92 protein-coding genes (2 of these 92 running past the window's edge) are annotated in these 115,343 nt (G+C 73.3%); 37 read left to right on the forward strand and 55 right to left on the reverse strand.

Features of this window, described 5'->3' with window-relative positions; genetic code table 11:
• A protein-coding gene (locus tag JT723_RS14600; RefSeq protein ID WP_205045020.1) for a universal stress protein crosses the window boundary here: on the reverse strand, positions 1–531 show its 5' portion. It extends 243 nt beyond the left edge of the window; 531 of the gene's 774 nt are visible here — the first part of the coding sequence; its start codon is at positions 529–531; its stop codon lies beyond the left edge, outside the window.
• A gap of 205 nt (positions 532–736) precedes the next feature.
• On the opposite strand from JT723_RS14600, the gene JT723_RS14605 reads away from it, so the two are divergent.
• The 4 genes from JT723_RS14605 (at position 737) to JT723_RS14620 (ending at position 6,694) form a co-directional block, all read left to right on the forward strand.
• Positions 737–1,294, forward strand: coding sequence for an Rv1733c family protein (locus JT723_RS14605; protein ID WP_205045021.1), 558 nt, complete (start codon positions 737–739; stop codon positions 1,292–1,294).
• A gap of 115 nt (positions 1,295–1,409) precedes the next feature.
• Positions 1,410–1,955: an FAD-dependent oxidoreductase gene (locus JT723_RS14610; protein ID WP_205045022.1), complete on the forward strand. Its 546-nt coding sequence runs from the start codon at positions 1,410–1,412 to the stop codon at positions 1,953–1,955.
• A gap of 112 nt (positions 1,956–2,067) precedes the next feature.
• Entirely contained in the window at positions 2,068–4,455 is a 2,388-nt protein-coding gene (locus JT723_RS14615) for a glycoside hydrolase family 65 protein (protein ID WP_205045023.1), read from the forward strand.
• A gap of 85 nt (positions 4,456–4,540) precedes the next feature.
• Complete coding sequence (locus JT723_RS14620) at positions 4,541–6,694, forward strand: SpoIIE family protein phosphatase (RefSeq protein WP_240165604.1); 2,154 nt, start codon at positions 4,541–4,543, stop codon at positions 6,692–6,694.
• A gap of 26 nt (positions 6,695–6,720) precedes the next feature.
• Here JT723_RS14620 and JT723_RS14625 read toward each other — a convergent pair whose 3' ends face one another.
• The 8 genes from JT723_RS14625 to JT723_RS14660 form a co-directional block, all read right to left on the reverse strand.
• On the reverse strand, positions 6,721–7,623 hold the full coding sequence (locus tag JT723_RS14625) for a LacI family DNA-binding transcriptional regulator (RefSeq protein ID WP_240165605.1): 903 nt from the start codon (positions 7,621–7,623) through the stop codon (positions 6,721–6,723).
• Positions 7,624–7,759: 136 nt separating this feature from the next.
• Positions 7,760–8,626 carry a carbohydrate ABC transporter permease gene (locus JT723_RS14630; protein ID WP_205045026.1) on the reverse strand — a complete coding sequence of 289 codons (867 nt, stop codon included), beginning with the start codon at positions 8,624–8,626 and terminating at the stop codon, positions 7,760–7,762.
• Between the two features lie 21 nt (positions 8,627–8,647).
• Positions 8,648–9,580, reverse strand: coding sequence for a carbohydrate ABC transporter permease (locus JT723_RS14635; RefSeq protein WP_251513158.1), 933 nt, complete (start codon positions 9,578–9,580; stop codon positions 8,648–8,650).
• A gap of 15 nt (positions 9,581–9,595) precedes the next feature.
• Positions 9,596–10,942: an extracellular solute-binding protein gene (locus JT723_RS14640; RefSeq protein WP_205045028.1), complete on the reverse strand. Its 1,347-nt coding sequence runs from the start codon at positions 10,940–10,942 to the stop codon at positions 9,596–9,598.
• A gap of 64 nt (positions 10,943–11,006) precedes the next feature.
• Positions 11,007–11,771, reverse strand: a complete 765-nt coding sequence (locus JT723_RS14645) for a carbohydrate ABC transporter permease (RefSeq protein ID WP_205045150.1) — start codon at positions 11,769–11,771, stop codon at positions 11,007–11,009.
• A gap of 53 nt (positions 11,772–11,824) precedes the next feature.
• Positions 11,825–12,730: a carbohydrate ABC transporter permease gene (locus JT723_RS14650; protein WP_205045029.1), complete on the reverse strand. Its 906-nt coding sequence runs from the start codon at positions 12,728–12,730 to the stop codon at positions 11,825–11,827.
• Entirely contained in the window at positions 12,727–14,016 is a 1,290-nt protein-coding gene (locus JT723_RS14655; protein WP_205045030.1) for an ABC transporter substrate-binding protein, read from the reverse strand. Before JT723_RS14655 ends, JT723_RS14650 begins: the two co-directional genes overlap by 4 nt.
• Before the next feature lie 170 nt (positions 14,017–14,186).
• Positions 14,187–14,858, reverse strand: coding sequence for a TetR/AcrR family transcriptional regulator (locus JT723_RS14660; protein ID WP_205045031.1), 672 nt, complete (start codon positions 14,856–14,858; stop codon positions 14,187–14,189).
• A 276-nt stretch (positions 14,859–15,134) separates the two neighbouring features.
• Here JT723_RS14660 and JT723_RS14665 point away from each other — a divergent pair, with 276 nt between their 5' ends.
• Complete coding sequence (locus JT723_RS14665) at positions 15,135–15,572, forward strand: hypothetical protein (protein ID WP_205045032.1); 438 nt, start codon at positions 15,135–15,137, stop codon at positions 15,570–15,572.
• On the opposite strand, the gene JT723_RS14670 is transcribed toward JT723_RS14665, so the two are convergent.
• The 4 genes from JT723_RS14670 to JT723_RS14685 form a co-directional block, all read right to left on the reverse strand.
• Positions 15,559–17,691 (reverse strand): xanthine dehydrogenase family protein molybdopterin-binding subunit, encoded by a 2,133-nt coding sequence (locus JT723_RS14670; protein ID WP_205045033.1) that lies wholly within the window; start codon positions 17,689–17,691, stop codon positions 15,559–15,561. The genes JT723_RS14665 and JT723_RS14670 overlap by 14 nt on opposite strands.
• Positions 17,688–18,680, reverse strand: coding sequence for an FAD binding domain-containing protein (locus tag JT723_RS14675; RefSeq protein WP_205045034.1), 993 nt, complete (start codon positions 18,678–18,680; stop codon positions 17,688–17,690). Before JT723_RS14675 ends, JT723_RS14670 begins: the two co-directional genes overlap by 4 nt.
• Positions 18,677–19,189 (reverse strand): 2Fe-2S iron-sulfur cluster-binding protein, encoded by a 513-nt coding sequence (locus tag JT723_RS14680; protein ID WP_205045035.1) that lies wholly within the window; start codon positions 19,187–19,189, stop codon positions 18,677–18,679. Before JT723_RS14680 ends, JT723_RS14675 begins: the two co-directional genes overlap by 4 nt.
• 308 nt (positions 19,190–19,497) lie before the next feature.
• The gene (locus JT723_RS14685) at positions 19,498–21,534 is read right to left on the reverse strand and encodes a hypothetical protein (protein WP_205045036.1); all 2,037 of its coding nucleotides are present in this window, start codon (positions 21,532–21,534) and stop codon (positions 19,498–19,500) included.
• A gap of 190 nt (positions 21,535–21,724) precedes the next feature.
• Here JT723_RS14685 and JT723_RS36435 point away from each other — a divergent pair, with 190 nt between their 5' ends.
• The 3 genes from JT723_RS36435 to JT723_RS14705 all read left to right on the forward strand — a co-directional run bounded on the left by JT723_RS36435 (position 21,725) and on the right by JT723_RS14705 (position 25,907).
• The gene (locus JT723_RS36435) at positions 21,725–22,564 is read left to right on the forward strand and encodes a DUF5990 family protein (RefSeq protein WP_372441309.1); all 840 of its coding nucleotides are present in this window, start codon (positions 21,725–21,727) and stop codon (positions 22,562–22,564) included.
• Between the two features lie 59 nt (positions 22,565–22,623).
• A complete protein-coding gene (locus tag JT723_RS14700) occupies positions 22,624–24,915 on the forward strand; it encodes an ATP-binding protein (protein WP_205045037.1) in 2,292 nt (763 codons plus the stop codon).
• Between the two features lie 170 nt (positions 24,916–25,085).
• Positions 25,086–25,907, forward strand: coding sequence for an alpha/beta fold hydrolase (locus tag JT723_RS14705; RefSeq protein ID WP_205045038.1), 822 nt, complete (start codon positions 25,086–25,088; stop codon positions 25,905–25,907).
• Positions 25,908–26,122: 215 nt separating this feature from the next.
• Here JT723_RS14705 and JT723_RS14710 read toward each other — a convergent pair whose 3' ends face one another.
• The 8 genes from JT723_RS14710 to JT723_RS14745 all read right to left on the reverse strand — a co-directional run bounded on the left by JT723_RS14710 (position 26,123) and on the right by JT723_RS14745 (position 40,968).
• Positions 26,123–28,495, reverse strand: coding sequence for a glycoside hydrolase family 44 protein (locus JT723_RS14710; RefSeq protein ID WP_205045039.1), 2,373 nt, complete (start codon positions 28,493–28,495; stop codon positions 26,123–26,125).
• A 332-nt stretch (positions 28,496–28,827) separates the two neighbouring features.
• A complete protein-coding gene (locus JT723_RS14715; RefSeq protein ID WP_205045040.1) occupies positions 28,828–29,592 on the reverse strand; it encodes an alpha/beta hydrolase in 765 nt (254 codons plus the stop codon).
• A gap of 35 nt (positions 29,593–29,627) precedes the next feature.
• Positions 29,628–31,607: a glycoside hydrolase family 31 protein gene (locus JT723_RS14720; RefSeq protein WP_205045041.1), complete on the reverse strand. Its 1,980-nt coding sequence runs from the start codon at positions 31,605–31,607 to the stop codon at positions 29,628–29,630.
• 73 nt (positions 31,608–31,680) lie between these two features.
• The gene (locus tag JT723_RS14725) at positions 31,681–33,441 is read right to left on the reverse strand and encodes a cellulase family glycosylhydrolase (protein WP_205045042.1); all 1,761 of its coding nucleotides are present in this window, start codon (positions 33,439–33,441) and stop codon (positions 31,681–31,683) included.
• Between the two features lie 80 nt (positions 33,442–33,521).
• Complete coding sequence (locus JT723_RS14730) at positions 33,522–35,030, reverse strand: glycoside hydrolase family 43 protein (RefSeq protein WP_205045043.1); 1,509 nt, start codon at positions 35,028–35,030, stop codon at positions 33,522–33,524.
• Between the two features lie 113 nt (positions 35,031–35,143).
• Positions 35,144–37,015, reverse strand: coding sequence for an RICIN domain-containing protein (locus JT723_RS36135; RefSeq protein WP_205045044.1), 1,872 nt, complete (start codon positions 37,013–37,015; stop codon positions 35,144–35,146).
• Between the two features lie 115 nt (positions 37,016–37,130).
• A complete protein-coding gene (locus JT723_RS14740) occupies positions 37,131–39,224 on the reverse strand; it encodes an alpha-galactosidase (RefSeq protein ID WP_205045045.1) in 2,094 nt (697 codons plus the stop codon).
• A gap of 61 nt (positions 39,225–39,285) precedes the next feature.
• Positions 39,286–40,968 (reverse strand): ABC transporter substrate-binding protein, encoded by a 1,683-nt coding sequence (locus JT723_RS14745; protein WP_205045046.1) that lies wholly within the window; start codon positions 40,966–40,968, stop codon positions 39,286–39,288.
• A gap of 436 nt (positions 40,969–41,404) precedes the next feature.
• Between JT723_RS14745 and JT723_RS14750 the strand changes: the two genes are divergently transcribed.
• Positions 41,405–42,388 carry a LacI family DNA-binding transcriptional regulator gene (locus tag JT723_RS14750; RefSeq protein ID WP_251513213.1) on the forward strand — a complete coding sequence of 328 codons (984 nt, stop codon included), beginning with the start codon at positions 41,405–41,407 and terminating at the stop codon, positions 42,386–42,388.
• 155 nt (positions 42,389–42,543) lie between these two features.
• On the opposite strand, the gene JT723_RS14755 is transcribed toward JT723_RS14750, so the two are convergent.
• A complete protein-coding gene (locus tag JT723_RS14755) occupies positions 42,544–45,177 on the reverse strand; it encodes a PA14 domain-containing protein (RefSeq protein WP_205045048.1) in 2,634 nt (877 codons plus the stop codon).
• 311 nt (positions 45,178–45,488) lie between these two features.
• Between JT723_RS14755 and JT723_RS14760 the strand changes: the two genes are divergently transcribed.
• On the forward strand, positions 45,489–46,505 hold the full coding sequence (locus tag JT723_RS14760) for a LacI family DNA-binding transcriptional regulator (protein ID WP_205045049.1): 1,017 nt from the start codon (positions 45,489–45,491) through the stop codon (positions 46,503–46,505).
• Positions 46,506–46,555: 50 nt separating this feature from the next.
• On the opposite strand, the gene JT723_RS14765 is transcribed toward JT723_RS14760, so the two are convergent.
• The 6 genes from JT723_RS14765 to JT723_RS14790 form a co-directional block, all read right to left on the reverse strand.
• Positions 46,556–47,575 carry a LacI family DNA-binding transcriptional regulator gene (locus JT723_RS14765; protein WP_205045050.1) on the reverse strand — a complete coding sequence of 340 codons (1,020 nt, stop codon included), beginning with the start codon at positions 47,573–47,575 and terminating at the stop codon, positions 46,556–46,558.
• Between the two features lie 65 nt (positions 47,576–47,640).
• Positions 47,641–48,465, reverse strand: a complete 825-nt coding sequence (locus JT723_RS14770; RefSeq protein ID WP_205045051.1) for a carbohydrate ABC transporter permease — start codon at positions 48,463–48,465, stop codon at positions 47,641–47,643.
• On the reverse strand, positions 48,462–49,448 hold the full coding sequence (locus JT723_RS14775; RefSeq protein WP_205045052.1) for a carbohydrate ABC transporter permease: 987 nt from the start codon (positions 49,446–49,448) through the stop codon (positions 48,462–48,464). The genes JT723_RS14770 and JT723_RS14775 overlap by 4 nt, the downstream gene beginning before the upstream one ends.
• 54 nt (positions 49,449–49,502) lie before the next feature.
• Entirely contained in the window at positions 49,503–50,747 is a 1,245-nt protein-coding gene (locus tag JT723_RS14780) for a sugar ABC transporter substrate-binding protein (protein ID WP_205045053.1), read from the reverse strand.
• 82 nt (positions 50,748–50,829) lie between these two features.
• Positions 50,830–52,839: a glycoside hydrolase family 127 protein gene (locus JT723_RS14785; RefSeq protein WP_205045054.1), complete on the reverse strand. Its 2,010-nt coding sequence runs from the start codon at positions 52,837–52,839 to the stop codon at positions 50,830–50,832.
• Positions 52,840–53,613: 774 nt separating this feature from the next.
• Positions 53,614–54,318: a class I SAM-dependent methyltransferase gene (locus tag JT723_RS14790; protein ID WP_205045055.1), complete on the reverse strand. Its 705-nt coding sequence runs from the start codon at positions 54,316–54,318 to the stop codon at positions 53,614–53,616.
• Between the two features lie 177 nt (positions 54,319–54,495).
• Between JT723_RS14790 and JT723_RS14795 the strand changes: the two genes are divergently transcribed.
• A complete protein-coding gene (locus JT723_RS14795) occupies positions 54,496–55,299 on the forward strand; it encodes a methyltransferase domain-containing protein (protein WP_205045056.1) in 804 nt (267 codons plus the stop codon).
• Positions 55,300–55,541: 242 nt separating this feature from the next.
• Here the strand turns inward: JT723_RS14795 and JT723_RS14800 are convergent, their stop codons facing one another.
• Entirely contained in the window at positions 55,542–56,795 is a 1,254-nt protein-coding gene (locus JT723_RS14800; RefSeq protein ID WP_205045057.1) for an MFS transporter, read from the reverse strand.
• Positions 56,796–56,869: 74 nt separating this feature from the next.
• Between JT723_RS14800 and JT723_RS14805 the strand changes: the two genes are divergently transcribed.
• Positions 56,870–57,421, forward strand: coding sequence for a TetR/AcrR family transcriptional regulator (locus JT723_RS14805; RefSeq protein WP_205045058.1), 552 nt, complete (start codon positions 56,870–56,872; stop codon positions 57,419–57,421).
• A 25-nt stretch (positions 57,422–57,446) separates the two neighbouring features.
• Here the strand turns inward: JT723_RS14805 and JT723_RS14810 are convergent, their stop codons facing one another.
• On the reverse strand, positions 57,447–58,025 hold the full coding sequence (locus JT723_RS14810) for a sugar O-acetyltransferase (RefSeq protein WP_240165643.1): 579 nt from the start codon (positions 58,023–58,025) through the stop codon (positions 57,447–57,449).
• Positions 58,026–58,340: 315 nt separating this feature from the next.
• Here JT723_RS14810 and JT723_RS14815 point away from each other — a divergent pair, with 315 nt between their 5' ends.
• Both JT723_RS14815 and JT723_RS14820 read left to right on the forward strand, forming a co-directional pair.
• Positions 58,341–60,338: a DUF2264 domain-containing protein gene (locus JT723_RS14815; RefSeq protein WP_205045060.1), complete on the forward strand. Its 1,998-nt coding sequence runs from the start codon at positions 58,341–58,343 to the stop codon at positions 60,336–60,338.
• A 22-nt stretch (positions 60,339–60,360) separates the two neighbouring features.
• Positions 60,361–61,338: a phosphotransferase family protein gene (locus JT723_RS14820; protein ID WP_205045061.1), complete on the forward strand. Its 978-nt coding sequence runs from the start codon at positions 60,361–60,363 to the stop codon at positions 61,336–61,338.
• Positions 61,339–61,443: 105 nt separating this feature from the next.
• Here JT723_RS14820 and JT723_RS14825 read toward each other — a convergent pair whose 3' ends face one another.
• Together JT723_RS14825 and JT723_RS14830 are read right to left on the reverse strand one after the other, a co-directional pair.
• Positions 61,444–61,914, reverse strand: a complete 471-nt coding sequence (locus tag JT723_RS14825; RefSeq protein ID WP_251513160.1) for a hemerythrin domain-containing protein — start codon at positions 61,912–61,914, stop codon at positions 61,444–61,446.
• A 100-nt stretch (positions 61,915–62,014) separates the two neighbouring features.
• A complete protein-coding gene (locus JT723_RS14830; RefSeq protein ID WP_205045153.1) occupies positions 62,015–63,961 on the reverse strand; it encodes a heparinase II/III family protein in 1,947 nt (648 codons plus the stop codon).
• 161 nt (positions 63,962–64,122) lie between these two features.
• Between JT723_RS14830 and JT723_RS14835 the strand changes: the two genes are divergently transcribed.
• Complete coding sequence (locus JT723_RS14835; protein ID WP_205045062.1) at positions 64,123–64,779, forward strand: PhzF family phenazine biosynthesis protein; 657 nt, start codon at positions 64,123–64,125, stop codon at positions 64,777–64,779.
• Between the two features lie 370 nt (positions 64,780–65,149).
• On the opposite strand, the gene JT723_RS14840 is transcribed toward JT723_RS14835, so the two are convergent.
• The 5 genes from JT723_RS14840 to pdxR all read right to left on the reverse strand — a co-directional run bounded on the left by JT723_RS14840 (position 65,150) and on the right by pdxR (position 69,211).
• Positions 65,150–65,557, reverse strand: coding sequence for an SgcJ/EcaC family oxidoreductase (locus JT723_RS14840; RefSeq protein ID WP_205045063.1), 408 nt, complete (start codon positions 65,555–65,557; stop codon positions 65,150–65,152).
• 134 nt (positions 65,558–65,691) lie between these two features.
• Positions 65,692–66,648: a sigma-70 family RNA polymerase sigma factor gene (locus tag JT723_RS14845; protein WP_205045064.1), complete on the reverse strand. Its 957-nt coding sequence runs from the start codon at positions 66,646–66,648 to the stop codon at positions 65,692–65,694.
• 83 nt (positions 66,649–66,731) lie between these two features.
• Positions 66,732–67,010 (reverse strand): dsRBD fold-containing protein, encoded by a 279-nt coding sequence (locus tag JT723_RS14850; RefSeq protein ID WP_205045065.1) that lies wholly within the window; start codon positions 67,008–67,010, stop codon positions 66,732–66,734.
• Between the two features lie 232 nt (positions 67,011–67,242).
• Positions 67,243–67,743, reverse strand: coding sequence for a peptidylprolyl isomerase (locus JT723_RS14855; protein WP_205045067.1), 501 nt, complete (start codon positions 67,741–67,743; stop codon positions 67,243–67,245).
• Between the two features lie 64 nt (positions 67,744–67,807).
• On the reverse strand, positions 67,808–69,211 hold the full coding sequence (pdxR, locus tag JT723_RS14860; RefSeq protein WP_205045068.1) for a MocR-like pyridoxine biosynthesis transcription factor PdxR: 1,404 nt from the start codon (positions 69,209–69,211) through the stop codon (positions 67,808–67,810).
• Positions 69,212–69,258: 47 nt separating this feature from the next.
• Here pdxR and JT723_RS14865 point away from each other — a divergent pair, with 47 nt between their 5' ends.
• The 6 genes from JT723_RS14865 (at position 69,259) to JT723_RS14890 (ending at position 78,472) form a co-directional block, all read left to right on the forward strand.
• A complete protein-coding gene (locus JT723_RS14865) occupies positions 69,259–70,755 on the forward strand; it encodes an MFS transporter (RefSeq protein ID WP_205045070.1) in 1,497 nt (498 codons plus the stop codon).
• 502 nt (positions 70,756–71,257) lie between these two features.
• The gene (locus JT723_RS14870) at positions 71,258–71,464 is read left to right on the forward strand and encodes a type A2 lantipeptide (protein WP_205045071.1); all 207 of its coding nucleotides are present in this window, start codon (positions 71,258–71,260) and stop codon (positions 71,462–71,464) included.
• 75 nt (positions 71,465–71,539) lie between these two features.
• Positions 71,540–72,340 carry a hypothetical protein gene (locus tag JT723_RS14875; protein ID WP_205045074.1) on the forward strand — a complete coding sequence of 267 codons (801 nt, stop codon included), beginning with the start codon at positions 71,540–71,542 and terminating at the stop codon, positions 72,338–72,340.
• Between the two features lie 107 nt (positions 72,341–72,447).
• Entirely contained in the window at positions 72,448–74,577 is a 2,130-nt protein-coding gene (locus tag JT723_RS14880) for an NHLP family bacteriocin export ABC transporter peptidase/permease/ATPase subunit (protein WP_240165648.1), read from the forward strand.
• 1 nt (position 74,578) lies between these two features.
• Complete coding sequence (locus JT723_RS14885; protein WP_205045075.1) at positions 74,579–77,479, forward strand: NHLP bacteriocin export ABC transporter permease/ATPase subunit; 2,901 nt, start codon at positions 74,579–74,581, stop codon at positions 77,477–77,479.
• Positions 77,480–77,527: 48 nt separating this feature from the next.
• Positions 77,528–78,472, forward strand: a complete 945-nt coding sequence (locus JT723_RS14890; protein WP_205045077.1) for a carbohydrate kinase family protein — start codon at positions 77,528–77,530, stop codon at positions 78,470–78,472.
• On the opposite strand, the gene JT723_RS14895 is transcribed toward JT723_RS14890, so the two are convergent.
• Complete coding sequence (locus JT723_RS14895) at positions 78,458–79,372, reverse strand: Dyp-type peroxidase (protein WP_205045079.1); 915 nt, start codon at positions 79,370–79,372, stop codon at positions 78,458–78,460. The genes JT723_RS14890 and JT723_RS14895 overlap by 15 nt on opposite strands.
• Before the next feature lie 145 nt (positions 79,373–79,517).
• Between JT723_RS14895 and JT723_RS14900 the strand changes: the two genes are divergently transcribed.
• Positions 79,518–79,835 (forward strand): hypothetical protein, encoded by a 318-nt coding sequence (locus tag JT723_RS14900; protein ID WP_205045160.1) that lies wholly within the window; start codon positions 79,518–79,520, stop codon positions 79,833–79,835.
• Positions 79,836–79,903: 68 nt separating this feature from the next.
• Here the strand turns inward: JT723_RS14900 and JT723_RS14905 are convergent, their stop codons facing one another.
• Both JT723_RS14905 and JT723_RS14910 read right to left on the reverse strand, forming a co-directional pair.
• Positions 79,904–80,755, reverse strand: a complete 852-nt coding sequence (locus tag JT723_RS14905) for a hypothetical protein (protein ID WP_205045080.1) — start codon at positions 80,753–80,755, stop codon at positions 79,904–79,906.
• Complete coding sequence (locus JT723_RS14910) at positions 80,755–82,017, reverse strand: VWA domain-containing protein (RefSeq protein WP_205045081.1); 1,263 nt, start codon at positions 82,015–82,017, stop codon at positions 80,755–80,757. Before JT723_RS14910 ends, JT723_RS14905 begins: the two co-directional genes overlap by 1 nt.
• A 220-nt stretch (positions 82,018–82,237) precedes the next feature.
• Here JT723_RS14910 and JT723_RS14915 point away from each other — a divergent pair, with 220 nt between their 5' ends.
• The 4 genes from JT723_RS14915 (at position 82,238) to JT723_RS14930 (ending at position 85,244) form a co-directional block, all read left to right on the forward strand.
• Entirely contained in the window at positions 82,238–82,963 is a 726-nt protein-coding gene (locus tag JT723_RS14915; RefSeq protein WP_205045082.1) for a DUF4232 domain-containing protein, read from the forward strand.
• Between the two features lie 292 nt (positions 82,964–83,255).
• A complete protein-coding gene (locus tag JT723_RS14920) occupies positions 83,256–83,867 on the forward strand; it encodes a class F sortase (protein ID WP_372441310.1) in 612 nt (203 codons plus the stop codon).
• 53 nt (positions 83,868–83,920) lie between these two features.
• On the forward strand, positions 83,921–84,409 hold the full coding sequence (locus JT723_RS14925; RefSeq protein ID WP_372441311.1) for an RNA polymerase sigma factor: 489 nt from the start codon (positions 83,921–83,923) through the stop codon (positions 84,407–84,409).
• Positions 84,393–85,244 carry a DUF4232 domain-containing protein gene (locus tag JT723_RS14930; protein WP_205045083.1) on the forward strand — a complete coding sequence of 284 codons (852 nt, stop codon included), beginning with the start codon at positions 84,393–84,395 and terminating at the stop codon, positions 85,242–85,244. Before JT723_RS14925 ends, JT723_RS14930 begins: the two co-directional genes overlap by 17 nt.
• 33 nt (positions 85,245–85,277) lie before the next feature.
• Here the strand turns inward: JT723_RS14930 and JT723_RS14935 are convergent, their stop codons facing one another.
• Together JT723_RS14935 and JT723_RS14940 are read right to left on the reverse strand one after the other, a co-directional pair.
• A complete protein-coding gene (locus JT723_RS14935) occupies positions 85,278–86,102 on the reverse strand; it encodes an FHA domain-containing protein (RefSeq protein ID WP_205045084.1) in 825 nt (274 codons plus the stop codon).
• 45 nt (positions 86,103–86,147) lie between these two features.
• Positions 86,148–88,088, reverse strand: coding sequence for a serine/threonine-protein kinase (locus JT723_RS14940; RefSeq protein WP_205045085.1), 1,941 nt, complete (start codon positions 88,086–88,088; stop codon positions 86,148–86,150).
• Positions 88,089–88,278: 190 nt separating this feature from the next.
• On the opposite strand from JT723_RS14940, the gene JT723_RS14945 reads away from it, so the two are divergent.
• The 5 genes from JT723_RS14945 to JT723_RS14965 are packed head-to-tail and all read left to right on the forward strand — an operon-like array spanning position 88,279 to position 94,942.
• Positions 88,279–89,259 (forward strand): serine/threonine-protein kinase, encoded by a 981-nt coding sequence (locus JT723_RS14945; RefSeq protein WP_205045086.1) that lies wholly within the window; start codon positions 88,279–88,281, stop codon positions 89,257–89,259.
• A 19-nt stretch (positions 89,260–89,278) separates the two neighbouring features.
• Positions 89,279–90,883 carry a hypothetical protein gene (locus JT723_RS14950; RefSeq protein WP_205045087.1) on the forward strand — a complete coding sequence of 535 codons (1,605 nt, stop codon included), beginning with the start codon at positions 89,279–89,281 and terminating at the stop codon, positions 90,881–90,883.
• Positions 90,850–91,398, forward strand: coding sequence for a hypothetical protein (locus JT723_RS14955; protein ID WP_205045088.1), 549 nt, complete (start codon positions 90,850–90,852; stop codon positions 91,396–91,398). Before JT723_RS14950 ends, JT723_RS14955 begins: the two co-directional genes overlap by 34 nt.
• Positions 91,395–93,920: an Hsp70 family protein gene (locus tag JT723_RS14960; RefSeq protein WP_205045089.1), complete on the forward strand. Its 2,526-nt coding sequence runs from the start codon at positions 91,395–91,397 to the stop codon at positions 93,918–93,920. The genes JT723_RS14955 and JT723_RS14960 overlap by 4 nt, the downstream gene beginning before the upstream one ends.
• Positions 93,917–94,942, forward strand: coding sequence for a hypothetical protein (locus JT723_RS14965; protein ID WP_205045090.1), 1,026 nt, complete (start codon positions 93,917–93,919; stop codon positions 94,940–94,942). The genes JT723_RS14960 and JT723_RS14965 overlap by 4 nt, the downstream gene beginning before the upstream one ends.
• Positions 94,943–95,173: 231 nt before the next feature.
• On the opposite strand, the gene JT723_RS14970 is transcribed toward JT723_RS14965, so the two are convergent.
• The 10 genes from JT723_RS14970 to JT723_RS15015 form a co-directional block, all read right to left on the reverse strand.
• Positions 95,174–96,466 (reverse strand): pectate lyase family protein, encoded by a 1,293-nt coding sequence (locus tag JT723_RS14970; RefSeq protein WP_205045157.1) that lies wholly within the window; start codon positions 96,464–96,466, stop codon positions 95,174–95,176.
• Between the two features lie 112 nt (positions 96,467–96,578).
• The gene (locus JT723_RS14975; RefSeq protein WP_205045091.1) at positions 96,579–97,925 is read right to left on the reverse strand and encodes an ABC transporter substrate-binding protein; all 1,347 of its coding nucleotides are present in this window, start codon (positions 97,923–97,925) and stop codon (positions 96,579–96,581) included.
• A 23-nt stretch (positions 97,926–97,948) separates the two neighbouring features.
• Positions 97,949–98,755 (reverse strand): DUF6807 domain-containing protein, encoded by an 807-nt coding sequence (locus tag JT723_RS14980; RefSeq protein WP_205045158.1) that lies wholly within the window; start codon positions 98,753–98,755, stop codon positions 97,949–97,951.
• 8 nt (positions 98,756–98,763) lie between these two features.
• A complete protein-coding gene (locus tag JT723_RS14985) occupies positions 98,764–99,972 on the reverse strand; it encodes a Gfo/Idh/MocA family protein (RefSeq protein WP_205045092.1) in 1,209 nt (402 codons plus the stop codon).
• A gap of 5 nt (positions 99,973–99,977) precedes the next feature.
• On the reverse strand, positions 99,978–100,874 hold the full coding sequence (locus JT723_RS14990) for a carbohydrate ABC transporter permease (RefSeq protein ID WP_205045093.1): 897 nt from the start codon (positions 100,872–100,874) through the stop codon (positions 99,978–99,980).
• Positions 100,871–101,788 carry a carbohydrate ABC transporter permease gene (locus tag JT723_RS14995; RefSeq protein ID WP_205045094.1) on the reverse strand — a complete coding sequence of 306 codons (918 nt, stop codon included), beginning with the start codon at positions 101,786–101,788 and terminating at the stop codon, positions 100,871–100,873. The genes JT723_RS14990 and JT723_RS14995 overlap by 4 nt, the downstream gene beginning before the upstream one ends.
• 77 nt (positions 101,789–101,865) lie before the next feature.
• Complete coding sequence (gene araD, locus JT723_RS15000; RefSeq protein WP_205045095.1) at positions 101,866–103,599, reverse strand: L-arabinonate dehydratase; 1,734 nt, start codon at positions 103,597–103,599, stop codon at positions 101,866–101,868.
• Positions 103,596–104,501 (reverse strand): dihydrodipicolinate synthase family protein, encoded by a 906-nt coding sequence (locus JT723_RS15005; protein WP_205045096.1) that lies wholly within the window; start codon positions 104,499–104,501, stop codon positions 103,596–103,598. Before JT723_RS15005 ends, araD begins: the two co-directional genes overlap by 4 nt.
• Entirely contained in the window at positions 104,501–105,148 is a 648-nt protein-coding gene (locus JT723_RS15010) for a GntR family transcriptional regulator (protein WP_205045097.1), read from the reverse strand. Before JT723_RS15010 ends, JT723_RS15005 begins: the two co-directional genes overlap by 1 nt.
• A 214-nt stretch (positions 105,149–105,362) precedes the next feature.
• Positions 105,363–106,088: a ribonuclease H family protein gene (locus JT723_RS15015; RefSeq protein ID WP_205045098.1), complete on the reverse strand. Its 726-nt coding sequence runs from the start codon at positions 106,086–106,088 to the stop codon at positions 105,363–105,365.
• A gap of 267 nt (positions 106,089–106,355) precedes the next feature.
• Between JT723_RS15015 and JT723_RS15020 the strand changes: the two genes are divergently transcribed.
• Complete coding sequence (locus JT723_RS15020) at positions 106,356–108,206, forward strand: ATP-binding SpoIIE family protein phosphatase (protein WP_205045099.1); 1,851 nt, start codon at positions 106,356–106,358, stop codon at positions 108,204–108,206.
• Between the two features lie 36 nt (positions 108,207–108,242).
• On the opposite strand, the gene JT723_RS15025 is transcribed toward JT723_RS15020, so the two are convergent.
• Entirely contained in the window at positions 108,243–109,607 is a 1,365-nt protein-coding gene (locus JT723_RS15025; RefSeq protein ID WP_205045100.1) for an NAD(P)/FAD-dependent oxidoreductase, read from the reverse strand.
• 225 nt (positions 109,608–109,832) lie between these two features.
• Here JT723_RS15025 and JT723_RS15030 point away from each other — a divergent pair, with 225 nt between their 5' ends.
• Positions 109,833–110,354: a hypothetical protein gene (locus tag JT723_RS15030; protein ID WP_205045101.1), complete on the forward strand. Its 522-nt coding sequence runs from the start codon at positions 109,833–109,835 to the stop codon at positions 110,352–110,354.
• Here JT723_RS15030 and JT723_RS15035 read toward each other — a convergent pair.
• Entirely contained in the window at positions 110,338–111,600 is a 1,263-nt protein-coding gene (locus JT723_RS15035; RefSeq protein WP_205045102.1) for an MFS transporter, read from the reverse strand. The genes JT723_RS15030 and JT723_RS15035 overlap by 17 nt on opposite strands.
• A 153-nt stretch (positions 111,601–111,753) precedes the next feature.
• On the opposite strand from JT723_RS15035, the gene JT723_RS15040 reads away from it, so the two are divergent.
• The gene (locus tag JT723_RS15040; protein ID WP_205045103.1) at positions 111,754–112,218 is read left to right on the forward strand and encodes a MarR family winged helix-turn-helix transcriptional regulator; all 465 of its coding nucleotides are present in this window, start codon (positions 111,754–111,756) and stop codon (positions 112,216–112,218) included.
• Here the strand turns inward: JT723_RS15040 and JT723_RS15045 are convergent.
• Complete coding sequence (locus JT723_RS15045; RefSeq protein WP_205045104.1) at positions 112,178–113,380, reverse strand: alpha/beta hydrolase family protein; 1,203 nt, start codon at positions 113,378–113,380, stop codon at positions 112,178–112,180. The two genes, JT723_RS15040 and JT723_RS15045, sit on opposite strands and share 41 nt — an antisense overlap.
• A gap of 10 nt (positions 113,381–113,390) precedes the next feature.
• On the opposite strand from JT723_RS15045, the gene JT723_RS15050 reads away from it, so the two are divergent.
• From JT723_RS15050 to JT723_RS15060, 3 genes are all read left to right on the forward strand, one after another.
• A complete protein-coding gene (locus JT723_RS15050; RefSeq protein ID WP_205045105.1) occupies positions 113,391–114,176 on the forward strand; it encodes an NAD(P)-dependent oxidoreductase in 786 nt (261 codons plus the stop codon).
• A 115-nt stretch (positions 114,177–114,291) separates the two neighbouring features.
• Positions 114,292–114,963 carry a Rossmann-fold NAD(P)-binding domain-containing protein gene (locus tag JT723_RS15055; RefSeq protein WP_205045106.1) on the forward strand — a complete coding sequence of 224 codons (672 nt, stop codon included), beginning with the start codon at positions 114,292–114,294 and terminating at the stop codon, positions 114,961–114,963.
• A 74-nt stretch (positions 114,964–115,037) separates the two neighbouring features.
• Positions 115,038–115,343 carry the 5' portion of an HAD family hydrolase gene (locus tag JT723_RS15060; RefSeq protein WP_205045107.1) on the forward strand. The gene runs 438 nt beyond the window's last position, so 306 of the gene's 744 nt are visible here — the first part of the coding sequence; its start codon is at positions 115,038–115,040; its stop codon lies off the right edge, out of view.

Consider the following 115,343-nt stretch of genomic DNA (forward strand, 5'->3'; position numbering starts at 1 on the left):
CGGAGTCTGCCGGTAGGTCCAGGTGTGCAGGACGTCCACGCGCGCACCGTGCAGTTCCGCCTCCTCGAAGGCGAACAGCGCGGCGTCCGCGTCGCCGTCGCTCTCCAGCCCGAGCAGCAGACCGCCGGCGCGCTGCCGGCGCGCCGGCAGCGTGTCCGCACCCCGCACGACGAGCAGGGGCGCGACGGTCAGTGCCGCCAGCCGCCGGCTCACCGAGTGCAGCAGCAGTCCGGCGACGCCGCCGACGTCGCGGCTGCCGACGACGGTGAGGGCGGCGCGGCGGCCCCGTTCGGCGAGTACGCAGGCCGGGTCGCCGGCAACCGGGGCCGCGGTCACCGAAACGGCGGGGTGGCGCCGGGCGACCCGGGCCACCGCGGCCCGGAGCACCGGGCCGGCCTCGTCCGGATCACCGGCGCAGGTGATCACTTCGAGATCCGCGGTACGCAGCCGGGCCTCGGCAGCTGCCACGTCGAGGGCGCCGAAGGAGGTCACCGACCCGTCGATTCCCACGACCACACGTGGCGGACCCATGGTTGCTCCTTTCGTGCGGTGAGTTTCCGGAGCTGATCCTGGGCGCCTGTCTGCGGGGGGCGGCAGGGCCGTTTCGCGTCGCGTTCACGGACCGATCCGCCCTCGCCGCAGGGCCGTTCGGCTCTCCGCGGCCGCGGGTCCCACCCGGGATGGTGAAGGCGGCGGGCGGATGTCCGCCCCCGTGACCGAGAGGGAGGGACCGGCCATGAAGCGCAGCACGGTGCTGTGGCGGTTTCGGCGCAATCCGCTGCGCCGTCGTTCGTACGCGGTCGAGGGCTTTGCCCTCCTGACGCTGGGCGCGGTCGCCATCGCGGGCGCCGCCCTGACCGGTCTGGCCGTCAGCAGATGTGTGGATGCGATGTACGCCCAACAGCGGCAGGACCGGCACACCGTGACAGCGGTGCTGGACGAGGACGCCGACAGCGACGCCGCCTACGCGGCCCCCTCATGGGCGCGGGTGCACTGGCCCCTGCCAGGAGGCGGGTCGGCTACGGGCACGGCACGGGTCGGCTCCGGCCTCCGGCGCGGCGAGCGGACAACGATCTGGCTGGACGGCCGCGGCAGGCCTGCCGCCGAGCCGCTCTCCCCGTCGACAGGCAGGCTCCAGGCGACGGTTGCCGGTGCGGCCGCGGGACTCGGGATCTGCGCGGGCGCACTGATCGGCGGCGGGATCGCGGCCGCCGCCCTCGAACGCCGCCGCATCGGCCGTTGGGCAACCGAATGGGCACAGGTCGGCCCCAGATGGGACCACCGCAACGCCTGAGCAGCTCCCCGCCCACAGCGGGCGCCTCGGACAGCGGGGCGCCACCGCCGTATTGAGCAGAACGCGGCACACAGGCCCGATCGGGCTCGTGCCGTCCGGCGAAAGGAGACCTCCCATGAACGAACAGATAGTGGTCATCGGCGGCGGCGCCGCAGGGACCCTGGCTGCGAACCGGCTGCGCACCGCACTGGGCGACGACCACCGGATCGTCGTCGTCGACCGTGTCGATCCGCGCGACCGGGAACTCGACCTGCTGGTGTCCCTGGGCGTCTACGGCCCCGGGTCCCTGCAGCCGCCCGACAGCCTCCGGCTGCGCGACGGGATCGGCCGCCGCCTTGCGGAGGCCGCCGGTATCGACACCGGTCGCAAGGAGGTCTGCCTCACCGACGGCACCACCGTCGCCTACCGCGTGCTGGTGCTGGCCACCGGGCGGCACCGGCTGCCGCCCACCACGGACGGACACCTGACGATCGCCGCGGCCGGTCTGCCCTGGACGAGCCGCGCCGACGTCTACGCAGTCGTCCCCGGCAGGGGCGGCCGGTGGCCGGCGGTCGAGCGCCCGGCCCTGTCGCAGGTGGAGCACGTGGTGGCCGGCGTCCTGCGGTACCTGGACGGTCCCGCCGCGGTCGACGGCGACAACGCGAACACCGGCGCCGGCTGACGGACGGTCCGCAGCGCCGGCCCCGGCCCGGCGGCCCCCGCCGGACCGCCCCCGCTTGTGGGACGGCGTGAACGTGGTGCCATGGAAGCAGGGCTCGGAAGGGACACCGCCGATGGAGTCGCACTGGGCATGGCGTTACGAGGGGTACGACCCGTCGCAGGAGCGGCTGCGCGAGGCGCTGTGCACGCTCGGGAACGGGCGCTTCGCCACGCGCGGGGCGGCGTGCGAGCTGCCGGCCGGCCCTGTGCACTACCCGGGGACGTACGCGGCCGGCTGCTACAACCGGCTGACCTCGCACGTGGCGGGGCGCGACGTGGACAACGAGGACATGGTCAACCTGCCGAACTGGCTGCCGCTGCGGGTACGGGCGGCAGGCGGCGGGTGGTTCACCCCGGACGACACCTCCGTACTGGACTGTGCGCAGGTCCTCGACATGCGGCAGGGCACGCTGACCCGGCGGATGCGGCTGCGGGACGCCGACGGGCGGGAGCTGGAGCTGGCCGAGACGCGGCTGGTCCACATGGCCGACCCGTACACGGCCGGGCAGCGGCTGTCGCTGACCGCGCACGGCTGGGACGGGGACGTCGAGATCGAGGGCGGTCTCGACGGCAACGTCAGCAACGCAGGCGTCGAGCGCTACCGCGACCTCGACGGCCGGCACCTGGCCGACGTGTGCGCCGGGACGGCGGGCACCGACACGGTCTTCCTGACCTGCCGCACCTCGGCCTCCGACATCAAGGTCGCGATGGCGGCCAGGATCCGCCCGGCAGGCGGGCCGCCGGGATCCGTGCACCTGGCGGCGGGCGATGGCACGGCGGTGTGCCGTATGACGGTGCCGGTCACCCGGGGGGAGACGGTGGCCGTGGAGAAGACGGTCGCCCTGCACACCTCGCGCGACCCGGCCATCGCCGACCCGCTGCACGCGGCGCTCGCCCGGGTGGCGCGGGCGCCGGACTTCGGGGCGCTGCTCGCCTCGCACGCCACCGCCTGGCACCGCCTGTGGTCGCGGGCGGAACTGACGGTGCCCGGCAAGGCGGGCACGGTGCTGCGGCTGCACCTCTTCCATGTGCTGCAGACCCTCTCGCCGCACACCGCGGACCTGGACGCGGGTGTCCCGGCCCGCGGGCTGCACGGGGAGGCGTACCGGGGGCATGTCTTCTGGGACGAGCTGTTCGTGCTGCCCTTCTTGAACCTGCACCTGCCCGAGATCTCCCGCGCGCTGCTGGCCTACCGCTACCGCAGGCTGGACGCCGCCTGCCGGGCCGCGGCGGCCGAGGGGCGGGCGGGGGCGATGTACCCCTGGCAGAGCGGCAGCGACGGCCGCGAGGAGACCCAGCGGCTGCACCTCAACCCGCGCTCGGGGCGCTGGCTGCCCGACCACTCCCACCTCCAGCACCATGTGGGCTCCGCGGTGGCGTACAACGTCTGGCAGTACTGCCTGGCCAGCGGGGACACCGCCTTCCTGCACACCGAGGGCGCCGAGATGCTGGTGCAGGTCGCCCGCTTCTGGGCGCACAGCGCGGTGTGGGACGCCGGGCGCGAGCGCTACCGGATCCTCGGGATCATGGGTCCCGACGAATACCACGACGCCTACCCGGACGCGGCCGAACCCGGCCTGGACGACAACGCCTACACCAACGTAACGGCGGCGTGGGTGCTCGCCCGGGCCGTGGACCTGTGCCGGACCATGCCGGCGCCCCGCTGCGAGGAACTCTTCGAGCGGCTCGGGCTCGACGCTGACGAGCCCGAGCTGTGGGAGGACGTCTCACGCCGGCTGCGGGTGCCCTTCCACAGCGGTGTGATCAGCCAGTTCGACGGCTACGGGAACCTCGCCGAGCTGGACTGGGAGGGCTACCGCGCCCGTTACGGCGACATCCGCCGCCTGGACCGCATCCTGGAGGCCGAGGGCGACACCGTCAACCGCTACCAGGCCTCCAAGCAGGCCGACGTCCTGATGCTCGGCTACCTCTTCCCGCCCGCGGAACCGGCCGCCCTCTTCGAGCGGTTGGGCTACCCCATGGACCACGCGACCTGGCAGGCGACCGTCGACCACTACCTGGCCCGTACCAGCCACGGCTCCACCCTCAGCGGCCTGGTGCACGGCTGGGTCCTGGCCCGCTCGCGCCGCGCCGGCGCCTGGGACTACGTCCGCGAAGCGCTGCTCGGCGACGTCGCCGACATCCAGGGCGGCACCACGGGCGAGGGCATCCACCTCGGCGCCATGGGCGGGACCCTCGACCTGGTCCAGCGCGGCCTGACGGGACTCCAGCCCCGTGCGGACGCCCTGCGCCTGGACCCGGTCCCGCTGCCGGAGCTGTCCCGCTTCCACCTGTCGCTGCGCTACCGCACCCACTGGGGCGTCGGGCTGACGCTGCAGTCCGGGCGGTTGCGCATCCGCGTGCCCCCCTCCGACCAGGACCCGATCCCGGTGAGCCTGGACGGGCGCACCTACGCGATCGCCCCCGGCAGCGAGCTGACCGTCGACCTGCCGGCCGCCTGACCTCCCCGCCCTGGGACATAGCGGCAGTGCCGACAAAAGGGGAGAATGGCGACGGGATCTCACTTACCGTGACGGAATGGTGATCATGACGACGCGCAGCGACAGCGGCCTCGCGGAGCTGGAGGCATGGTGCGAGGCCATGGGCGCCGACCTGGCTCCCGTCCCGGGGCGGGAGCTGAGCCGCTCCGTGCTGGAGCGGCTGGCCACCGGGTCGCCCGCGGGCATCGCCCTGGTGGACACCGATCTGCGTTGCGTGTGGTCCAACAGCATGATGGAGCAGTTCGGCGGCGGCTCCGCGCAGCAGCGGCGGGGACGGCGGCTGGGAGAGATCCAGCCGGACCTGGACGCCGACGCGGTCGAGGCGCAGATGCGCCAGGTGCTGGAGACCGGCGTGCCGGTGATCGGTCACGAGCACACCGGCCGCCTCGCGTCCGCCCCCGGGGTCAAGCGGGTCTTCTCGATGTCGTTCGCCCGTCTGAGCGACGACGCGGGACGCCCGCTGGGCGTCTACTACACCGTCGTCGATGTCACCGCCCGGCACCGCGGCCGGGCACGGCTGGCCCTGCTGGACCGGGCCGGCCAGTACATCGGCCGCACCCTGGACATCATGCAGACGGCCCAGGAACTGGCCGACGTGGCCGTGCCCGAGATCGCCGACCTCGTCACGGTCGACCTGCTGGACACGGTGATCAGGGGCGACGAGCCGGCCCCGGGGAAGATCACCGACGCGGACACCGCGGGTCTGCGGCGCTGCGGGCTCCAGTGGGCGGGCGAGCGGCCTGCCGCAACCGCAGTCGAGATCGGCGCGGCTGCCGCCTACCGCCCCGGGTCGCCGCCCGTCCGGTGCCTGACCGGCGGCTTCTCCTGGCGGGAGGCGCGGCTCGACCCGCTCGCCCGGCCGTGGGCCGCCACCGGCGAGGAGGGCGGCGCGGAGCACTTCGCCGACCTCGGCCTGCACACCGCCATGGTGGTGCCGCTCCGCGCCCGGGGCGTCACCCTGGGCATGACGGTCTTCTTCCGGCGGCAGCGCGCGGAGCCCTTCGACGACGAGGACTTCCGGCTCGCGATGGAGTTCGTGGCGCGGGCCGCGGTCTGTGTCGACAACGCCCGCCGGTACACGCGCGAGCGCGAGGCGGCGCTGGTGCTGCAGCGCAGCCTGCTCCCGCACACCCTCCCGGAGCAGCGGGCGGTGGACATCGCCTCCGTCTACCGCCCGGCCGACGAACTGGCGGACGTCGGCGGCGACTGGTTCGACGTCATCCCGCTGTCGGGAGCACGGGTCGCGCTGGTCGTCGGTGACGTGCTCGGGCACGGTATCGACGCGGCAGCCACCATGGGGCGGCTGCGCACCGCCGTGCAGACCCTGGCCGACCTCGACCTGTCCCCCGAGGAACTCCTGGCACGCCTCGACGACCTGGTCGGCAAGGACACGGCGGAGACCCGCGGGTCCGCGCCGCCCCGGGCGGCTCCGGCCCTGGGCGCCACCTGCCTCTACCTGGTCTACGACCCGGTCAGCCGGCGGTGCACGATGGCGAGCGCGGGCCACCCGCCGCCCGCGATCACCAGCCCCGACGGGACCGCGCGCTTCGCGGAGCTGCCGCAGGGGCCGGCGCTGGGCGTGGGGGGAATGCCCTTCGAGTCCGCCGAGGTCGTCCTGGAGGAGGGCAGCGTGCTGGCGCTGTACACCAACGGCCTGCTGGACGGTGCGACGCAGGCGCAGCGGGACCGTCTGCGCCGCGCCCTGGAAGAGCGCGGCATGCCGCTGGACGCGCTGTGCCGGACGGTGGTGGACACCATGCTGCCCCGGCGGCCGGTGGACGACGCGGCCCTGCTGCTGGCGAGCACGCGCTGCCTGGGCCGGGAGCGGTCGAAGTCGTACGACCTGCCCGCCGACCCGTCGGTCGTCGCCCGCGCCCGCAAGATGGCCGCGGAGCAGCTGGGCGACTGGGGGCTCGACGACCTCGTCTATCCCACGGAACTGGTCGTCAGCGAGCTGGTCACCAACGCGATCAAGCACGCGTCGGGACCGATCCGGCTGCGGGTCATCCGCGACCTGGCGCTGATCTGCGAGGTCTCCGACGGGTGCAGCACCGCACCGTACCTGCGGCACGCCCGCACCACGGACGAGGGGGGCCGCGGGCTGTTCCTGATCTCGCAGTTCACCCAGCGCTGGGGCACCCGCTACACCCGCGAGGGGAAGATCATCTGGACCGAGCAGCCGCTGCCGGAGGCGGACTGAGCCCCGGGCAGGTCCGCGCGCCGACGCTACGCCGAGGCCCGGCCGACCAGCTCCGTACCCAGGACGATCTGGCGCCGCGCGCGGTCCGGGTCGGCGATCTCGTCCAGCAGCAGGCGGGCCATGATGCGGCCCATCTCCTCGATGGGCTGGCGGACGCTGGTCAGCGGCGGGTCCGCGCTGCGGGCGACATCGGAGTCGTCGAAGCCCACCACGGCCACGTCGTCGGGGACTGCCCGGTGCGCCTCGTGCAGCACCCGCAGGGCGCCCGCGGCCATCACGTCGGATGCGGCGAAGACGCCGTCCAGGTCGGGCCTGCGGTGCAGCAGGGCGCTCATCGCGGCGACCGCGGAGACCTCGCTGAAGTCGGCGGTGGCGACCAGGCCCTCGTCGTAGGGCACGCCGGCGTCCTCCAGGGCGCGGCGGTAGCCCTCCAGACGGGCGCGGGCGCCTTCCTGCTCCAGGTCGCCGGTGATCGTGGCGACGGTGCGGCAGCCGCGGGAGAGCAGGTGGCCGACAGCCGTGCGGGCTCCCCCGGTGTTCTCGACATGGACGTAGCTCAGCGGCTCCGGGTCCGGCCGGCGACCGCCCAGGACGACGGGCACGCCTTGCCGCTCCAGCACGTCCAGGAGCGGGTCGCGGCCGTGGACGGAGGCCAGCAGGACGCCGTCGACGCAGTCCCCCGCGAGGTAGCGGGCCAGCCGGGCGCGCTCACGCTCCGTGTGCACCGGGATGAGCAGCATCAGTGTGCCGGCGTCGTGCAGCTCCGCCGCCGCGCCGTGGACGATCTCGAAGAAGTAGGGCTCGGAGAACAGGCGGGTGTCGGTCTCCGGTACGACCAGGGCGACGGACGGCGTGGCGGCCGCCTCCTGCGGCTGCACCGGCTCCCCTGGCGCGTCCGGCGGACCGGGCCGCTCCGAGGTCCCTTCCATCGCCCACCTCTCCCCGTCCCACCGCATCCCGGGAACGGCAGGAGCCGCACACCTCTGGGGCGTTTCGGGCCGGATGCCACCTTTCATGGCATTGTACGACCATCGGTCAGCCGGTGGCCGGTGGTCGTACCGCCCGTCAGCCCTTGACCGCGCCCTGCATGACGCCGCCGACGATCCGCTTGCCGAAGACCGCGAAGACGACCAGCAGCGGCACGGTGGTGACGACCGCGCCGGCCATGATCACCGACTCGTCGACGTTGTAGCCGCCGCCGATGCCGGCCAGGGCGACCTGGAGGGTGGGGTTGCCGGACGGGGTGAGCGCGATCAGCGGCCACAGGAAGTCGTTCCAGGCCTCGACGAAGGTGAGCATCCCCAGCACCGCCATGGCGGGGCGTGCGGCGGGGAAGACCACGTGCCACACCAGCTGCAGCGTGTTCGCGCCGTCCACCCGCGCGGCTTCGAGCAGTTCCGTCGGCAGCGACTGGGCCAGGTACTGCCGCATGAAGAACACCCCGAAGGCGGTGACCAGGCCCGGCAGGATCACCGCCTGCAGCTGGTCCGTCCAGTGCAGCGCCGCGATGAGCTGGAACAGCGGCAGGACGCTGAGCTGCGGCGGCATCGCGATGGTGGCGACGACGAGCACCAGCAGGACGTTGCGTCCGGCGAACCGCAGCTTGGCGAAGGCGAATCCGGCCAGCGTGCAGAAGAACACCGTGGAGGCGGTGACCGCGCTGGCGACGATGAAGGAGTTGACCATCGGGAGCGCCAGGGTGTGGCCGCCGGGGCCGTTGTAGTGCCAGACGGCCCGCAGGTTCTGCAGCAGGTGGCCGCCCGGCACCAGCGGCGGCGGGGTCCTGGCGATCCGCGCCTGGGTGCTGGAGGCGGCCGTCACGGCGAAGTACAGCGGGAAGAGCGACACGGCGGACACGGCCGCCAGGGCCAGGTAGGTGAGCGGTCCCGCGTGCTGCCGGGCGCCGGCGGGAGGCCGGTGGAATCGTGTCACGGTCGGCTGTCCGTCCCGTCCTCAGACCGATCGGCGGAGCCGGGCGGCGATCAGGGCGCTGACGCCCGCGACGGCCACGGCGATGAAGAAGATGACCCAGGCGACGGCCGCCGCCCGGCCCAGGTGTTCCGAGCTGAACCCGAGCCGGTAGACGTAGAGCGCCAGCGTCGAGTACTGGCTGTCGGGGCCCCCGTTGATGCCCTGGCCGCTGCCGCCGAAGAGGTAGGGCTCCCCGAACAGCTGGAGCGAGCCGATCGCGGAGATGATGGCGGTGAACAGGATCGTCGGCCGCAGCGCCGGGACGGTCACCTTGCGGAACTGCTGCCGCCTGCTGGCGCCGTCGAGCGTTGCCGCCTCGTACAGCTCGGTGGGGACGGCCTGCATGGCGGCCAGGTAGATCAGCGTGTTGTATCCGGTCCAGCGCCAGAACACGATGGTCGCCACCGCGAACTTCGAGGTCCAGGTCCCGGGTTCCCAGGCGACGGGTCCGATGCCGAACAGGTGCAGCGCCCAGTTGGCGAACCCGGCGCTGTTCTGCTGGAAGACGAACTGGAAGATCAGCGCTGCCGCGGCGACCGACGTGGCGTAGGGGGCGAGCAGCGCGACGCGGAAGAAGGTCCCCGCGCGCAGGCGCCGGTCGAGCAGTCTCGCCAGCTCCAGGGCGACCAGCAACTGCGGCACGGCGGAGAGCAGTCCGATGATGAAGGTGTTGCGCAGCGACTGCCAGAAGACGTGGTCGCTCCACAGCGCGGTGTAGTTGCCGACGCCCCGCCAGGTCATGTGGTTCGGGTCGAGCGTGCTGACCGTGTGCAGCGACACCCAGCCGGTGTAGAGCAGCGGGAAGAGCCCGAAGGCGGCGAACAGCAGGAAGAACGGGGCGATGAGGGCGTAGGGGGCCGCCGTGACGTCCAGCCGGTACCGGCGGCTGCGCCGCGCTGCGGTGGACCTGCCCACGGTCTGCATCCTTCGTCAGGGGGTGATGTCGGTCTTGATCTGGCTCATGGTGGCCTTCCACGCCTCGTCGGGGCTCTTGTGCTCCTGTTCCATCAGCAGCACCCCGTTGCCCATGTCGTTGCGGATCACGCCGTCGTACGGGCCGATCGGCGCGGTCGGGATCCGGGTGGCCGCGGCGGAGAAGATCTGGCCGATCGGGGCGTCGGACAGGAAGGAGTTCCGGGCGCGGAAGACCCGCGGGTCGCGGTACGCCCGCACGTTGGACGGGAAGTTGCCGACGTTGACCGCGGCGAAGACCTCGGCCTCCTGCGGTGCCGCGGTGAGCCATTGCGCCAGCGCCGCCGCCTGGGCGATGTGCTTGCCCTGCTTGGGGACGGTCAGGTAGGAGCCGCCCCAGTTCGAGGGCTGCGGCGCGGTGGCGATGTTCCACACCCCTTTGTTCTGCGGCCCGGCGTCGTTGACGATGTTGGCCATCTGCCAGGCCGGGCAGATGGTCGTCGCGAAGGAGTTGTTCGCGAAGCCGGACGCCCACTGGGTGGAGAACTGGACGATGCCGCCCGTCTCGCCGGCGGCGACCGCCTGCCCCGCCAGGTCCCAGGCGGCGCGCACCGACGGGTTGGTGGCGTAGACCGGGCGGCCGCGCGCGTCGTAGTACTGCACGGCGCCGCTGCCGACGACGCTGTTGAACAGGCCCTCGCCGCTGTCCAGGAAGTGCGTGCCCTCCGGCGCGCGGGCCTGGTAGCGGGTGCCGACGGCATTGACGAAGGTGTCCCAGCTGCCCGCCCACAGCCTGCCGACCGCGGCCGGCTCCGTCGGCAGGCCGGCGGCGGCGAACAGCTTGGTGTTGTAGCAGACCGCCTCGGGGCCGAGGTCGGTGCCGAGGCCGAGCACCGCGCCGCTCCTGGTCCTGCCCTGAGCCCACTTGACCGGCGCCCAGTCCGCCTGCGAGACCCCGGGGACGTGCGCGAGGTCGACGAACTTGTCCGCCAGCGCGGTGGTCACCCGGCCCATCCGGGTCACGTCGAAGGCCTGGATGTCGTCCGCCCCTGAACCCGCCGCCAGGTGCGTCTGCGTCGCGTTCCAGTAGTTCTGCTCGTTGGAGTTGTTGTCCTCGACGATGGTGATGTCCGGGTGCAGCCTCATGTACGTACGGAAGAGTCCTGCTCCCTCGTCGTTGTAGCCGAACGTGCCGAAGTCCCCGACCTTGAGCGTGACGGTGCCGCCCGCGGCGGAACCCGCGCCCGGGCCGCCGCCCGAGCACCCGGCGAGCAGCCCCGCGCAGGCGAGGGCGGCAGCCGCCAGCCGGCCCGCGGCCCTGCTGGGGCGGCGGGGACGGCGCTGTAAGTGCGTACGTGGAGACATCGCACCCGCACCATATATGCCATTGGCGACAAAAGGGGCAAAGGTCCGGCCGGGGCGTGCCGGGTCACCTGACGGCGCCCACGGCTATGCCGCGGGTCAGGGTGCGCTGGAAGAGCAGGAAGAAGGCGATCGCCGGGAGCGCGCCGAGCAGTCCGGCGGCGTTGGTCATCGTGGCGTCCATCAGGCGCTGCCCCTGGAGGACTCCGAGGGCGACCGAGACCGTCTGGTTGTCGTTGGAGGGCAGCATGACCAGCGGCAGCAGGAACTCGTTCCAGGTCCACACGAAGAAGAAGACCAGCAGGACGCCCAGCGTCGGGCGGCTGACCGGCACCACGATCCGCCACAGCACCTGCCAGCTGTTGGCACCGTCGATCCGCGCGGCCTCGATGACCTCCCGGGGGAAGGACGCCAGGACCGAGGAGAGCAGGTAGGTGCCGAAGGCGGCCTGGATGACGGTGAAGACGATGACCAGGCTGAGCCTGGTGTCGTACAGGCCGGCCTGCTTGGCCAGGTAGTACAGCGGGTAGACCAGCGCCTCCTGCGGCAGCACGTTGGCCAGCACGAAGAAGCCGAGCACCCACGACCTGCCGCTGACCTTGCCGATGCCGATCGCGTAGGCGTTCAGCACCGACAAGGCGGTGCCGGCGACCGCCACCGAGCCGGAGATCAGCACCGAGTTCAGGAGCACCCGGCCGAAGTCGACCCGGTTCCAGAAGTCCTTGAGGCTGTCCAGGTGGATGCCGTGCGGCAGGGAGAGCGGGCCGTGGGCGGAGTAGTCGGCGGGCGACTTCAGCGCGTTGTCGAGCACGATCAGCAGCGGCAGCACCATGAAGGCGGCGCCCAGCACGATCAGCGCGAGCGCGGGAAAGCGCTTGGCCGCGGTCACTGCGACTCCTCCGCCCGGGTCTGGAAGCGCAGGCCCACCATGGCCAGCGCGAGGATGATCAGCGTCATCACCGTGGCGATCGCCGACCCGTAGCCGACCTGCGTCTTCTCGAAGAAGGTCGCGAAGGAGAAGTACGAGGGCACGTCGGTCGCGTCCGCGGGTCCGCCCTTGGTCAGGACGTAGACGGCGCCGAAGACCTTCAGGGCGGCGATGGTGCACCACAGCAGCACCACGGAGATCTCCGGGCGCAGTTGGGGCAGCGTCACATGCCAGAACCGCCGCCACCAGGAGGCCCCGTCGAGTTCCGCGGCCTCCTGCAGGGCGGGGTCGATCCGCTGCAGCCCGGCCATGAAGATCACTACGGGGAAGCCCAGCTGGACCCAGACCAGCACACCCATGACGCTGTAGAGCGCGAACTTCGGGTCGCCGAGCCAGTCCTGCTGGAGCGAGCCGAGACCCACGGCCTTCAGCAGGTCGTTGAGCGAGCCGTCCTCGGGCGCCAGGATCCAGCTCCACACGATGCCGGCGACGGTGACGGGCAGCACCTGCGGCAGGTAGAAGCAAGCCCGCAGCACCGACGCCAGCCTCGTCCCGTAGTGCCGGGCGACGAAGTCGAAGAGCGCCGCCGCCACGACCAGGCCGATCGCGGTGGGGATCACCGCCATGGCCAGGACCATCGACAGGCTGTGCCGGAAGGACGCCCAGAACTGCGAGTCCTTCATCAGCGTCCGGTAGTTGTCCAGGCCGGTCCAGGCCGGTGAGCCGACGCCCTGCCAACTGGTGAAGCTGTAGTAGACGTTCATCGCGAACGGCACGGCGATGACGGCGAGGAAGGCGAGCGCCCCGGGGATCAGGTACAGCACATAGGTGTTGCGGGGGTGCCGCAGGCGGGCCTTGGTCACCGGGGGATGCCCGCGTCGTAGGCCTTCTGCAGCTGGTCGAGGACGTCGTCCGGCTTCGCGCTGCCGGTGATGAGCTTCTGGACCGCGGAGACCAGCACGTCGTAGAAGCCGGGGACGGGCCAGTCCGGGTAGAAGGCGAGGCCGTCGGCTCCGGAGACGGTGGTGAAGTCGCCGATCAGGGCCTTGGACTGCGGGTCGGTGATCGCCGACGGGTCGGCCGCCACCGGGATGCCGCCGTTGTTGCCGAGGGCGTTCTGAACGCCCTTCTTCATCGTGATGTCGATGAAGTCGTAGGCGAGCTGCTTGTTCTTGGCGTTCTTCGGTACGACCCACAGGTTTCCGCCGGAGCCCGGGGTGAGTTTCGAGCCGGGCCACAGGAAGGTCCCCCAGGCGAACTTGTTCTCGTCCTTGAAGCGGCCGAACCACCAGCTGCCGGAGAAGAACATCGGGGACCTGCCGCTGATGAAGGACACGCCCGCGTCCTCGGCCTTGGCACCGCTCGACGTCTTGGCGATGTAGCCCTTGGAGACCCAGTCCGCGAAGGTGTCGGCGGCGTACGTCCAGGCGGCGTCGTGGAAGTCGGCCTTGCCCTTGTACAGCTCGAAGGCGTCGACCCAGGCCCGGTCGGCCTTGCTCAGGGCCAGTTGGTAGAGGTACTGCTGCGCCGGGTACTCGGCGCCCGAGTCGGCCAGCGGGGTGATCCCCTTGGCCTTGAAGGCGGCCAGTGCCGCGGTGAACTCCTCAGGCGTGGTCGGGACCTTGACGCCGTTGCTCGCGAAGAGGTCCTTGTTGTAGTACACCATCGCGTACTCGCCGTAGTTGGGCACGCCGTACCAGTTGCCCGAGCCCATGATGCCCTGCGCGCTGTAGCGGCTGGTCGTGCTCACGCTGGGGCTGAGCAGCTTGTCCCAGCCGTACTTGGTGACCTCGGGCGTCAGGTCGGTGAGCAGCCCCTGCCTGGCCAGCAGTCCGGCGGTGGCGTTGCCCTTGTTGTACTCCATGACGTCGGGCGCGCCGTCGGAGTTGAGGACCATGGACGCGGTCTTCTGGATCTGCTCGAAGCCCTTGGCCTCGAACTCCACCTTCACACCCGGGTGGGACTTCTTGAACTCCGCGACCGCCTGGTTCCAGGCGATCCCCATGGCGCTGTTGGGGGCCTCGTAGTGCCAGAGTCTGAGGGTCCTGCCGTCCCCCGCGCCGCCGCCCGAACTCCCGCAGGAGGCGAGCAGCAGGGCACCTGCCAGTGCCATCGCGGTCACGGCCGTCGGTTTGCGCAGCTTCGCCATTGCAGGCCTCCACGGGCTCTGACGGATGGAGAGGACGCACATCGAAGCGCTTCGACGCATCAGCCACACACGCTAGGAGGGGGGCTGAGGACATGTCAATGGCCGGTACGTGTGTACGTGTCACCGCGGCACCGCCGCGTATCGAAGCGCTTCGGTGAACCCGGCGGAACCTACCGGGCGCTCTCCCCGTCGCCCTCGGGGCGGGAGGCGCGCATACGGCCGACCGGGGGCAGGTCCGGGCCGAGCAGGCCGGCCCGCGGGGCGGGGAGTGCGTACATCGCGTAGAGGCGGCGCCGGACGCGTTCGAGGGGGTAGCGGCCCGCGTAGACGGCGGCCTTGAAGATCACGCCCTCCAGCACGCTGCGCAGCATCACCTCCTCCAGCGCCGGGTCCTCTGCTCCCCGGGCGGCGAACAGCTCGCGCAGGCCGTCCTCCAGGGCGCGCACCCGGGCCTCCATACGCCGCTCGGTCGCGGCGAACAGCGGGTGCGTGGCGGGGTTGACCACCAGGCTCAGGGCCATCCGCTGCACGGGAACGGTGGTGGCCGCCGCCTGCACGACGCCGTCGATGATCGCCGCCAGCCGCTCGTCCGGGGTGCCGCTGACGTCCAGCAGGGCGGCCACCTGGTCCAGGTAGCGGCCCAGCAGTTCGTCCACGAGGTCGCCCTTGGCGGGGAAGTAGTACGTGAGCAGGCCGCGGGAGACGCCGGCCCGCGCGGTGATCTGCGAGATGGTCGCCTCGTGGTAGCCCTTCTCGGCGAAGACCTCCAGTGCCGCCGCGAGGATCCGCTCGCGCGACCGGTCCCGTATCTCCTCGTTCGCCCGCGCCGATCGTGGCGACACCCGGCACCTCTTCCCCGTCTGCTTCCCGCGCCGCGCAGGGGCGACCACGCCCCGGCCTTGCCACCCATTGTGACCTGCCCGGACGAGCCGCCGCCGGGTGCGTCCAACTCCCTTGGCGCACAAGGGAGTCGGCGCTCACCAGGCCGGTTGGGTTTTCCACTGGCCGGCTGTACAGTCAACGCCGCTGCGGCCGGTCGTCCGAGCCGGTGCACAGCGCGGCGGCCTGCCCGGCCGCCTCACCTCGTCTGCCTGCAACACGAACCCCAGGGATGCACAGTGGCCAGCAAGGAAGAACTCAAAGCGGCGATCCACGCGGCTTTCGACGCGACCGTCCCGGACGGCGCGGGTTACACCAAGGTCTACGCCTCGGACATGAAGCAGCGGAACTACATCGTCTTCCGCAGCACCACCATCTACAACTACGCGGTCGGCTTCCGCCCGGGGAGCACCGACCTGGTCATCCTGCCGGTCGACGAGGACAAGGGGCGGATAACCGCCGGCACCCCGGTCACGATCACCGACGCCAACCGGGGCGCGGTCAAGAAGCGCGACCTGCAGGGTCGCTTCGTCATCTCGGTCAGCGACGGGCAGCGCTTCCGGCTGACGGTGATCCCGTCGGTGCCGAAGATCGCCGCCGGCTTCTACCAGCTGCCGGTGGACCAGAAGGAGGAGTTCGAGGCCTTCCAGGCGGTGCGGGAACTCATCTGCGCCTGACGGCAGGCCCGTTGCCTGCGCCGGGATCGCCGAGGAGTTTGTCCAGGGTGATCGGCAGGTCGCGGACGCGGACACCGGTGGCGTTGTGGGCGGCGTTCGCGACCGCCGCCGCGGTGCCGACGATGCCGATCTCGCCGATGCCCTTGGAACCCATCGGGTTGACGTGCGGGTCGTCCTCGTCGATCCACGAGACGTCGATGTCCCCGACGTCGGCGTTGGCCGCGATGTGGTACTCGGCCAGGTCGTGGTTGGCGACCTGGCCGAGGCGGCCGTCGACGTGGCTCTCTTCGTGCAGCGCCATCGACAGGCCCATCGTCATACCGCCGACCAGCTGCGAGCGTGCCGTCTTGGGGTTGATGACGCAGCCGGCCGCGAACACCCCCACGAGCCGCGGCACACGCACCTCGCCGGTCTCCTCGTCCACCCGGACCTCGGCGAACTGCGCGCCGAAGGCGTACATGGCGAAGCGCTCGGTCGCCGGGTTGTCACCCGTCTCGCCGGTGGCCTCGGCGCCGTCCGGCGGCGCGTTCCCGTACGTCTCGCGCAGCCGGCGGGCCGCGTGGACGACGGCGGAACCCCAGGCGGTGATGCCCGAGGAGCCGCCGGCGACCGACGCGGGCGGGAAGGCGGTGTCCCCGATCCGCAGCTCCACCCGCTCGACCGGCACCTCCAGTGCGTCGGCGGCGATCTGCGCGAGGGCGGTCCAGGTGCCGGTGCCGAGGTCCGCGGCGCCGATGGAGACCGTGTAGCGGCCGCCGGCCCCCGCACGTACCGTCGCGGACGAGCCCGGCATCCAGAAGACCGGGTAGACGGAGGCAGCGACGCCGAGCCCCACCAGGTGTCCCGCCTCGCGGCGGGAGCGCGGGGCCTGCTCGCGCCGCTCCCAGCCGATCCGGCGGGCGCCCTCCCGCAGGCAGGCCACGAGGTTGCGGCTGGAGAAGGGCCGGCCGGTCTCCGGGTCGGTCGCGGGCTCGTTGCGGATCCGCAGCTCCACGGGATCGAGGCCGCAGGCCTCGGCCAGTTCGTCCATCGCGACCTCGGCGGCGAACATCCCCGGGCACTCGCCCGGCGCCCGCATCCAGGACGGCACCGGTACGTCGAGCCGCGCCAGCCGGTGAGTGGTCCTGCGGTGGGGGGCGGCGTACATCATCCGCGCGGCCACCGCGGTCTGCTCGGCGAACTCCTTGATCCGCGAGGTCTGCGAGACCGCGTCCACGCTGATCGCGGTGAGCCGGCCGCCGCGGTCCGCGCCGAGCCGGATGTGCTGCACCGTGGGGGTGCGGTAGCCGGCGACGAAGAACATCTGCGGGCGGGTGAGGGCGAACCTGACCGCACGGCCCGGCACCAGGCGGGCGGCCATCGCGGCGAGCACGACCGGCGCGTGCGGGGTGCCCTTCGACCCGAAGCCGCCGCCGACGAAGGGCGACACGACGTGCACCTCGTCCGGTTGGAGGCCGAAGAGCGGTGCCACCTGCGAGCGGACCATGTGCACGCCCTGGGTGGACTCGTAGAGGGTCAGCTCGCCGTCGTTCCAGACCGCGACCGTGGTGTGCGGCTCCATCGGGTTGTTGTGGTTCATCGCGGTGGTGTACGTCTGGTCCACCGTCACCGCGGCCGAGGCCAGGGCGGCTTCGACGTCCCCCTGCTCGGTGTCCGTCGCGAACCCGCCGTTGACGCTCTCGGGGGCGTACAGGTCGTCACGGTCCGGGCGCAGGACGCTGTCGTGGGGCTGCGTGTCGTAGGTGGTACGCACCAGACTCGCCGCGTACCGCGCGGCCTCCGACGTGGTGGCGACGACCCCGCCGACGAACTGGCCACGGAAGGCGACGGCGTCGGACTGCAGGACCGCCAGCTCCGCGTCGCGGGTGTCGGCCAGCCGGGGCGCGTTGCGGTGGGTGAGCACGGCGAGCACCCCGGGCACCGCCGCTGCCGCCTCGGTGTCGATGCCGGTGATCCGGCCCCGGGCGACGGTGGCCTGCACCGCATGCAGGTAGACGGGCTCCCCGACCGGCTGCTCGTAGGCGTAGCGCGCGCTCCCGGTGACCTTCGCACGCCCGTCGAGCCGGTCGAGCGGGGTGCCGATGGCGCGCGGCCGTACGCGCCCTTGCGTGGCGGTCATCGCGGTGTCCCTCCGGTCAGCTCGCGCAGCGTCGCCACCAGCGTGTTGCGTGCCAGCGGCACCTTGAAGGCGTTGCCGTCGACGGGTTGCGCCGCCGCCAGTTCCGCCTCCGCGGCGCGGCGGAAGCTGTCCTCGGTCGCCGGGGCACCGCGCAGCTCCTGCTCGGCGAGGCTCGCCCGCCAGGGCTTGTGGGCCACCCCGCCGAGCGCGATCCGCACGTCGGCGACCACGCCGTCGCGTACGTCGAGGGCCGCGGCGACCGACACCAGCGCGAAGGCGTACGAGGCCCGGTCGCGCACCTTGCGGTAGCGCGACCTCACCGTCTCCGGCAGCGGCGGCAGGTCCACGGCGGTGACCAGGTCGCCGTGCCCGAGCACCGTGTCGTGGTGCGGCCGGTCGCCGGGCAGCCGGTGGAAGTCGCCGATCGGCACGGCGCGTTCGCCGTCCGGGCCGACCACCTGGACCACGGCGTCCAGTGCGGCCATGGCCACCGCCATGTCCGAGGGGTGGGTCGCGGTGCACTCCGGCGACGCGCCGAGGATGGCGTGGTAGCGCTGGTAGCCGCCCAGCGCCGAGCAGCCACTGCCCGGGTCGCGCTTGTTGCACGCGGTGGTGACGTCCTGGAAGTACACGCAGCGGGTGCGCTGCAGCAGGTTGCCCGCGGTGGTGGCCGCGTTGCGCAACTGGCCCGACGCACCGGACAGCAGCGCCTGCGACAGGACCGGGTAGCGCTGCCTGACCAGCGGGTCGGCGGCCAGGTCGCTGTTGCGTACGGTGGCGCCGACGCGCAGCCCGCCGCCGGGCAGTTCCTCGATGCGGTCCAGCGGCAGCCGGCTGACGTCGACCAGGGTGTCCGGCGTCGCGACGCCGAGCCGCAGGTGGTCGACGAGGTTGGTGCCCCCGCCGAGGAAGACCGCGTGGCGGTCCTGGGACAGCAGGGCGACCGCGGCTGCGACGTCGTCGGCACGCCGGTAGGCGAACGGCTTCACCGGGCCGCCTCCCCGATGGCCGAGACGATGTGGGTGTAGGCACCGCAGCGGCACAGATTCCCGCTCATCCGCTCCCTGATCTCCGCCGCGGACAGCTCGACGGGACTGTGCGGGTCCGCTGCCTCGCCGGTCACGGCGCTGGGCCACCCGGCGCGCGCCTCGGCGAGCATGCCGACCGCGGAGCAGATCTGGCCGGGCGTGCAGTACCCGCACTGGAAGGCGTCGTGTCCGACGAAGGACCGCTGCACCGGGTGCAGGTCCTGCCCGTCGGCCAGGCCCGCGACCGTCGTGACCGCGCGGCCGTCCTGGGCGACGGCGAGCGCCAGGCAGCTGTTCACCCGCCGCCCGTCGAGCAGCACGGTGCAGGCCCCGCACTGCCCGTGGTCGCAGCCCTTCTTCGGCCCCGTCACCCCGAGCCGCTCCCGCAGCGCGTCCAGCAGGGAGGTCCTGGTGTCCACGGTCACCCGCCGCCGCTCCCCGTCGACCCGCAGGCTGATCTCGGCATCCACAGCACGTCGCTCCTTCGTCACCCAGAACGGGACATACCGGGCAGTGACGTACCTACCCGCCCCGCGCGGCCGCGTACCGCCGCGCCCGGAACCGCGCCGACGTGGCCTACAGGCCCTGCCCTCCGCTGCGGCTGGGCCGTGTTTTGGAAGTAGCGCCGTCCGCCCACAGGGCGGGCCCCGCGGCGTCTGGTGCGTGCGATCGCAAGGCGGAGGGTCGTCCTCGTAGTGGGCCTGCTCGGACGACTCCGACAACGCAGCGAGGGTGCGTGCCAGGCGTCGCGGGGCAGGCGGGACTTCCACAACACGGCCTAGGGCGCCGCGCCGATGGGGACGGCCATGGCGGCGGCTTCTGCCGCCTGCGGCTCCACACCGGGGTCCGGGCGGAGCTGGTCGAGCAGGACCAGGGCGACGGCCGCGACGGCGAGGTAGGCCAGCAGGACGGCGAGGGCCTGGGTGGTGCCGTGGCCGTGGAAGTAGATGGTGTGGTGGAGCAGGACGTAGCCGTTGCGCGGCGGCAGGTAGGGGCCGATGTCGCGCCAGAAGGCGGGCAGGTAGGGCACGCCGTTGGCGCCGCCGTTGGAGGGGTTGCCGAAGAGGATGACCAGGACGACGGTCAGCAGGGTGCCGGCCGAGCCGATGAGTTTCTGCAGGACGGCCGCCACGAAGGCGACGACGGCGACGATCAGTGAGCAGATGGGCCAGACGATCCAGAAGCTGCTGCGGGGGTAGCCGTCCAGCCACAGGCACACCACCAGGTCCACGACCAGGCCGGCCAGCACCGCGAACGCGGCGAGTGCGGCGGCCCGCCAGCGCCCTCCCGCCCGCCCGGTCGCGGCCATCAGCAGGGCGGCGCTCATGTATCCGCCGATGAGCAGCGGCACGAGCATCAGCGACTGGACCACCCCGAAGGGGTCCTTCTTCGCGAGCTTGACCGGCGCGTACGGCCGTACGGCAAGCGGCTGGTGCACGGCCGCGGCGGCCCGCTTGAACTGGACGGCGATGTCGAGCGGGGCGAGGTCGCTGATGCTGGGGACGACGATCAGGGTGCTCGCGGCCGGCGCGGGGGCGGGGATCAGGGCGCCCCAGATCTCGGTGCGGTCGATGGCGTCCTTGACGGCCGATTCGTCGCGGTAGTGGTGGACCTTGAGGGAGAAGGTCTTCTGCGCGGCGGTCAGGACCGGGGACGGCCCGGTGACGCCGAAGGGCATGTCGGTGGCGGCGGGCGAGTGTGCGGCGCTGGTGTAGTTGACCGCGAACAGGCACTGCATCAGGGCGCACAGGGCCAGCGCGACGAGGATCGGCAGCCCGCGCCTGCCGGGCCGGGCGGGGGCCGGCGCGGACGTGTCCCGGCGCGCGGAGGCCGCCCGGGCGGGGCGGATACGGCCCATGTACCCGATGACGGCCACGCCGGCGAAGGCGTAGAGGAAGAGCACCGTGAGCGGGGTGGAGATGTCGTTGCCGTCGAAGTAGAGGACGTTGCGGATCAGGTGGACCGCGTTCTGCGGTGGGAACAGGACGCCGATGTTGCGCCAGTAGACCGGCAGCAGGTACGGACCGCTGCTGCCGGCGCCGGCCCCGCCGACGACGATGAAGGCGACCGCGACGAGCAGGGTGCCGAACTTGCCCACCAGGGACTGGACGGCCGCGGCGGACAGCACCACCGCGGTGGTGACCAGTGCGAAGCACGGCAGGAGCGGCCAGAAGTGGCTGGTGGCGTAGGCGCCGAGCCCCGGCCCCGCGATCAGGTCGGTCAGCAGGGCGCCGACGACGGCGTACCCGGTCAGGATCAGCGCGCGCCACGGCGCCGCCGCGGTGCCACCGGCCGCCTTGAAGACCAGGACGGCGGCGAGGTATCCGCCGATGAGCAGCGGCAGCAGCAACAAGCCCACCACCGCTCCGACGCGGTCGCCCGACGGCAGCGGCTTGACGGTCTCGACGGTGACCGGGCGCTGCAGCACCTTGGCTGCCGCGGTGAAGGCGCCCTCGATCTCGATCTGCCCGAAGAAGCTCTGCGCGGGGACCACGATCAGCGTGTCACGGGTGCGGCCGCTGACGTAGCCGCCGTAGAGCCTGCCGTCGCCGATCGCCCCGCGCAGGGCGGTCTCGCTGCGGTAGCCGTGCGGTTGGAGCGACACCTTCGAGGCCACCGCGGCCACGACCCTGGACGGCGGCCCCGCCACCCCGAAGAGCATGTTCCGCGGCACCAGCAGTTGCAGCGCGCTGACGAGGCACAGCGCGAAGAGGACCTGGACGATCAGGACGGTCACCAGCGCGACGACACCCTTGCGCACCGGGCTGGGAGCGTCCGCCACCGCCCCCTCCACGTCCGCCGCCTGCTCGGCCAAGGTGCCACCTCCACTCCGAACCGGACGGGCCCGGCCACGCTGCCGCCGCGCACGGGCTGTCCCGGGCGCGACGCCCGCCATGGTAGGCAACCCGCCCCCTGCCGACGGCCGCCCCGGGCGCCGGCCGCGGAGCCCTTCACCCGGACGGCCGCGCATGGTCGCACCCGCTGGGGTCTTCCAGCATGGCCGGGTGAGCCGAGAGGCCGAGGAACTGAACCGGCGCCTGCTCCGCGCCCGGGACGCGATGGACCGCGCCTATGCCGGTCCGCTGGACGTGCGTGCCGTCGCGGCCGTGGCCCACATCTCCCCGGCGCACTTCAGCCGCTGCTTCCGCACCGTCTTCGGTGAGACCCCGCACAGCTACCTGCAGCGGCGCAGGGTGGAGCGCTCGATGTTCCTGCTCATGGAGACCGACCGCAGCGTCACCGAGATCTGCTGCGACGTGGGCTTCACGAGCCTGGGCACGTTCAGCCGGACCTTCCGGAGGATCGTCGGACAGTCCCCTTCCGGCTACCGCGAGGGCACTGCCGGGCGCCGCGGGCCGGGCGGCGGGGTGCATGATGGCGGGATGCTGATTCGGATCGAGGGGTCGGGGCTGCCGGGCCGGGAGTGCGGGCCGTCGCCGGACTCCCCGCAGGGGTACCGCGACATCCACGTCGGTGTGCAGCGCCGCGGACGGCCCGGCGAACTGCTCGGGCTCCACCCGGGGGACGCGGCCTCGGCGGCATGGGAACTGGAGGCCACGGCCTCGCCCGTCGAGGGCGGCTGGGACGTACGGGGGCCGTACGTGCAGGGGCCGCCCGGCGGCCGGTTCGTCTACCTGGCGTGGGGGACGGTCGACGCGGACGGCGCCTTCACGATGTTCCGCCGCGCGAAGCTGCTGTTCGACGGCGTCGGGGCCGACGTCCTCGCGGCGGCGGTCGCCGACGGTGTGCTGGTCGGACGGCTGGGGCTGTCCGACGCGAAGGGTCACCCGCTGTGCGCCGCCGTCCGCCCGCCGGCGGTGACGTGGTCGGCGTCCCGGGCCTGACCGGAAGGTGGCAGGGGGCCGCCTCGTCGGCGTCCGGGGCCGATGAGAGGCTGGCGGCCATGGGCGAGGAGTTGGTGGACGGACTGCGGCAGTTGCGCGACCTGACCGGGCGCAGCCTGCGGGAGCTGGCCCGTGAGGTGAACGGCAGCAGCTCGTCGCTGTCACGGTACTTCTCCGGCCAGTCCGTTCCGCCCTGGCCGACGGTCGTGGCGCTGTGCAGGGCGGCGGGCCGCGATCCCCGGCCGATGCGGGGAATGTGGGAGCGCGCTCGGAGCGGGTCGCGGGCGAGCGCGCCGGTTGCGGCGCCGGTGCGCAACGACCTGCCGCATGACATCGCCGCCTTCACCGGGCGCCGCCAGGAGCTGGCCGGACTCCTCGCCGCCGCAAGGGAGTCCGCGACCGTCGCCGTCGACGGCATGGGCGGGGTGGGCAAGTCCGCCCTGGCCGTGCATGCCGCGCACCTGTTGACCGCCGACTTCCCCGACGGGCAGATCTACCTTGACCTGCACGGCTTCACCCCGGGAAGGGAACCGCTCGAACCTGCCGAGGCGTTGCGGGTGCTTGTGACCGCGCTCGGGCTGCCGCCCGGCCGGGTCCCCGAGGGGACCGCCGAACGCGCCGCACTGTGGCGGTCCGAGCTGGCGGCCAGGCGCGTGGTCGTCGTGCTGGACAACGCCGCCGACGCCGGTCAGGTCCGCGAGCTGCTGCCCGGCGCCGGCCGCAGCTTCACGGTGATCACCAGCCGCCGCAGGATGGTGGAACTGCACGGCGTGCTGCCCGTGTCGCTGGACGTGCTGCCGGACGACGAGGCGGCTGACCTGTTCGTCACCTCGGCGGGCGGTGCCCGGCCCGGTGACGTCGGCGAGGTCCTGCGCCGTTGCGGGAACCTTCCGCTGGCCATCCGGGTGGCCGCCGCTCGGCTGCGGCACCGGCCGGCCTGGACGCTCGACACCCTCCTGGAGCGGCTGCGCGAGGGCGAGTTGGCCGTCCCGGACGTCTTCGAGATGTCGCTGCGCCAGCTGGATCCCGCCCAGCGGAGGATGTTCCGGCTGCTGGGGCTGGTTCCGGGGGACGACATCGACGCCTACGGCGCCGCCGCGCTGGCCGTGATCCCGCTGGGCGACGCCCGCTCACTGCTGGAGGACCTGGTGGACGTCCACCTGGTCCGGGAACCGGCGGCCGGCCGCTACCGGATGCACGACCTGCTGCGGCAGGCTGCCCGCACCGACGCCGACCGTGCCGAGGAGGCAGACCCCGTGTCGGTGACCGCCCGGTTGGGCGACTACTACCTGAGCGGCATGCTGGCCGCCAAGGCACTGACCGAGACCCTCATCCCGCTGCCGGTCGCGGTGGCGCACCGGCCTCCAGCGCTTCCCCGCTTCTCCGGCTACGACCAGGCCGTCCGATGGATGGACGCCGAATGGGGGAACCTCACCGCGACGTTCTGGCGCGCCGTCGAGCTGCGTGTCGATGCACCGGCGGTCGGCCTCGCGCAGCTCAGCACGATCTCCAACGCGCGCCGCGGAGGCGTGGTCCAGCACCGGCGGGAACTCGAACGCAGCATGCCCGCTGCCCTCAGGCTCGGTGACCGCCGCACACTCGCCTCGCACCGCTACCTGCTGGGCGTCACGCTCATGCGGCTGGGCCGGCTGGAGGAGTCGGCGACCGAGCTGCGTTCGGCTCATCTGCTCATGGCCGAAGAGGGCGACACCGTCGGCGAGGTCCTGGCCCTCCACCAGCTGGCGGAGAGCAGGGTGTACGCCGGCGACGCCGAGGACGCGGTCGGACTCCTCCACCGGGCGGCGGCGCTCGTGCCGACCGATCACGCCGCCCTCCGTGTCCGGGTGAGCGGCGGCCTCGGACAGGCCCTGGTGCATCTGGGGCGCTACGACGAGGCTCGCGAGGCCGTCGCGGAGGTGCCTGAGGCGGCGCGGGGACTGGATCTGCAGACCGAGCGCATGTGCCTGGACGTCCTCGGCTGGGCGGCGCTGGGCCAAGGGGACGCCGAGGCCGCCCTGGACTTCGCCGAGCGGTCCACCCGGATCAGCCGGACGACCCGCCACGCCGTCTTCGCGGCGGTGAGCCTGACCGATGTCGCGGTCGCCCTGCGGCGTCTCGGCCGCGCCGAGGAGGCGACGCCCGCCCATGCCGAAGCGGTGGAGATCCTCGAACGGACCGGTGAGCCGCACTGGTTGGCGCGGAGCCTGCTCGCGTACGCGGAGAGCTGCCTGGCCGGGGGCGACCGGGACGCCGCCGCCCGGCACTTCCGGGCGGCCACGGAGCTGGCGTCGGCGCACGCCCTCGACTACCTGCTGCCGAGCGCGCGTTCGGGCCTGATCCAGGCGTCCTGAGTCCCGTCCTGAGCGCGATGCGGGTGTCCCGTCCCGTCCCGGGACACTCACGCAGGCGCCTTCCGCTCGTGGGACGTCGCAGGTCAGCACCTTCATGGCGGAGCTTCCCGCGTCCCGGACCGCACGGCGCCGGATGTCCGGGACCTGGCGCCGAGCCCAAGCTCTTCCCCATGGACACAACACCCTCGCTGCTCACCGAAGCTCCCGCTCCCGCAGCCGCCGAGCCCTGGTCCGGCATGGTGCCGGTGGACGACACGGCGCTGGCCGCCACCGACACCGGCGGCGCCGGCACTCCGGTGGTCTACCTGAACGGCCAGTTCGCCACCCAGGGCTACTGGCGCCGGGTCACGGCCGAACTCGGCGCGGACTGGCGGCACATCACCTACGACGAGCGGGCTCGCGGCCGGAAGTCCAGGCGCTCGGCGGACTACTCCTTCGAGGCGTCGGTCCGCGACGTCCACGCCGTGCTCGACGCCCGGGGCGTGGAACGGGCGGTCGTCGTGGGCTGGTCCTACGGCGCGTTCGTCGCCGCCCACTTCGCCGAGCGGAACCCGGGCCGCACCGCGGGCGTGGTCATGGTCGAGGGCGCGCAGCCGTACGACTGGCTGGACGAGGCGATGGAGCGGCGGATCCGCACGATGTTCGGCCGCCTGGGGTACGTCCTGCCGCTGCTGCGTCCGACGGGCCTGACCCCCAGGATGACCGGCCGCCAGATGGCGGAGTGCAACATCGAGCTCGGCAGGCTGGCTCGCGCCGCGGTACTGGGACCGGTACTGGACCGCATCACGGTCCCGGCGCGGTATGTGGTGGCGTCGGGGACGTCCCTGGGAAGCAAGGGGGACGAGCAGGAGCGGATCCGCGCCGGCCTGACCGCGGTGACCGAACGCAACCCCCACATCAAGATCAGCGCGAAGGTCGCCAGCAACCATGGCGCGATCCTGAAGAAGGACTTCGCGGCCGTCGCCGACGCGGTACGCGACGTCCGTGCCTGAGCGGCCGACACGGGTCGAACCTGACCCCTCACTCCCCCGGACGTGAGTGACCCGGCACCGGGCAGGGTCCGCGCGCAGCCGGAGTGCGGCGCAGGGCCTCCTGGTGCTCGGGGGGCTTCGGCGTTCCCGAGCCGAGCAGGAGGCCCTGCCTTCGTGCCTGCGCTGATCCAGGTCAGCTGGGGTTTCTTCAGGTCCGCCGGTGCGGCGAGGGGTTGTCAGCGTGCTGCGTCGGGCGGTGGTGCATGGCCGGTGGCCGGGGTGAGGGTCGGCGGGGCGGTGGCGCAGGGGGTGCCGTTGAGGGTGAAGGCGCCCGGCGTGGCGTTGGTCCCGGTGTAGGAGCCGTTGAAGCCGATCGTGGTGGAGGCGCCGGTGGGCAGGGCGGCGTTCCATCCGGCGTCCGTGACGGTGACCGCGGTTCCGGTCTGCGACCAGGTGCCGTTCCAGCCCTGGACGACCTTCTGGTTGCCGGTGAAGGTGAAGCCGAGGTGCCAGCCGTTGACCTGGGCCGCGTGGTTGGTGACGGTGACGTTCGCGGTGAAGCCGCTGCCCCAGTCACTGCTGACCTGGTAGGCGGCGGTGCAGCCGTCGGCGGGGGCTTGGCCGGTGGTGACCTGGAGCGGGGCCGAGGGCGGCGAGCTGCGGCCTGCGGTGTCTGTTGCCACGACGCGGAAGGTGTAGGCGGTGGCCGGGCTCAGGCCGGTGACGGTGGCGGTGGTCGCCGGAGACGTGACGGTGGCCAGCGGCGCGGTGGTGGCGGGGTCGCCGGCGTAGACGCGGTAGCCGGCCAGCGGCGAGGTCCCGGGCGTGGCGGCCGGCCAGGTCAGGGTGACGCGGTCGGGGCCGATGGCCGAGGCGGCCGGGGTGCCGGGGGCCGAGGGCGGCGTGACCTGGGTGGAGCCGGCGGGGATGACGTATTCCGTGATGGAGTAGGCCGGGAAGGTGCCGGTGAAGGAGCCGCCGCCGAGCGGCTGGTCGGCCGCGTGCTCGATCGCGGTGGGGTCGGCCTGGCCGTAGCGGTAGACCTGCGCCGCCGCCGGGATTTCGCTTCCGGCGGTCAGGGACACCGGGGCGGCCAGGTCGTCGGTGGTCTTGTTGACGACCATGACCGTGGTGGCGTGGTCGGTGCTGCGTTCGGCCGCGTAGACCGAGAGCTTGTCCTGGTCGGCGCTGGCGGCATGGACTGCGGTGTCGCCGAAGGTACCGCCGTTGCCGTCGTAGTTCAGGTACATGCGGAAGGCGAAGGCCCCGGGGTCGGTCGCGGCGGGCGGTGACCACAACGTGGCCAGGTCCAGCCCCTCCCGTCCGAAGATGCCCAGCACGTCGGCCTCGGCCAGGCCGCCGTCGACGTGGTCCAGTGCGCCCCAGTTGTACTCCGAGATCGCGAGCTTGGTGCCCGGGTAGTTCTGGTCGACCAGCGAGCGCATCCGCGGTATGAACTGGATCGGCTGGTTGATCCAGCTCTCGTCGACGTACGAGGGGTCCCACAGCTGCCGGGTCGAGCGCAGCCGGAGGGCCTGGGTCGCAGCGTCGTCGGCGCTGCCGGACACGCCGGACTGCTGCGGGTAGATGTGTTCGTCGAAGTAGTCCAGGATGCGGCGGCCGTGTTCCTGGTCGTAGGCCTTCATCTGCTGCAGGTACCAGGGCGCGAACTCCACGCCGCCGTGCGCGGCCCGGTCGGGGGGGTTCGACCAGCAACTGCCGCCTTGCTCGCTGCACACCTGCTGGTCCCGGCCGGAGTAGATGAGGGAGTTGAAGCCCCAGCCGACCGGGCCGAGGGTCTGTGCGGCGGGGTCGGCGTCCTTGACGGCAGCAGCGGTGGTGTACGTGCTGTCGCGCAACTCGTCGTAGTCCGCCCCTGCCGGGTGCACGTCGCGGTGCGTGCTCTGCCACAGGTCCGGCTCGTTGTCCAGGTCGTAGAAGCGCACCCCGCCGCTGTCCGCGTTCCCGTAGGTGCGGTCGAGGTACTGCACCCAGCCCTTGACGAAGTCAGGACCGGCGGGGGTGCTGGTCTCCGCCGGGTCGTTGCCCGTGATCAGGGTTCCGTCGGTCCTCGTGCCGTTGCCGCAGTCCGGGCGCCACTGCGCGTCGCTGCCCTGCTGGGGGCCGTACTCGGCGATGCTGAACCCGCAGCCGTCGTCGCGGCCGGCCGCCGTCCAGCCGATCATCGGCACGGTCATCAGGGTGTCGCTGCCGGCCGCCCGGTTCTGCTCGACGAACTTGTCGGCTTGCGACCCGTCCGGCAGGGCCGAGGTGTCGTTGTTGTAGTGCAGGTCCTCGAAGTACCAGTCGGAACCGGCGTTGTAGGCGTCGTTCGTGTAGTTGTAGCGAGTGGTGGCGTTGCCGCCCCAGCGGCCCAACGGCAGACGCAAGTCCTTGGCCAGCGCCTGGTCGGGGAAGTTCATGCCGTAGATGTGGGGGTCGATGGCATGGCGGCCGGTGGTGGTGTCCACCGTGATCGCCGGGCCCGCCGCGGCGTCGGCCGCCCGCACCGGTTGCCCGTGGCCGGTTCCGGCGGCCTGCGCCGTCCCGGCGCCGGCCAGCAGCACTGCGACCGCCGCAAGAGCGGCAGCCCTGTGTGTCGTATGCATGGTCTCCTTCTTTGCGGGCCGGCGGCGCCACCGGCAGGGGGCACCGGCCCCGGGGCGATGACACGTCTCCCGCCGGCACCCGCCACCGCTGGGCCGCGACCCAGGTGGGGGGATGACACGATCGCGCTATGGAGGTCCCAAGACCCGCTCACCGACGCTCAGTCGGCGCGTGGGAGCGCTCCCACGCGTCGAGTGTGGTGCTTTTCGGCTCACGCAGTCAACAGCCGCGCACCGGACATCCCATGTCGCACCAGGAGCAGGTTGCCCCTGTGCATCGAACGTTGCGGCCACGACCCGGTTCGGGGTCGGCCGCTGCTGCCAGGTCGGACGGACTACTCGTGGCGGGTCGTCCGATAGAGCCACTGGGCGCACAGGGACGTCCACGTGCCGGCGGGCGTCATCTCCTGGGCCAGTCCCACACCGTGTCCGCCGGTGGGGAAGACGTGGAGTTCGACCGGGACCTGCATGCCGGCCAGGCGGTGGCACAGGGACAGGGCGTGGTCGACCCTGACGGTGTCGTCGTCCGCGCAGTGCCAGATGAAGGTCGGGGGCGTCTGCGGGACGGCGATCAGCTCGATGGAGACCGCGCGGCGCTTTTCCGCGGTCGAGCCGGGGCCGAGGAGCGGGTCGGTGCCCGTTTCGCCGGCTGCGGCGCGACCGAAGGTGTGCCATGACGTCGCGGGATAGCAGAGCACCGCGAACGCGGGCCGTTCGTCGTCCGCCGTGTCCGGGCCGGCGGCGAGGTGGGCGGCGAGGTGACCGCCCGCGGAGAAGCCGAGGACCCCGATGTTCGACGGGTCGACCCCCAGCTCCGGTGCCTGTGAGCGCGCCTGACGCATCGCCGCCCGTGCCGAGTCCAGCGGCGCGGGGTGGAAGTCCTGCGGCCCCACCGGGTACTCCAGCACCCAGGCGGCGTATCCGAGCCCGTTCAGCCACTGCGCGACGGGCTTCCCCTCGTGCGGGGCGAGGAAGGTGTAGCCGCCGCCCGGCATGACGATCACCGCGGGCGCGCCCGCAGCCGGGCGCGGCGCCTCCGCCGGGAGTGGGTGGAAGCTCAGCACTGCCGCGCCGCTGCTCGTGTTCTGCAAGCCTGCCATGTGTTGCTCCATCTGCCGAGAGGGGGACTTCCAGGTCACCGCAACGCGCCCGCGACGGCGGCTCCTTCGCGTAGGAAGACGGGTATGCGCTCCAGGGGGGCGTCGGCGTCACGTGTCGTCCCGCCCTCCAGGACGTGTCCGGTGGCCCGCTCGTACCAGCGGGCGCCGGAGGGCAGGTAGACGGGGCGGGTGCGTGCGCCTGCCTCGTACACCGGTGCCACCAGCACGTCGGGGCCGAGCAGGAACTGGTCGTCCACGTCCCAGGCGCGTTCGTCGTCGGGGAAGTCGAAGAACAGCGGGCGCATCGGCGGGGCGCCGGTACGGTGCGCGTCGCGGGACAGCGTGTCCAGGTACGGGCGCAGGCCTTCGCGCAGCAGCAGGTGGTCCCGGAGGATGCCGTACGCCTGCTCCCCGTAGGACCAGACCTCGTTCGGTCCGCCGGTCATGTCCGTGGAGAAGGTCGGGTGGTTGGGCACGCGATCGCCGTGCAGCCGCATGACAGGGCTGAAGGTGCCGTACTGGAACCAGCGGATCAGCACCTCGCGGTAGGCGGGGTCGCCGGGGTCGCCACCGAAGAATCCGCCGATGTCGGTGTTCCACCAGGGGATGCCGCTCATGGCGACGTTCAGTCCGGCTCTGATCTGCCGGGCCAGGGAGTCGAAGGTGGTGGGGATGTCGCCGGACCACAGGGCGGCACCGTACTTCTGGCTGCCCGCCCATGCGGAGCGGACCAGCGACAGCGGCCGGTCCTCGCCTGCCGCGCGCAGGCCGTCGGCGACGGCTCGGGTGTGGAGGAGCGGATAGAGGTTCGCGACCTCGGCGGCCGGCCCGGCGGCGTAGACGGCACGGCCGGCGGCATCCCGGGGCAGGTCGGGTTCGCAGGCGTCCAGCCAGAAGCAGGCCACGCCCGCTGAACGGTAGTTGTCGCTGAGCCGCCGCCACAGTGCGGCGCGCGCACCGGAGTCGGTCGCGTCGTAGTACGCCATCGGGCGCATCGGCTCCTCGGCGCTGCGGGAGGGCCAGTGGCAGGTGAGCAGGCCGCCGCCGACGTCCCTCACGAGGGATCCGGCCGCGCGCAGCTCCTCGAAGGTGTCGCTGCCGGGCTCGACGGTGGGCCATACCGATACCGCGAGCTTCACCCCGAGGCCGGAGAGTTCCGCCGCCATCGCGGCGGGGTCGGGCCACTCGCTCGCCTCGAAGCGCCAGTCGCCCATCGCGGGCCAGTGGAAGAAGTCGCAGACGATGACCGACAGCGGCAGTCCGCGTTCCTTGTACTGCCGCGCCACGGCCAGGAGTTCGTCCTGGGTGCGGTAGCGCAGCTTGGACTGCCAGAAGCCGGACGCCCACTCGGGCAGGAGCGGCGGGCGTCCCGTGGCCAGGGTGTAGGCGTCCAGGATCTGGGCCGGCGTGTCCCCTGCGGTGATCCAGTAGTCGACCCGCCCGCCGGCGTCGGCCACCCACCGGGTGGTGTCGGTGCCCAGTTCGGCCCGGCCGGTGGCGGGGTTGTTCCACAGCAGCCCGTAGCCGCGCGAGGAGTGCAGGAAGGGGATGGCGGCGACCGTGTTGCCCTGGACGAGGTCGATCACGCAGCCCTTCTGGTCCAGAAGCCCGTGCAGATGCTGCCCGAGGCCGTGCAGCCGCTCACCGCCGTAGGCCTCGAAGTGCTGTTCCGTCCGGCCCCCCGCGGCATGGACGCGGGGGCCGGGATGGTGGGTGTACGGGGTCTTGTCGGCGAGCAGTTCACGGCCCGAGGCGGCGTGCAGGAACCTCAGTCGGCCGTCCGGCAGGGCTTCGACGGCCAGGCGGCCGTTGACCAGGCGGGCAGAGCCGTCCTCCGCGGCGGACAGGTCGGCGCGGGGTGAGGGCGGGGCGCTCTCCAGTGCGCCGGGGGCGTCGGGGGCGGGCGTCCCGGACGAGGCACGGACCCGGACCGCGTGCGGCCCCCAGGGCTCGATGCGGAGGATCTCTTGCGCGGTGTGCCGTTCCAGGCCGTCCGCGCTGATGTGGTAAGGCAAGTCGCCTCCTTTGTTCTTCTGGTGCCCGGCCCCGCATGGCGGACACGCGAGGCCGGGGTCGGTCAGCCGGCGGTCAGGAGGCGGTGCCGGTGACGGTGTCGCCGGACCTGGTCACGTGGTAGGTGACGGACGCCCCGCTCCAGAAGTCGAACGTCAGGGTGACGGTGGCGCCGTCGGTGAGCGTCTTGAGGTAGTCGGAGGTCAGCACGATCGCGCCGTTCGGGTAGTCCGGCGTGAACGTGGTGTTGAACTCCTGGTAGGGCGTCCATGAGTAGGGGCCGGCGGCGCTGCCGTCCGCGTACCGGGACTCCATGGTCGCCAGCACGTCGCCCTCGAACCGGGTGGGGATGGTCAGCGAGCCGGTCGTGCCGGTCGCGTCGGACTGCACCGGCAGGTCGTCGGTGATCACGTGGAATTTCCACGGCACTCCCTTGGAGAACCGCGCCTCGAAGGCCGCGTTCTCGCCGTACGCCCGGTCGCCCCCCAGCCGGGTGAGCAGCGAGGGGGTCAGCGTGAGCTGGTCGCCGGACACGGCGTAGTCCACGCCCTTGCGCAGCCGGGTGCCGCCCTGCCACAGGCCCCGGAACGACAGGCCGTTCAGGTTGAGGGTGACGGTGTGCGCGGCGACGGGCGTGGACTTGGGCAGGAAGACCTGGTCGGTGGACGCGGTGCCGGAGCGGGTGTGCCAGCTCGCCCTGATCAGCGCGGTCAGCTCGGGGTCGCGCCACTGGAGGGTGTTGCGGTCGAGGAACGAGCCGGCGTCCCACAGCGCGGTGGTGATGCCGTTGATCCGCGCCTCGTAGCCCAGATGCTCGAAGTACTTGAACGCCTCGCCCCGCTCGATCTGGTCGGGCTTGGTGTAGTCCGGGTAGGACAGCGTGCCGTACTCGCCCAGGTACACCGGGATGCCCTTGGCGACGAAGACGTCGTGCACCGCGGTGAAGTCGTCGATCAGGTCCTGCTGGGTCTGCTGGTTGTAGGTGGTGAAGCCGCTGTTGTTCACGCTGAACGGCCAGAAGCTGTAGTAGTGCACCGTCGCCCCGAGGTTCGGGTCGTGCAGTGCGGTGATCGTCGTATACAGCTCGCCCATCTTCTGCGGGGTCGGGCTGGTGTTCTGGTCGGGCAGCAGCAGAACGCGGGTGGCGTTGCGGCCGCCGGACTGCCGGACGACGGTGTGGAACGAGGTGTTCAGCTCGTCCATCGCCTGGGTCTTCTGCGCCTCGGTGGCGTCGTCGGTGAACTGCGGCTCGTTGACGCTCTCGAACAGCAGCTTGCGCGGCTCGTTCCTGAACGCGGCCGCGATCTGCCGCCAGGTCGCGTCGAACCGGGCGAGCACCGCGTCGTGGTCGGCGGTGGTGATGTTCTTGATCCACTGCCACGAGTCGTGGTGCACGTTCAGGTCCACGTACAGGCCGTCCTCGATGGCCCAGTCCACGACCTGTTTGACCCGCGCCATGTACGCCGGGTCGATCGTGTAGGGCGCGTTGGTGTCCTGGGCGTTGCTCCAGGTCACCGGGATCCGCACGCTGCGGAACCCGGCCGCCCGGACGGTGTCGAACATCGCCTTGGTGGTCAGCGGGTTGCCCCAGGACGTCTCGTTGGGGATGGCGTCCAGGGTGTTGCCCAGGTTCCAGCTCGGCTGCATCGCCGCCACCACGGCCTGCGCGCCGGTGGTGGCGTCCGCGGCCGCGGTGGCTTCCGCGCCGGTGGACGCGACGGTGTCGGCGAGGGCGGGGGCGCCGGGCAGGCCGACCGCGGTGATCAGGGCCAGCGGCAGGCTCACCAGCAGCCACGGCCGACGGCCGGCTTTCCTGGGGCGGGACGTTCCGGTCATGGTCGGTGCCTTTCGCTCGTCGGGTTCTCCTCGTGCACGCGGTCGCTGCGCACGGGTTCTTGGGGCGCCGGCATCGCGGCTCAGCCGGTCTGCTCGTAGTCGAACCAGTCGACGTGGACGGTCCCGGTGGCGGCGTAGACGCCGATGACGCGGCCGGTGAAGCCGCCGGCCACCTCGGTGGACAGGTAGCGGCCGTCCAGCGCGGCCAACGCGGTGACCGTGCCGTCCGGCTCCTCGAAGCCGAGCGTGACCAGGTCCGGGCCGCTGCCCGGGTCGTCCGGCGCCGGGATGGTGACGTCCACCCGCAGCACCACCGCTCCGGCCGGTGCGGGCCGGGACGCGACCACCTGGCTCACCGAACTGAGGCGGACGACCAGGCGTACCTCGCCACCGGCGACCTCCACCTCGTAGTGGTGCCGTTCGTCCATGCGCACCGCCAGGCCCCCGGCGCCCTCGCTCGCGTCGAGCAGTGCCCTGACCCGGCAGGTGTGGTGCTGCTGGCGCCGGCCGACGAACACCACGTCCGGGTCGTCCATGGACGCACCCCGGGCCCGCAGGGTCAGCCACCCCGGGCGCTCGCCTGTGGTGATCAGATCGGCCGGGCGGTCGCGCAACGAGACCCACTGCGGGGCGAGCCGTTCGTCGTCGAAGTCGTCGCGCACCGCCACCGTGGGCGCGGGGTGCAGCGGCCAGCCGGGGGCGGGCAGCTCCAGGTCGGGTGAGCCGGCCACCGGCCAGCCGTCCTCGTTCCAGACGACCGGGGCGAGGAAGGTCTCACGGCCGAGCACGTGCCAGCCGGGGGTGCCGCCGTTCGGACGGACGCCGAGCAGCACCAGCCACCAGGAGCCGTCCGGGCCCTGCACCAGGTCGGCGTGGCCGGTGTTCTGCACCGGGTGCTCGTGGCCGCGGTGGGTGAGGATCGGATTGTGCGGGCACGGCTCGAACGGGCCGTTCGGGGAGGTGCCACGGGCGATGGACACGGCGTGTGCACGCTCAGTGCCGCCCTCGGCGATCATCAGGTACCAGTACTCGCCGATGCGGTACAGGTGCGGGGCCTCGGGGTAGCGGGCGCCGGGGGTACCGGACCAGACGTCCTCGGTCTCGCCGGTCACTTTGCCGGTGGCCGGGTCGAGTTGGACCTGCTGGACGCCGGCGCAGGTGCACCAGCAGGTGCCGTCCTCGTCCCAGGCGATGTCCGGGTCGATGCGCGGCACGTCCGGCAGCCGGACGGGGTCGGACCAGGGGCCGGCCGGGTCGGTCGCGGTGACCAGCAGGTTCCCGTAGCCGCTGACGTTGGTGACGATCAGGTGGAAGCGGCCGTCGTGGTGGCGCAGGGTGGGCGCGTAGATGCCGGTGGAGGACGGTGAGTCCAACGGCAGGGCCAGTTGTCCGGGCCGGTCCAGCACGTTGCCGATCTGCGTCCAGTTCACCAGGTCGAGGCTGTGGAAGATCGGCACGCCGGGGAAGTACTCGAAGCTGGAGCACGCGAGGTAGTAGTCGTCGCCGACGCGGCACACCGTCGGGTCGGGGTGGAACCCGGGGACGATCGGGTTGCTGACGGTGGCGGTCGCCTGGTGCTGGTCGGGCACTCGTGTTCCTCTCCAGGGCCGCCGGCCCTGTTCTGGTGGGCTTTCGGTGTCTTTCGGTGTGGGGGCGGCCCGGTGACGTACCGGGCCGCCCGGCGGGGTCCGGCCGACTGCCGTCAGCCGAACGTCCACTGCTGGTTGCTCTGGTTCGAGCCGCAGGCCCAGAGCTGCACCTTGGTTCCGCTCGCGGTGCCGTACCCGTTGACGTCCAGGCACAGCCCTGTCCGCACGTTGGTGACCGTGCCGTTGGGGTTGACGTTCCACTGCTGGTTGGCGCCGCCGTTGCACTGCCAGATCACGGCGGCGGTGCCGTTCGCCGTGCCGTTGCCGAAGTCGTCCAGGCACATCGGGGCGGAGGTGCCGGCGTAGAGGCGGAACTCCTTGGCGGAGGTGCGCGTCAGGGTCTGGGCCGTACCGCCGTTGCAGTCCCAGATCTGGGCCTGGGTGCCGGCCGCGGTGCTGCCGTTGTCGATGTCCAGGCACTTGCCCGCGCCGACCGCGTGCAGCGCGCCGGTGGCGGCGCCGGTGTCGCCGCCGCTGCTCGGGTGCATCTGCACCACGACCACCGAGTACGCGGGGACGGTCTGGGTGGTGGCGGTGCCGCTGGTGGACGAGGTGATCGAGGTGCCGTTCTTCTGGTAGCTGTACACGGTCGGAGCGGCCGAGGACGGGGTGAACCCGTTGTAGGACAGGGACACCGTGGTGGCGTTGTCCGGGTCCTTGTTGATCAGCATCACGTTCACGTCGCCGTTGCCGCGGTGGACCGCGTGCGCGGAGATCAGCGGGGTGGAGCTGCCGGTCTTGATCAGCGAGTCGCCCGACTGGGCCAGCTTGCTGATCATCGAGATGCCGTAGTAGGGCGCGAACGGGGTGTCCAGCGGCGGCTCGCAGGACGGGCCGCTGGCCAGCACTCCCCCTTCGTCGTAGTCGGTGGCACCGTCCACCGTGGTCACGTGGGAGCAGTCGGTGCCGTTGTGCATGGCCCAGTAGTCGACGGTGAAGGCGCCGTTCTCCGCCCAGGTCAGCATCTGGTCCGGCGCGAACAGCCCGTTCGGCGCGGTGTCCTTGTACTTGTCGACGTTCGTCTCCGTGATGGCGATGCCCACGTTGGGTGCGTTGCCGCCGGCGTACTGGTTGATCAGCGACCGCACCGTGCCTGCCATGGACGGCACGGCGGTCTGCGGCTTGGCCAGCAGATCGGCTTCGCCGGTGCTGGTCGGGTAGTCGTGCACGATGACGAAGTCGATCTTCGGACCGGCGATCGACAGGACCGTGTGGTTCCAGTCCTGGGTGTCGCCGGGGCCGGTGATGCCGTCCGGCCAGCTGCCGGGTGTGGTGAGCACCGCCCCGATCTTGATGCCGGGGTCGACGGCCTTCATCGCCGAGACGAACTGCAGGAGGTTGGTGGCGTAGGTGGTGGCGCTGTGGCTGGAGTGCTTGTCCGTCTCCCACTGCGCGCCGTATTCGCCGTTGCCGGGGATCTCGTTGCCGATCTCCCAGTACTTGACGCCGTAGCCCTTGGTGACATTGGCGTACCGCACCCAGTCCGCCGCCTCCTGCGGCGTGCCCGACCCGTAGTCCGCGGTGATGATCGGCTGCGTGCCCGCGGCCCGGACGGTGCCCATGAACGTGTCGAAGTCGGTGTTCGGGGCGACGTAGTTGCCGTCGGCGGTGTTGGTCTGCCAGTGGTAGACGTCGGCGTAACTGCCGCCCGGGTAGCGGAACATTCCGATGCCTGCGTTCTTGAGCAGGCCGGGGATGGCAGGGCCGTTCATGTCGGCGTCGTAGACCTGGGTGTTCAGGCCGGGGGTGGTGGACGAGTAGTTCGCCAGCCAGTGGCTGGTGTCGACGGTCACCGTCGCGGAGGTGGCGGCGGCGGCCGGGGCGGCGGCGCTGAACGTGCCGGCCGACAGCGCGGCGGCGGTGAGTGCGGAGGCGGCGGCCAGGGCGAACAGGCGTTCGCGCCCGGCGCGGAGGAACCGTTTCACGAAACCCTCCATCGGGTCGGGTTCGGGCAGGGACGTGGTGCTCCCGTCTGCGGAACGGCGGGCTTCCCGCCGTGCGATCGGGCACGGCAGGCAGGGGTGGAACCGTGGCCGCGGGTCAGCTCATGCGCAGCAGGACGGCCGACGGGGCCGCGGGCAGCGTCAGCGTGAGTTCCGCCGCACCGGGGTCCCATGCGGTGGTGACGGGGCCGGCGGCGGGGAAGACCGGCGTCGCCACTGCCGGGGCGCCCCTCAGGTGCGGCAGGTGCAGGGCGGTTGTCGGGTCGGCACCGGGGCGGCGCCAAGCGGTCAGATAGGTGGTGGTCGCGGTGCGCAGGCCCACCGCGACCCAGGGGTCGTCCCAGGCCGGCAGGCCCAGCGGCCACAGCGGCAGCGCGCCGGGCAGGTCGGCGCGCAGGTCGCGGTAGACCGCGACGGCCTCGTGCACCAGGGCGCGGGCCTGCGGGCTCAGGCCCGCCAGCGGCCCGGACAGATGGATCCGCCCGAGCAGCGCGCTCACCAGGGTGAAGGCGACTTCGTCCGGGGTGTCCTCGGGTTGCGGGTAGGCCCACACCGCGCCCTGCTCCGGGGTGACGGCGGTCGGCGCGGCGGCGGCGATCGGCGCGTAGCGCAGAAGGTTCTGCTGGTCGCTGGTGGACAGCAGCTGCATCCGGGACAGCAGCGCATGGTCCGCCCGCATGCCGCCGGACGCGCAGTTCTCCAGCACCAGGTGCGGGTGCCGGTCCAGGACGCCCTCCAGCCAGGCCAGGTGCGCTCGGTGGTGGCCGAGCGCACCGGCCGCCGGGACCTCGGCGGGGTGGCCGCTGGTTCCCGAACCGGCGTCGATGTTGTGATCCAGCTTCAGGTAGCCCACACCCCACTCACCCACCAGGCGGTCCACCACCGCGTCCAGGTGCGCGCGGGCCGCCGGGTGCCGCAGGTCGAGCTGGTACCGCCCGGTCTCCATCACCCGCACACCGTCCCGCCGGAAGAAGGCCCCGTCCGGCAGCGCCGTGGCGATCGGACTGCGTACCCCGACCACCTCCGGTTCCAGCCACAGGCCGGGCACCATGCCGCGCTCGCGGATCCGGTCCAGCACCTCGTGGATGCCGCGCGGACCGGGGAAACGGGTGGTGGACGGCTGCCATGCGCCGACGCTGTCCCACCAGCCGGCGCTGTCGTCGTACCAGCCGGCGTCGATGACGAAGTACTCCGCGCCGGCGTCTGCGGCGGCGTCCACCAGCGGCAGCAGCTTCGCCGTGGTCGGGTCGCCCATCAGGCAGTTCATGTAGTCGTTGAAGATCACCGGAAGCGTCGTGTGGTCGGGGTGCGGCCGGCGGGACGCGCGGCGGTAGGTGGTCATGGCGCCGAACGCGTCGTCCAGCCGGTCACCGAACGCCACCGAGACCGGCACCGTGCGGAACTCTCCGCCTGGCTCCAGCGGGTGCCGCCAGCCGTGGTCGGTGTCGGTGGGGCCGGACAGCGCCAGGTAGGCGGCGCCGTGGCGTTCGCCGAGCTCCCAGCGCCGGCCGCCGCCGTTGTGCTCGACCTGCCACACCCAGGCCCGGCCGGACGCCCGGTCGGACAACGCACCCATCGGCAGGTGTCCGCAGCTGGACCAGGTGCCCTGCCCTGCCATGGCGAACGAGCCTTTGCCGTACCCGTATTCGACCCGTCCGCCGAGCCGGGGCAGCGCCGCCCGCAGCGGCCGGCGTTGCCAGCGGAACTCGGCGAGCCAGTCGTTCCCGGCCCACCACACGTCGGCGGTGTCCAGGCCGATGTCGGTGATGCCGCCGAGGGTCAGCGAGGTCACCGACTCGAGGTGCAGGGTGTCGGTGCCTTCGTTGCGCAGCGTCACCTCGGCGCGCAGGGCCGGTACGCCGTCCGGCGACCGGTACACCGCCTCGGCGGCCAGCCCGGTCTCCGGGTCGTGCAGCTCGACGGTGAGCACATGCCAGGCGCCCTCGCGGGTGATGTGGTGTGCGCGGTGCAGCAGCCGCGTGCCGAGGGTGCTGTCCACCAGGCGGTGGCTGGACCAGTGCCGGCCGTGGCCGGCGGCGGTGACCTCGACCGGCGGCAGGGCGGCGTCCCAGGCGGGGGCGCCGGGTGAGCCCAGGCCCAGCCGGGTGCTGCCGTCGGCGCTTATGCGCAGGTCGAGCCGCAGGGCGTCGTGGCCCCAGCTGAGGGTCGCGTGAGCCGTCGTGGCGGTCACAGTGCCGCCTCCGCCCCGGCGTCCGGCGCGGCGCGGCCTGTCTGCTGCGGCCGTTGCAGGCTCACTGGCCGGTCCCGACCTTGTCCAGGACGTTCGTGGTCATCCAGGCCCTCAGGCGGTCGCCGCTGCTCGCCTTCCATCGGGAGACGGCGGCCTGGACGTCCGAGACCTTCTTCTTGCCGTGGTAGCAGTCCTTGATGGTGTCCTCCACCGACTGCGCCGCGGCGGCGGTCGCCAGCGACTGCGACAGGCTGATGTTCACGTTCCAGAACAGCGGCTTGTAGCCGTACTTCACGTTCGCCGCCGCCCAGGCGGTGTAGTCCTTGGTGACGGTGTCGGCGCCCTGGTTGCTGATCACGGACGCGGGCGCGGCCAGGAAGGGGTAGGTGGTCGCCTGGACGTCCTTCTGGCCCTCTTTGGTCGCCGTCGGCACCCCGTTGTCCATCGTGTAGTGGACGCCCTCGACACCGTAGTTGACCATGGTGTATTCGCGCGTGCCGTAGGGCGCCGCCAAGTAGTCGGCCACCGACAGCAGTTCCTCGATCTGGGCCGGCTTCAGGCGCTTGTTCAGGTAGCTGATCATGCTGGCGGAAGGCCCCAGGAAGATGCTCGGGGTGCTCTTGCCGTCGGCGGCGAAGACGTCGAAGGAGCCGCGGCGGTAGTTCTTGTCCGCGGCGAGGCCGGACTGGTGGTCGGCCAGGTTCCACGCGCCGAGGCCGCCGCCGGCGATCAGCGCCTTCCCCGCGTAGAACCGGGTGCCCTGGCCGGCGTTGTTCCCCGCCAGGCCGTCGGGGTGCATGAAGCCGGACTTCGCCAGGCGGTAGTGCCAGTCCATGGCCTCCAGGAACTGCGGCAGTTCGTACTTGTGGACGAGCTTGCCGTCGGCCAGCTTCCACTGCGCCGGCACGTCCCAGAAGAGCGAGAGATAGGTCCACACGTCGTCGAACGCCCACACACCGCGCTTGGCGTCGGTCAGCTCCTTGCCCAGGTTCCACATGTCGTCGGCGGACGTGACCTGGTCGGCGGTGATCCCCTTCGCCTCCAGGATGTCCCGGCGGTAGAAGATGGCGCCGGCCAGCGCGAAGTTGGTGGAGAAGCAGGGTATGCCGTAGAGCTTGTCGCCCCATGCGCAGGTCTGCCAGGCGCCGGTGGGCAGGGCCGCCAGGTTCGGGTACTTCCTGATCTTGTCGCCGGCCAGGTAGGGCGTCAGGTCCGCGAGCTGGGTCCCGGCCAGTTCGCCGGTGTTGAAGGCGTTGTTCCACCAGGCCGGCAGCTGGATCCAGTCGGGCAGGCGGCGCGCGGCGGCCATGGTGGGAACGACGGTGTTGTAGTTGTTGCCGTCGGCCGGCTTGACGGTCAGGTCGACACCCAGGGCCTTGCTCATGGCCCGGTAGAAGGAGTTCCCCGCGGCGGGGATGGTCCCCCACAGCGGCGTGACCGCGGTATAGCTGCCGCCCTTGCCCGGCACGCCGGAGACCGTCGCGACCTGGTCGGTGGGGTAGTTCAGGAACGCCGGGTCGGTGGCCGCCCCGTTGCCGCCGCCCGACACGGACGGGATGTCCGGCTTCACGGCCGTACTGGGCACGTAGGCCGGCAGCGCCGCCTTCAAGCCGGTCCTGGTGTTCGCCCCGGTCTTCCGGTGCGAGCCGCCGCCGCAGGCGGACAGCAGCGGGGCGGTCGCGGCGGCTCCCGCGACGGACGCGGCCGCGCTGACGAAGGTTCTGCGATTCAGCTGACTGCTCATGTGGAAGCGGCCCTTCCCCTGTGAGGTGTCGAAGCGCTTAGACGATTGGCGGCGACCGTATCGACCGTTCTCCTGCCAGACAAGAGGAGAAACAAAAGCAATCTCCCGTTACTGCTTTCGCTGACGGCCCGAAGAGGTCCCGGAGCAGCGTCGATGCGCTTCACCTTCGTTCCGTCCCGATTGCCAGGGGTCAGCGGCACTCGCCGACCAGGGCGAGCAGGTGATCCGGGCCGGGTGAGGCGAACGACATCGGGGGCCGCTGCAGGAAAGTTTCGCGCCCACAGACGGAGAGGAGCTAATATGATCGCTGTCGGTCGCTCGGCCGGCCATGGGGTGTGGCGAGGACGTGAAAGGTCGGAAGGCGGCTTTGGCTCAGGACACAGCGGAAGGGCTGGCGGACGGTGGCGAACACCCCGGGGGTGACCCCTCCCGGCCGGTGACGATCGCGTACATCGCCGAGTCGGCGGGCGTGTCGGTTCCGACCGTCTCCAAGGTGCTCAACGGCAAGTCGGGGGTGTCGCCCGGCACCCGCGCCCGCGTCGAGGAGCTGATCGACCGGTACGGCTACCGCAAGCTCTCGGGCGCGAACCGGAACAACGTGGTGGAGCTGGTGTTCCGCGAGCTGGAGAGCATGTGGGCCGTGGAGATCATCCGGGGCGTGGAGCGGGTCGCCAGAAGGCACCGCGTGGGACTGATGGTCTCGCGCTTCGGCCTGCACGACTCACCGGCTCCGACCTGGGACGACACCGTGGCCCGCCGCCCGAACTGCGTGCTGTCGGTGGCGCAGCTGTCCGAGGCCGAGCGCGAGCAGCTCCAGGCGAAGGGCATTCCGTTCGTCGTCTTCGATCCGACCCGTGAACTGCCGGACGACGTCCCCTTCGTCGGCGCCACCAACTGGTCCGGCGGCCGGGCCGCGACCCGCCACCTGACCGAGTTGGGCCATCGGCGGATCGCGATGATCAGCGGACCGCAGGACGTGCTGTGCTGCGCTGCCCGGCTGGACGGCTACCGCTCCGCGTTGCAGGCGGCCGGCCTGCCGTTCGATCCGGACCTGGTGGTCCACGCCGATCTCACCCGGGAGGACGGCTGTATCGCGGCGCGCGACCTGCTGGCCCGGCCGGACCGCCCCACCGCGGTCTTCGCCGCGAACGACCCGCTGGCGCTCGGGGTGTACCAGGCCGCGCGCGAGGCCGGCCTGCGCATCCCGGAGGACCTGAGCGTGGTCGGTTTCGACGATCTGCCGGCGGTCTCCTGGGTGGACCCGCCGTTGACCACCGTCCACCAGCCGCTGACCGAGATGGCCATCGCGGCGACCGAGCTCGCCCTGACCCTCGGCCGCGGTGAGCAGGCGCCCCAGACCGGGCTGGAGATCGCAACGACGCTCACCGTACGGGAGAGCACCGCGCCGCCGAAGAGCTGACGGTTCGCCCCCCGGACCGGGGGGCCGGTCCCTGGACCGCGTCGTCCGACCGGGTGAACGTCTCGCGTTCCGGCATTTCCTGGACGCCCGCCCGGGTGGACGGCCTTCCCGGCCCGCCGGATCGGCGGGCCGGGAAGGCCGCATGAGGCGGAGCGCTACGGTGCACCCGCCGCCGCGCCGGCCGCGATCAGCTGCCGGTTGATGTCGCGGACCGGTCCGGGTTCGACCTTCAGGACCGCGCGGTCGTAGGTCACCAGCCCGTTCAACTCGCCCTCGACATCGCTGATCTGGGTGTACACCGAACCGGAGATGCCGGCTGCCGCGCCCGCCAGCAGCTGGCTGGTGTTGGCGACGTACGCCTTGGTCAGCTCCTCGATGGTGGGCACGTCACCGTAGTTCTGGCCGCCGGAGACGCCCAGGATGTGGCCGGGGATCGTCAGCGAGTAGCCGCCGTGCTCACCGTCCACGGCCGCCCGTGTCGCGTCGGGGGACGGCGCGGCCGGACCGTGGTAGAGGTGGTGGTCGATCAGGTCGCCGCGCCCCGAGTCGCCCTTGGAGGCGCAGCAGTTGACGCCCGATGCGGGGTCGACCAGGCGGCTGGGGTCCTGCTGCTTGACCGCGTCGGCGAGCGCGCCCGTGGCCTCCTTGGTCTTCTCGCCCCAGCCCTCGTTGGTCATCGTCCAGATCACGACGGAGGGGCTGCTGATGTGCTGGTCGACGATCTCGTGGACCTGGTCGGTGAAGGCCTGGTCGCTGGCCGCGGTGGCCGTCGGCCCGGCGTTGCGGCTGGGCATGTCCTGCCAGACCATCAGGCCCAGCCGGTCGGCCCAGTAGTACCAGCGCGCGGGTTCGACCTTGATGTGCTTGCGCACCGCGTTGAAGCCGAGCTGCTTGTGCACCTCCAGGTCGGACCTGAGGGCCGCGTCGGTGGGCGCGGTGTAGATGCCGTCGGGCCAGAAGCCCTGGTCGAGGGTGGCCAGGACGAAGGTCGGCCTGCCGTTCAGCTCGATCTTGTTGACGCCGCCGACGTCGGCCACGGCGATCGACCGCATGCCGAAGTAGGAACCCACCTCGTCGTGCGAACGGCCGCTGCTGAGCGTGACCTTGAGGTCGTACAGGTAGGGGTGGTCGGGGCTCCACAGCTCGGGGTGCGGGACCTTGAGCCGCAGTTTCGTGCCGGCCGTGCCGGTGACCGTGCCGACGGGTGTGCGGCCCGCGTAGGCGGTGGCGGTCACCCGGGCGGAGGCGGGGGTGCCGGCGGCCGGGCGTACGGTGACGGCGAGTGACTCGTCGGCGAGGTCAGGGGTCAGCACCAGCGAGTCGATGCTCGCCTCGGGGACCGGCTCGAGCCAGACGGTCTGCCAGATGCCGGAGGTGGGGGTGTACCAGATGCCGCTGGGGTCGCGGGACTGCTTGCCCGTCGGCGTCTGGTCGTCGGTGGTGTCCTTGACCTTCAGCAGCAGCGTCTGCGGTCCGCGTCCCTTGAGGGCGTCGGTGACGTCCGCGGTGAAGGCCTCGTAGCCGCCGACGTGGTGGGCGACCTGGCGGCCGTTGACGTACACCCACGTCTCGTAGTCCACCGCCCCGAAGTTCAGCCGCAGCCGGTTGTCGGAGCCGACCTGCCAGGTGCGCGGGACGGTGAAGCTGCGCTGGTAGAGCGACCAGTCGTGGTGCTCGGCGACGCCGGACAGCGGCGCCTCCATCGGGTAGGGCACGAGGATGGAGCCGCTCAGCTTGCCCGCGGGCAGCGCCGCGTTCTCATCCGTGGCCTGGAACTGCCAGGTCCCGTTGAGGTTCTGCCACCGGTCGCGGGTCAACTGGGGCCGCGGGTAGTCGGGAAGGGCGTTGGCGGGGCTGACGTCCTTGGCCCACTTGGTGGCGAAGTACCAGGTGGAGTTGTTGGTCGCCAGGCCCGAGAGCAGCGGCACCTCCCCCGCGGCCGTGGTCAGGTCGCCCTGCCCGTCGTAGCTGACCCGCACCTTCGACTTCAACGCAGCGGGGGTGTCGGACTCCCCGGCGGTCAGCAGCAGTTGGGAGGCGTCGGCGGGGTTCACCGCCACCGTCGGCGTCCAGCGGTTGCTGCCGGCGATCACCGCCAGGTGCTTGCCGATGTCCTGCGGCAGCGCGGTGACCGCGCCGGGCAGTTGCAGGGTCGCGGTCCGGCCCGAGGTGTCGACGGCGGCGTCGACGGTGGGCGGGGTGAAGCCGGCGGGCAGGTGCAGGGCGGAGTCGGGTATCGCCTGCCGGGTGATCCCCGGGCCCGACCACTCGGTGGTGATGTACGCCCCGCCGTTGCCCTGGTTGTAGTCGAAGGCCAGGGTGTGCGCGCCCGCGGTCAGCGTGATCGGCTCCGACGTCGTCTGCACGTCCCAGTCGGTCGTCCAGTGGTCGATGACGCTCGACCCGTCGAGCGACATGCGGAAGCCGTTGTCGCCCTTGATGTAGAAGGTGTACGTCCCGCCGGCCGGCACGTCGAGCTGTCCGGTCCAGTGGACGGCGACGTTCAGGGTGGAGCCGGCGTTGTCGCGCAGCGACGGGAGCAGGTCGGGGACGTTCAGGGACGGTTCGACGCCGGTGCTGCTGTAGGTGGCGAAGTCCAGTGAGGTGGCGTCGGTGCTGAGGTAGTAGTCGGCGCGCAGCCCCTGCGGGGTGTCGGCTGCCGCGGTGGCGTCCTGCGGCGCCTGGAGGGCGCCGGCGGTCGCCGGGGTGATCAGTGCCGCGCCCAACAGCAGGGTGACGAGGGCGGCCAGTCGGCGTCGTTTCGGTAGTCGGATCCTGCCTGATCTCACTGCGGATTCCCCTTCCGTGGGAATACTCGGCGGCCAGGAGCCGCGGAGGTGCGTGCCTCCGCCATCTTTCTAACGTTGGAAAACTCGGCCGGATGAATGAAACCAGGGCTGCGGAGCCAGGTCCAGCCCGAGGCCGAGATCCGTTGTGTGGCAGGCGGGGGCGGTGGGGCGGTCAGGGCGTGATCGAGACGACCGCGGTCGCCGGAACCGGCACTGACGGTGAAGCCGAGTGCCCCCGCCTCACCTGCGTGGGCACGTGCCGCCCGGGGCCCCGAGGATGTAACGTCACGGATGCCGAGGGAAGGAAGTCCGTGGGCGCCAGTCTCAAAGACGTCGCGCAGCTGGCCGGCGTGTCCGTCAAGACGGTGTCCAACGTGGTCAACAACCGTCCGCACGTCACTCCTGCGATGCGCGAGCGCGTGCAGCGGGCGGTCGACGCCCTGGACTACCGGCCGAACCTGACGGCCCGCCATCTGCGCAAGGGGCGGACCGGCATCATCGCGCTGGCCGTCCCCGAACTGGGCAACCCCTATTTCGCCGAACTCGCCGGGGCGGTGGTCGACGCCGCCGCACGCTTCGACTACACGGTGCTGCTCGACCACACCGCGGGCCGCCGCGAGCAGGAGGTCCTGGTCACGCAGGGGTTCAGGGCGCACGTCATCGACGGCCTGATCCTCAGCCCGATCGAGCTGGAGACCGCCGACCTGCTCGGCCGCCGCGACGACGCTCCGCTGGTGCTGCTGGGCGAGCGCGAGTACGACGCCCCCTACGACCAGATCGCCATCGACAACGTCGCCGCCGCCCGCACCGCGGTACGCCACCTCACCGGGCTCGGCCGGCAGCGGATCGCCTTCCTCGGTGCCCGCCGCGAACTGGCCAGGCAGCCCGCCCACCTGCGGCTGCGCGGCTGGCGCGAGGAGCTGACCGCGGCCGGCCTGCCGCACGACGACTCACTGGTCGCCGCCACCGACGGCTACGGCCGGTGGGACGGCGCCGCCGCGATGAACGCCCTGCTCAACCAGGGCGCGCAGCCGGACGCCGTCTTCGCCTACAACGACCTGATGGCACTCGGCGCGATGCGGGCGCTCGGCGAGCGCGGGCTGCGGGTGCCGCAGGACGTGTCGGTGGTCGGCTTCGACGACATCGAGGACGGCCGCTTCGGCGCGGTCACCCTCACCACGGTCTCGCCCGACAAGCAGGCCATCGCCCGGCTCGCCGTCGAACGGGTGGTCGCCCGGCTGACCGGCGACCCGCAGGTCGAGCCCGAGCGCATCCAGCCCGGCTACCGGCTCGTCGCCCGGGAGTCCACCGCCCCTCCCCCGGCGTGAGCAGCCGCCCGTTCATGGACGGGCACCACCCGCACTCGACGATCTCCCGGTCAGCTGGACTCGCGCATCACCAGCTTGCACGGCACGGTCCTGACCCCCGGGGTGGCGGTGCCGTCGATCGCTTCGAGCAGGCGCAGGGCGGCGACCCGGCCGATCTCGCCGAGGTTCATGTCGATCGTGGTCAGCGGCGGGCGGGCGGCCAGCGCCATGGTGTCCCAGTTGTCGTAGCCGACCACGGCGATGTCGTCGGGGACGCGGTGGCCGTCCTCGCGCAGGGTGTCGGCGACACCGCGGGCGATCTGGTCGTTGCCGCAGAAGAAGGCGTCGGTGTCCGGTGCGGTACGCAGCACGGCACGGGCCGCGCGGCGGCCCCACGCCTCGCTCCAGTCACCGAACTGGACCCGGTCGCCGCACAGTTCGAGGCCGGCTTGGGCCAGCAGGTCCTCGGTCAGCCGGGCGCGGTGCTGGGCCGCCGCGTGGTGGGCGGGCCCGGTGATGTGGGCGATGCGGCGGCGGCCCGAGCTGATCAGGTGCTCCACCGCGAGCCGGGCGCCGCCCTCGTCGTCCGAGGCCACCGACATGTCCGCCGGGTCGGTCGAGGGCGACAGCGCGTAGACGGTGGGGACACCGCCGAGGCCGGCCAGCGGGGCGCGCGGGTCGGTGCGGCGGCCGGTGACGATGATGCCGTCCACCCGGCGGCCGAGCAGCGTCTGCACGTAGTGGCGTTCGCGGATCGCGTCGCCGCGGGTGTCGCAGAGCAGGACGGAGATCTTGCCGGCGCCCAGCGCGTCCTCCGCGCCGAGCAGCACGGGCGTGCTGAACCGCCCGATGCCGTCGGTGGTGATCAGACCGACCGTCCAGCTGCGGCCCGCGAGCAGGCTGCGGGCCTGCTCGTTGGGCTGGAAGTCCAGCCGCTGGGCCGCGTCCAGGACCCGCTGGCGCGTCTCGGGCCGCATGCGGCCGTTGCCGCTGAGCGCCTTGGACGCGGTGCCCACGCTCACCCCGGCCAGGTCGGCCACATCGGTGAGCGTCACACGGGCGGCGGGGTGACGGCGATCCGTCTCTGTCATGGACAATCCTTTGTTCAATCACACTGCGACTACCATCCTGCCAGGCTGCCCGCCTGCGGATGTGGTCAGTCCTTGACGGCGCCGGCGGTGACCCCTGCGGCGACGTAGCGCTGGGCGAGCACCAGCAGGACGGCGGCGGGGATGGACGCGATCACGGCGGTGGCCATGATGGCGTTCCACTCCTGGTTGTTGTTGCCGATGTACTTGTAGATGCCCAGCGTGATGGGGCGCATGTCGCCGCCCGCGTCGAGGGTGTTGGCGAAGACGAAGTCCGACCAGGCCCACAGGAAGCTGAACAGCGACACCGTCACCACCGCGTTGCGCGAGACCGGCAGCACGATCGCGGTGAAGGTGCGCCACAGGTTCGCGCCGTCCACCTTGGCCGCCGACAGCAGTTCGTCGGGGATGCCGGACATGAAGGCCGCGAAGATCATCACCCCGAAGGGCACCGCGATGGTGGAGTCCGCCACGACCAGGCCCCACCAGGTGTTCATGATGCCGAGGTTGAGGAAGATGCCGTAGAAGCCCATGGCCATCACGATGCCCGGGACCATCTGGGCGATCAGCAGCAGCAGGCCGAGCAGCCCCGCGCCGCGCGGGCGCAGCTTGGCCAGCGCGTAGCCGGCCGGTGCGGACAGCACCAGGGTCAGCGTGACGGTGCCGAGGCCGATCAGCAGGCTCACCCACAGGTAGGGCAGCTGGTCGTCGAGTACGGCCCGGTAGCCGGTGAAGGTGGGGTGCAGCGGGAGGAGGTCGGGCGGGGACTTGCGCATGTCCTGCTGCGGGGTCAGGGACACGTTGATCATCCAGTAGACCGGGAAGAGCATGACCGCGGTCAGCACGATGCCGATGACGGTGTTGCGGCGGGAGCGGAGGACGCGGGAGGTCATGCCGGCTGGCTCCTCTGGAGTCGGATGTAGAACAGGCCGAAGGCCAGCGCGATGAGGATCAGGATGTTGCCGACGGCGGCGCCGGGTCCGAAGTCGGGCAGCAGCGAGCCGAAGCCGTAGCGGTAGGACCAGGTGGACAGCGTCGTGGAGGAGTCGCCGGGACCGCCCCTGGTCATGATCCAGATGAGGTCGAAGACCTTGAGGGTGTAGATCAGTCCGAGCAGCACGGTGATCGCGGAGACCGGCCGCAGCAGCGGGAAGGTGATCCGCCGGAACTGCTGCCAGCCGGTCGCGCCGTCCAGCGACGCCGCCTCGTACAGCTCGGCGGGGATGTTCTGCAGCCCGCTGTAGAGGATGACCAGGTTGAACGGGATGCCGATCCAGATGTTCGCGATGATCACCGAGGTCAGCGCCCAGTGCGGCGAGGTCAGCCAGTCCACCTTGCCGACACCCACCAGGTGCAGCCCGTAGTTGACCACGCCGGACTCGCTGTTGAACATCCACGACCACGTCGAGGCCGACACGATCAGCGGCAGCAGCCACGGGATCAGGAACAGCGCGCGCAGCGTCGGTGCGAGCCGGAACCCGCGGTGGAAGAACACCGCGAGCGCCAGCCCGAGTACGTACTGGAAGAGGATCGACACCAGGGTGAAGACCATCGTGTTGCGCAGCGCGGTGGAGAAGGTCGGGTTGTCGATCACCTGCCGGAAGTTGTCCCAGCCGGAGAAGGGCGCACCGCCCTGGACGAACGACCGCACCGTGTAGTGGCGCAGCGAGAGGTCCACGTTGCGGTACAGCGGGTAGGCGTAGAAGGCCCCCAGATACACCACGACAGGCAGCAGGAAGGCCCAGGCGGCCAGTTGCGAGCCCCGCGGCACCCATCGGCTGCGGCGGGAGGGTGCCGGCGGGGGGTCGGCGTGCTCCGACGGCGCCCGCGAGGTGGCCGCGGACCGGTGCAGGTCGTCGGCGTGGGCGGTGGACATGCGGGGCTCCTTGGTCGGTACGGTGCGGAAACGGGCCTTACGGGCGGGCGTCGGTCAGGACTGGTGCGAGGCGACGCCCTTCTGGGCCGCCTCCATCGCGGACTGCGGGCTCTTGCCGCCGGACAGGGCGCCCTGCACGGCGGTCCACATCTGCTCGGAGATCACCGGGTACTTGGTGCCCAGGCCGCCGCTGGTCCGCCCGCGCGCCGCCGCGATCGCGGAGACCCACGGCTTGAGCGCCGGGTTCTGCTGGACCTGCTGGTCCTGGACCGCGGAGACCGGGGCGATGTAGGAGAGCGTGGTGTCGGTGGACAGGAAGTTGGTGTTGCTGGTCAGGCACTCCATGATCTTCTTGTCCACGGCGTAGCGCGAGGTGTCCTTCTGCACCGGTACGGTCACGAACTCGCCGCCCGTCGGGACGGGTGCGGAACCGCCGTTCTGGCCGGGGATGGTGATGATCCCGTAGTCGAAGCCGGCCTTCTCGGCGTTCGCCAGCTGCCAGGTGCCGTTCTCACCGAAGGCGTACTGGCCGGTGGCGAACTCCTGCCAGCTGGTCGTCTGGGTGTTGCTCAGCACGTCGTTGGGCGCCAGGCCCTGCGAGACCCAGTCCTTCCACAGCGTCAGTGCCGCGACGCCCTGGGGGCTGTCGAGCTTGTTCAGGTCGCCGCCGGCGCCCCAGAACCAGGGCAGGAACTGGAAGCTGCCCTCCTCGGTGCCGATCGCCCCGAAGGTGATGCCCTTCTTGCCCGCCGCCTTGGCCTTCTTCAGCGCCGCGGTCAGCGACGCCCAGTCCTTGACCGACGCCGGGTCGATGCCCGCCTGGGTGAGGATCGTCTTGTTGTAGTAGAGCGCGAGGGTGTTGGCGCCGATCGGGATGCCGTACGCCGCCCCGTCGGTGGTGCCCGCGCCGACGATGTTCTTCTGCAGGGCGGAGGTGTCGAGGCCCAGGTCGCTGGTCTTGGTGAGGACGCCGGCCTGCACCAGGGTGGACACGAACGGGTTGTCGACCATCATCAGGTCGGGCAGGCTGCCCTGCTGCCCCGCGAGCAGCGCCTTGTTGTTCAGGTCGGTGGTGTCCAGCGCGGTCCGCTTGAGCGTGACGCCGGCCTGGGTCCCGCAGGAGGCGACGAGCTTGGCCCACGCGGCGGAGGAGTCGAACTGCGGGTAGGGGTCCCAGAACGTGTACGTCCCGGAGCCCGAGGAGGAGCCGCCCCCCGACCCGGAGCCCGAGCACGCGCTGGCGCCCACCAGCGCGCAACATGCCACCACGGCCGAAACAGCGGAACGCGAGATTCTCATGGGTCTGTCCTTGGGCTGTGCGGAGTGATCCGGCGGCGGCGAATGTGCCGCGCCGGGCGGTTCGCGAACGCAGGTGGCAGGGTCAGTCGGTCGGCAGCCAGACGCGCATGCTGCCGTCCTGCCGGTTGGCCCATGCGTAGTAGGGGACGGCGGTGAGGGGGACGGCCGGGTCGGCTGCGGCGCCGGCCTCCTCGGGGCCGCCGGCGTCCTCGGCTGAGGTGCCGGCGGTGCCCGCGTCGCGGTAGGGCCACCAGTGCCCGCTGTCCGGGGCGGCCCGGCGGCGGCCTGCGGCGTGGATGGTGACGACGCCGCCGAGCAGGTCGGGGCGGTCGTGCTCGGTGAGCGGCGACGCGGGGTCGATGACGATGTCGTCAAGACCGCCGCCGGGGTGGTCGACCTGCTCCAGGCAGTAGACGAGCGGCCCGCGCTCGATGGCGACGCAGCCGCGTACCGCGTCGACCCGCGGGTCGGCCCGGGTCAGCCGCGGGGTCAGGTCGAGCCCCAGGGCGACCTCGTCGCCCGGCGCCCACACCCGTTCCAGGCGCAGCCACCCCTCGTCGGCGGCGGCTCCGGGGACCTCCTGGCCGTTCACGCGGACGGTGAAGCGGGCGCTCCAGTGCGGGATGCGCAGCGACAGGGTCCAGGGCAGGTCCCCGGGGGTCTGCTCGACGGTGAAGGTGGCCGCACCGGCCGCCGGGTAGGCGGTGTGAGCGCTCACTATCAGCGGCTGCCCTGCCGCGTCGCCGCTGTAGCGGCCGGTGGCGTACTGGTGGATCTGCAGGCCCGCGCCGTCGGTGGAGGCCATGTAGTGCTCCAGGCTGGCCAGCAGCCGCATGACGTTGGGCGGGCAGCAGGCGCAGCGGAACCACTCGGTGCGGCGGGCGGAGTGGTCGCCGCCGGGGTCGGTGTGGCCGTCGCGGATCTGCAGCGGGTTGACGTACAGCCAGGTCTCGCCGTCCAGCGAGACACCGGACAGCACGCCGTTGAAGAGCGTGCGCTCGATCAGGTCGCCGTAGCGGGCCTGCCCGGTGAGCAGCGCCATCCGCCAGCTCCACTGGATGGAGGCGATGGCCGCGCAGGTCTCGCAGTACGCGCGCTCGGTGGGAAGTTCGAAGGGGTCGCCGAAGTCCTCCTTGTCGTGGTGCGCACCGACCCCGCCGGTCAGATGGGTCTTGGTCGCGGTCATGGCGTGCCACAGGCGCTCGCCCGCGGCCCGCAGCTCCGCCTCGCCGGTCTCGCACGCCAGGTCCGCCGCGGCCGCCAGCAGGTACAGCTGGCGCACCGCGTGGCCCTCGACGTTCTCGGCATCGCGCAGCGGCACCCGGTCCTGGCAGTACGCCTCGCCGCCGAGCACGCCGTGCCCGTGCCGGTCCACGAAGAACTGCGCCAGGTCCATGTAGCGGCGCTCACCGGTCTCCCGGTACAGCTCCACCAGCGCGGTCTCCACCTCCGGGTGGCCGTCGAAGGACTCGATGGCCTTGCCCGGGCCGAAGACGGTGTCGATGTGGTCGGCGAAGCGGGTGGCCACCCGCAGCAGTTCCTTGCCCCCGGTGGACCGGTGGTGCGCGACCGCCGCCTGGATCAGGTGGCCCGCGCAGTACAGCTCGTGGCCCCAGCGCAGGTCCTGGTAGCGGGCGCCGCCCTTGGTGACCTGGAACCAGGTGTTGAGGTAGCCGTCAGGCTGCTGGGCGTCGGCGACCAGGGCGATGATCCGGTCGACCTCGCGGACCAGCGCCTCGCGCCCGCCGGCCGCATCCGCGTCGGGGCCGCTTCCCGTGTCGGGGACGGCCTGGCCGAGCTGCCAGGAGGCGGCCTCCAGCCACTTGTAGACGTCGGAGTCCATGAAGGGGTAGTCGCCGCGGAAGTCGCCCTGCGCGGTCCCCGCGGCGAGCCGCAGGTCGTGCAGGTTTCCCGCCGACTCCAGCAGGCGCGGCCCCTGCGGGATGCCGGCGCGGGCGTTCACGGCGCGGCGGACCTGCCAGAAGCCGCCCTCGATGGCCGCCGCGGCGGCCGGTCGCAGGGCGGTGTGCGCACCGGGGCCGAGCAGGACAGGACCGGCCGTGCCGGCCGTCGTCTGGCTGGTGCGGGACATAGGGCTCCCCAGGAGGTGTCGGGACGGAGCCCGCCGGGGTGGTGACCATGCGTCAGCATGTGCCGCAGTACGGGCGGTCGGGCTGGGCGGTCGACATCTCGACGGGCAAGTGCGCAAACCTTTTCTTCCCGCAAAGTAGGGTGGCCGTGAAGACGCGTCAAGACCGCTGACCAATATTTCCCAAGTCAACGGGACCTCCTGCGACAGGCGCCCGGAGTGCCACAGCCGACTGGGTGCGCGATCAGCGGCCGTAAGAGCAAAGGATCGCCTTCGGGAAGTCCGATTCGGCCCGGCCGGCGGGATCGGCGCTGCCGCAGCGCGCCCAGGTGGGCGCGTCGCACCGCGGGACCGCCCGCTTCGGTGAGCCCGGTCGCACGGCGGATGCGAGGTGTCATGGGGGCCTCCCTTTCATGGCGCGGGTGGGGTGCTGACCTAGAAGGTGTGAGCGCTAACAATCGAGATACGGCTCCGGGTCGGGATGGACGTCCTGGTGTGTGCGTGCTGCGGCCGCGGAACACGGCCGCGACCGGTCGCCGAGCACCCGCGCGGGGGTGCAGGCACCGCACGGGTTCCGCCATGACCTGCGGTCCAGGTCGTTCCGCGGTCCCGGCGCGGGCGCGGGCTCGCGGCAGCCGAGGTGCTGTTCCACCGCCGCAGGACCCGGCGGGAAGGAGCCGGGTCCTGCGGCGGAAAAACGCCCGAGGAGGCCGGACGGTCGTCCTCCCCGGGCGTGGTCGAAAACCTTTTCCCGAGCAGAAAGTAGAACCGCTCACATCACGCGTCAATGCCTTGTGCAGAATCCTTCGAACCGTTTGCCCGCGGCGCCTGCGTGACCGCGGGGCCGCGGTCCTGAACCGGGGCGTCGTTGCGGAAGACCAGCAGGTAGCGCCAGAAGAGGAGCCGGCGGACCGTACGGCCCGGCAGCAGCTCCGCGGACTCCCGGCGGATCTGCGCCAGTGTCATCGACGGCTGCTGGACCGGCGGCTTGGTGCTCTCCGGGCCGCCCGCTCCCGACCGGCCGACCGCCTCCTTCGCGGCCACGGCGAGCCGGGCGCCGGCGTTGACGGGTACGGCCGCCGTGCTCCACAGCAGGTCGGCCGCACCCTGTTCCGCGTAGCAGCCCAGGACCGCCAGGACGCCGCCGGGCGCGAGGGCGTCCCGCAGCGCGGCCAGCGTGCCGAAGGGCATGTGGTGGAGGCTCGCCAGGCAGGTGATGGCGTCGTAGTGCCCCCGCGGCAGGCCGGTCTCCGCCAGGTCGGCCTGCCGGAAGCGCGGGCTGCCGCTGCCGTCGCCTGACACCGCCCGGGCGATGGCCACGACCTCCGCCGACCGGTCGACGGCGTCGACCTCCAGGCCTCGCAGGGCCATTCGCCGCGCGAACCGCCCGGTGCCGCAGCCGACGTCGAGCGCGGTGCGGGCGCCGCGGGGCAGTTGGCGCAGCAGCAGCCGGTGGTAGTGGTCGTTGTGGTCGAAGGGCATGGGCCGGACCCTGCCACATCGCCGCCGCGCCGCCCAGCCCGGCGGGGGCCGCGGTGTGCGGTATGCCGTACGCGCGGGCGCCGACCGCCGCTGATCAGGGACCACACGATCGCCTGCACACGCGCGCCGTACGCGCGGGCGCCGAGGCGGCGCGGGGGCCTCTGCCACAATCGCCGCATGGCTGAGCACGGCGCGGACCGCGGTTACCTGCTGGACAACCGGCAGTCGGAGGCGGGGATCCGTTTCGGCGCCCTCGGGGAGCTGTTCGACCCGGTGACCTTCCGGCACGTCGACCAGCTGGGGCTCTCGGCGGGGATGCGGGTCTGGGAGGTCGGTGCAGGCGGTCCGTCGGTGCCGCTCGGACTGGCCGAGCGGGTCGGCCCTGCCGGGCAGGTGCTCGCCACCGACATCGACGTGTCCTGGATGAGCGGCATCCCCGGCGGTGTGGTCGAGGTGCGGCGGCACGACGTCGCGGTGGACCCGCCGCCGGCCGGCGGCTTCGACCTGGTGCACGCCCGCCTGGTGCTGGTCCATGTCACCGACCGGGCCGAGGCGCTGCGCCGGATGGTGCAGGCGCTGCGTCCCCGCGGCCGGCTGCTGCTGGAGGACGCGGACCCCGGGCTGCAGCCGCTGCTGTGCCCGGACGAGTCGGGTCCGGAGCAGCGGCTGGCCAACCGGTTGCGGTCCGGTTTCCGCGCTCTGATGGCGCAGCGCGGCGCCGACATGGCGTACGGGCGGACCCTGCCGCGGCTGCTGCGCGAGGCCGGGCTGGACGACGTACGGGCCGATGCGTACTTCCCGATCACCGGACCTGCGTGCACGGTCCTTGAGGCCGCGACCGTACGGCAGATCCGCGGCCTGCTGGTGTCCGAGGGGCTGGCCACGGACGAGGAGGTGGACCGGCACCTGGCGAACGTGGCCACCGGCCGCCTCGACCTGGCCACCGCCCCGATGGTCTCGGCGTGGGGGCGGCGGCCGTAGCCGCGTGCGTTGTCGCCTCCGGCCGCGTGCGGAGGTCTGCCGCAGCCGGGCGCGCCCGGCCCCGCACGCCGGGGGCGCCGTCGCCTCCGGCCGCGTGCGCGGGCGGCTGCCGCAGCCGGGCGCGTGCAGCCCCGCCGGCCGGGGCGCCGCGGCCGTAGCCTGCGCACCCAATCCGCCGGCCGGGGGCGCGGTCACCGGCCGGCGGGGTTCACGCCCGGGGGCCGGGCGGGCCGGGCGCGGGGTCAGCTGGCACGGGCGGTGCGCAGGCGCTGGGCGACCAGGGCGAGGGCACCGAAGGCGATGACGGCGATGCTGTAGACGACCGCGGTCCTGTGCAGGCCCACGTCGGTGGTCGCGAACCCCGCGACGACCGCCGGGACGCTGAGGGCCAGATAGGAGATCACGAAGACGACGGCGAACAGCTCGCCGCGCTCCGCCGGTTCCGCGATACGGGCCAGGGTGCCGAAGCTGGCCAGGCCCGCCGCTCCGAAGCCGACGCCGGCGAGTGCCGTGCCCAGGGCGGCCGCGGTGACCGACTCGGCCTCGACGCCGGCCAGGCCCACGGCGGTGCCGGCGACGAGCAGGGCGGCGCCCAGCGCCAGGGTGCGTTCGGTCGGCCAGCCGCGCAGCGCGAAGGCCGTGATCGAGGCCGGAACGCTCAGCAGGGTGACGACCAGGCCGCCGACGACGTGGCTGGACAGGCCGAAGAGACCTGCGGCCACCGACGGGCCGAGTGCCAGGTAGAGCCCGGCCAGCGCCCAGCTCGCCACCAGGATCGGCACCAGCGCGACCAGGTCCGCGCGCAGCCGGGGAGCCACGCCGAGCCGGGGCTGCAGCGAGCGCACGGCGCCGGGCCGCAGCGCCGAGGTCTCCGGCAGCGCGGCGATCACCAGGCCCGCGACCACGAGTCCCGCGAGCAGCAGGACGTAGACCAGCCGGGTCGGGTGCGGCCCGTATTGCACGAGGAATCCGCAGCCCAGCGCGCCGAGGCCGAGCCCGAAGGTGGGTGCGGCACCGGAGATGACGCCCGCGCGGTGCGGTGCGTGCGGCGGGTTGAGGTCGACCAGGGTCGCCCCGAGTGTCGTCATGGCGGCGCCGGTGGCGATGCCCTGCACGAAGCGGGCGAGCAGCAGCAGCGGGACGTCGCCCGCGGCGATGAAGAGCACCATCGCGACCGCTTCGAGTGCGATGGCGGAGACCAGTACGGGGCGGCGGCCTATGTGGTCGGACAGCGCCCCGAGCACGAGGAGGGAGCCGATCATGCCGACCACGTAGACGGCGAAGACGGTCGTCAGGGTGGTGGCGGAGAAGCCCCATTGGTGCTGGTAGACGACGTAGAGCGGGGACGGGGCGCTGGAGGCGGCCATGAAGAGGACGAAGATCGCCGCGATGGCGGCGAAGGCGGCCGGGCGGCTCAGCCCGCGGCGCCCGGGGGCGCTCGGCGGTGCGGCCGCGGGGGCGGAATCCTGATCCTGGTGCGTCGGCGCGACGGTCATACGAGACTCCGTTTGCAGCGATCATTGCGTTAGTGACGCTAGGCTAACGCAACGATGAGTGCGATAATTTCCGTATGACCGAAGCAGTCCAGACCCGCCCCGGCGGCCGCTCCGCGCGGGTGCGCGCCGCGGTGCACCGGGCCGTGGAAGAGCTGGCCGCCGCAGGGCCGGCCGAGACGCTCACCATCCCGGCCGTCGCCGCCCGCGCGGGGGTGCACCCGACCACGGTGTACCGGCGCTGGGGGTCGGTGGGGCAACTCCTCGCCGACGCCGCGACCAGCAGGTTCAGCGGCAACGTGGTGGTGCCCGACACCGGGTCGCTGGCCGGCGACCTCGAACGGTGGATGGACGACGTCGCCACCGACCTCGCCGACCCCGACGTCCTCGCCCTGATGCGCGCGACCATCGGGTCCGGCCCCGACGGCGGCTGCGCCTGCGCGGTCGACCGCCACGAGCAGCTCGGCGCGATCATCGAGCGCGAGCAGGCGCGCGGCGGCAAGGTGCCGGAGCTGGAGCGGGCCGTGGACATGCTGCTCGGGCCGCTCTACTACCGGGCGATCTTCGCCGGGCAGCCGGCGTCGGGCGAGTGGGCGCGCGGGCTGGTGGCCGCTCTCCTGGCGGGCTGATCCTGCACCCCCGCCGGGGCCCGGGTCAGTCCTCCGCGGCCGTACGCGTCGTCAGGTCCTCGTCGGTGATCGCGCGCACCACGCGGCAGGGCACGCCGACCGCGACGACCATCGGGGGGATGTCCCGGCTGACGACGCTGCCCGCGCCGATCACCGAGCCGTAGCCGATGCGGACCCCCGGCAGCACGACGACGTTGCTGCCGATCCACACCTTGTCCTCGATCACGATCGGCTCGGAGAACCGCCCGAAGTCCGCCCGGCGGGAGGGGTGCACCGGATGGCCCGTCGTCGTGAGCGTGACGCTGGGCGCGATCATCACCCCGTCGCCGATCCGGATGTCCACGTCGTCGACGAAGGTGAGGTTGACGTTCCCGAAGAAGTCGTCGCCGATGTGGACGTTGCTGCCGAAGCCGGCGTGGAAGGGCGGCAGCAGCACGGTGCGCTCACCGACCGAGCCGAGCGCGGCGACCAGCAGTTCGCGGCGCCGCTCCGGCTGGTCCGGCGGTGTGTGGTTGTAGGCGAAGACGAGGTCGGGGCGGCGCTGCGGGGCCTGGAAGGACGCCTCGGTCTCCGTGTAGACGAGCCCGCGGCGGATCTTGTCCAGGACTGCTTTCTCGCGGTCCCCGAGGTCCCGGTGCTCCTCGTGTTCCTGGTGCGTACGCGACACTTCCGCCCACCCCGTTCGCCGTTCCGGCAGCCGACACCTTCCGCGGGCGCAGTATAGAGAGCGCTCTCCTCGACCTTGCCCGGCGGGGACCAGGGTCCGCGGCCGAGCGGAGGTTGCGTTCGTGTGCGGTCGTGTGCGAATCGCTTCGCCTCGGTTGACCCGGCCCGCGCGCGCCCGCTTGAGTGATCGTCCGGCGAACCGGCGTGCCGGGCGTCGGCGCCGCCGCCTGGCCACCCCGTACGGAGAGACGCGATGCCCCCTGCCCTGCCGCCCGAGGACCGGGGGCTCTCCCCGTACACCGGCTGGACCCGCGCCCACTGGGCGGCGCTGGCCGACCGCATGCTCGCCGCCGTCGCCCCCTACCGCTCCCCCGGCGGCGCGCTGATCGCCCTGCCGGGTCCCGCGAGCAGCAGCGGGGTCCGCTCCGACGGCCTCGAAGGCTTCGCCCGCACCTTCCAGCTGGCCGGCTTCCGCGTCGCCGGCGAGGGCGGCGCCGACCCGGCCGGGCTGCTGGAGACCTACGCCAGGGGCCTGGCCGCCGGCACCGACCCGCACTCCCCCGAGGCCTGGCCGCGTCCGGACAAGCTCGGCCAGGCGAAGGTGGAGGCCGCGTCCGTCGCACTGGTGCTGCAGCTGACCCGGCCCTGGCTGTGGGACGAGCTCGACGACGCGGTCAGGGAGCGGGTGCTCGACTGGCTCGGCAGCGTCGTCGGGCAGGACTACCCGCCGATCAACTGGGTGTGGTTCCGGATCGTCGTGGAGTCCTTCCTGCGCGAGGCCGGCGGGGACTTCTCGGTCGCGGACATCGAGGAGGACCTCGCGGTGCACGCCTCGCTGCGCCGCCCCGGCGGCTGGCTCAGCGACGGGCAGGAGCGCGCCTACGACCACTACACCGGGTGGGCGCTGCACCTGTACCCGCTGCTGTGGACCCGCCTCTTCGACGTGACGGGCACGCTGTGCCCGCATGCGCTGCGGCAGCAGTGGGAGGACGACCTGGCGGCGTATCTGGACGACGCGGTGCGCCTGGTCGGCGCCGACGGGTCGCCGCTGCTCCAGGGCCGCAGCCTGACCTACCGCTTCGCCGCCGCCGCACCCCTGTGGGTGGGCGCCGTCAGCGGTGCGGGCGGCCAGGCCCCCGGGCTGCTGCGGCGCGCGGCCAGCGGCATCCTGCGGCACTTCACCGACCGCGGGGCACTTGAGCCCGACGGACTGCTGACCCTCGGCTGGCACGGCGAGTGGCCGGGCCTGCGGCAGTCGTACTCAGGTCCCGGGTCGCCGTACTGGGCGGCCAAGGGCATGCTCGGCCTGATGCTGCCCGCCGGCCACCCGGTGTGGACGGCGGAGGAGGAGCCGCTGCCGGTGGAGACCGGTGACGTGTCCCGGGTGGTGGCGGCGCCCGGCTGGCTGGTCTCCGCCCGCCGCCGCGACGGCATCGCGCTGGTGGTCAACCACGGCACCGATCACGCCGGCCCGGGGGACGTGTGCGCGGACTCCCCGCTGTACGCGCGGCTGGGCTACTCGACCGCCACGGTGCCGCCGCTGACCGGCCCGACCACGGCGGACCCGGTCGACAACAGCGTCGCCGTCCTGGACGACGCGGGGCGCGCGACCCACCGCAGCGGCTTCACCACCCTCTACGTCGAGGAGCTGCCGGGCGGCGCCGTCGCCGGGTGCTCGCGCGGCACCGTCCACTGGGTCGACACCGCGGGTGACGACACGCCCGACCACGGCTCGGGCCGCCGCGGGCCTGCCGTGCCGGGGCCGCTGGTCACCGTGGCCTCGGTGCTCAGGGACGGCGTGGAGGTGCGGCTTGTGCGGCTGGACCCGCCGCCCGGCCGCCCCGGGGCGCCGAGCCCGTCGTGGCGGGCGGTACGGCTCGGCGGCTGGCCGCTTGCCTCGGCTGCCGTGCCCGGGTCCGGCTCGGGCCGGGGCCGCGCCGCCTGCGCCGAGGCCGCCACGGCGGAGCTGCGCTCCCGGGTGGGCAATCTGCTCGGCTTCACCGAGTCCGGGGTGTCCGCGGAGAGCGGCACGGGCCCGCTCGCCCGCTGGACCGCCGTGCCGTGGCTGGCCACGTCAGGACCTGCCCCGCTCGGCCGGCTGCTGGCCGCCGTGGTCACCCTGGACCGCGGCACGCCGGCGGCGCCCGACCCGGTTCTGTCCGTACGCGACACGCCCGACGGCGGCCACGACGTGACCGTCACGTGGCCGGACGGCCACCGCACCGCGGTGACCGTCCCCTGCCCCGGCTGACGCCGGAGGTAAGGTGCGCGAGGTGGAGAACCTGAGCAAGCGGCGGCTGGACGCCGCCGAACTGGACGCGCTGCTGCACAGCTCGCTGGGCCAGGGCGGCCGGCTGGAGCGGGAAGTGACCGGCGGCACGTTCAACACCGCCTACCGCGCCCGGCTCTCCGACGGTCAGACCGTCCTGGTCAAGATCGCCCCACCCGCGGACACGCCCGTGCTCCGCTACGAGCGCGGCATCCTCGGCACCGAAGCCGCCGTCTACCGGCAGCTCAACAGCCTGACCGGAGCCGCGGTGCCGACACCCCGGTTGCTGCACGCCGGCGTGGACCACCTGGTGCTGTCCTGGCTCGACGGCAGTCCCTGGGACCGGCTGCAGCCGCACCGAGCCGAACTGCTGTGCCGCGAGTTGGGGCAGCTGACGGCCCTGATCAACGCGATACCGTCCCCGGACGGGCGCTTCGGCTACCCCGCGCCCGAGTCCGGCCTCCAGGCGGATGACTGGCCCACCGCCTTCGGCCTGATGATGGCCGCCGTGCTGGCGGACGCCGAGCGCTTCGGCGCCGAACTCGGTGCTCCCGCCGAGGAATTCACCGCTCTGCTGGCCGCCTCCGGCGAGCCGCTGGGCGAGGTGGCCGAGTCGCGCCTGGTCCACTTCGACCTGTCGCCCGGCAACGTCTTCCACGACGGCACACGGATCACCGGACTGATCGACCACGAGAGGGCGTTCTTCGGCGACGCCGCGGCCGAGCTGGTGTCCCTGGAGTTCTGCGGTGCCGCGGGCGAGGGCAGCGAGGTGGTCGCGGGCTACCGCGAGGCGGGCGGTGAGCTGGAGTTCACCCCGAGGCTGGCACACCGGCTCGCGCTCTACCGCGTCTACCTGGGTCTCATCCTGGTCGTCGAGAGCGAGCCCCGCGGCTTCCGGACCTCCAGTCCCGAGCACTACGCATGGAGCCGCGGCTACCTGGCAACCCATCTGGACGTGCTGCGGCGCCACTGCACCGCATGAACCGCCAGGTGCGGACCGTGTCCGGGGCGATCCGCAGCCGGCGGGACACCTCGTCGAGCGGCCGCCGGCACGCCCCAGCCCTCCGGGCCAGGCGGACGGGATTCGTCAGAGCGGGCCGAGTACGTCCGCGGGGTCGGCGGCCGGCGCGAGGGTTTCCAGCACGGTGAGCAGCTTGCGCTCCTCGTAGCGGAAGTGGTTCTCCATGATCGCGGCGACGCCTTCCAGGTGGCGGGCCAACTCCTCGGGTGGCGCGGCCCGTTCCGCGGCGGCGCGCAGGCCGCCCAGCAGGTGGGCGATCACCGTGTGGTCCTGCCCGAGGGAGGCCAGCACCGGCTGCAGTTCTGGGTGCGCCGCTGCCACGGCAGGGAAGAGGGTGCGGTCCTCGCCCTGGTGGTGGCCGTCGAGCGCCGTGCAGAAGCCGTGGCAGTACAGCAGCAGGTCGCGGGTGGCCGCCTCGCCGGGGGCGCCCTCCGCGAGGCAGGCGCGGGTCGCGGCGAGTGCGTCGCGCAGGCGGCGGTGCACCTGGCGCAGTTCATGGCTCCAGGCGGTGAGCCTGGTCGTCTCGCGCTCAGTCACGCGAGAGCGAAGGGTTCGGCGACCGCATCGCCGGCCTCCTTCGGTCGGACGCCTCCATGCCTGGCACGGTCTGCCACCGGCACGCGACGCTGCCCGCACCTTACCGCGGGCGCTCGATCCGTACCCGCAGGGGTCCCTGCACGCCCGGGGCCGCGTGCAGGGTCAGCCGGGTGAGCCGGTCGCCCCAGGAGTGCCGCAGCAGGAGGTCGTCCAGCGCGCGCACCTCGGCGCTGCCCGTCAACTGCCGGTGATCCCAGGTGAGTTGCAGCGCACGGCCGCCGCCCGCACGGACGTCGGCGCGGCCTTCGCCGACGGTGACCTCCCCCGCCACGACGTGGTGCAGCCGCAGGACGGCAGGGGCCCGCTGCGGCTCGTCCTCGACCAGGACGTACGCCGGCCCGCCGCCTGCCGCGCGTACCAGCCGGACGGTGCGGCGCCAGCCGGCGAGCAGCCCGGTGGGGTAGGCGGCGGCGAGGTCCGCGGTCCACACGGTGGCGTCCTCGCCGATCTCGGCGCGTACGCCGTGGGCGCGGTGGTGTGCTCCGGGCTGCTGCTCGGCCCCCGGCTCTGGCACGTTGTGCCAGCCGCTGCGCAGCGGCCAGGCCCGGTAGCGGTCGGGGCCGAAGCTCGCGGCGGTGTACGTGGGCTGCCCGATGTCCACGACGACGGGGGCGCCGTCGAGGGCGACCCAGTAGGAGCCGACGTCGAGGTGGTTGTGGCGTTCGGCGTTGTGCCCGCCCTTGACGGCGAGGGCGAGGCCCTGCGTGCTGCCGGCCCGTTCGCGGGCGACCAGCAGCTCCACCCGGGGCAGCCAGACGTCGCGGGCCGCCCAGCTGTCCGCGGGCGGCGGGTCGGCGAGTGCGGCCTGCCAGCCCGGTGCGCTGAGCGCGGCCAAGGCCCGGCCGAGCCCGTCGTCCTGATGGGCCGTCACACCGCGAGCCCGGGCGCGGGCCACGGCGTGCGCGGTGACGCCGGGGTCGCCGAGCCGCCGGCCCCAGTGGAAGAGGACGTGCCAGGGCTGCTCCGCGGGCGGGCGTGCGGGTGCGTCGCCGACGTTGACGTACCAGGGTCCGCCCCAGTGCATCCGGTGCGGGTAGCGCAGGAGTTCGGGCAGGACCGGCAGGCCGCGCGCGTCGAGGGCCGGGCCGCCGACCGCGGCGAGCAGGTCGAGCGACTCCAGCAGCCGGCAGGCGCCCTGCCACCAGTAGGCGACGCCCTCGTCCACGCCGCCGTCGTCGGGGAGCACCGCCACGAAGTGGTCCAGGCCCCGGACGACCAGGCTCACGACCTCCGCGCGCTCGGCGTCGTCGTCGGTGAGCAGCAGCGCGGCGGTGAGCACCGCACTGTGGATCCAGGGGTTCCAGTTGTGCGCGTCGCCGTCCAGGCCGATCCAGTGCCAGTCCCTGGTCCGCAGGAAGGGCGCGAGCACCCGCTGCCGCACCTCGCGGCGGAGCCGGCGGCGCAGGCCGGGGACCCGCTGGTCGAACCGCTCCCCCAGGACGTGGTCGGCCCAGGCGGCCAGCGACGCGACCTCGGCGGCGCCCAGGTCGAGGAAGGGGTCGTCCGGGTCGGGCACGACCTCGCCGCGCCCCGCGGTGTGGCGGTCGTGCGGCGCCCAGCACCAGGTGCCGGCCTCGGCGAAGGCCAGCAAACCGTCGGCGGCGGCGTCCAGGTAGGGCGCGGCGCCGGGCGGAGCACCGGCAGGCGCGGCCTCGTCGGCGAGTACGGCGGCGAGCACGAACAGCGCCGTGCGCGACCGCAGCGCCCGCGCCTGGTCCTCGTAGGCGGTGCGCACCCCGTCGCGGAAGGTCCGGGCCCAGTCCGAGGCGCGCAGCACGGGGGCGTTCCTGGCCAGTTCGGCGTCCGCGTCCTTCAGCAGGGCGCTCCTGGTCGCCGCGTCCACCGCGTCCCACACGCCCCGCTCCCCCACCCGCGGCACGGGCGCCCGGGCGGCGGGGTCCCGCAGCACACCGGCGGCGACGGCCTGCCCGGGTGCGAGGCCGAGGACGTCGGACAGCGGGCGGGCGGCGGAAGGCGGCGAGGGCATGGCGGTCACGATGGCTCCTGGGATCGACCGGCCACGCTAGCCGCGCTCCGATCGGCGCGGCACCCGTACGAACCGGGTCGTCCGCATTCGCACATGATCGGTCAGGCCCGTGCTTCCACCAGGGCGGACGGGAGGGCGCCCCGGCGTGGTTGACTTCCCCGGTGACCGACTACGACGTCCTGCGGGTCTTCTGCGGAGCCGACGGCCGCCACGGCAACGAACTGGCCGTCGTACGCGACGGGTCGACCGTGGCCGACCCCGGCGAGCGGCAGGTGCTGGCCGCGAAGCTGGGGTTCAGCGAGACCGTCTTCGTCGACGACCCCGAGCGGGGCGACATCGACATCTACACGCCCACCCTGCGGCTGCCCTTCGCCGGGCACCCCTGCGTGGGCACCGGGTGGCTGCTCGACCTGCCGGAACTGGTCACGCCCGCGGGCGTGGTGGGAGTGCGGCTCGACGGCGAGTTCACCTGGATCGAGGCGATGGCGGCCTGGGCGCCGCCGCGCACCCTGCGCCAGTACGGCTCGGCCGAGGAGGTCGAGGCACTGGACGTGCCGCCGCCGGGCGAGTGGGTCTACGCCTGGGCCTGGCAGGACAAGGCGGCGGGCCGGGTCCGGGCCAGGGCCTTCCCCGGCCGGGACGACGGCATCGACGAGGACGAGGCCACCGGGGCCGCGGCCCTGCTGCTCACCCACCGGCTCGGCCGCGCTCTGAACATCGCCCAGGGCCTGGGCTCGCAGATCCTGACCGCCCCGCACCCCGACGGCCTGATCGAGGTGGGCGGCCGGGTCCGGCTGGACGGCCAGGAGTCCGCCTAGGCCGTGTTTTGGAAGTAGCGCCGTCCGCCCACAGGGCGGGCCCCGCGGCGTCCGGTGCGTGCGATCGCAAGGCGGAGGGTCGTCCTCGTAGTGGGCCTACTCGGACGACTCCGACAACGCAGCGAGCGTGCGTGCCAGACGCCGCGGGGCAGGCGGGACTTCCACAACACGGCCTAGGCCCGTCCCGCTCCCGTCGTCGGACCCGGCAGCGCCCCGGTCCGCTCCGGCGCCGGATCGCGTCACGCTGGGCGGGCGCCCTGGTCGTGGCGAGCACGCTGCCCGTGGCCCTCGGCTACCGGGGCCGCACCGCCGAGGGCGCCTGAGGGGCGGGCTTCGGCGTGCGCCTCAGCCCGCTCCCCGGCGCCCCGGGTCACATGGCGGCCGGGGAGTTCTGGTACGCGGCAAGCAGCCAGCGGCCGTCGCGGCGGGTCAGGACCCAGGTGGCGATCGAGGCGCGGTCGGTCGCGCCCTCGGTCTCGCCGGGGAAGACCACGTTGGTCTCGCTGACCACCACGGCCGCGTCGTGGTTGAGGAAGCGGATGTCGCGCACCTTGTTGGTCGTGGTCGAGCCCTTCAGGTAGGTGCTGAAGCCGGCCTGCATGCTCTGCCGGATCTCCTCGCGGGAGGCGCGGTAGGAGCCGGGCAGGATGGCGCTGGCGTCCTCGGTGTAGTCGGCGACGAACGCGTCGGCGTCATGCGCGTCCCATGCGTCGTAGACACCCCCGAGCACCCGGAGGATGGCGGTCTCGTCGGCGGTGTGCGTCTGGTTCGCGGTCACGGTTTTCCCTCGCTCTGTCGTGCGGGTGCGGATTGCCGGGGTCTGCGGCGCACCGGGAGTCACGTGCGGCTCCACGAGTACATACCGGCGCCGCCGCCGGGACTCATCGCGCGTGCGCAGATTTCTTCCGGCGGTCAGGCGCCGATCGCGGGTGCCAGGCCGAAGGCCGCGAAGACCTCGGCGTCCTGGAAGACGGTGTTCCTGCTGATGCCCGCCGCGGTGACGGTGAAGACCTGGAGGGTGTGCAGCTCGAAGGCGCCGCCGCCGGCGAGGTTGTACGCGGCGAAGCCGGGCTGGCCGTTGGCCGCGACGGGAACCAGCCGCCACCGGGTGCCCGCCTTGGCGAAGACCCAGTCCATGAAGCGGCCGTAGTTGTCGCGCCCGGTGAACCAGTTGAGGACCGGCGGCATCTCCATGAGGACGTCGTCGGCCAGCAGCCGCTTGAGCCCCTCGACGTCGGCGTTCACGAAGGCCTTCATGTAGCGCTCGACACACGCCCGCTGCTCGGCCACGGAGGGTTCCGCGACCTGGTCCTCCAGCACCCCCGCGCTGTCCAGCCGGGCGCGCGCCCGCTGCAGCGAGCTGTTGACCGACGCGACCGACGTCCCCAGGATGTCCGCGGTCTCGGCCGCGGAGAAGGCAAGCACCTCGCGCAGGATCAGGGCGGCCCGCTGGCGCGCGGACAGGTGCTGCAGCGCGGCGACGAAGGCCAGCCGCAGGCTGCCGCGGTCGACGGCCGCGCCCGCCGGGTCGCCCAGGTGCAGCAGCGCGTCGGGCACCGGCTGGAGCCAGGTGGCCTCGCCACCGTGGACCAGCGGGTCGAGCGCCTCCCGCTGGGGGACCGTGCCGGAGGGCAGTGGCCGGCGGCGGCGGGTCTCCAGGGCGGTCAGGCAGGCGTTCGTGGCGATCCGGTAGAGCCAGGTGCGCAGGGCGCTGCGGGCCGGGTCGTAGCTCTCGCGTGCCCGCCAGGCCCGCAGGTAGGTCTCCTGGACCAGGTCCTCGGCGTCGTGGACCGAGCCGAGGATGCGGTAGCAGTGCGCGAGCAGTTCCCGCCGGTAGGGCTCGATCCGCGGGCCGAAGTCGTCCACCATGGTCCGCCACCCCCGGCTGTGCTGCCGCTCCTGCCGGCGACTCTAACGCACCTGCGCGCTGCCGCCGCGGCTTGCCCTCCGGTCTACTGGGCCGCCTTGGCGTTGGCCGCCGCGTCCGTCGTCGCCTCGTGGAGGAGCTGCCTGCCCAGGTCGAGCAGTGCGCGCCCGGCGGCGTACTCGTCGCCGATGGCGGGCACGGGCGGGTCGTCCGGGTTGCGCTGCGCGGTGGTGCGGGTGCGCAGCGTGCGGTCGCCGGTGTCGAGGGCCGCCTTGACGGTGGTGGCGTCCTGGCTCTCCTCGGCGATCTCCAGATCCAGCGTCCAGGTCTTGGTGCGCGGCTGCGCCGCTGTCTGCTGCTGCATCACGAGCCGTCCGTTCCCGTACGCGTGTCGTTTCCGGGTGCCGGACCACGCCGTACGCTGCCGCGTGCGGCTCTGGCGCGCCTGGCGCCGAGCCACGTCCGGCCCCTTCGTGCCAGGACGCCTGCCCGGCCAGGACCACGGCAAACGGCCGCCAAGGGAAGAGGGGCCGGGAAAATCATGAAGGGTCCCCGCGGGCCTTCGCCCGCAGGAACCCTTCGGCGGAACCGTGGGATCAGTCGACGGTGCCGGACGCGGTGATGACGACCTTCGCCGAGAGCTGGCCGCTGCGCGACCCCTTGCCCTCGATCAGCTTGACCAGCTCCGAGCCCTCGACGACCTCGCCGAAGACGACGTGCTTGCCGTCGAGCCAGGGGGTGGGAACGGTCGTGACGAAGAACTGCGAGCCGTTGGTGTTCGGCCCGGCGTTCGCCATCGACAGCAGGAACGGCCGGTCGTGCTTGAGCTGGAAGTTCTCGTCCTTGAACTTCTCGCCGTAGATGCTCTTGCCGCCGCGGCCGTCACCGGAGGTGAAGTCGCCGCCCTGGAGCATGAACTCCGGGATGACCCGGTGGAAGGCGGAGCCCGCGTAGCCGAAGCCGTGCTCGCCGGTGGCGAGCTCGCGGAAGTTCCTGGCGGTCTCGGGCACCACGTCGTCGAAGAGCCGGAAGACGATGCGTCCGGACGGCTCACCGTTGACAGAGATGTCGAAGTACACATTGTTCATGTGCCCCATCCTTGCATCCCGGTGACCGCGGGCGGTGCGTCGGGGCCGCCTCCCGGCCGTGTCAGCCCGCCCGTCAGGCCAGCAGATCGCCGATCGCGGCGATCCCCTCGCCGATCGCACGCTCGCTCACGTTGCCGAAGCCGAGGACGATTCGTGCCGGTTGCGGGGCCTTCCCCGCCCGGTTGGCGCTCATGCCGTACAGGCCGACACCGCGGGCGCGGGCCGCGTCCACCACCGCCCGCTCGTCGGCGCCCGCGGGCAGGTGTGCGACCGCGTGGAAACCGGCGGCCAGGCCCGTGAGGCGTACGCCGGGGGCGTGCGCGGCAAGCGCCGCGACCAGTGCCTCGCGCCGGGCGGCGTACACCGTACGCATCCGGCGCAGGTGCCGGTCGTAGCGCCCGGACTCCAGCAGCCGGGCCAGCGCGAGCTGGTCCAGGGTGGGCGAGCCCCGGTCGTCGAGCTGCTTGTACGCGGTGACGCTGCCGGTGAGCGCGGGCGGGCACAGCAGCCAGCCGATGCGCAGGGCGGGTGCCAGCGACTTGCTGACCGTGCCGATCGCGACGACCCGGTCGGCGGCCAGCCCCTGCACCGCGCCGACCGGGTCGCGGTCGTCGTAGCGGAACTCGGCGTCGTAGTCGTCCTCGATGACGTAGCCGTCGTGGGCGGCGGCCCACTCGACCAGGGCCAGCCGCCGCCGTGCGGCCATCACCACACCGGTCGGCCACTGGTGGGCGGGCGTGACCAGGACGGCACGGGCGCCGGTCGCGGTGAGCGCACCGACGTCGACACCCTCGTCGTCCACCGCTACGGGCACGGCCGCCATCCCGGCGTGCGCCGCGGCCGCAGCGGTCATCGCGGGGGCGCCCGGGTCCTCGTAGGCAAGCGTACGCACCCCCGCCGCTGCCAGTGCTCGCAGCGTCAGGGCGAGGCCCTGTGCGTAGCCGGAGCAGACGACCGTGCGCTCGGGGTCGGCGGCCGCTGCCCTGACCCGCCGCTGGTAGCCGGCGATCACCTCGCGCAGGTGCGCGCTGCCGCGCGGGTCGCCGTAGTCGAGCGCGGCGGTGGGCATGGCGCGGGCGGCCTCGCGGGTCGCCCACAGCCAGTCGGCCATCGGGAAGGAGCCGAGATCGGGCACGCCGGTCCTGAAGTCGGCCAGCAGCCGCGGGGGTTGCTCGGGGACGGCAGGCGGCGCGGGCGGCGGACAGGCGCCGGCCGCGACGCTTGTCGCGGCGCCCACACGGGAGACCAGGTAGCCCTCGGCCCGCAGTTGGGCGTAGCAGTCCTGCACGAGCCCGCGCGACAGGCCGAGCCTGCGGGCCAGTTCACGCGAGGACGGCAGGCGTTCGCCGACGTCGAGGCGCCCGCCGCGGATGGCGTCCCTGAGCTGGTCCTCCAGCTGGGCGCGCAGCGGGCGTGGGCTGTCCCTGTCGAGGGTGAGCAGCACCTCGGGCGACAGACCGGACCACTCCAGCGGCATGGAAATGGAGCTTACCGGGGGGCCGGTGCTTCCCTAACGTCGTCGCCATGACCACCTCGCAGCCTCTGCACACCCCCACGCCCGCCCCCGCCGCCCTCCCGCCCGCCCGGCCGCCGCTGGTGACCAGACCGCTGCTGCTGCGTTTCGTGACCGTGGTCGGCGCGTCCGCGAGCTTCTTCCTGCTGCTGTCGGTCGTCCCGCTGTACGCCACCGCGTCCGGCGGCGACGCGGGCCTCGCGACGGGTGCGCTGATGCTCGCCACGGTGTGCGGCGAGCTGGCGACACCGCGGCTGGTGGCCCGCTTCGGCTACCGGTCGGCGCTGGCGGCCGGCCTGGTCCTGCTGGGGGCGCCGGCCCTGTTCCTGACCGCGTGGGGCGGCATGGGCTGGATCGTCGCGGGGTGCTGCCTGCGCGGCCTCGGCTTCGCACTGACGGTGGTGGCGGGCGGCGCGCTGACCGCCGCGCTGATCCCGGCGGAGCGCCGCGGCGAGGGCCTGGCCCTGGTCGGGGTGGTGTCCGGGGTGCCCTCACTGATCGCGCTGCCGCTGGGCGTATGGCTGGCCGACCGCTCCGGCTACCTGCCGGTGTCGGTGCTGGCGGGACTGCTGGCCCTGGCCGTGGTCCCGGCGGTCCCGGGGCTGCCGGGGCGCGAGGAGCGCCCCGGCGACGAGGGCGCGGCGCCGGGGAGACGGCGGGCGGGGGCGGCCCTGGCACGGGCGGTGCGGACCTTCCGCATCGGCGGGCGGGGGTTCGGCCGGGGCGGGTCCAGCGTTCGCGGCGGGTCCGCCGGGCGGGGACCGGCCCGGCGCGGGTCCGGTGAGCGGAGGTCCGTCCGGGGCGGAACCGATGAGCGCGGATCCGTCGTTCGCGGGTCCGTCGTTCGCGGGTCCGTCGTTCGCGGGTCCGTCGTTCGCGGGTCCGGCGTTCGCGGGTCCGGCGTTCGAGGCGGGTCCGAAAGGCGCAGATCGGCCGGGCGCCAGTCCAGTGACCGCGGCGGGTCCGTCGGGCGCGGGTTGCGGGACGGCGGGCTGCTGCGGCCCGCCGGCGTCTTCACCGTCACCGCGCTCGGCGCGGGCATCGTCGTGACCTTCCTGCCGCTGGCCGTGCCGGCGGGCGCCTCGGACGTGGTGGCCGCCGCGCTCTTCGTGCAGCCGGCCGCCGCGACCGCGACGCGGTGGTTCGCCGGGCGGCTCGGCGACCGGCACGGGCCCGGGCGGCTGGTGCTGCCGGGGCTGCTGCTGTCGGCCGCGGGGCTGCTGCTGACCGCGGCGACCGGAAGCACCGCCGCGGTGCTGTGCGGTGTCGCGGTCTTCGGCGCCGGGTTCGGGGTGGCGCAGAACGCCACGCTCGCGCTGATGTACTCCCGGGTGTCCACGGCCGGTTACAGCACGGTGAGCGCGCTGTGGAACGTCGGCTACGACGCCGGCATGGGCGCGGGCGCGGTCGGGTTCGGCGCCCTGGCCGCGGCCACGGGCTACCCGGCGGCCTTCGCCCTGACCGCGGCGGCGATGCTGCTCGCCTTCCGGCCCGCGCGCCGGGCCTGACGGCGCGGTTGCCGCCCGCCGCCGGATGTCCGACATCGCGGCAGATGCCCCGACGTCCCGCCCGTGGACGGACGTGGCCGCAGGAATGCCCTTTTCTGCGGGACCGCACATCACGGTCGCAGACTCTGCACACACGCCCTCCGCTTCTGCGCGTGACCGGCCGTGCAACCCGTGGGAAACGCAGGGGTGTTCGACCGCCGCGAGCCGCGGCCGGGCCGTTCCCACGGTGTACGAATTCATGGGGGCAAACTGTGTGAAGAATTCGTCGGCACCATGTGCCGACACCCCGCACACCGCGCCGACCTGCATGTACCTGCGGCTGATGCCGGGTGGATCAGCGCGGTGCGACGTGCTTACATCGTGCGCCAAGCGGGACTTGAGCGAACGCTCTACGGAATTCCGGGTGCCGGCAAGGCGGTTGATTCGACCTGCCCTGACATCACCCCCTGTCCGGTCGAGAGAATTTTCGAACCATTCCGCACAACGAAGGGAATACGCAGTCATGCGCAAGGACTCCACCCCCCAGATCGAGACCCGCGAGATTTCCGACGCCGACCTCGACGGCATCTCGGGCGGCATCCTCGCCCCGGTCCTGGACACCGTCTTCACCATCGACTCGATGCTGCCCACCGTGTCCGACGTGGCGGGTCTCGCCACCTCGGCGACCGGCCTGAACGTCGCCCCGCTGACCGGTCTCGCCGGTCTCTGAGCGCACCGCACGACCATCCGTGGACCCCGGGGACTGACACCCGGGGTCCACGGGCCTGTCCAGGGAGGGACTCCGGTGGAATTCCGGCAGAAGGCGCTGTCCAGGCTCCGCTCGCCCGAGGAGCTGGATCTGCCGGTGCGGCTCGCCCGCCCGCAGGGGCTGCTGGCGCTGACCGTGGCGCTGGTCGTCATGGCCGGCGCGGGTGTGTGGGCGTTCGGCGGCTCGGTCGCGTCGCGGGTGACGGTGGCCGGCGTGCTGACCCACGGCCACGGCGGCTACGTGCTGCAGAGCCCGCTGGCCGGCCAGGTGGTACGGGTACGGGCCGCGGTCGGCGACCTGCTGGCGGCCGGGGCGCCGCTGCTCGACGTGCGGACCGCGGCAGGGGTGCAGCAGGTGCGGCTGGTCGAGGCGGGCCGGGTGACCTCGCTGCCCGCCGGTATCGGCTCCGTGGTCGCCGCGGGCAGCGCGGTCGCCGGGCTCGAACGCGCAGGGCAGGCGGACGACCCGCTGGAGGCGGTGCTCTACCCGGTCGGCGGCGCCCCGCTGCCGGTCGGCGCCACCGTGGAGATGACGGTGCAGTCGGTGCCCGCGGGCCGCTACGGGGTGCTGCGCGGCAAGGTCGCCGGGGCCGGCGCCGTGCCGCAGAGCGCGCAGCAGATCGCCGACTTCCTCGGTGACGCGCGGCTCGGTGCCGCCTTCGCCGCGCACGGGGCGCCCTACGCGGTCACGGTGCGGCTGCTGCGCGACCCGCGGACGGCGACCGGCTACGGCTGGTCCTCGCGCGGCGGGCCGCCGACCGCGCCCGCCTCGCTGACCCCGGTGAGCGCTTCGGTGCTGCTGCCCGCGCAGCGCCCGATCGACTGGCTGCTGCCGTGACCGCCCGGCACACCGGCCGCGCGGACGCGGCGGCCGCCGCTGGCCGGCACCGCCCGGGGCGCACCGGCAGGCGTGCGCGCCGGGTGCGCACCCCGAGCGTGCTGCAGATGGAGGCGGTGGAGTGCGGCGCCGCGGCCCTGGCGATGGTGCTCGGCCACCACGGCCGCCATGTGCCGCTGGAGGAGCTGCGGGTGGCCTGCGGTGTCTCGCGCGACGGCTCGCGGGCCGGCAATCTCCTCAAGGCGGCCCGCGGCTACGGCCTGCAGGCCAAGGGCATGCAGATGGAGCCGGCCGCGCTGGCGGAACTGCCGCCGCCTTCCGTCCTGTTCTGGGAGTTCAACCACTACGTCGTGTACGAGGGCACAGGCCGCCACCTGGGGCGGCGCGGGGTGCACCTCAACGACCCGGCGCGGGGGCGGCGGTTCGTGACGCCCGCGGAGTTCGACGCGGGTTTCACCGGTGTGGTGCTCACCTTCGAGCCGGGTGAGGGCTTCGTGCGGGCCGGCCGCAGGCCGGGCATCGTCCGCGGGCTGCCGGCCCGGCTGCGCGGCACCGGCGCGGCCATGGCGGCGGCGGTGCTGGCCAGCCTGCTGCTGGTCGTGGTCGGCGCGGCGGCGCCCGCGCTGAGCCGCACGTACATCGACGGCTTCCTGCTCGGCGGGCGCTCGTCGCTGCTGGGCACCCTGCTGACCGCGATGGCCGTCGTGGTGGGCCTCACCGCGGCGCTGACCTGGGTGCAGCAGTCGAACCTGCTGCACGGGCGGGTGGTGTCGGGCACGCTGGGCAGCGCCCGCTTCATGCGGCACCTGTTGCGGCTGCCGGTGCGCTTCTTCGCGCAGCACAGCCCCGCCGACCTGGTGCAGCGCCTGCAGTCCAACGACAGTGTCGCCGAGACGCTGGCCAGGGACCTGGCGGCGGCCGGGGTGGACGCGGTCGTGGTGCTGCTCTACGCGGCCCTGCTGTGGACCTACGACCGGCAACTGACCGTGCTGGGCGTGCTGATCGCGCTGCTCAACGTGGCGGCGATGCGGGTGGTCGTACGGCTGCGCGCCACGGGGACGCGCAAACTGCGGGCGGACACCGCCCGGTTGACCAACACCGCCTACAGCGGGCTGCAGTTGATCGAGACGATGAAGGCCACCGGCGGTGAGGACGGCTACTTCCGGCGCTGGGCGGGTCAGCACGCGGCCACCTTGGAGGGCAGGCAGCGGCTGGGTGTGCCCGGTGCGGCGCTCGCGGTCGTCGCACCGGCGCTTGCCGCGCTGAACAGCGCGCTGATCCTGCTGATCGGCGGGCGCCGGGCGGTCGCCGGCGGCATCTCGGTGGGCTTGCTGGTCGCCTTCCAGGCGCTGGTGACGAGCTTCACCGCACCGGTCACCCGGCTCAGTGCGGTCGCCGGGCGGGCGCAGGACTTCGCCGCGGACGTCGCCCGGCTCAGGGACGTGGAGAACTTCCCCGTCGACCCGGTCCACTCCCCCGCCCGGGCGGCGGCCGCCGCGGCGCAGGCCGGGCACCGGGCCGCGGGCCATGTCGCCCTGGAGGGCGTCGACTTCGGCTACAGCCCGCTCGACCCGCCGCTGCTGACCGGCTTCTCCCTGGCGGTGGGGCCGGGCCGCCAGGTGGCGCTGGTCGGCGGCTCGGGAAGCGGCAAGTCGACCGTGGCCCGGCTGGTCTGCGGGCTGTACGAGCCGACCCGCGGCACGGTGCGCATCGACGGGCGCGCGCTGGCGGAACTGCCGCGCAGCGTGCTGTCCGCGTCGGTGGCCTTCGTCGACCAGGACGTCTTCCTCTTCGAGGGCACGGTCCGCGACAACGTGGCGCTGTGGGACCCCTCGGTCACCGACGCGGCGGTGACGGCAGCCCTCGCGGACGCCGCCGTCCTCGACGTGGTCGCCCGGCGTCCCGGCGGCATCCGCTGCCGCGTGGAGCAGGACGGCCGCAACTTCTCCGGCGGCCAGCGCCAGCGCCTGGAGATCGCCCGCGCCCTGGTCCGCGACCCCGCGGTGCTGGTGCTCGACGAGGTGACCAGCGCCCTGGACGCCGAGACCGAGCGCCTGATCATCGACAACCTGCGGCGGCGCGGCTGTGCGCGGGTGGTCGTGGCCCACCGGCTGAGCACGGTCCGCGACAGCGACGAGATCGTCGTCCTCGACCGCGGCACGATCGTCGAACGCGGCCGCCACGAGGCCCTGGTGGCCGCGGGCGGCGCCTACGCCGACCTGGTCAGGGAGCACTGAGATGACCCACCCACCGGGCACCTTCCCCGCACCGCCCGAGGACACCGCCCCGGGCGGGCACGACGCCGGGCAGCTGCCGTACGGCGGCGGCGCTCCGTATACCGGCGGGCAGACGGGGTACGGGAGCGGCGACCCGGTCCTCGCCGTGCTGGGCGGCTTCGGGGCTGAGGTCGACTGCACGGGGGTGGGCAGTCTGGGGCTGGCGGGCGCGGACGGGGTGTGGCTGGTCACCGCCGGCGCCGTGGACCTCTTCGCCGTCGCGGGGGACGGGCAGGGGCGCTGGCACTTCCTGGGGCGGCTCGCGGCCGGTACCGCGGTGCTGGGGCCGCCGCCCGGGCCGCACCACACGCTGGTCGGGCGCCCGCTGCCCGGGTGCGGGCTGCGGCGGATCGCCCTGCGCGAGCTGTTCGCCGACCCGTACGCGCCGCCGTACGCCGCAGGCAGCGGGCCGCTGGGCCCGCTGGAGCAGGCGTTCGCACTGGGCGTCGGGCGCGGGCTGCGGCTGATGTTCGAGGCGCGGGTCGACGGGCGGCCCGCGACCGGGGCCGCGTCGGCGCAGGACGACATCGAGTGGGTGCCGGTCGAGCCGGGCAGCGTACGGGACGGTGCCGTGTACGGCGCCGAGTCCGCCGGGCAGCTGCTGGTCGACGGGGCGATGTGGCAGCGCATGGTCAGGCAGCAGTCGCGGCTGCTGCTGGCCCTCGGGCGGTGGATCGAGCAGGTCGAGCGCGCCCACGAGGAGCGGGCCGCCGCAGGGACGCGGGCGGGCGAGGCCGCGGGCGCGCGGGCCGACCGGCTGCTGCTGGCCGCGCTCGACGGGCCGGGCCGGGACTCCGGCGGCGCCGCCGACGCGACGCTCGCGGTGTGCCGGCTGGTCGCGGCGGCCGGCGGCATCGAGGTGACCGAGCCCGCGGGCGGCGGGGCGGGCAGCCGGCTGGGTCCCGTGGAGCGCATCGCGGTCGCCTCGGGCTTGCGCACCCGCGAGGTCGGGCTGGGCGGGCGCTGGTGGCGTACGGACGCCGGCCCCCTGGTGGGCAGCAGGGCGGCGTCCGGGGCGCCGGTGGCGCTGCTGTGGGGGCGCGGCGGCTACCGGGCGGTGGACCCGGCGAGCGGGCGTACGACCAGGGTCGGCCCGGCGAACGCGGCGGGTTTCGCCCCGCAGGCGGTGATGTTCTACCGCCCGCTGCCCGCGCGGGCGGTGTCCACGCGCGGGCTGCTGCGCTTCGGGCTGCGCGGCACCGGCGCCGACCTGTGGCGGCTGCTGGCCGGCAGCCTGGTCGCGGTCGGGCTCGGGGCGCTGGTGCCGCTGGCGACCGGGCGGGTGCTGGGCAGTTATGTGCCGCAGGGCGAGAACGGGCTGATCGTGCAGGCCGCCCTCGCGGTCGTGGCGGCCACCGTGGTGTCCGCGGCCTTCATGCTGGTGCAGAACATCGCGGTGCTGCGGCTCGAAGGCCGCATCGAGGCGACACTGCAACCGGCCGTCTGGGACCGGCTGTTGCGGCTGCCGACGGGCTTCTTCGCCCACCGGTCCACCGGTGAGCTGGCGAGCGCCGCGATGGGCGTGAGCGCGATCCGCAAGGTGCTCTCCGGCACGGCATCGGTCGCGGTGCAGTCCGGTACGGTCGCGGCGGTCAACCTGGTGCTGCTGCTGTGCTACAGCGTGCCGCTTGCGCTGGCCGCGCTCGGCATGCTGGCGGTCGTGGCCGCGGTGCTGCTGACCGCGGGCCTTGCCCAACTGCGGTGGCAGCGGCAGCTGGTGGAGCTGGGCAACCGGCTCAACAACCAGGCCTTCCAGACCCTGCGGGGACTGCCGAAGCTGCGGGTCGCCGCGGCGGAGAGCTTCGCCTATGCCGCATGGGCCGCGGACTTCGCGCGCAGCCGCGAACTGCAGCGCAAGGCCGGGCGGATCGGGAACGCGGCGACCGTCGTCAACGCCGTCTACCTGCCGCTGTGCACGCTCGCGGTCTTCGCGCTGCTCGCGGGTCCCGCCCGCGGCAGCCTGTCGGCGGCGGGCTTCCTGACCTTCAACTCGGCGGCCACGATGATGCTCTCGTCCGCGGGCCAGCTCACCGGGGCGCTGCTGTCGGCGGTTTCCGTGCTGCCGATGGTCGAGCAGCTGCGCCCTGTGCTGGACGCGGCGCCCGAGGTGCCGGCCGGCCGCACGCAGCCCGGTGAGCTGTCCGGTGCGGTCGAGGCCGTCGCGGTGTCCTACCGCTACCTGGGCGAGGGTCCCGCCGCGCTGGACGAGGTGTCGCTGCGGGTGGCGCCCGGCGAGTTCGTGGCGGTCGTCGGGCCGAGCGGCTGCGGCAAGTCGACGCTGCTGCGGCTGCTGATCGGCTTCGACTCCCCCGGCGCGGGCAGCGTCCGCTACGACGGCCAGGACCTGGCCGCACTGGACCTGGCGGCGGTGCGCCGGCAGTGCGGGGTGGTGCTGCAGCACGCGCAGCCCTTCAGCGGCTCGGTCCTGGACTGCATACGCGGCGGTGGCACGTACTCGCTGGAGGAGGCGTGGCAGGCCGCCGCGATGGCCGGGCTCGCCGAGGACATCAAGGCGATGCCGATGGGCATGCACACCGTGCTGCCGGACGGCGGCGCTGCGGTGTCCGGCGGGCAGCGCCAGCGGCTCATGATCGCGCAGGCGCTGATCCGCCGTCCGCGGATCCTCTTCCTCGACGAGGCGACCAGCGCGCTGGACAACGCCACGCAGCGCACCGTCATCGACAGCACCCGCGCCCTGCGGGCCACCAGGATCGTCGTCGCCCACCGGCTGTCCACGGTGCTCGACGCGGACCGGGTCGTCGTGATGGACGCGGGCCGCATCGTCCAGCAGGGACCGCCCGCCGCCCTGCTGGCCGACACCGCGGGCCCCTTCCACGCGCTGGTCCGCCGCCAGACGCTGTGACGGCGGCCCCGCGGCGGGCCGCGGCCCCGGGCACGGCAGGATGGCCCGATGACCGACTTCCTGACCATCGGCGAGAGCGTCGCCGACATCGTCCGCACCCCCGGCAGGCCCGATGTCGCGCATCCCGGCGGGAGTTCCGCGAACGTCGCCTACGGGCTGGCCCGGCTGGGGCGCCGCGCCGCGCTGCTCACCCAGATCGGGCAGGACGAGGCGGGGCGGCTCATCCGCGACCACCTGGTGTCCGCGGGGGTGGAGCTGCTGACCGACGGGCAGCGGGGCGCGGCCACACCCACCGCGGTGGTGACGCTGGACGGGCAGGGGGCCGCCTCGTACGACTTCGCCATCGGCTGGACCCTGCGGCCGGTGGAGGTGCCGGCGGGCGTACGGCATGTGCACCTCGGGTCGATCGGTGCGGTGCAGCCGCCGGGCGCCGCCGCGGCACTCGAGGTGACCGCCGGGCTGCGGGCGTCGGCGACGGTCAGCTACGACCCGAACGTGCGCCCGGCGCTGCTGGGCGACCGGGCGCGGGCGGCGGAGCGGGTGGAGCGGTGCGTGGCGCTCAGCGACGTGGTCAAGGCCAGCGACGAGGATCTGCGGTGGCTGTACCCGGGCGAGCCGGCCGGCGAGGTGGCGCGGCGCTGGCTCGGGCTCGGCCCGGCCGCGGTCTTCGTGACGCTCGGCGCGCAGGGCGCCCTGGCCTTCACCGCTGCCGGGCAGGTCTCCGCCGCCCCGGTGCCGGTCGAGGTCGCCGACACGGTGGGGGCGGGCGACGCCTTCATGGCCGCCGCGCTCGACACGATGGCCGCGCTCGGGCTGACCGGTGCCACGGCCCGCGCCGGCCTCGCGGCCGGCCTCGACGGCCCGGCGCTGGCCGCGATGCTGCACCGGGCGGGCGCGGCGGCGGCCCTGACCGTCTCCCGGGCGGGCGCGAACCCGCCGGACGCGGCGGAGCTGGCAGCGGCCCTGGAGGCGGCGGGCTCAGTCGGCCAGTGAGTCGAGGGTGTCGGCGGCTGGGGCGAAGAAGAGGGTGCCGGTGACCGGGGTGGAGAAGTCGAGGATGCGGTCGTGCTCGGTGGCGCCGTCGCCGAGGAACATGTGCCGCAGCATCTCCTCGGTCACCGCGGGGGTGCGCGCGTAGCCGATGAAGTAGGTGCCGAACTCGCCACTGCCGGGGCTGCCGAAGGGCATGTTGTCGCGGAGGATCTTCCGCTCGCTGCCGTCGGGGCCGGTGATCGTGTTCAGCTCGACGTGCGAGCCGGGGGTGCCGGTCTCGACGTTGGTGAGTTTGCGGCGGCCGACGATGTGCTCCTGCTGCTCGACCGTGAGCGCGTTCCAGGCGTCGAGGTCGTGCAGGTACTTCTGCACGATCACATAGGAGCCGCCCGCCGCGCCGGGGTCCTCCTCGCCGACGAGTACGGCGTCGGCGGCCTCGGCGCCGACCGGGTTCTCCGTGCCGTCCACGAAGCCGAGCAGGTCGCGCTGGTCCAGGTAGGCGAAGCCCTGCACCTCGTCGGCGACGCCGACCGAGCCGCGCAGCCGCGCCATGATCTCGGTGGCCAGCGAGAAGCACAGGTCCTGCCGGGTGGCGCGGATGTGGAGGAGCAGGTCGCCAGGGGTGGCGGGCGCGCTGTGCCTGGCGCCGTGCAGCTCGGCGAAGGGGTGCAGCTCCGCGGGCCGCGCCAAGCCGGGGAGCAGCCGGTCCCAGACGTCCGAGCCGATCCCGGCGACGACGCTCAGCTCGCCCGCGGGGTGGCCGAAGCCGACCGCGCGCTGCAGCCCGGCCAGGTCGCCGAGCAGATCGCGCACGGCCGGTTCGCCGCCCTGGTCGACGGTGAGCACGAGGAAGACAGAAGCGGTGGTCAGCGGGCTGAGCACTGGCTGCGGAGTCGGCATGGCCCCATCGTGGCACGCCCCGCTTGCGGCAGGGGGGCCGAGGGGTTTGAGTGAGGAGTACCCCCTGTTTTACCCAGGGGACCCTCCACACCGGCGGGTCGGCCGGCCAGACCGGCCACGGCACCGGTGAGCGAGAGGAGCAGCCATGGCACACCACAAGTCCAACACGGCCGTCGAGGGCGACCCGGACACCGGCCACAGCCGCGGGATGCCGGAACGCCCCGACAAGGACGAGCTGGAGCAGCGTACGGAGGCCGACCGCCAGGAGGTGGCCGCGGCGGTGGCCGCGCAGACCCGGCAGGCGCCGGAGGCGCACATCGACGAGTGGACGCAGCGGCTGGTCAACTTGGCACCCGAGATGCCGCGCGAGCAGGCGCGGAGCTTCGTGCACGACCTCTACTTCGCCGCGCAGCGGGCGCTGGACAGGGAGGTCTGGGAGGCGGACTTCGAGCGCGACGAGTAGGCCGCGGCGCGGCAGGGAGCCCGACATGAGCGGCCGGGCGCGGTGGGTGCCGCGCCCGGCCAGAGCCGTCAGCCGGGGTAGCGCGAGGGCTCGCGCGGCTGGTACGGCTCGTCCGGCTGCTGCGGCCGGGGGCGGCCCTGCGCCCTGATCGGGCCGCGGGCCAGCCGGTGGGCGCCGAGAGCCGCGAAGACGGCGAGCAGGCCGCCGCCACCGGTCCACAGCCAGCGCGGCGACCACCAGGTGCCGGCCCAGCCGTCGCCGGGCGCGACGTCGGGGCCGTTGGCGGAGACCACGGGAGTCACCGAGCCGTCCACGGCGTTGCGGCCGGCGGTGCCGTGCGAGGTGGCCTTGATCGCCGCGCGCACCGGCTGGCCGAGGTCGGCCTCGGTGACCTTCAGCGCGGTGAGCCGCAGGTAGTACGCGCCGCGCAGCGGGTCGTCGGACCAGGTGTCGGCGTAGGCCCGCACGGGGCGCAGGGTGCAGGCGAGTTCCACCGTCGCGGCGCCGGCGGCGGCCGTACGGGTCTGGGCGCCGTAGCGGCAGGGCTGGCGGCGGCGCAGGCCGTCGTAGACGTCGAGCTGCCAGGTCGAGGCGCCGTGCGCGGCGGGGGCGCCGCTGCCGGAGCCGAACGTCACGGTGGCCTTCACCGTGACGTTCTGCCCGGTGTCCGCGGGCACCACCCAGTAAAGGTAGTCGCCCGCCGAGGCGCTGGCGGTGGCCTCCTCGCCCTGCTTGATCGCCGTGGCGGTCAGGAAGTTGGTGCCCGCCTCGGTGGGCGGCCCCTGCTCGCCGGCGGTGGGCGTCGCGGTCGCGCTGGGCGTGGCGCTCGGGGTGTCGTCGGCCGCGGCACGGCCGGTCAGTACGGTCACAGCGGTCGCGGCGAGCAGTCCCGCCGCGGCCAGACGTCGTGCGGTGCGCATCAGTTGGCCCTCCCCGAGTTCATCCGCCAGCGCGCGGCCCAGCCGGTCAGCAGACCGGCGACACCGCCGGTGACGGCGAGCAGCCCCAGCAGCCACCAGCCGCGGCCGAGACCGTAGAAGGCCACGTCGGACGGCTGGTCGGGGCTGTGCACGAGGTCGATGGACAGCTCGACCGGCAGGCCAGGGGTGGTCTTGACCGAGGCGGGCGCGGAGAAGGAGTTGCCGACCTGCAGGCACACGGTCTCCGCCGGGGTGTCGGAGTCGGCCTTCGGCTTGGGGTAGCGGATGCCGGCCGACACCGCGTCGGTGCGGCCGGTGCCGCCCTCGTCGTCGCGGACGATCTCCCGGCCGTGCAGGGTGACGCCCCGCAGCAGCACGCCGTAGTCGGCGTTGACCGCGCGGTCGTCGCTGATGCTCACCGAGGCGCGCAGCTCCTGGCCGGGGCGTACGTCCACGCGGTACCAGCGGTTCTCCGAGAAGGTCTCCCGGTCGGAGTACAGGCCCGCTTTGAGCACGGGGGCGTCGGCGCAGGTCTCGGCGCCCTGGGTGGCGACGGGGGTGGCCACCGGGTCGGTGCTGCGGTTGACCAGCTGCTTGACCTTGGTGGTCAGCTGCGCCCTGTGCTGCACGGTGGTGTACGTGCCACCGGTGGCTTCGGCGATGCAGCTGAGCTGGTTGCGGGTGGTGGAGTTCGGGATCAGGCCGAGCGTGTCGATGACCAGGTGGATGCCCTGGGCGGCGATGTCGCGGGCGACGTCGCAGGGGTTGGCGTTGCAGGTGTCCTCGCCGTCGGTGATCAGCACCATCCGTGCGGTGCCGTCACCGCCGGCCTTCAGGTCCTGGGCGGCCGCGAGCAGGGCGGGGCCGATCGGGGTCCAGCCGGTGGGGGCCAGCGTCGCCACCGCGGTCTTGGCCTCGGTGCGGTTGAGCGGGCCGACCGGGTACAGCTGCCGGGTGTCCTTGCAGCCGGTCTTGCGGTCGTTGCCCGGGTAGTCCGCACCGAGGGTGCGTATGCCGAGGTTGACGTTCTCCGGCGTCGAGTCCAGGACGTCGTCGAAGGCCTGCTTCGCGGCCGACATCCGGCTCTGCCCGTCGATGTCCTTGGCCCGCATGGAGCCGCTGACGTCCAGGACGAGTTCGACCTTCGGTGAGGGTTGCGCCGCGGGTTCGTCCGCGGCGGCGCTCGCGGGCAGCAGCCCGCAGGCGAGGGCGGCCAGCAGGCCACCGGCCATTCCCGTGGCCACGAGTCTTCTCATGATCATCGCAGGATCGTAGTGAAGGTCCGGCCCAATCATGAAGTCGGCTGGTCAGCGGGACGGTTGCGGCACCGGAAGGGCGGACTCCGGTCCGCCGGGACCGACTTGGCGAAGTCTTTACAACCCGGGTCCGCGCTGTGTCGTCTCTGATCGCGACTCCTGGTACGGCCGGGGTCCGCGCCCGCTCCAGGGCGCGGCGGGCCGCGGGAGAACGGAGGGACGGGACATGCGCAGCACTTCACTGGCCGCCGGTGCGGCGGCGGTTCTGGCGGTGGCGGTCGCGGGGGCCGTGCCCGCCGCGGCCTCGGCCCCGGTCGGCCGGGCCGGCACCCCGATGTGCACGACCTCGCAGCTGACCGGGGCGCTCGGCGGCGGCGACGCGGGAGCCGGCAACCTCTACCGCTACCTGGTCCTGACCAACCACAGCTCCACCACCTGCCACCTCACCGGCTACCCCGGGGTGTCCCTGCTCGACTCCGCGGGCAAGCAGATCGGCAAGCCGGCCGACCGGCAGCCCAGCCGGTACTCGCCGGTCGTGCTCCGGCCGGGCGCGTCGGCAAGCGACACGATCCACACCGTGAACCACATGGGCAAGTGCCTGCCGGCGTCGGCGAAGGTGCGGATATATCCGCCCGGGAACACGGCGTCCATGGTCATCGCCGGTGCCGTGACGAACTGCGACAACCTCTTCACGGTGACGCCGATGGCCGCGGGGCGGGACGGGAGCGACCCGGTGAATCCCACGCCCACGCGGACGTCGGCGCCCAAGCCCACGCCGTCCACCGGGCAGCAGGTCCCGACCGTGCCCGCCGGCGCCCCCGACACCGGGCTCGCCGCCACTGGCTCCGGTCACTCCGCGACCCTGACGGTCGGCGCGATCGCCGGTGCCGGCGGGGTCCTCCTCGGCGGCCTCACCCTCGCCACGGCCCGCCGCCGCCGCACCCGGGGCTGACGTGCCACCCACGCCCGTACCTCAGCCACAGCCGTGGCCTCCCCCCGCGCCCGTACGGGGCGCCTCCCCCCGCAGCGCGACTGCGGACGCGTCGTGGCTTGTCGCGCAGTTCCCCGCGCCCCTGGGGGTGCCCTCTGGGGAGAGGGCGAGCGTTTTTAGGGGCGCGGGGAACTGCGCGCCCCATCACGACGCACGGAAAGGTGCAAGCTCGCAGCAAGTGGCAATCACCCAGGGGCGCGGGGAACTGCGCGACAAGCCACGGCGGTGGCGCGGGGGACGCGCAGCGTGGGGGGTGGTGGCGGTCATCGCCGCGGTGGTGACCGCCGGGTGCGACGGGAAGAGCGAGGGCCAGGCGCCGCCCCCGGCCGCGACGGGACGGCACCCCGGCACAGGAGCGGCCACCACCACGGTGGCCCCAAGTGCGGGGAAGGCCACCCCGATGGCCAGGTCGCAGCCGCAGCGGCTGCGGATACCGGGGCTCGGGGTGGACACCCCCGTCATGTCCGTGGGACTCGCCCCCGACGGCACCGTCCGCGTCCCGCCGATCAAGGCGCACTCACCGGCCGGGTGGTACGACGGTTCGCCGACGCCGGGCGAGACCGGCCCGTCCGTGCTGCTGGGGCACGTGACGGTCGGCGCGTACGGCGACGGCGTCTTCCGGCACCTGGACCGTATGCGCCCCGGCGACCGGGTGAGCATCACCCGGTCGGACGGCACGACCGCGACCTTCGCCGTCGACAAGGTGCAGACGGTGGCGAAGTCGCACTTCCCGACGGAGGCGGTGTACGGGAACGTCGACCACCCCGCCCTGCGTCTCATCACGTGCGGCGGCACGCGTATCTCCGGCGGTGGCGGCTATACGGACAACGTGATCGTCTACGCCTCGCTGGTCGGCGGCTCGTGAACGACTGGCCGGCGGCGGCCAGCACCCCGGCGACAGGAGTGAGGAGAGCGGTCATCCGGCGAGAAGAGCGCGCTGCCTCCGAGCTGTTCGAGGCCGTGTACCCGCGGCTCGCGGGCTGGTGCCGCCGGCTGGTGGACGACGACGGGACGGCGCACGAGATCGCCGCGGAGGCCTTCACCCGGCTGTGGGCGCGCTGGACCGCGGTCGAGGAGCCCAACGGCTTCCTCTATGTGACCGCGGCCAACCTCGTCCGCGACCACTGGCGCAGAATGGAGCGCGAGCGTCGCGCGCTGCGCCGGGTGAGGACCGAGCAGTCCGTACGCCCGCAGGAGGAGGCGGCCGACCCGTCCGTACGCCTGCTGGTTCAGTCGCTGCCCGAGCGGCTGCGCAATCCCGTCCTGCTGTACTACTACGCCGACTTGCCGGTCCGTGAGGTGGCCGCGCTGCTTGGCCGGAACGAGGGAACCGTGAAGGCCGACCTGCACGCGGCACGCGAACTGCTCCGCGCCCGAATCAGGGGACACCATGACTGGATTTCCTGACCCCCGGGGGGACGCACCGGACGGCGACGGCGCCGCGCCGGCGGAGCCGCTGCTGCGGCAGCCGCCGGGGTATCTGGACGCGCCGCCTGGTGCGTTCGCGCAGATCCGGCGGCGGGCGGCGCGGCGGCGCCGGGTGCGGGCGGCCGGCGGCGGGCTGGCGGCGGCCGTGGTGCTGACCGGGTCCGTGTACCTGGTCGGCGCGATGACCTCGCACGGCTCGGACGACGTGGTCAGCCCGCCCGCCAGCAACTCGCTGACCAGTGCGGCGACTTCTGCTCCCACGCCGACCCGGGGCACCGCCCCGACGCCGACCCCGGGCACGACGGCGCCGCCCGGCACGGGCACCCGCGGGCCGACGGCCACCGGCACCCCCACGCCGGACCCGGCCCCGACCCGGACCGGCCCGGCGAGCGGCAGCGGGGCGACGCCGATGTGCGCGACCTCGCAGCTGACCGCAGCGCTCGGCGGCGGCGACGCGGGAGCCGGCAGCCTCTTCCGCTATCTGGTGCTCACCAACCACAGCTCCACGGCCTGCCATCTCACCGGCTACCCGGGGCTGTCGATGCTGGACGCGGACGGCAGGCAGATCGGGGCGCCGGCCGACCGGCAGCCGATGGCGTACTCGGCGGTGGTGCTGCGGCCGGGCGGGTCGGTGAGCGACACCATCCACACCGTCAACCAGCAGGGCACCTGCCTGCCCGCGTCGGTGAAGCTGCGGATCTACCCGCCGGGCAACACCGCGTGGCTGGACTTCCCCGGGAGCGTCACCAACTGCGACAACCTCTTCACGGTGACGCCGTTCGCAGCCGGGCGCACGGGCAACCCGCCGTCATGACCTGCCGCCGTCGGCAGGTCGCCACTCGCCGGGTCACCACTCGTCGGGGCCGCCCGGCAGGTCGAGCAGTGCCAGGTCGGGCGGTACGAGGGTGGTGGACAGCAGGAGTTCGCGCAGCAGGTGGTCGTTGAGGGTGTTGCCGACGGGTTCGCCGACCTCCTCGCGGGTCAGGAAGGGGACGCCGTCCCTGGACAGCCGGGTGCGTACCGCACTGACCACGTGCTCGACCTTCTTGTGCCCCCAGTTCGCGGCGGGCTGCAGGCGGGCCAGGTGGGCGGCGGTGTCCTGCCAGGTCAGCGGCTGCGGGCGCAGTTCGTGGAGCAGGTAGCGGCGGCCGAGGACGACCAGGACGAGGCGTTCCTGCTCGCTGAGCAGCCAGGTGCGCGGCGGCAGTGTGATGTCCTCGGGCCGCGGGGTAGGGGCGGCGCCGTCCTGGTCGGTGACGTAGACCTCCAGCAGGTGCTCGCGGTGCCGTGAGCCGCGGACGAACAGCGGGGTGTAGCCGGCCTCCAGCGGCAGCGCCTCCTCGCCGGTGAACAGCAGCCGCCCGCGGGCCAGCCGGATCGGCAGCCGGCCGTGGTTGCTGATCCACCACTGGCCGCCGCGGTGGGTCAGGGTGCCCTGGTGGCGGCTGACCAGCGGGTCGTCCTCGCCGAGGCAGACGTGCACGGCCGGGCGGTTGCGGCCGAAGAGGACCTCGCGGCCGGGGCCCGGGCCGAGCCGCATGCCGCCGGTGAGGGCGAGCGCGAAGACGGTGCCCGCGACGGGGGCGGAGACCCCTCGGGCGAGGCTGCCGTGGGTGCCGGGGAGCCGCTGCCCGCCCGGCAGCCCTGCGGTGCCGGCGGTGTCTGTCGTCATGGCTGCTTCCTCGTCGGGGGCGGTGCGGAGCGCGGGCGCGCCCGCTCAGCGGCCGGGCAGCCGTGCCGCGGCCGCCGTGCCCAACTGCTCGGCTGTGTCGCAGAGTTTCCCCACCGCGCCGCTTCCCGACACCGTCAGCTCGACGAGTTCCTCGACGTGCTGCCCGGTGATGTCGGTGAAGTCGCGGTTGACCAGCCGCAGAGTGCAGGTGCCCCGGTCCTCGTACTCGGGGCTGACGAAGCCCTTGGCGCCGCCGAGCCGGACGGGAGTGCCGTCGCTGGTGTCCAGCGGCGGGGAGTTGCGGTCGAAGACCAGGTCGATCCCGCTGTCGCCGTCGGAACTGCCCCAGTGGCAGCCCCAGTTGCCGAAGTCCCGGTCGGGGTCGTCGGCGTGGACGCCGCCCGGGACCGCGCCGATGGCCGCGGGCGTGAGCAGGGAGCAGGCGTCGGCGGTGGCGAGCGAGGCGGGGACGGCGGCGGACGGGCGGCGCGGTACGGTCCCGGCGCGCAGCACGGTCACCGCGTGGTCGGTGGCGGCGTCGGCCATGGCGCACAGGTCGGGTCCACTGTCGCCGGTGAGCCGGGCCATGATCTGGATGTGGTTGCCGTCGTCGAGTTGCAGGGTGCGGTCGCACTCGTCGCCGTCGAGGGGTTCGGACGCCACCGTCACGTTGCCGGTCCTGCGGGTGGGGATGTGCGAGCCGGCCTCGACGTCCTTGCCGAGCAGGGTGGCGGCAACGTCCACGGCCGGGTCCTGCCGGGGCGGTCCCACCAGGACGTCGCAGCGGTCGAAGTTGCCGTAGTCGGTGACCAGGTCGGTGCTGCCGAAGCGGGCCAGCGGTGCGGTGGCCAGCACCGAGCAGGGGTCGGCGCTGCGGGGGTCGCCGAGCGCGCTGCGGGCGGGGGACGCGGGGGCGGTCGGCGCGGAGGTGGTGGCGCCGGCGCCGGGCCTGGCGCGGGTGGCGGAACTGCCGGACCGGGCCTGGGCCGGTGACCCGTCGTCCCAGGGGCTCAGGGACAGCAGGACGGCGGCTGCCGCGGCGGCGAGCACCAGCGCCCCCAGCGCGGCCCGGGTACGGCGCCCGCCCCACCGGCCGGGCGGGCCGAGCGGCGGCAGGCCGCGGCGCCGGCCGAGGTCGGCGCCCTCGTTGTGCAGCCGGCGTACCGCCTCCGACGGCGGGGCGACCTCCGCCATCAGGTCGCGGGTCTCGGCGGCGGCGGGCCTGCTGCCGGGGTCGACCCGCAGCAGTGCGGTCAGCGGCCCGGTGAGCCGGCCGGCCTGCCGGGGCGGTTCGATGTGGCCGTCCCTGGCCCGCCCGATGTAGGCGAGCGGGCTCTCGGCCTCGCCGTAGGGCACCCGGCCCTCGACGGCGGCGAAGAGCGCGGCGCCCAGCGAGAACTGGTCGGACTGCCGGCTCGCGGGTTCGCCTTTGGCCACCTCGGGGGCCAGGTAGCGGGGTTTGCCGGGCACACCGCCGCTGAGGCTGTCGCGGGTGTCGTCGCTCCACAGGGCGCGTGAGATGCCGAAGTCGGCGAGCTTGGCGATGCCGTCGTCGGTGACGAGGATGTTCTCCGGCGTCACGTCGCCGTGCACGACGCCCTTGGCGTGGGCGGTCGCGAGCGCGTCGGCGATCTGCCAGCCGATCACGGCGGCCTGCTCGGGGCTCAGCGGTCCGTCGTCGGCGACGACGGCGGCGAGGCTGCGGGAGCGGACGTACTCCATGACCAGCCAGCTCTGGCCGCCGTCCTCGATGTGGTCGAAGACCGCGACGATGTGCGGGTGGTGCAGGCGGGCGGCGTTGCGGGCCTCGCTGCGCAGCCGGCCTGTGGCCCTCGCGTCGTCGATGCGGGCGCACTTGAGGGCGACGGTGCGGTCCAGTTCGCGGTCGTAGGCCCGCCAGACGACGCCCATGCCGCCGGCGCCTATGCGTTCTCGCAGCAGATAGCGCCCGGCTACTTCGTCACCGATCTCCGCCGTTCCCCGCACCGCGCCGCTCCATTGCACAGATCACGCCTCGTGCCCGCTCCAGCGCAAGGAGCGTACTGCACCCGGCCTGCCCCGGCCGCCACTTGCACCTCTCCGTCACCGGGGCTGCGGCCCGTTCCGGGACCGGTCCCGGGCGGCCGGCCGTACGGTCCGCTGGTCCGCGGCGACGGCACGGGAAGGAGCGGGCGCGATGGGTCAGGGGCAGGAGTCCGCCGCCCGGCGGCCGCTGCTGCGCGAGGGCGGCACGGTGGGCGCCGGCTACCTGGTGGAGCGCTATCTCGGGCAGGGCGCCTACGCGGAGGTCTACCGGGTGCGGCACCCCTATCTGGGGCGGCAGGCGATGAAGGTCTTCCGGCAGGTCGCCGACCGCGCCGCGGTGGACGCGCTGCTGGCCGAGGCGGTGCTGCTGTCCCGGCTCGGGCACCCCAACATCGTGCGGGTCTTCGACGCGGGCACCACGCCCACCGCAACGGGTGAACGCGCCTACTTCACCATGGAGTACGTCGCCGGCGGCACCCTGGCGCGCTTCATGGACGGGTGGCTGGAGCGTACGGGCCACGTGCCGGTCGCGGCGGCCGAATGCGTGCTGCGCCAGGTCAGCTCGGGGCTCGCGCTCGCGCATGCCGCGCGGCCGCCGATCGTGCACCGCGACATCACCCCGCACAACATCCTGGTGGGTCTGGACGGCGACGGCGCGCAGCCGATCCGGGCCAGGCTCGGCGACTTCGGCCTGGCCACCCGCACCGACCCGCGTACCGGACTGGCCGGCGCCCAGGGGGTGCCGGCGTTCACACCGCCCGAGACGCTGCTGGGCTTCCGCGGTGACTCGCGCAGCGGCGACGTGTGGGCGCTGGGTGTCGTCGGCTACCTGCTGCTGACCGGGCGGCTGCCCTACCCGCGGGGCCTGGCCGGCTGGATGACCGGCTCGCACCGCCGCGCGCCCCCTCCGTCGCCCGGCGAGCTGAACCCGGACGTGGACCCGGAGTTGGAGCGGATCGTGCTGGAAGCGCTGGCCGTGGACCGCGAACTGCGCACTCCGGACGCGGGGGTGCTCGCCGGGCGGTTCGAGCGGCGGGCGGAGCGGCTGCGCGGCGGCCGGCACGTACCGGGGACCGGGAGCGGCGGATCAGGGACGAGCGGCGGCACGGATGAGGGAGCAGGGCGGCGATGAGCAGGGCGGACGGTGCGCGATGACGGCGCCTGGGGACGAGTTGGCACCGGTGCTGGCCAGGATCTCGGGTACGGACCTCTACCGGGGCAACGCCTTCGTGGTCACGGGCCTGCCCGCGGACGCGACACCCGCGGCGGTGCGCAGGACCCGCGAGGAGGCGCTGCTGATGAGCAGGCTCGGCGCTCCTGCGGCGGGCGCGGCGGCGCGGACGGCCGCGCCGGACGGCGAGGAGGCGCTGCGGGCGGCGTACGAGACGCTGCGCGACCCGGTGGCGCGCCTCGTCCACGAACTGCTGTGGCCGCAGGGGCGCTCGGAGCCGGCGTGGAGCGGCGCCGAGCAGCACGCGCAGGCCGCGCGCGAGCACCGCGAGGCGGTGGAGGGCGAGGCGGCGGGGCCGTACGAGCCGGGGTCCGCGGAGGCCGCGCGGCTGGATGCGCTGTGGACGGCGTCGCTTGCCGGGTGGGCGTCGGTGCTCGCCGGCCACGGCCTGTGGGACCACGCCAAGCGGCGGGTGGCCGAGATCGGCGACCCGCGGCTGACGACCGGGACGGTGCGGCGGCTGCGGGACCGGCTGCCGCGCCATCTGGCGTCGGTGACCGCGGAGTTGGCGCTGCGCGAGGTGGTGCGGGGCAGGCCAGCGGGGGCCGGGCGGCTGGTGGCGCTGCTGCACGCCTCGCCGCTGCCCGAGCGGGCGGTGGCCGACGCGCTGCGCGAGGTGGTGCGGCCCGCCGAGACGGCGCTGCGCGCCGCGTGCACGGCCGCGCGCGAGGCGGTTAGCGCCGAGGAGGGGGACGGCGGCCCCGCGGCGGCGGCGCTGCTGGAGCGGATCGGCGAACCGCTGGGGGTGGTGCGCACCGTCCTGGGCGCGGACGCCGCCCTGACCTCGGCTTTGGAGGAGGAGATCGCCTCGGCGCTCAACCAGTGCGCGGTCGGCGAATTCCACGCGACCGGGCGGGTCAGGGCGCCGCTGGGCGTGCTGGCCGCGGCCGCCGGATATGCGCATGTGCAGCGCACCAGGGACCTCATCGAGCGCAATGTCGACGTCGTCTCGCACAGCAGGAACGCCGCGCCCACCGGCCCGTCGGACGACCTGCCGCCGAGACTGCGGGAGATGTGCGTCGAGGGCAAGGTGGAGCGGCCCGCGGCCTTCCTGCGGGCGATGGCCGCACGGGTGGCGGCCAGGGACAAGGAGCTGGGCAGGCAGCTGCTCGCCCTGGCCACCGACCGCAGGAGCGTGGCCGCACCCGTCACCCGGCAGCCCTTCACCGGGCGCCTGCTCGGCTGCGGTGTGCACGCCCTGCGAGCCGGCGCGCCGAACCCGGAGGGCCTGGTCTGGGTCACCCATGTGCTGACCCTGTGCTGGCTGCCGCTGCTGCCGCTGGCGGCCTACGTGCGGGACGACTCGGGGGTGCGCGCCAAGGTGCCGCTGACCGGGCGGGCCCGCTGGACGCGGCGGTGGACGGTGCTGATGGTGCCGGTCGTGGTGCTGCTGCTGACGGTGGGCGTGCCGGCCGCCGCGGTGGCGGTGCCCGCCCTGTGGTTCGGCTACGGCGTCTTCCTGAGCAAGGTCCGCGAGGAGCGGGTCCGCATGTGGTCGCGCTGGGACCGGGGGCGGCACCGGTGAGCCGGGCGGAGCGGCTGCGCGGGCACCTGCGGCAGCGCCGCCAGTCGGCCGAGTTCCGCATCGCCGACGACTACCCGCCGGCCGGGCTGCTGCCGGCGCCCGTACCGGAGCCCGAGCCGCCCGCGGTACCGGAGCCGCGGGCAGCAGCGGCGGCGCAGGCCTCGGACGCCGACCTCGCGGACCTGGCGACGCAGCTGTGGCGGCTGGGCAGGAAGCTCGCCGAGCCGCCGCCGGACGACCGGGGTCCCGGTGGGGCCGCGGCCCGCCGCAAGGAGTCCCGCCATCTGCGGGCAGCGCAGGACGCGCTGGGCAAGGCCGGGGTGCGGGCGGAGGACCACGACGGGACCGAGTTCGACATCGGCCTGACCCTCGACGTGCTGGCGTACCAGCCGGTCCCGGGCGCGACCCGGGAGACCGTGCACGAAACCGTACGGCCCTCGGTCTACCGGGACGGCCGCCGTATCCAGATGGGCCAGGTCATCGTGGCCCAGCCGGAAGGAGAGCAGGACCTGTGACCCCGCAGAACACGACCCGCGAGACCGTCGACTTCGGCATCGACCTGGGCACCACCAACAGCGCCATCGCCGCCTCGACGGGGGCGGGCGCCGACATCGTGCGCAACAACCTGCGCGACGAGTACACACCGTCCGCGGTGCACATCAACCGGTCGGGGACGGTCGTCGTCGGCAAGCGCGCCAGGGCGCGGCTCGACGTCGACCCGGCCAACACGCACGCCGAATTCAAACTGCAGATGGGCCTGCGGGACGCGGTGCGCGAGTTCGCCGGCTCCGGACGCACCATGACGCCCGAGCAGTTGTCGGCCGAGGTGCTCAAGTCGGTGCGCGCCGACGTGCGCAGCGCGCTCGGCGAGGAGATCGGGGCGGCCGTCATCACCGTGCCCGCGGCCTTCGAACTCGACCAGTGCGAGGCGACCCGGCGGGCGGCGAAGCTGGCCGGCCTGGACTTCGCCCCGCTGCTGCAGGAGCCGACCGCGGCCGCGTGGGCGTACAGCGCGGCGGCCTGCGATGTGCCGTCCCGCGGCTTCTGGCTGGTCTACGACCTGGGCGGCGGCACCTTCGACGCGTCGGTGATCCAGATCGAGGACGGCGAGTTCGGCGTCGTCAACCACGCGGGCGACAACTTCCTCGGCGGCAAGCTGATCGACTGGATGCTGGTCGACGACCTGCTGATCCCCGCGGCGCGCACCGAGGACGGCATGGCCTCGCTCGACCGGGCCGACCCGCGGCAGGCGGGCAACATCGCCAAGCTCAAGCAGGCCGCCGAGGACGCGAAGATCGAGCTGTCGCACTCCCCCGCCGCCGAGATCGACGTCCAACTCACCGGTGAGCGCGGCGAGTCGGTGGCCTTCGTGCACGAGATCGCCAGGGCGGACCTGGAGCGGCTCGCGATGCCGCTCTACCGGCGCTCGGTGGAGCTGTGCCGGCGGGCGCTCGCCGAGAAGGGGCTCGCGCCCGCCGACATCGAACGGGTCCTGCTGGTGGGCGGCGCCACGCTCGCACCCGCGCTGCGCGAGCTGCTCGCCGACCCGGCGGAGGGCCTGGGCATCCGGCTCGACCACAGCCTCGACCCGGTCACGGTGGTGGCCCGCGGGGCGGCGGTCTTCGCGCGCACCCAGCGGCTGCCGCAGTCGTTCCTCGACGCTTCGGCGCAGGCCGGCGACGTGCTGCTGGACTTCGCGCACAAACCCACGGGCCGGAGCAGCGACCCGCTGGTGGGCGGCACGGCACGCACCGCGGACGGCAGCCCGCGGGACTGGACCGGCTGCACGGTCGAGTTCGTGGACGACGCGGATGGCCGCCCGCAGTGGCGCAGCGGCCAGGTGCCGCTGGGGGCGGACGGCAGCTTCGCCACCCGGCTCAAGGCGCGCGGTGCGCACAACTCGTACGCGATCGAGTTCCGCACCGCCCAGGGCTCCTTCCAGCCGACCAGGCCCGACCGCACGGTCTACCAGCAGCTGGCGCTCGTCGGCGGTGACGCGACCATGAGCCACTCGGTCGGGGTGTGGGTCGAGGGCAACGAGGTCGCGTGGATCCTGCGCAAGGGCACAGAACTCCCCGCCAGCGGGCGGCTGGTGCTGGAGTCGACAGTGGATGTGCGGCGCGGCGGGCGGCAGGGCCTGATCCGGGTGCCCATCGTGCAGGGCGAGCGCGCCCGCGGCGACCGCAACCCGGTCGTCGGGCAGCTGGACATCAGCCCGGAGGAGATCTCCCGGGACGTGCCGCTGGGCAGCGAGATCGAGGTCACCGTGGAGATCGACCAGAGCTTCCGCACCCGGGTCGACGCGTACATCCCCATCCTGGACGAGGAGTTCGAGATCGACGTCGAACTGGCCAGGGACGCGCCCGACGTCGCGGAACTGCGCCGGCAGAGCCGGGCGGTGGCCGCGCAGTACGCCACCTTGCGCAACCGGGCCGGCAGGTCGGACGCCGGGCGCGCGACCGAACTGCTCGACGGCTTCGACCAGGACGGCGGCATCGGCGGGATCGACCGCGAACTGGAGTCCGCGGGCGTCGACCCGGACGGCGCCGCCGTCGTCCAGGAGCGGCTGCGGCAGGCCGAGACGGCACTGGACGAGGCGGAGGAGGCACTGAAACTGCCGCAGCTGGTACGGGCGGCCGGCGATGTGCGCAGCTGGGTGCGCGACGCGGTGGACGAACACGGCGACGCCGCCGCCAGGGGCGAACTGGCCGAGGCGGAGCGCCAGTTGGACGCGGCGATCGAGACCGGCGACCCGACGCTGGTCGAGCACGCGACGGACGCGGTGCGCGGGGTGGGGCTGCGGGTGCTGGACTCCGCGGACCAGCTGCCGGTGCTGCGCTTCGCCTCGCTGAAGGAGACCTTCTCCGGCAGCACGGAGCCCCGGGTGGTCCGGCTGCTCCAGGAGGGCGCGGCGGCGCTGGCGGCAGACGACATCTCCCGGCTGCGGTCGGTCGTCATCGACCTGGGCCGCCTGGTGCCCTTCAGCGGGTCCCGCAGCGACACCCCGGCCGACACCACCGTGCGGCGGCAGCGGTGACCACCTCTCAGAGCCGCGTCGCCGGGCCGCGCAGGGGGCAGCCCGGCGACGCACCCCGCCCGGCGCGTGCGGCAGAGCCCGGCCAGGTGCTGGCGGTGGCGGCGCGGGCCGCGCGCGGCGGGCGGTACGGCGAGGCGCGGATGCTGCTGGACACGCTCGGGGGCAGCGGGTCCGCCGATCCCGCGGTGCTCGACCTGCTGGCGCGGATCCACGCCCAGCGCGGCGAACTGGCCGCGGCGGACGCCCTGTGGGCGCGCGTCGAGGAGGGCGACCCGCGGCCGGCCGCGGCGACCGCGGCGGGGGCGGGGCGGCGGCGGATCGCCGCCGTGCTGGCTGGGCGGGCGCGGCCGTCGGCCGGGCGGCGGGCCGCCGCGGCGGCCGTGGTGGCAGCCGCCGCGGGTGCGGCGGTCGCCGGCGCCCTGCTGCCGCGCACGCACGCCGACCCCGACCGGGTCACCGGCACCGACCTGGCGGCGGTACGGGACGGGCAGGCGACGCTCGCCGGGCGGCTGGAGGCGCTCGGCACCCGGGTGGACAGCGGGCTCAGCGGCCTGGCCTCCGCCGCGGCGCCGCAGCCCTCCCCCGTGACGCCGTCCCCCGCCGCCCCGCCTCCCCCGGACATCGGCGGGCCGGGGCGCACGGTCTCACGGCAGGGCGACGCCCTGGTCGTCGTCTTCGACCAGGGCCTCTTCGGGCGCGACGCCCGGCTGACGGCCGCGGGCGCGGCGGCCCTGGACGACCTCGGGCGGCGGTTGCGGCGGGCGGGCGTGAGCGGGCCGCTGGTGGTCACCGGGCACACCGACGACCGGCCGCTGCCGCGCGGCGCCGCGGTCACCGACCGGATCACGCTGGGCTTCGCCCGCGCCCAGGCGGCGGCCGGGCACCTGGCGGCGGCGGCCGGCATCCCGCCGGCCGCGGTCGGCATCCGCAGCACCGGCACACTGCACCCGCCCTACCCCGACGACTCGGCGGCCGACCGCGCCCGCAACAACACGGTCACCGTCCTGGTCGGCACCCCGTGACGGCGCCGGGCCGGCGGACCCCCGGGAGGGGGGTTCCGCCGGCCCGGTTCTGCCCGGTCGCGGACGCGGTGGCGGTGGTGGGGGGAAGCCGCTCGGGCCGGCGGCAGGGCCGCCGCGCCCGCCGCGCGGGCCGTCCTGAGGCACCTTCACAATCGCTTGCTGGGATGTCACCTGAGCAGGAGATGCCTGATCAGCGCCCATCCAGGAAGCGCTTACCGGCCATGCGGAAGGTCACAGCCGCCCCGCGCCCGCACCGCCGTCCACGATGTGCGGGACGGCCCGCGGGTCGTCGACGCGGGTGCGCAGCGTCGGCGTCCAGCCCGCGCCCTGGGCGATGGGAGTGGCGGGGTTGGCGGCGTTGAAGGCGCCGAGCAGGTCCGCGATGCGGCCGTTGACGTAGTTGTGGTCCTCGGTCATCGCGGTGCCCTTCCAGTACGCGATGGTGCGGTCCGCGGTGACGCCGGCGGGCAGGGTGAAGGCGTTGCTCTCGGCGACCAGTTGGGACTGGAAACCGACGCCGAGGCTGTAGACGTAGTCGGCCGCGTCGGTGACCAGGTAGTGGTTGTTGTAGGTGTCGACCTGGCCGAAGCGGACCCGCGGGGCGCGCTCGCCGATGGCCTTGAAGAGGTTGTGGTGCAAGGTGATGCGCAGCTTGCCCGCGTCGGTGGCGGCGGCGCCGTCGCTGTTGCCGAACAGCAGCGTCTTGTCGTGGTCGGTGAAGGCGTTCCAGGAGGCGGTGACGTAGTCGGCGCCCTTGACGACGTCGAGTTCGCCGTCGTGCTGCTGGTAGATCCGCCCGAAGTAGAAGGGCTGGTCGGCGTCGGGGCGGCGGCCGTCGGTGAAGGTGTTGTGGTCGACCCAGACGTGGGTGGAGCCGGTGACGACGAGGTTGTCGTACTCGGAGTTCCAGTTGCCGGTGGCGCCGTCGGTGGGGTCCCACTGCGGGAAGCAGTCGAAGGCGTCCTCGAAGGCGAGGTTGCGGACGATGACGTTGTCCGAGCCGCTGACCTGGAGGTCGAGGCCCAGCAGCTTGGGGTTGCGGCCGACGCCGACGATGGTGGTGTTGGAGCCGACCTTCAGCTCGACCCGGGCGGCCTGCTTGGCCGCGGACGCGGCCCTTGCGTCCTCCTGGGGTCCTGCCGGCACCTCGTCCATGCCCCACACGGCCGGGTCGTAGGCGGCCAGGTAGGCGTCCAGGCTGTAGCCGTCGGTGGCGTAGTCGTCGCAGGACAGCGGGGCGCCGGTGTCGTCGGCATTGCCGTCGACGGTCCCGGAGACCTGGATGATCTTGGGGGTGGCGCTGCCGTTGTCCAGGGCGGCGGCCAGTTCTGCGCGGTTGGTGACGGTGAAGACATGGGCGGCGTCGGCGGCTGCGCCGCCGGTGGTGCCCGCGCCCTGCGAGGCCCAGCCGTCACCGGCCGGCAGCGCCTGCCGGGCGTAGTGCGGCAGCTTCTGGCCGGTCCCGCAGTGCGCGGGTGCGGCGGCGAGCATCAGGGGGGCTGCGGAGACCAGGACGGCGATCATCGGGACATGGCTCTTGCGCACTGCGGCTCCCAGTGGGGGGTGGCGGAGATGTCGGGGTGGGAAAGGGGGGCGGCGGGGGCCGGCGCTCGGGGGGCCGGCCCCCGCCGTGGGGTCATTTCTTGTTGTGCTGGGCGAAGTCCGCCTGGGCGTCGTTGAGTTTGCCGGCCAGCTCGTCGGCGAACTCCTTGGCGGTCATCTTGCCGAGCAGGACCTTCTGGAAGTCGGGCTCGGTGTCGGCCTTCGTGATGGTGTTCCAGTCCGGCAGGTAGTACGGGAACTGGACGATCTTCGTCTTGGGGTCGTTGAGCGAGTCCATGGCCACCTTGGTGGGCTTGGACTCGTTGATCCACTGGTCCTTTTCCGCACCGGTGTTGGCCGGGATGGACGCGGCCGACTGGCTCCACAGGCTGTTCATCGGCGCGGACGCGGCGAACTCGATGAACTTCCAGGCGGCGGCCTTGTTCTTGCCGGACTTGAACAGCCCGAGCCCGTCGACGGGGTTGGAGACGATGGTCCGCACCCCGCCGTCCTGCGAGGGCGGCAGGGGGATGCCGTCGACCTTGTCCTTGCCCAGCGCCTTGACGTGGTCGTTGTACGAGCCGAGGTTGTGCTGCAGCATGCCGACGTTGCCGTGGTCGAACTCGGCGACCATGTTGACGAAGTCGTTGTTGAGGTCCGCCTCGGGGGTGGCCTTCTTGTACAGGCCGACGTACTTCTCCAACGCCGCGATGTTCTTCGGGTCGTTGACGGTGGTCTTGTCGCCGTCCCAGAAGCTCTCGATGCCGGACTGGGCGTACATCATCTCCAGGGCCTGGGCGATCGAGCCCTTGCCGCCGCGGATGGTGAAGCCGAACTTGTTGTCCGAGGCCGCGGTGAGCTTGTCGGCCGCCGCGTAGAAGGCCGACCAGGTGGTGGGCGGCTGCAGGCCGGCCGCGCTGAACAGGTCGGTGCGGTACCAGATGGTGCCCTGGTTGGCGGAGGTGGGAACCTCGTACATCTCCTTGCCCTGGCCGCCCGCCGCCTGGACGCTGGTGACCATGCCGGTGACGAGCTTGCCCTTGAGGTCGCTGCCGTCGATCCGGTCGCCCACCGGCTCCAGCGCGTTCTGCGCCACCATGTTGGCCAGGTAGGCCGTACCGACCCCGCCGACGTCGGGCAGCCCGCCGCCGGCTATCGCCGTGTCGTACTTCTTCTGCACGTCGGCGATCGGGATGCCGACGTACTCGACCTGGATGTCGGGGTACTTCTTCTCGAACGCGGCGATGATCTGCTTCCAGACGTCGGTGCGGACACCGCCGTTGTTGTCCCAGAAGACGATCTTCCCCTTGCCGCTGCCCTCGCCGCCGGAGTCACCGCTGCCGGAGTCACCGCAGGCGGTGGCGGTCAGGGCGAGTGCGGCGACGAGGGCGATGCCGGCGGCCGGCCGGGCTCTGCGCTGTCTGTGCTGCGGTTGTGACATGGCGGCTCTTTCGGTTGTCGGGATCATCGGGTGGTACGGGCGGCGAGCGCGGCTGCTTCGTCGGGTCCGAGGCGGCCGTCGGCGACGGCGGTGACGACCCGCCGGGCGAGGGTGCCGCCGGCGGGTACGGTCAGCGGGGTGTCCCAGGCCAGGGCGGACCCGACACCGGGGTATTCGCGGGTCCTGACGAACCAGGGGTCGGCGGCGCGCAGCACGAGGGTCCAGCGCTCGCCGGCCAGCGCGAGCCAGTCGGCCCGGGTGCCGTGCACGGCGTCCTCGCCCGCGGCGCCCGCGGTGAAGACGTGCGGGGCCGCCTCGGCGCGGGGTGCGCGCCAGAAGAAGCCGCCGTAACCGGCGCCGGGGCGGCCGTTGGTGGCGGGGCTGCCGATACGCAGCGGCTCCGCGGTGGTGTTGGCCAGGGTGAAGGCGAGGTCCAGCTCCCAGGCGGTGTCGGAGATCTGACGTATCGTCAGCTGCCGTTGCTCCTGGAGCAGTTCGGCGCCGCCCGCGATCCAGGACAGTTCCTCGGTGAAGCCGTCGCCGCCCTGCCGGGTGAAGCGCAGATGGCGCTGCTCGCCATGGTTGTCCAGCTCGGTCGGTCCCTGGCCGCGCACATAGGTCCTGCCGCCCCAGAAGTTGCGCCCGGCGACGTCGGGCACCGCGATGCCCGCACCCAGGTGGTGCAGGTGGTCGGCGGGCATCAGCTCGGTGACGGCGGCGCCGCCCAGGGTGGTCAGCGGGTGCAGGTAGGGGCGCGGGGACAGCCGCCCGTCCAGGTCCGGCCGGTGGACGTAGCGGCCGACCGTGCGGTCGCCGCAGCGCAGCGGCATTCCGGCGCTCACCGGTGCGCCGCCGTCCGGCGGGCGGACACCGTCCAGGGGGCGCCGAGGTCGGTGAAGGACACCAGTCGCTCGGCGGCCTCGGCGACCAGGTCGTCCACGCCGTCGACCACCCGGCGGTGGGAGCGCTCCCCCTCGACGGTGTACCAGAGGGACCCGGGGACCGGCTGCGGGTCGGCGGCGGTGCGTACGGCCTCGACGACCCGCATGAAGGCGCCGGTGGCCTGCGGCGGCACCAGCAGGGGGGTGCCGTCGGCGCGGTGCGCGAGCAGGTTCTCCAGCAGGTCGGTGCGGCCGTGCACCCGCTCCTCGGGGCCGTGTCCGGCGCGCTGGAGCAGCACCCGGTCCTGCTTGTACCACAGGGTGATCCGGCCGCGGCTGCCGTGCACCACGACGTAGGGCTCCGCCGCCTCGGCCGCGCACAAGGTGGCGGCCACCACGATCCTGGTGCCGCGTGCGGTGCGGATGCGCACGCACGAGGTGTCGTCGGACTCGATGTCGTGGGCGCGGAAGAGTTCGGTGCCGATCTCGGCGACGTCCTGCTCGCGGCTGCTGCCGTCCAGGTGCAGGGCGGTGGCCACCGCGTGCGCGAGCGGGTTGGTCAGCACGCCGTCGACCACGTCGGTGCCGGCGAGGCGGCGGCGCCCGGACCAGGCGGCGCGGGTGAAGTAGTGCTCCTCGCGTACCCAGTTGCCGGCCGCGCCGATGCCGCGCAGCTCGCCGATGGCGCCGTCCTCGACGAGCGCGAGCACCGAGGCGACGGCGTGCGAGCCGAGCGACTGGAAGCCGATCTGGCAGGCGCTTCCGGTGTCCTGCAACCCGCCGACCAGCCGCCGGTATTCGGCAAGGGACGGCGCGGGCGGTTTCTCCAGCAGGACGTCGGCGCCGCGGGCCGCGGCGGTCAGTGCGAGGTCGGTGTGGGTGTGGATCGGGGTGCAGACGATGACGGCCTGGGCCGCGGTCCGCTCGACCAGTTCCCCGAGGTCGGCGCCCTGTTCCGGGCGGCCGAGCCGGGTCAGCGCCGCGGCCTCCAGCGGCTGGACGTCGCACACCCCGGCCAGCCGTACGATGCCGCGGGCCGCCAGCCGGCGCAGGTTGGCCAGGTGCCAGTGGCCGTGGCCGCGCCCGCCGGCCAGGACGACCCGCACCGGTTCGCGGCGGCCGGTGCTCCCTGCGGTGCCCCGGCTCAGCGCGTTCGTGGTGTTCATGCCCGTCACCCCTTCACCGCACCGGCGCTGAAGCCGGTGATCAGCCACTTCTGGATGAAGGCGAAGACGACCACCACGGGCACCGCCGCGATGACACCGCCTGCCGCCAGGGCGCCCAGGTCGACGCTGTCGGCGCCGATCAGGGTGTTCAGGCCGACCGGGATGGTCTGCTTGTCCTGCTCGCTGAGGAACATCAGCGCGAACAGGAAGTGGTTCCAGCTGTGCACGAAGGCGAAGGAGCCCACCGCGACGAGCCCGGGCCGCAGCATCGGCAGCACGACCGCGAAGAAGGCCCGCAGCCTTGAGCAGCCGTCGACCCAGGCGGCCTCCTCCAGCGCCTCGGGTATGCCGCGGATGAACCCGCTCAGCAAGATGACCGACAGCGGGAGTTGGAAGACGGTCTCCGAGATCACCACGCTCCACAGCGAGTTGATCAGCTGCAGGTGCCGGAAGATCTGGAAGAGCGGCACGAGCATCAGTGCGCCGGGCACGAACTGCGAGCACAGCAGGGCGATCAGGAAGGCGGTCCTGCCCTTGAAGCGGAAGCGGGCCAGGGCGTATCCGCCGCTGAGGGCGACGACGGTGGTCAGGACCAGCGTGGCGACGCCGACCAGCATGCTGTTCTGGAAGAAGATCCCGAAGGACCGGTCGTTCCAGACCTTGTCGAAGTGCGCGCCGGTGGCCGGCCACGGCACCAGCGAGGTCGAGCCGTCGGGGCGCACCGCGAAGAGCAGCATCCAGTAGAAGGGCACGAGCGTGAACAGCAGGTACAGCCCGAGCGGCAGGTAGATCTGCCAGCGCGGCGGTCCGTCGGTGGGGCCGCGTCCGCGGCGCCTGCGGCCGGGCCTGGGGACGGCGGCGGACGGTATCAGTGCGCCTTCCTCGACGAGTGCGGCGGTCATGCGCGATCGCCTCCGAATTTGCTCAGTCGCAGGTAGAGGACGGAGAAGAACAGCAGGATCACGAAGGCGACGGTGGTCAGCGCGGACGCGTAGCCGAAGTCGTGCCCGTCGAGGCCGGTGTTGGCCACGTACAGCGGCAGCGTGGTGGTCTGGCCCGCGGGGCCGCCGCCGGTGAGGGTGTAGAGCAGGTCGACGTTGTTGAACTCCCAGACCGCGCGCAGCAGCGTGGACAGCACGATGGCGTCCTTCAGGTGCGGCAGGGTGATGTGGAACAGCTGCCGCAGCCGGCTCGCGCCGTCCACCGAGGCCGCCTCGTACAGGTCCTTGGGGATCGACTGGAGGTCGGCGAGCAGCAGGATCGCGAAGAAGGGGACCCCGCGCCACAGTTCGGCGAGCACCGCGGCCCAGAAGACGGTGTGCGGGTCGGACAGCAGCGAGTGGCCGTAGGAGCCGATCCCGGCGTCGGCGAGGTAACGGGTCATGCCCGTCGAGGGGTTGTAGAGCAGCATCCAGATGGTGGTGGTCAGCACCCCCGAGACCGCCCACGGCGAGAAGACCAGCGCGCGGGACATGCCGCGGCCGACGAAGGTCTGGTTGACCAGCAGCGCCAGCGCCAGGCCGATGACCAGCTGCAGCCCGATCTCCACCACGACCCAGCGCAGGCTGAAGTCGAGGCTGTGCCAGAACCGCGGGTCGTCGGTGAAGATCCTGGTGAAGTTGGACATGCCCGCGAACCCGTTGCGCCAGGGCTTGGTGACGTTGTAGTCCTGCAGGCTGTAGTAGAGGACGCTGATCATCGGGTAGGCGATGAAGCCCAGCATCAGCAGGGCTGCCGGGGCTATCAGCAGATACGGCAGGCGCCGGGTGCGCCGGCTGCGGTTGTTGGCTGGTTGCTTCGCCACGGCGATGGCCATGACCGGGGGCTCCTTCGCTACGGAGGGCGTGTGCCGGGGGGTCGGGTCGCCCGGACGGACGGGTGGGCGGCCTTGGGTCAGCCCGCGTAGGGTTCCGGGACCTGGCCGGGTGCGGCCAGAAAGCGGAAGTCGCAGCCGGTGTCGGCCTGGGTGATCTGCTCCTGGTACAGGGCGCCGTAGCCGCGCCCGTAGCGGGCCGGCGGCGCCTGCAACTCGGCCCTGCGGCGGTCGAGTTCGGCGTCGGGGACGTCCAGGCTCAGGGTGCGGGCCGGCACGTCGAGGGTGATGGGGTCGCCGGTGCGGACCAGCGCGAGCGGGCCGCCGACGTAGGACTCGGGTGCCACGTGCAGGACGCAGGCGCCGTAACTGGTGCCGCTCATCCGGGCGTCGGAGATCCTGACCATGTCGCGGACCCCCTGCTTGAGCAGGTGGTCGGGGATCGGGAGCATGCCGTACTCGGGCATGCCGGGGCCGCCGAGCGGGCCGGAGTTGCGCAGCACCAGCACGCTGTCCGCGGTGATCCCGAGGCCCGGGTCGTTGACGGTGGCCTGCAGGGTCTTGTAGTCGTCGAAGACGACCGCGGGCCCGGTGTGGGTGAGCAGGTCCTGCTCGGCCGCGATGTGCTTGATGACCGCGCCGTCCGGGCAGAGGTTGCCGCGCAGCACCGCGATCCCGCCTTCGCCGGCGAGCGCGTCGCCGGCGCTGCGGATGACGTCGTCGTCGTGCACGGCGGCGCCGGCCAACTGCTCGCGCAGGGTGGTGTGCCCGACGGTGGGCCGGTCCAGGTGCAGCAGTCCGGTGATCCTGGACAGCAGTCCCGGCAGGCCGCCGGCGAAGTGGAAGTCCTCCATCAGGTACCGGCCGCCGGGGCGTACGTTGGCGAGCACCGGGACCGTACGGGCCAGCCGGTCGAAGTCGTCCAGGGTGAGCCGGACGCCGGAGCGGCCCGCCATCGCGATCAGGTGGATCACGGCGTTGGTGGAGCCGCCGAGTGCCAGCACGGTGGTGACCGCGTCCTCGTACGCCTCGCGGGTCAGGATCGCCGACGGCCTCAGGTCGCGCAGCACCAGCTCGACGATGCGGGCGCCGCCGGCCGCGGCCATCCGCTCGTGGGCGGAGTCCACCGCGGGGATCGAGGACGCGCCGGGCATCGTCATGCCCAGCGCCTCGGCCGCGGCGGTCAGCGTGGAGGCGGTGCCCATCGTCATGCAGTGGCCTGCGGAGCGGGCAAGACCGCTCTCCAGTTCGGCCATCTCGCAGTCGCCGATCAGGCCCGCGCGCTTGTCGTCCCAGTACTTCCACATGTCGGTGCCCGAACCCAGCACCTGGTCGCGCCAGTGCCCGGGCAGCATCGGCCCGGCGGGCACGAAGACCGCGGGCAGGTCGGCGCTGGCGGCGCCCATCAGCAGCGCGGGCGTGGTCTTGTCGCAGCCGCCGAGCAGCACCGCGCCGTCCACCGGGTAGGAGCGCAGCAGCTCCTCGGCCTCCATCGCCAGCAGGTTGCGGTAGAGCATCGGGGTGGGCTTCTGGAAGGTCTCGGAGAGGGTGGCGACCGGGAACTCCAGCGGGAAGCCGCCGGCCTGCCACACCCCGCGCTTGACGGCCTGGGCGCGCTCGCGCAGGTGGCTGTGGCAGGGATTGATGTCCGACCAGGTGTTCAGCACCGCGATCACCGGCTTGCCGAGGTGCTCCTGCGGCAGGTAGCCGAGCTGCCGGGTCCTGGCCCGGTGGCTGAAGGCGCGCAGCCCGTCGCCTTCGTACCAGCGGCTGCTGCGCAGCACCGGGCGGCCGCTCTCGTCCTCGCCGGTCACAGTCCCCAGCCCTCCACCGCCGCGGCGACCTCGGCCCGCCGGGCCTGCGGCAGCGCGCTGCTGGGCGGCCGCACCTCGCGGCGGCACAGGCCGAGGGCCGCGAGCGCCTCCTTGACCACGGTCACGTTGTCCGCGGACTGCCGGGCCGCGCGCAGGTCCTCGAAGGCGCGGATCTGCTCCCAGACCTTCATCGCGGCCGGGTAGTCGCCGGCTCGCAGCGCGGCGAGCATGTCCAGCGAGATCCGCGGGGCGACGTTGGCCAGGCCTGAGGTGAAGCCGCTGGCGCCGGCCGCGAAGTAGGCGGGCGCGTACAGCTCGGCAAGTCCCGCCAGCCAGACGAAGCGGTCGAGGCCCGCGTCCCTGGCGAAGGCCGCGAAGCGGGCGGCGTCCGGCACCGCGTACTTCACGCCGATCACGTTGGGGCAGCTCTCGCCGAGTTCCGCCAGCCAGCTGCCGTCCAGCAGCGGGTTGCGGATGTACGGGACCACGCCTGTCTCCGGTACGGCCTCGGCGATGGCGCGGTGGTAGGCGACCCAGCCGTCCTGCGAGACGTACGGGTGCACGGGCTGGTGCACCATCACCATGTGCGCCCCGCAGTCGCGGGCGTGCTCGGCGGCGCCGATCGCCGACGGCAGGTCGTGGCCGACGCCGACGATCACGGTGGTGCCGCGCTGCGCGGTCTCGGCGAGGGTGTCCTGCACGACCACCTGCCGCTCCTGCGGGGTGAGCGCGTAGAACTCGCCGGTGTTGCCGTTCGGGGTGACGGTGCCGATGCCCCCGTCCAGCAGCCGGCGCAGCAGCAGCCGGTAGGCGGGTCTGTCGATGCCTCCGCCGGTGCCGAACGGGATCACCGGGATCGCCACCACACCGGCGAGTGCGGTCGTGAGCGCGGACCGGTCCATCAAAGGCCCTCCTGGTCGTCGGGGAACGCTCGGCGGACGAAGTCCGCGATGTGCGCGTGCAGCAGCCGGCCCGCCTCCTGCGCGTCGCCGGCCAGGGCGACCCGCAGGATCTCCTGGTGCTCGTGCGCCTCCCGCTCCCACGAGGGGTCGGCCGCCCAGGCGACGGTGGAGACGAGGGCCGCCTGGTCGCGGACCTCGTCGAGCATCCTGGCCAGCAGCGGATTGCCGCACGGCAGGTACAGGGCGCGGTGGAAGTCCCGGTTGGCCAGGCTCCGGTCGGCCCGGTCCTGCGCGTCCTCGGCCCGCTCCAGCGCCTCCTGCGCCGCGGCGAGCGAGGCGTCCAGGGTGATGGTCCTGCGCAGCGCCTCGGGTTCGAGCAGCAGGCGCACGTCGTAGACCTCACGGGCCATCGCGGCGTCCACGGTCCGCACGGTGACGCCCTTGTACTGGCTCATGACCACGAGCCCGGTCCCGGCCAGGGTCTTCAGCGCCTCGCGCACCGGGGTCTTGGACACCCCGAACTGTGCCGCCAGGTCCGCCTCGACCAGGGCCTGTCCCGGGCTGAGCTGCCCGGTGAGGATGCGGTGCTTGATCGCCTCCAGGACGTACTGCGTCCGGGAGGGGATCGGGGTGGGAGCGAAAGTCATGGGGTTCTCAGATCTCGCGTATGACGTCTCATATATGACGTACGAAGTACGACGCGATGAAGGTAGGGCCGCAGGGGGCGGGCGTCAATGCCCTGCGCGCGATCGCCCTGCGGCGGGCCGCAGCGGGCGGGCGCGCGCGAACGCCGCCGCCCCCGTCACCGCGGGGTGCGCGGGTGACGGGGGCGGCGGTCGGGTGCCAGGTGGTTCCGGCAGGTCAGCGGCAGTCGGGGTGGCCCCAGCCGTCGGCGTTCTTGGTGATCGGCTCGCCCGCGGCATAGGACCGGCCGCAGCGGCAGCGGCCGGGGTACTTCGCCTTCAGGGTGCGCGCCGCGCCGCCGCCGGAAGAGCCGGCCTTGGCGGAACCGGAGCCCGAACCCGAACCCGACGCCGGGCCTGGACCCGAGCCTGACGCGCGGGGCGCCTTGCGTACGGTGTCGGGCGTACGCGGCGGCAGCGGCGAGCCCAGGGCGCTGCCCGCGGGCTCCTGGACGACGGCGGCGTGGCTGGCGGCGCGGTCCGCGAAGTCGTTGAGCCGGTCGCCGTCCACCTGGTGCGCGGGCACGTAGCGGAAGTCCACCGAACGGCCGGTCAGCAGCGTGTCGATCCGCACCACCAGTTCCTGGTTGGCCACCGGTTTGCCGGCCGCGGTCTTCCAGCCCTTGCGCTTCCAGCCGGGCAGCCAGGTCGTGACGGCCTTCATCGCGTACTGCGAGTCCATCCGGATCTCCAGCGCGACCTCCGCGTCCACGGCGCTCAGCAGCCGCTCCAGCGCGGTCAGTTCCGCGACGTTGTTGGTCGCTGTGCCCAGCGGACCGGCCTCCCAGCGGACCGGCTCGCCCCGGTCGTCCGCGATGACCCAGGCCCATGCGGCCGGCCCCGGATTGCCCTTCGATGCGCCGTCACACGCGGCGATGATGCGTTCACCCACGCCCCCGAGCATGCCAGCAGACCCCCTCGTGAAGCACATCGCCCCCCGCCGCCGTCGCCGGCGCTCCGCATGCGGGGACGCCGGACGTCGCCGAGCATGGGTACCGACAGGACCACCCCTGTGGCGAGAGGGCGCCGGATGGGCAAGGGAGCAGACGGTCCGGGGCTGCGCGGGGAACCGCCGGCCGGGTCCGAGCCTGTCGCGCCGGGGGCCGGATCCGAGCCTGTCGCGCCGGGCGCCGGGGGCGGCGCCGACGACGAAGTGCGGCAGATCGACGCGATGAACGACTTCGCGCCGCGGAAGCCGGGCGGCGCGGCGCCGCCGCCCGTGGAGGCCGCGGGCGGGGCGGGGCCCATGCCGCCGCGGCGGCGGGACGCCCTGCTGCTGGAAGCCGGGCACGACCTGGCGGAAGCCGAGACGCTGTCCGCCGCCCTCAGGACGGTCACCGGGCTCTTCGCCCCGGACTTCAGCATCGACGGCCTGGTGGTCTTCGGCGTCACCGACAAGTTCCTCAAGGTCATCGGCCAGCACGGCTTCCGCACCGCCGACAACAAACAGGCCTTCCGGATGCCGGCGGAGGCCGGCTTCCCCGCCAACGAGGTGGTCAGGTCGGGGCGGCCGGTCTACCTGGCCTCGGCCCGCCAGTACCGCGAGCGCTTCCCCGAGACCTGGCCGCTGGCCGCAAGGTTCGGCAGGCAGTCCTGGGCCTTCCTGCCGCTGGTGACCTCGGGCCGGATCAGCGCGGTGTGCCTGATGGCCTTCAGCCGCCCGACCGACTTCACCGCCGACGAGCGGGGCCTGCTGACGCTGGCGGCCCGGCTGGTCGCCCAGGCGCTGGAGCGGACCAGGACCAGCACCGCGGAGCTGGCGCTCTCCCGCGGGCTGCGGCGCAGCATGGGTGCGGCCGAGCCCGCGGTGCCGGGGCTGTCGGTCGCGACCCGCTATGTGCCGACCGGCGGCGGCCTGGTGGTGGGCGGCGACTGGTACGACGTGATCAACCTGCCCGGCGGGCGGCTGGCCGTGGTGATCGGCGACGTGCAGGGCCACGACGTGCACGCGGCCGGGCTGATGGCGCAGCTGCGTACCGCCGTGTACGCCTACGCCGCCGAGGGCCACGGACCCGACGCGGTGCTGTCCCGGTCCTCCCGCTTCCTGGCGGCACTGGACGAGGACCGCTTCGCCACCTGCCTGTACATCGAGGCGGAGCCGTCCACCGGGATGCTGCACATCGCCAGGGCCGGGCATCCGCACCCGGTGCTGCGGCTCGCGGACGGCACCTGCATGCTCAAGCACGTCGGCGGCGGGCTGCCGCTCGGCCTGATGCCGGGCACCGAGGACTACCCGGTCACGGACCTGCAGCTGCACCCCGACGAGATCCTGATGCTGTGCACCGACGGGCTGATCGAGACCGGCGGACACGACATGTACAGCGGCTGGATCCGGGTCAGGGACGCGATGTCCCCCGGCTCTGCCGACGACCTGGAGGGCATCGCCGAGCGGCTGATCCGCGCGGTCCACGACCCGCTGCGCCCCGGCGGGCAGGCGGCGGGCGAGGAGCAGCGGCGCGAGCCGGACGCCGCCGGTGTGCGGGCCGACCTGGCGCCGCGCAACGAGGACGACATCGCGCTGCTGCTGCTGCGCCGGGACGCCGGGATGCACCAGCGGGTGGTGCCGGAGCGCAAGCTCGTGCTGACCATCGAGCAGGACCAGGCCGAGGGCCTGTCGGAGGCGCGGGCCGAGCTGCAGGCGCTGCTGCACGACTGGGCGCAGCCCGACCAGGTTGACACCGCGGTGCTGCTGACCTCGGAGCTGGTGGGCAACGTGCTGATGCACACCGACCAGTCGGCGGCGCTGAACGCGTCGCTGACCGGCGAGCCGGGCCGCCGGGTCCTGCGGGTGGAGGTCACCGACAACGGCGACGAGCTGCCGCACCAGCGGACCCCCGGCGAGATGGCCTCGTCGGGCCGCGGTCTGATGCTGCTGGACATCCTGTCCGGGCAGTGGAGCGTACGGCCCGAGTCGGAGGGCAAGACGGTGTGGTTCTCGCTGTGGGAGGACGAGGCGTCGGCCGAGGAGGAGCCGGCCGGCTCGCGGACCGCGCCGCAGCCGCAGGACCCCGGCGCCGGCTGAGAGCGCCGGACCGGGTGCCTTGCGGAGGGAGGGGGTTCAGCTGCCCGGCTTGCCCGAGGCGACCTGCTCCTGCAGCTCCTCGGGCGACAGGTACGCGTCGGTGAACTCGAAGTCGACCAGCGTGGCGGGCTTGCGCGACTGGAAGCCGGTGCGCACGAAGTCGGCGTTGGCCACCGCGTGGAGCAGCCAGTTGGTCATCACCCGGGTCTTGGCGACGTTGGTGCGCAGCGCCGACCAGTGGTAGCCGCGGGCGACGGCCTGGGCGAGCATGCCGCGCAGCTCGATGCCGAACGGCTTGGAGACCGCGTCCCGGCCGCCGAGGTCGACGACCAGGCCCAGGTCCTTGTGCCGGTAGGGCTGCAAGGGCTGGTGCCGGATCGCGGCGATGACGTTGTCCGCGGCCTTCACGCCCTGCCGCATCGCGTGCTGGGCGGTGGGCGGGCAGACCGCACCCTCCTCGCCCTTGGCCAGGTCCGGGACGGCGGCGGCGTCGCCGAGCGCGTAGACCCCGTCGGCGCCGGGCAGCGTCATCTCCGGGGTAACGGCGAGCCGGCCGCGTACGGTCTCCGCGCCGAGGGTGGCGATCAGCGGGCTGGCCACGACGCCCGCGGTCCAGATCAGCGTCCTGGTCGGCACCACCCGGCCGTCGGTGAAGGTGACCTCCTGGGCCGCGGCCTTGGCGATCGACACCCCCAGCGAGATCTCCACACCCCGGTCGGTGAGGATCTTCTGCGCGCTCTGCCCGAGCTTCTCGCCCAGCTCAGGCATCAGCTGCGGTGCGATGTCGATCAGGTGCCACTTGATCAGCCTGGGGTCCAGCCGCGGGTAGCGGTGCAGCGCGGCGGTGGTCAGCTGCTGCAGGCAGGCCGCGGTCTCGGTGCCCGCGTAGCCGCCGCCGACGACCACGAACTGCAGCCGGGAGGCGCGTTCGGCCTCGTCGTGCGAGGCGTCGGCCAGGTCGAGCTGTGCGATCACGTGGTCGCGCAGGTAGGCGGCCTCGGCGAGGGTCTTCATGCCGCGTGCGTGTTCGACCAGGCCGGGGATGTCGAAGGTGCGGGTGATGCTGCCGGGGGCCAGCACGATGTGGTCGTAGGACTCGTTGACGATCTCGTCGGTTATCGTGCGCACCACGCAGACCTTGGCCTTGGTGTCCACGCCGATGGCGCCGCCGGGGATGATCCGGGTGCGGTACTTCTTGCTGCGGCGCAGCGACAGCGCGATCGACTGCGGGGACAGGATGCCGGAGGCGACCTGCGGCAGCAGCGGCAGGTAGAGCTGGTAGGAGAACGGGGTCACCAGGCAGATGTCCGCCTCGTCCCTGCCGAGGGTGCGCTCCAGACGGCGCACACACCCCACCCCGGCGAAACCCGCACCCACCACGAGGATCTTCGGTCGTGCCACGATGTCCGTCCCTTCTGGGGGCTGCCTGCGGTCGACAGGGCGCCTGCCCGCCCGCCGCGGCTTCGCACCTTCTGTCCTACCGCGGGCCCACCCGCCCCGCCAGCGGGGTGGTACGGCCGGGGTCGGTTCCGCCCGCGGCTCGCTAGCATGCTGCTGCTCCCGCACAGTTCGCCCCTTCGCCACCCGGGGTCGCGAACGGCCCCGGTCCCCCCTCCGGAGGTAGACATGCGCAGCACGCACCACCGCTTACGTTCGTTGGGCACCGTCGCCGCCCTCACCCTGCTCGGCGGCTCGCTCGGCCTGTCGTCGGCCGCTGCCGCCCAGGTCTCGCCGCTGCCGATCGGCCCGGGCCAGACCTTCGTCGGGCAGGTCAACGGCGTGACGATCGGCGCGGTCGTCAAGGTCGGCTGCTTCGGCCCGGTGACCCCGACCTCGACCGGGCACCCGGTCGCGGGCCAGACGGTGTCGGTGCAGCTGATCGCGGGCAACGCGCCCGACAAGGCGACCGTCGGCTACACCGGCGACTCCGCCACGCACGACCTGGTCGGCTTCGGCAACCCCACCTCGGCTGCGCCGGCCACCGAGATCAAGGCCTACGGGATCGGCGTGGAGATCCCGGCGACGCTGAACCTGCCCTGCTACGGCACCGGCACCATCGGCTTCATCCCCGCGCCGACCAGTGCCGGTGCGCAGACCGCCACGGTCGACGTCACCTACGTCAGCATCGGGCTCACGCCCGCGGGCTGATCCCCGCTTCCGCGGAGCCGGCCACCCGGCCGCCGTCCTCGTCGCCCGCTGCCGCGCCCGCCGCGCCGGCGGCGGAGCGGGCGACGATGCGGCCGGGGCGGCGGGCGCCGCGCTCCAGCGAGATCGACAGCGCGGCCAGCAGCAGCGCGCCGCCCGCCAGGGACACGCCGACCCAGTTCACCGCGGTGTAGGAGTGTCCCGCGGAGATGACAAGGCCGCCGATCCAGGCCGCGAGCGCGTTCCCGAGGTTGAAGGCGCCGATGTTGACGGCGGAGGCCAGCGTCGGGGCGCCCGCGGCCTGGTCGAGCACCCGCTTCTGCAGCGGCGGGGTGGTCGCGAAGCCGAGGGCGCCGATCGCGAAGACGGTGGCCGCGGCGCCTGCCTTGGAGTGCGCGGTCACCGTGAACAGCGCCAGCACCAGGGCGAGCCCGCCGAGCGCGGCCATCAGCATCGGCATCAGCCGGCGGTCGGCGAGCCGCCCGCCGACCAGGTTGCCCGCGACCATGCCGAGCCCCAGCAGCACCAGCAGCCAGGTCACCGAGCCGTCGGCGTAACCGGTGACGTCGGTCATCATCGGGACCAGGTAGGTGACGGCGGCGAAGACCCCGCCGAAGCCGAGCACGGTCATGCCCATCGCCAGCAGCACCTGGACGTTGCGGAAGACCGCCAGCTCGTGGCGCAGGCTGACGCCCTCGGGCCGCGGCAGGTCAGGGATCAGGCGGGCGACGCCGAGCAGCCCCAGGACGCCGAGCCCCGCGACGATGACGAAGGTGACCCGCCACCCGGCGCCCTGCCCGACCAGGGTGCCCAGCGGGACCCCGACGACGTTGGCGACGGTGAGCCCGGTGAACATCGTCGCGATGGCGCCGGCCCGCTTCGCCGGCGGGACGACCTCGGCGGCGACGACCGAGCCGATGCCGAAGAAGGCGCCGTGGGCGAGCGAGGCGACGATACGGCCGGCCAGCATGACGGCGAAGACGGGGGCGGCGGCCGAGATGAGGTTGCCGACCACGAACAGGCCCATCAGCAGCATCAGCATCCGCCGGCGGGTCACCTTGGTGCCCAGCGCGGTCATCAGGGGGGCACCGACGACGACGCCGAGCGCGTACCCGGTGACCAGCAGGCCCGCGGTCGGCACGGTGACCCCGAAGTCGTCGGCGACCTGCGGCAGCAGCCCGATGATGACGAACTCCGTGGTACCGATCCCGAAGGCCCCGATGGCGAGGGCCAGCAGCGCGAGAGGCATGGGGACACCCTTTCCCGGATGAGTGCACGAGCGCTTTACAAGCGTCGACAATAATTGCACACGCGGGTTATTTGCAAACGCGTTAGAGTGGACGTGCGCCCACGACGGCACCGGGGCCGGGCGCGGACCGCCCGCGACGCGCCAGGAGGACCGATGACCGCCACGGATCCGGCACTGACCGCACTGGCCGACGGCTGGTGCGCGCTGTCCCTGCTGCACGGCCGGATCGAGGCGCACATCGAGCGCGCCCTGCAGGCGGGCCACGGGCTGAGCGTGCGGGAGTTCTCGCTGCTCGACGTGCTCAGCCGGCAGAACGACGGCCCGGGCGGGCGGCTGCAGATGAAGCAGGTCGCCGACGCGGTGGTGCTCAGCCAGTCCGCGACCACCCGGCTGGTCACCCGGCTGGAGGAGCGCGGCCTGCTGTCCCGCTACCTGTGCCCCACCGACCGCCGCGGCATCTACACCGACGTCACCGCCGCAGGCGCCGCCCTGCTGGCCGCGGCCCGCCCCACCAACAACACGGCGCTGCGCGAGGCCCTCGACGCGGCCACCCGCGACCCGCAGCTCGCCCCGCTGGTCACCGCCGTCGAGCAGATCCGCGGCCCGGTCGCGGTGTGAGGCCGCGCAGCCGGCGGTCGAAGAAGGCCCCCAGCAGCGCGCGCTGGTCCCGGACCGCGGCCCGCCGGTCGATCGTGCCGACGTTGGCGGTGACCACCTCGGCGCCCAGGTGCAGCCTGCGGGCGATCTGCGGCAGCAGCGTCTCGGCGTCGGTGAAGGTGGCGTGCTCGGCGCCGGCCAGGCTCACCTCTGCGCGCGGGCCGCGGCTGTGCCGCCACAGCGCATCCCACGAGGGCACCGTGCGGCGGGTGTTGCCGTCCTTGCCCACCAGCAGGAAGGGGCGGTCGAGGCCGCCTTCCGCCACCGGCGAGAGGAATCCGCGGTCGGGGTCGTCCTGCACGTAGGCGATGACGCCGTCGAAGTTCACCCCGGCCGCGATCCGCTCGTCGTCGTACATCGCCTGCAGTGCCGTGAAACCGCCCGCCGAGTGGCCGAACATCCCGACCCGCCCGAAGTCCGGCACCCCGCGCAGCGACCGGGGCAGCACGTGCGGCAGCAGGTCGAGGACGGAGCGGACGTCGGCGGCCCTGACCTGGACCACCTTGCGCAGCAGCGCCGCCACCTTCACCGGGTCCGGGTGCCCGGGGTCGGGCACGGCCCTGGCGAACTCGGCGGGCAGCACGCTGCGTTCGACGCGGCCGCCGGGGAATTCCACGGCTGCCGCGTCGTAGGTGTGGTCCACCGTCAGCACGGCATAGCCGCGGGAGGCCAGGTCGTCGCACAGGGTGCTGTTCAGCGAGCGCGGGTCGCCCGCGCCCGGCGAGTAGAGCACCAGGGGGAAGGGTCCCGCGGCGGGCGGCGCGCCCGCGTGCGCGTGGGTGCGGGTGGCGGCCCAGTCCACCTCGGCGGCCGGCACCCCGGTGTAGCCGGCGAGTTCGGCGAAGCCCGCTGCCTCCCCCGGCAGCATCTGTGGCGCTCCGGGTCCCGGGCCTGCGGCGAGCGCCGGGTAGCGCAGGCTTGCCATCAGCTCGCGGCAGGGCTGCGGCACCCACGGGTCGGGGCGTACGGTGTCGACCAGCCGCAGCGCGGCCGTACCCACCGGGTACGGGCCGCCCGGCGCGGGCAGCCGCAGCGGGCTGGGCTCCGCGGCCCCCGCGGTCGCGGCCGGCAGGGACAGGGCTGCGGCGGCTGCCGACAGGACGGCGGCGCGGCGTGTCTGCAAGGTGGCTCCCGTGGTCCGTGCGAAGGTGACGACCGCTTCATCCTCGCCGCCGTGCGCCGCCTTCCCCATCCGGCTGGCCGGTCGGCCGCCCGGGGGGAAACCCCACTGCCGCACCCGGCGGCAGGCCGCGGCGGCACCCGGCGAGCACCAGGAGGACACCATGCGGATCGCGGTCTTCGGCAGCACCGGCGCCACCGGGCGGCAGGTCGTCGCGCAGGCGCTGGCCGCGGGCCACGAGGTGACCGCCTTCCTGCGCGACGAGACCAAGGCGCCACCAGCACGGGACGGCCTGCGGGTGGTGGCCGGGCAGGTGACGTCGGATCAGGACGCGGTGACCGCGGCGGTGGCCGGCGCCGACGCGGTCGTCAGCGCGCTGGGCGCGGAGCGCAGTTGGCAGGGCCTGCGCGCGCCCTCGGTGATGGCCGAGGCGACCCCGCGGATCGTGCGCGCCATGCAGGAGTCGGGCGTCGACCGCGTGGTGTGGCTGTCCGGGCTCGGCGTCGGCGGCACCCTGGCGCAGGTGCCGGTGCTGCCGCGGCTGAGCTACCGGCCGCTGCGCCGGGTGTACGCGGACAAGGCCGCGGGCGAGGAGCTGCTGCGCCGCAGCCCGCTGGCCTGGACGCTGGTCTACCCGGTGATGCTCACCAACCGCGCCCGCACCGGGCGCTACCGGCACGGCGAGCACCTGGAGCTGCGCGGGGTGCCGACGGTGTCCAGGGCCGACGTCGCCGACTTCATCCTCGGCCGGCTCGCCGCCGGCGACTACCTGCACAAGATCGCGGTCGTCGCCGACTGACCGCCCCGCGGGCGCTGCGGTCGCCGACCGGCCTGCCCGGTACGGGCGTTAGTATCGTCCGGCGCACCGGTGCGGCCCGCACCGCAGGACGGCAGGAAGGCGGCGGCAAACCGCGATGAAGGTGGTGGTCTTCGGTGCCTCGGGCATGGTCGGGCACGGTGTGCTGCGGGCCTGCCTGCTGGACGACGAGGTGACCGAGGTGGTCACCGTCGGGCGCAGCCCGCTGGGGATCGAGCACCCCAAGCTGCGCGAGGTCGCCCACTCCGACTTCACCGACCTCGCGCCGGTCGCCGCCGAGCTGGCCGGCGCCGACGCGTGCTTCTACTGCCTGGGCGTCTCCGCCTCAGGGCACACCGCCGAGGTCTACCGCCGGGTCAGCTACGACTTCCCGCTGGCCGCCGCCCGGCTGCTGTCCGCGGACAATCCCGAGCTGACCTTCACCTACGTCTCCGGTGCCGGCACCGACAGCACGGAGCAGGGCCGGGTGGCCTGGGCCAGGGTCAAGGGCGCCACGGAGAACGCGCTGCTGGCGATGGACATGCGCGCGTACATGTTCCGGCCCGGCTGGATCCGGCCGATGCACGGGGCGGTCTCCCGCACCCGCGCCTACCGGCTCATCTACGCGCTGACCTCGTGGCTGTACCCACTGGCCAACCGCCTGGCCCCCGACCGCCTCACCACCACCGAGGCGCTGGGCCGCTCCATGCTGGGCGTGGTCCGGCTCGAAGGCGCGGGCCCGCACATCCTGTCGCCGCAGGACATCAACAGGCTGGGCGCCGGGGCCTGACCCCGTTCGGCGAGTCGGGCGGACTTCCCGGCCGCGGGACATAGCCGGCGGGTGTTGGGGGCACAAGCAGCGTCATGACCGAGATCGGCCTGCCCAGCGGCATCCGCGCCTGCCTCTTCGACCTCGACGGGGTCCTCACTCCGACGGCGCTGGTGCACGCCGCCGCGTGGAAGGAGACCTTCGACGCCTTCCTGCGCCACCTCGAAGGCCCCGAGTTCCAGCCCTTCGACGCGACCACCGACTACGACGAGTACGTGGACGGCCGCCCGCGGGCCGACGGGGTGCGCACCTTCCTGGCCTCGCGCGGCATCGAGCTGCCCGAGGGCGGCGAGGACGACCCGCCGGACCACGACACCGTGCACGGCCTGGGCAACCGCAAG

Origin of the sequence: Actinacidiphila bryophytorum (assembly GCF_016916835.1) — a bacterium.
GTDB classification, from domain to species: Bacteria; Actinomycetota; Actinomycetes; order Streptomycetales; family Streptomycetaceae; genus Actinacidiphila; species Actinacidiphila bryophytorum.

Excerpts from the sequence above, each read along its gene's own strand:
- JT723_RS14605 (WP_205045021.1), top strand. The coding sequence starts at position 737 with ATGAAGCGCAGCACGGTGCTGTGGCGGTTTCGGCGCAATCCGCTGCGC.
- JT723_RS14610 (WP_205045022.1), top strand. The coding sequence starts at position 1,410 with ATGAACGAACAGATAGTGGTCATCGGCGGCGGCGCCGCAGGGACCCTG.
- JT723_RS14615 (WP_205045023.1), top strand. The coding sequence starts at position 2,068 with ATGGAGTCGCACTGGGCATGGCGTTACGAGGGGTACGACCCGTCGCAG.
- JT723_RS14620 (WP_240165604.1), top strand. The coding sequence starts at position 4,541 with ATGACGACGCGCAGCGACAGCGGCCTCGCGGAGCTGGAGGCATGGTGC.
- JT723_RS14625 (WP_240165605.1), bottom strand. The coding sequence starts at position 7,623 with ATGGAAGGGACCTCGGAGCGGCCCGGTCCGCCGGACGCGCCAGGGGAG.
- JT723_RS14640 (WP_205045028.1), bottom strand. The coding sequence starts at position 10,942 with ATGTCTCCACGTACGCACTTACAGCGCCGTCCCCGCCGCCCCAGCAGG.
- JT723_RS14645 (WP_205045150.1), bottom strand. The coding sequence starts at position 11,771 with ATGGTGCTGCCGCTGCTGATCGTGCTCGACAACGCGCTGAAGTCGCCC.
- JT723_RS14655 (WP_205045030.1), bottom strand. The coding sequence starts at position 14,016 with ATGGCGAAGCTGCGCAAACCGACGGCCGTGACCGCGATGGCACTGGCA.
- JT723_RS14670 (WP_205045033.1), bottom strand. The coding sequence starts at position 17,691 with ATGACCGCCACGCAAGGGCGCGTACGGCCGCGCGCCATCGGCACCCCG.
- JT723_RS14700 (WP_205045037.1), top strand. The coding sequence starts at position 22,624 with ATGGGCGAGGAGTTGGTGGACGGACTGCGGCAGTTGCGCGACCTGACC.
- JT723_RS14705 (WP_205045038.1), top strand. The coding sequence starts at position 25,086 with ATGGACACAACACCCTCGCTGCTCACCGAAGCTCCCGCTCCCGCAGCC.
- JT723_RS14710 (WP_205045039.1), bottom strand. The coding sequence starts at position 28,495 with ATGCATACGACACACAGGGCTGCCGCTCTTGCGGCGGTCGCAGTGCTG.
- JT723_RS14715 (WP_205045040.1), bottom strand. The coding sequence starts at position 29,592 with ATGGCAGGCTTGCAGAACACGAGCAGCGGCGCGGCAGTGCTGAGCTTC.
- JT723_RS14725 (WP_205045042.1), bottom strand. The coding sequence starts at position 33,441 with ATGACCGGAACGTCCCGCCCCAGGAAAGCCGGCCGTCGGCCGTGGCTG.
- JT723_RS14745 (WP_205045046.1), bottom strand. The coding sequence starts at position 40,968 with ATGAGCAGTCAGCTGAATCGCAGAACCTTCGTCAGCGCGGCCGCGTCC.
- JT723_RS14765 (WP_205045050.1), bottom strand. The coding sequence starts at position 47,575 with ATGACAGAGACGGATCGCCGTCACCCCGCCGCCCGTGTGACGCTCACC.
- JT723_RS14770 (WP_205045051.1), bottom strand. The coding sequence starts at position 48,465 with ATGACCTCCCGCGTCCTCCGCTCCCGCCGCAACACCGTCATCGGCATC.
- JT723_RS14775 (WP_205045052.1), bottom strand. The coding sequence starts at position 49,448 with ATGTCCACCGCCCACGCCGACGACCTGCACCGGTCCGCGGCCACCTCG.
- JT723_RS14780 (WP_205045053.1), bottom strand. The coding sequence starts at position 50,747 with ATGAGAATCTCGCGTTCCGCTGTTTCGGCCGTGGTGGCATGTTGCGCG.
- JT723_RS14785 (WP_205045054.1), bottom strand. The coding sequence starts at position 52,839 with ATGTCCCGCACCAGCCAGACGACGGCCGGCACGGCCGGTCCTGTCCTG.
- JT723_RS14790 (WP_205045055.1), bottom strand. The coding sequence starts at position 54,318 with ATGCCCTTCGACCACAACGACCACTACCACCGGCTGCTGCTGCGCCAA.
- JT723_RS14795 (WP_205045056.1), top strand. The coding sequence starts at position 54,496 with ATGGCTGAGCACGGCGCGGACCGCGGTTACCTGCTGGACAACCGGCAG.
- JT723_RS14800 (WP_205045057.1), bottom strand. The coding sequence starts at position 56,795 with ATGACCGTCGCGCCGACGCACCAGGATCAGGATTCCGCCCCCGCGGCC.
- JT723_RS14805 (WP_205045058.1), top strand. The coding sequence starts at position 56,870 with ATGACCGAAGCAGTCCAGACCCGCCCCGGCGGCCGCTCCGCGCGGGTG.
- JT723_RS14815 (WP_205045060.1), top strand. The coding sequence starts at position 58,341 with ATGCCCCCTGCCCTGCCGCCCGAGGACCGGGGGCTCTCCCCGTACACC.
- JT723_RS14830 (WP_205045153.1), bottom strand. The coding sequence starts at position 63,961 with ATGCCCTCGCCGCCTTCCGCCGCCCGCCCGCTGTCCGACGTCCTCGGC.
- JT723_RS14845 (WP_205045064.1), bottom strand. The coding sequence starts at position 66,648 with ATGGTGGACGACTTCGGCCCGCGGATCGAGCCCTACCGGCGGGAACTG.
- JT723_RS14850 (WP_205045065.1), bottom strand. The coding sequence starts at position 67,010 with ATGCAGCAGCAGACAGCGGCGCAGCCGCGCACCAAGACCTGGACGCTG.
- JT723_RS14855 (WP_205045067.1), bottom strand. The coding sequence starts at position 67,743 with ATGGGGCACATGAACAATGTGTACTTCGACATCTCTGTCAACGGTGAG.
- pdxR (WP_205045068.1), bottom strand. The coding sequence starts at position 69,211 with ATGCCGCTGGAGTGGTCCGGTCTGTCGCCCGAGGTGCTGCTCACCCTC.
- JT723_RS14865 (WP_205045070.1), top strand. The coding sequence starts at position 69,259 with ATGACCACCTCGCAGCCTCTGCACACCCCCACGCCCGCCCCCGCCGCC.
- JT723_RS14870 (WP_205045071.1), top strand. The coding sequence starts at position 71,258 with ATGCGCAAGGACTCCACCCCCCAGATCGAGACCCGCGAGATTTCCGAC.
- JT723_RS14880 (WP_240165648.1), top strand. The coding sequence starts at position 72,448 with ATGGAGGCGGTGGAGTGCGGCGCCGCGGCCCTGGCGATGGTGCTCGGC.
- JT723_RS14885 (WP_205045075.1), top strand. The coding sequence starts at position 74,579 with ATGACCCACCCACCGGGCACCTTCCCCGCACCGCCCGAGGACACCGCC.
- JT723_RS14890 (WP_205045077.1), top strand. The coding sequence starts at position 77,528 with ATGACCGACTTCCTGACCATCGGCGAGAGCGTCGCCGACATCGTCCGC.
- JT723_RS14895 (WP_205045079.1), bottom strand. The coding sequence starts at position 79,372 with ATGCCGACTCCGCAGCCAGTGCTCAGCCCGCTGACCACCGCTTCTGTC.
- JT723_RS14900 (WP_205045160.1), top strand. The coding sequence starts at position 79,518 with ATGGCACACCACAAGTCCAACACGGCCGTCGAGGGCGACCCGGACACC.
- JT723_RS14905 (WP_205045080.1), bottom strand. The coding sequence starts at position 80,755 with ATGCGCACCGCACGACGTCTGGCCGCGGCGGGACTGCTCGCCGCGACC.
- JT723_RS14910 (WP_205045081.1), bottom strand. The coding sequence starts at position 82,017 with ATGATCATGAGAAGACTCGTGGCCACGGGAATGGCCGGTGGCCTGCTG.
- JT723_RS14915 (WP_205045082.1), top strand. The coding sequence starts at position 82,238 with ATGCGCAGCACTTCACTGGCCGCCGGTGCGGCGGCGGTTCTGGCGGTG.
- JT723_RS14930 (WP_205045083.1), top strand. The coding sequence starts at position 84,393 with ATGACTGGATTTCCTGACCCCCGGGGGGACGCACCGGACGGCGACGGC.
- JT723_RS14935 (WP_205045084.1), bottom strand. The coding sequence starts at position 86,102 with ATGACGACAGACACCGCCGGCACCGCAGGGCTGCCGGGCGGGCAGCGG.
- JT723_RS14945 (WP_205045086.1), top strand. The coding sequence starts at position 88,279 with ATGGGTCAGGGGCAGGAGTCCGCCGCCCGGCGGCCGCTGCTGCGCGAG.
- JT723_RS14950 (WP_205045087.1), top strand. The coding sequence starts at position 89,279 with ATGACGGCGCCTGGGGACGAGTTGGCACCGGTGCTGGCCAGGATCTCG.
- JT723_RS14970 (WP_205045157.1), bottom strand. The coding sequence starts at position 96,466 with ATGATCGCCGTCCTGGTCTCCGCAGCCCCCCTGATGCTCGCCGCCGCA.
- JT723_RS14975 (WP_205045091.1), bottom strand. The coding sequence starts at position 97,925 with ATGTCACAACCGCAGCACAGACAGCGCAGAGCCCGGCCGGCCGCCGGC.
- JT723_RS14980 (WP_205045158.1), bottom strand. The coding sequence starts at position 98,755 with ATGCCGCTGCGCTGCGGCGACCGCACGGTCGGCCGCTACGTCCACCGG.
- JT723_RS14985 (WP_205045092.1), bottom strand. The coding sequence starts at position 99,972 with ATGAACACCACGAACGCGCTGAGCCGGGGCACCGCAGGGAGCACCGGC.
- JT723_RS14990 (WP_205045093.1), bottom strand. The coding sequence starts at position 100,874 with ATGACCGCCGCACTCGTCGAGGAAGGCGCACTGATACCGTCCGCCGCC.
- JT723_RS14995 (WP_205045094.1), bottom strand. The coding sequence starts at position 101,788 with ATGGCCATCGCCGTGGCGAAGCAACCAGCCAACAACCGCAGCCGGCGC.
- JT723_RS15005 (WP_205045096.1), bottom strand. The coding sequence starts at position 104,501 with ATGGACCGGTCCGCGCTCACGACCGCACTCGCCGGTGTGGTGGCGATC.
- JT723_RS15010 (WP_205045097.1), bottom strand. The coding sequence starts at position 105,148 with ATGACTTTCGCTCCCACCCCGATCCCCTCCCGGACGCAGTACGTCCTG.
- JT723_RS15015 (WP_205045098.1), bottom strand. The coding sequence starts at position 106,088 with ATGCTCGGGGGCGTGGGTGAACGCATCATCGCCGCGTGTGACGGCGCA.
- JT723_RS15020 (WP_205045099.1), top strand. The coding sequence starts at position 106,356 with ATGAACGACTTCGCGCCGCGGAAGCCGGGCGGCGCGGCGCCGCCGCCC.
- JT723_RS15030 (WP_205045101.1), top strand. The coding sequence starts at position 109,833 with ATGCGCAGCACGCACCACCGCTTACGTTCGTTGGGCACCGTCGCCGCC.
- JT723_RS15035 (WP_205045102.1), bottom strand. The coding sequence starts at position 111,600 with ATGCCTCTCGCGCTGCTGGCCCTCGCCATCGGGGCCTTCGGGATCGGT.
- JT723_RS15040 (WP_205045103.1), top strand. The coding sequence starts at position 111,754 with ATGACCGCCACGGATCCGGCACTGACCGCACTGGCCGACGGCTGGTGC.
- JT723_RS15055 (WP_205045106.1), top strand. The coding sequence starts at position 114,292 with ATGAAGGTGGTGGTCTTCGGTGCCTCGGGCATGGTCGGGCACGGTGTG.